This window comes from Paenibacillus borealis (genome assembly GCF_000758665.1).
GTDB lineage: Bacteria > Bacillota > Bacilli > Paenibacillales > Paenibacillaceae > Paenibacillus_AQ > Paenibacillus_AQ borealis.
The window spans coordinates 2,479,876-2,595,218 of record NZ_CP009285.1 but is presented as its reverse complement, the minus strand read 5'-3'; the positions used below and the strand labels follow the sequence as shown (position 1 = coordinate 2,595,218).

84 protein-coding genes (1 of these 84 running past the window's edge) are annotated in these 115,343 nt (G+C 51.7%); 32 read left to right on the top strand and 52 right to left on the bottom strand.

Translation table 11 applies throughout. The features are described from left to right. Window positions 1-362: 362 nt before the first annotated feature. From PBOR_RS10760 to PBOR_RS10745, 4 genes are all read right to left on the bottom strand, one after another. Window positions 363-932: a manganese catalase family protein gene (locus PBOR_RS10760; RefSeq protein ID WP_042211669.1), complete on the bottom strand. Its 570-nt coding sequence runs from the start codon at window positions 930-932 to the stop codon at window positions 363-365. 48 nt (window positions 933-980) lie between these two features. Next, window positions 981-1,247, bottom strand: a complete 267-nt coding sequence (locus PBOR_RS10755; protein WP_042135308.1) for a spore coat protein CotJB — start codon at window positions 1,245-1,247, stop codon at window positions 981-983. Between the two features lie 3 nt (window positions 1,248-1,250). Next, window positions 1,251-1,466, bottom strand: a complete 216-nt coding sequence (locus PBOR_RS10750; RefSeq protein WP_042135306.1) for a spore coat associated protein CotJA — start codon at window positions 1,464-1,466, stop codon at window positions 1,251-1,253. A gap of 183 nt (window positions 1,467-1,649) precedes the next feature. Continuing rightward, on the bottom strand, window positions 1,650-2,675 hold the full coding sequence (locus tag PBOR_RS10745) for a LacI family DNA-binding transcriptional regulator (RefSeq protein WP_042211668.1): 1,026 nt from the start codon (window positions 2,673-2,675) through the stop codon (window positions 1,650-1,652). Window positions 2,676-2,823: 148 nt separating this feature from the next. On the opposite strand from PBOR_RS10745, the gene PBOR_RS10740 reads away from it, so the two are divergent. Further along, complete coding sequence (locus PBOR_RS10740; RefSeq protein WP_042211667.1) at window positions 2,824-4,005, top strand: glycoside hydrolase family 172 protein; 1,182 nt, start codon at window positions 2,824-2,826, stop codon at window positions 4,003-4,005. 151 nt (window positions 4,006-4,156) lie between these two features. Here PBOR_RS10740 and PBOR_RS10735 read toward each other — a convergent pair whose 3' ends face one another. From PBOR_RS10735 to PBOR_RS10715, 5 genes are all read right to left on the bottom strand, one after another. After that, window positions 4,157-5,515 (bottom strand): hemolysin family protein, encoded by a 1,359-nt coding sequence (locus tag PBOR_RS10735; RefSeq protein WP_042211666.1) that lies wholly within the window; start codon window positions 5,513-5,515, stop codon window positions 4,157-4,159. Window positions 5,516-5,533: 18 nt separating this feature from the next. Next, the gene (gene yfkAB / locus PBOR_RS10730) at window positions 5,534-6,676 is read right to left on the bottom strand and encodes a radical SAM/CxCxxxxC motif protein YfkAB (RefSeq protein WP_042211665.1); all 1,143 of its coding nucleotides are present in this window, start codon (window positions 6,674-6,676) and stop codon (window positions 5,534-5,536) included. Between the two features lie 209 nt (window positions 6,677-6,885). Further along, a complete protein-coding gene (locus PBOR_RS10725) occupies window positions 6,886-7,989 on the bottom strand; it encodes an HD-GYP domain-containing protein (protein WP_042211664.1) in 1,104 nt (367 codons plus the stop codon). 151 nt (window positions 7,990-8,140) lie between these two features. Continuing rightward, window positions 8,141-8,968 carry an undecaprenyl-diphosphate phosphatase gene (locus PBOR_RS10720; RefSeq protein WP_042211663.1) on the bottom strand — a complete coding sequence of 276 codons (828 nt, stop codon included), beginning with the start codon at window positions 8,966-8,968 and terminating at the stop codon, window positions 8,141-8,143. A 74-nt stretch (window positions 8,969-9,042) separates the two neighbouring features. Beyond that, window positions 9,043-10,482, bottom strand: coding sequence for a bifunctional metallophosphatase/5'-nucleotidase (locus PBOR_RS10715; RefSeq protein WP_042211662.1), 1,440 nt, complete (start codon window positions 10,480-10,482; stop codon window positions 9,043-9,045). Between the two features lie 152 nt (window positions 10,483-10,634). Between PBOR_RS10715 and PBOR_RS10710 the strand changes: the two genes are divergently transcribed. Then, window positions 10,635-11,360: a molybdenum cofactor biosynthesis protein gene (locus tag PBOR_RS10710; protein WP_042211661.1), complete on the top strand. Its 726-nt coding sequence runs from the start codon at window positions 10,635-10,637 to the stop codon at window positions 11,358-11,360. A 66-nt stretch (window positions 11,361-11,426) separates the two neighbouring features. Beyond that, window positions 11,427-12,467 carry an HD-GYP domain-containing protein gene (locus PBOR_RS10705; RefSeq protein WP_039300202.1) on the top strand — a complete coding sequence of 347 codons (1,041 nt, stop codon included), beginning with the start codon at window positions 11,427-11,429 and terminating at the stop codon, window positions 12,465-12,467. Window positions 12,468-12,597: 130 nt separating this feature from the next. Here PBOR_RS10705 and PBOR_RS10700 read toward each other — a convergent pair whose 3' ends face one another. Beyond that, a complete protein-coding gene (locus tag PBOR_RS10700) occupies window positions 12,598-14,463 on the bottom strand; it encodes a beta-glucoside-specific PTS transporter subunit IIABC (protein WP_245648125.1) in 1,866 nt (621 codons plus the stop codon). 56 nt (window positions 14,464-14,519) lie between these two features. On the opposite strand from PBOR_RS10700, the gene PBOR_RS36930 reads away from it, so the two are divergent. Further along, window positions 14,520-14,669: a hypothetical protein gene (locus PBOR_RS36930; protein WP_157764010.1), complete on the top strand. Its 150-nt coding sequence runs from the start codon at window positions 14,520-14,522 to the stop codon at window positions 14,667-14,669. 16 nt (window positions 14,670-14,685) lie between these two features. Here PBOR_RS36930 and licT read toward each other — a convergent pair whose 3' ends face one another. Then, complete coding sequence (licT, locus tag PBOR_RS10695) at window positions 14,686-15,534, bottom strand: BglG family transcription antiterminator LicT (protein ID WP_042211660.1); 849 nt, start codon at window positions 15,532-15,534, stop codon at window positions 14,686-14,688. A 237-nt stretch (window positions 15,535-15,771) separates the two neighbouring features. Here licT and PBOR_RS10690 point away from each other — a divergent pair, with 237 nt between their 5' ends. Beyond that, window positions 15,772-16,020 carry a DUF7667 family protein gene (locus PBOR_RS10690; protein WP_042211659.1) on the top strand — a complete coding sequence of 83 codons (249 nt, stop codon included), beginning with the start codon at window positions 15,772-15,774 and terminating at the stop codon, window positions 16,018-16,020. A gap of 89 nt (window positions 16,021-16,109) precedes the next feature. Here the strand turns inward: PBOR_RS10690 and PBOR_RS10685 are convergent, their stop codons facing one another. The 9 genes from PBOR_RS10685 to PBOR_RS10645 form a co-directional block, all read right to left on the bottom strand. Next, window positions 16,110-17,978, bottom strand: a complete 1,869-nt coding sequence (locus PBOR_RS10685; RefSeq protein ID WP_081971990.1) for an ABC transporter ATP-binding protein — start codon at window positions 17,976-17,978, stop codon at window positions 16,110-16,112. After that, window positions 17,975-19,744, bottom strand: coding sequence for an ABC transporter ATP-binding protein (locus PBOR_RS10680; protein ID WP_042211658.1), 1,770 nt, complete (start codon window positions 19,742-19,744; stop codon window positions 17,975-17,977). Before PBOR_RS10680 ends, PBOR_RS10685 begins: the two co-directional genes overlap by 4 nt. A gap of 752 nt (window positions 19,745-20,496) precedes the next feature. Then, entirely contained in the window at window positions 20,497-21,045 is a 549-nt protein-coding gene (locus tag PBOR_RS10675; RefSeq protein WP_042211657.1) for a dihydrofolate reductase family protein, read from the bottom strand. A gap of 185 nt (window positions 21,046-21,230) precedes the next feature. Then, on the bottom strand, window positions 21,231-22,628 hold the full coding sequence (sufB, locus tag PBOR_RS10670; RefSeq protein WP_042211656.1) for a Fe-S cluster assembly protein SufB: 1,398 nt from the start codon (window positions 22,626-22,628) through the stop codon (window positions 21,231-21,233). 19 nt (window positions 22,629-22,647) lie between these two features. Then, window positions 22,648-23,085, bottom strand: a complete 438-nt coding sequence (sufU, locus tag PBOR_RS10665) for a Fe-S cluster assembly sulfur transfer protein SufU (RefSeq protein ID WP_042211655.1) — start codon at window positions 23,083-23,085, stop codon at window positions 22,648-22,650. Further along, window positions 23,072-24,298: a cysteine desulfurase gene (locus tag PBOR_RS10660; protein ID WP_042211654.1), complete on the bottom strand. Its 1,227-nt coding sequence runs from the start codon at window positions 24,296-24,298 to the stop codon at window positions 23,072-23,074. Before PBOR_RS10660 ends, sufU begins: the two co-directional genes overlap by 14 nt. Continuing rightward, on the bottom strand, window positions 24,295-25,596 hold the full coding sequence (gene sufD, locus PBOR_RS10655; RefSeq protein WP_042211653.1) for a Fe-S cluster assembly protein SufD: 1,302 nt from the start codon (window positions 25,594-25,596) through the stop codon (window positions 24,295-24,297). Before sufD ends, PBOR_RS10660 begins: the two co-directional genes overlap by 4 nt. 25 nt (window positions 25,597-25,621) lie before the next feature. After that, the gene (gene sufC, locus PBOR_RS10650) at window positions 25,622-26,404 is read right to left on the bottom strand and encodes a Fe-S cluster assembly ATPase SufC (RefSeq protein ID WP_042135273.1); all 783 of its coding nucleotides are present in this window, start codon (window positions 26,402-26,404) and stop codon (window positions 25,622-25,624) included. A 229-nt stretch (window positions 26,405-26,633) separates the two neighbouring features. Further along, a complete protein-coding gene (locus PBOR_RS10645) occupies window positions 26,634-27,674 on the bottom strand; it encodes a nitroreductase family protein (protein WP_042211652.1) in 1,041 nt (346 codons plus the stop codon). Between the two features lie 341 nt (window positions 27,675-28,015). Between PBOR_RS10645 and PBOR_RS10640 the strand changes: the two genes are divergently transcribed. Beyond that, complete coding sequence (locus PBOR_RS10640) at window positions 28,016-28,375, top strand: MarR family transcriptional regulator (RefSeq protein ID WP_342671108.1); 360 nt, start codon at window positions 28,016-28,018, stop codon at window positions 28,373-28,375. 402 nt (window positions 28,376-28,777) lie between these two features. Here the strand turns inward: PBOR_RS10640 and PBOR_RS10635 are convergent, their stop codons facing one another. Then, window positions 28,778-29,239 carry a Dps family protein gene (locus PBOR_RS10635; RefSeq protein WP_042211650.1) on the bottom strand — a complete coding sequence of 154 codons (462 nt, stop codon included), beginning with the start codon at window positions 29,237-29,239 and terminating at the stop codon, window positions 28,778-28,780. 287 nt (window positions 29,240-29,526) lie between these two features. Further along, entirely contained in the window at window positions 29,527-29,829 is a 303-nt protein-coding gene (locus PBOR_RS10630) for a YunC family protein (protein ID WP_039307501.1), read from the bottom strand. A gap of 213 nt (window positions 29,830-30,042) precedes the next feature. Between PBOR_RS10630 and PBOR_RS10625 the strand changes: the two genes are divergently transcribed. Beyond that, a complete protein-coding gene (locus PBOR_RS10625; RefSeq protein WP_042211649.1) occupies window positions 30,043-30,567 on the top strand; it encodes a hypothetical protein in 525 nt (174 codons plus the stop codon). 85 nt (window positions 30,568-30,652) lie between these two features. Here PBOR_RS10625 and PBOR_RS10620 read toward each other — a convergent pair whose 3' ends face one another. Further along, entirely contained in the window at window positions 30,653-31,030 is a 378-nt protein-coding gene (locus tag PBOR_RS10620; RefSeq protein ID WP_042211648.1) for a DUF423 domain-containing protein, read from the bottom strand. Window positions 31,031-31,194: 164 nt separating this feature from the next. Between PBOR_RS10620 and PBOR_RS10615 the strand changes: the two genes are divergently transcribed. Continuing rightward, window positions 31,195-31,656: a hypothetical protein gene (locus tag PBOR_RS10615; protein WP_052429422.1), complete on the top strand. Its 462-nt coding sequence runs from the start codon at window positions 31,195-31,197 to the stop codon at window positions 31,654-31,656. A 95-nt stretch (window positions 31,657-31,751) separates the two neighbouring features. Here PBOR_RS10615 and PBOR_RS10610 read toward each other — a convergent pair whose 3' ends face one another. Both PBOR_RS10610 and PBOR_RS10605 read right to left on the bottom strand, forming a co-directional pair. Further along, a complete protein-coding gene (locus PBOR_RS10610) occupies window positions 31,752-34,409 on the bottom strand; it encodes a copper amine oxidase N-terminal domain-containing protein (RefSeq protein ID WP_052429421.1) in 2,658 nt (885 codons plus the stop codon). A 231-nt stretch (window positions 34,410-34,640) separates the two neighbouring features. After that, the gene (locus PBOR_RS10605; protein ID WP_042211647.1) at window positions 34,641-35,555 is read right to left on the bottom strand and encodes a DUF8580 domain-containing lipoprotein; all 915 of its coding nucleotides are present in this window, start codon (window positions 35,553-35,555) and stop codon (window positions 34,641-34,643) included. Window positions 35,556-35,744: 189 nt separating this feature from the next. Between PBOR_RS10605 and PBOR_RS10600 the strand changes: the two genes are divergently transcribed. The 6 genes from PBOR_RS10600 (at window position 35,745) to PBOR_RS10575 (ending at window position 47,449) form a co-directional block, all read left to right on the top strand. Further along, window positions 35,745-36,383 (top strand): methyltransferase domain-containing protein, encoded by a 639-nt coding sequence (locus PBOR_RS10600; RefSeq protein ID WP_042219217.1) that lies wholly within the window; start codon window positions 35,745-35,747, stop codon window positions 36,381-36,383. Window positions 36,384-36,589: 206 nt separating this feature from the next. Further along, complete coding sequence (locus PBOR_RS10595) at window positions 36,590-43,333, top strand: DUF7507 domain-containing protein (RefSeq protein WP_042211646.1); 6,744 nt, start codon at window positions 36,590-36,592, stop codon at window positions 43,331-43,333. Further along, window positions 43,330-45,015, top strand: a complete 1,686-nt coding sequence (locus PBOR_RS10590) for a COG1361 family protein (RefSeq protein WP_042211645.1) — start codon at window positions 43,330-43,332, stop codon at window positions 45,013-45,015. Before PBOR_RS10595 ends, PBOR_RS10590 begins: the two co-directional genes overlap by 4 nt. Before the next feature lie 110 nt (window positions 45,016-45,125). Beyond that, window positions 45,126-46,286, top strand: coding sequence for a sporulation protein YhbH (gene yhbH, locus PBOR_RS10585; protein WP_042211644.1), 1,161 nt, complete (start codon window positions 45,126-45,128; stop codon window positions 46,284-46,286). A 255-nt stretch (window positions 46,287-46,541) separates the two neighbouring features. Beyond that, the gene (locus PBOR_RS10580) at window positions 46,542-46,871 is read left to right on the top strand and encodes a PadR family transcriptional regulator (protein WP_042211643.1); all 330 of its coding nucleotides are present in this window, start codon (window positions 46,542-46,544) and stop codon (window positions 46,869-46,871) included. After that, window positions 46,868-47,449 (top strand): DUF2812 domain-containing protein, encoded by a 582-nt coding sequence (locus tag PBOR_RS10575; protein WP_042211642.1) that lies wholly within the window; start codon window positions 46,868-46,870, stop codon window positions 47,447-47,449. The genes PBOR_RS10580 and PBOR_RS10575 overlap by 4 nt, the downstream gene beginning before the upstream one ends. A 509-nt stretch (window positions 47,450-47,958) precedes the next feature. Here the strand turns inward: PBOR_RS10575 and melA are convergent. The 3 genes from melA to PBOR_RS10560 form a co-directional block, all read right to left on the bottom strand. Further along, complete coding sequence (gene melA / locus PBOR_RS10570) at window positions 47,959-49,464, bottom strand: alpha-glucosidase/alpha-galactosidase (RefSeq protein WP_042211641.1); 1,506 nt, start codon at window positions 49,462-49,464, stop codon at window positions 47,959-47,961. Window positions 49,465-49,597: 133 nt separating this feature from the next. Then, window positions 49,598-50,494, bottom strand: coding sequence for an AraC family transcriptional regulator (locus PBOR_RS10565; RefSeq protein ID WP_042219216.1), 897 nt, complete (start codon window positions 50,492-50,494; stop codon window positions 49,598-49,600). A gap of 507 nt (window positions 50,495-51,001) precedes the next feature. Further along, on the bottom strand, window positions 51,002-51,664 hold the full coding sequence (locus PBOR_RS10560; RefSeq protein ID WP_042211640.1) for a Type 1 glutamine amidotransferase-like domain-containing protein: 663 nt from the start codon (window positions 51,662-51,664) through the stop codon (window positions 51,002-51,004). A gap of 192 nt (window positions 51,665-51,856) precedes the next feature. Between PBOR_RS10560 and PBOR_RS10555 the strand changes: the two genes are divergently transcribed. After that, window positions 51,857-52,606 (top strand): 3-keto-5-aminohexanoate cleavage protein, encoded by a 750-nt coding sequence (locus PBOR_RS10555; RefSeq protein ID WP_245648122.1) that lies wholly within the window; start codon window positions 51,857-51,859, stop codon window positions 52,604-52,606. On the opposite strand, the gene PBOR_RS10550 is transcribed toward PBOR_RS10555, so the two are convergent. From PBOR_RS10550 to PBOR_RS10535, 4 genes are all read right to left on the bottom strand, one after another. Continuing rightward, the gene (locus PBOR_RS10550) at window positions 52,597-54,651 is read right to left on the bottom strand and encodes a methyl-accepting chemotaxis protein (protein ID WP_042211639.1); all 2,055 of its coding nucleotides are present in this window, start codon (window positions 54,649-54,651) and stop codon (window positions 52,597-52,599) included. The genes PBOR_RS10555 and PBOR_RS10550 overlap by 10 nt on opposite strands. 123 nt (window positions 54,652-54,774) lie before the next feature. Beyond that, window positions 54,775-55,623, bottom strand: a complete 849-nt coding sequence (locus PBOR_RS10545; protein ID WP_042211638.1) for a sugar ABC transporter permease — start codon at window positions 55,621-55,623, stop codon at window positions 54,775-54,777. After that, the gene (locus tag PBOR_RS10540; RefSeq protein WP_042211637.1) at window positions 55,620-56,933 is read right to left on the bottom strand and encodes a carbohydrate ABC transporter permease; all 1,314 of its coding nucleotides are present in this window, start codon (window positions 56,931-56,933) and stop codon (window positions 55,620-55,622) included. The genes PBOR_RS10545 and PBOR_RS10540 overlap by 4 nt, the downstream gene beginning before the upstream one ends. Window positions 56,934-57,072: 139 nt before the next feature. Next, entirely contained in the window at window positions 57,073-58,407 is a 1,335-nt protein-coding gene (locus tag PBOR_RS10535) for a sugar ABC transporter substrate-binding protein (protein ID WP_042211636.1), read from the bottom strand. Between the two features lie 701 nt (window positions 58,408-59,108). Here PBOR_RS10535 and PBOR_RS10530 point away from each other — a divergent pair. Then, complete coding sequence (locus tag PBOR_RS10530) at window positions 59,109-60,857, top strand: alpha-glycosidase (RefSeq protein WP_042211635.1); 1,749 nt, start codon at window positions 59,109-59,111, stop codon at window positions 60,855-60,857. Window positions 60,858-60,998: 141 nt separating this feature from the next. Here the strand turns inward: PBOR_RS10530 and PBOR_RS10525 are convergent, their stop codons facing one another. Then, window positions 60,999-68,681, bottom strand: a complete 7,683-nt coding sequence (locus tag PBOR_RS10525; RefSeq protein WP_042211634.1) for a pullulanase — start codon at window positions 68,679-68,681, stop codon at window positions 60,999-61,001. A gap of 766 nt (window positions 68,682-69,447) precedes the next feature. On the opposite strand from PBOR_RS10525, the gene PBOR_RS10520 reads away from it, so the two are divergent. The 7 genes from PBOR_RS10520 to PBOR_RS10490 all read left to right on the top strand — a co-directional run bounded on the left by PBOR_RS10520 (window position 69,448) and on the right by PBOR_RS10490 (window position 79,371). Beyond that, the gene (locus PBOR_RS10520) at window positions 69,448-70,482 is read left to right on the top strand and encodes a LacI family DNA-binding transcriptional regulator (RefSeq protein ID WP_042211633.1); all 1,035 of its coding nucleotides are present in this window, start codon (window positions 69,448-69,450) and stop codon (window positions 70,480-70,482) included. A gap of 603 nt (window positions 70,483-71,085) precedes the next feature. After that, the gene (gene pgmB / locus PBOR_RS10515; RefSeq protein WP_042211632.1) at window positions 71,086-71,748 is read left to right on the top strand and encodes a beta-phosphoglucomutase; all 663 of its coding nucleotides are present in this window, start codon (window positions 71,086-71,088) and stop codon (window positions 71,746-71,748) included. 298 nt (window positions 71,749-72,046) lie between these two features. After that, on the top strand, window positions 72,047-74,365 hold the full coding sequence (locus PBOR_RS10510; protein WP_042211631.1) for a glycoside hydrolase family 65 protein: 2,319 nt from the start codon (window positions 72,047-72,049) through the stop codon (window positions 74,363-74,365). A gap of 287 nt (window positions 74,366-74,652) precedes the next feature. After that, complete coding sequence (locus PBOR_RS10505; protein WP_042211630.1) at window positions 74,653-76,338, top strand: glycoside hydrolase family 13 protein; 1,686 nt, start codon at window positions 74,653-74,655, stop codon at window positions 76,336-76,338. Between the two features lie 155 nt (window positions 76,339-76,493). Further along, window positions 76,494-77,354: an AraC family transcriptional regulator gene (locus tag PBOR_RS10500; RefSeq protein WP_174479812.1), complete on the top strand. Its 861-nt coding sequence runs from the start codon at window positions 76,494-76,496 to the stop codon at window positions 77,352-77,354. A gap of 226 nt (window positions 77,355-77,580) precedes the next feature. Further along, window positions 77,581-78,426 carry a DegV family protein gene (locus PBOR_RS10495; protein ID WP_042211628.1) on the top strand — a complete coding sequence of 282 codons (846 nt, stop codon included), beginning with the start codon at window positions 77,581-77,583 and terminating at the stop codon, window positions 78,424-78,426. Between the two features lie 144 nt (window positions 78,427-78,570). After that, window positions 78,571-79,371, top strand: a complete 801-nt coding sequence (locus PBOR_RS10490; RefSeq protein ID WP_042211627.1) for a class I SAM-dependent methyltransferase — start codon at window positions 78,571-78,573, stop codon at window positions 79,369-79,371. A 196-nt stretch (window positions 79,372-79,567) separates the two neighbouring features. Here PBOR_RS10490 and PBOR_RS10485 read toward each other — a convergent pair whose 3' ends face one another. From PBOR_RS10485 to PBOR_RS35395, 6 genes are all read right to left on the bottom strand, one after another. Next, on the bottom strand, window positions 79,568-81,247 hold the full coding sequence (locus tag PBOR_RS10485) for a PAS domain-containing hybrid sensor histidine kinase/response regulator (protein WP_052429419.1): 1,680 nt from the start codon (window positions 81,245-81,247) through the stop codon (window positions 79,568-79,570). Window positions 81,248-81,484: 237 nt separating this feature from the next. Beyond that, entirely contained in the window at window positions 81,485-82,171 is a 687-nt protein-coding gene (locus tag PBOR_RS10480) for an ABC transporter permease (protein WP_042211626.1), read from the bottom strand. Continuing rightward, window positions 82,164-83,081 (bottom strand): ABC transporter ATP-binding protein, encoded by a 918-nt coding sequence (locus PBOR_RS10475; protein ID WP_042211625.1) that lies wholly within the window; start codon window positions 83,079-83,081, stop codon window positions 82,164-82,166. Before PBOR_RS10475 ends, PBOR_RS10480 begins: the two co-directional genes overlap by 8 nt. Before the next feature lie 138 nt (window positions 83,082-83,219). Then, window positions 83,220-84,155, bottom strand: a complete 936-nt coding sequence (locus PBOR_RS10470) for a sensor histidine kinase (protein ID WP_042211624.1) — start codon at window positions 84,153-84,155, stop codon at window positions 83,220-83,222. Continuing rightward, the gene (locus tag PBOR_RS10465) at window positions 84,152-84,898 is read right to left on the bottom strand and encodes a response regulator transcription factor (RefSeq protein WP_042211623.1); all 747 of its coding nucleotides are present in this window, start codon (window positions 84,896-84,898) and stop codon (window positions 84,152-84,154) included. The genes PBOR_RS10470 and PBOR_RS10465 overlap by 4 nt, the downstream gene beginning before the upstream one ends. A 17-nt stretch (window positions 84,899-84,915) precedes the next feature. Next, window positions 84,916-85,815: a DUF4362 domain-containing protein gene (locus tag PBOR_RS35395; RefSeq protein WP_052429418.1), complete on the bottom strand. Its 900-nt coding sequence runs from the start codon at window positions 85,813-85,815 to the stop codon at window positions 84,916-84,918. A gap of 417 nt (window positions 85,816-86,232) precedes the next feature. Between PBOR_RS35395 and PBOR_RS10455 the strand changes: the two genes are divergently transcribed. Both PBOR_RS10455 and PBOR_RS10450 read left to right on the top strand, forming a co-directional pair. Then, window positions 86,233-87,219 carry a phosphodiester glycosidase family protein gene (locus PBOR_RS10455; protein ID WP_042211622.1) on the top strand — a complete coding sequence of 329 codons (987 nt, stop codon included), beginning with the start codon at window positions 86,233-86,235 and terminating at the stop codon, window positions 87,217-87,219. A gap of 6 nt (window positions 87,220-87,225) precedes the next feature. Beyond that, window positions 87,226-88,236: a bifunctional glycosyltransferase family 2/GtrA family protein gene (locus PBOR_RS10450; protein ID WP_042211621.1), complete on the top strand. Its 1,011-nt coding sequence runs from the start codon at window positions 87,226-87,228 to the stop codon at window positions 88,234-88,236. An 86-nt stretch (window positions 88,237-88,322) separates the two neighbouring features. Here the strand turns inward: PBOR_RS10450 and PBOR_RS35390 are convergent, their stop codons facing one another. From PBOR_RS35390 to PBOR_RS10425, 5 genes are all read right to left on the bottom strand, one after another. Continuing rightward, window positions 88,323-91,421 (bottom strand): S-layer homology domain-containing protein, encoded by a 3,099-nt coding sequence (locus PBOR_RS35390; RefSeq protein WP_052429417.1) that lies wholly within the window; start codon window positions 91,419-91,421, stop codon window positions 88,323-88,325. 237 nt (window positions 91,422-91,658) lie between these two features. Further along, window positions 91,659-92,270 (bottom strand): uridine kinase family protein, encoded by a 612-nt coding sequence (locus tag PBOR_RS10440; protein ID WP_042211620.1) that lies wholly within the window; start codon window positions 92,268-92,270, stop codon window positions 91,659-91,661. Window positions 92,271-92,410: 140 nt separating this feature from the next. Next, window positions 92,411-93,541 (bottom strand): glycoside hydrolase family 88/105 protein, encoded by a 1,131-nt coding sequence (locus tag PBOR_RS10435; RefSeq protein ID WP_425415520.1) that lies wholly within the window; start codon window positions 93,539-93,541, stop codon window positions 92,411-92,413. A gap of 39 nt (window positions 93,542-93,580) precedes the next feature. Beyond that, on the bottom strand, window positions 93,581-94,609 hold the full coding sequence (locus tag PBOR_RS10430; RefSeq protein WP_052429416.1) for a dienelactone hydrolase family protein: 1,029 nt from the start codon (window positions 94,607-94,609) through the stop codon (window positions 93,581-93,583). Window positions 94,610-94,628: 19 nt separating this feature from the next. Further along, a complete protein-coding gene (locus tag PBOR_RS10425; protein WP_042211618.1) occupies window positions 94,629-95,519 on the bottom strand; it encodes a pectinesterase family protein in 891 nt (296 codons plus the stop codon). Between the two features lie 73 nt (window positions 95,520-95,592). On the opposite strand from PBOR_RS10425, the gene PBOR_RS10420 reads away from it, so the two are divergent. Next, on the top strand, window positions 95,593-96,474 hold the full coding sequence (locus PBOR_RS10420; RefSeq protein ID WP_042211617.1) for a helix-turn-helix transcriptional regulator: 882 nt from the start codon (window positions 95,593-95,595) through the stop codon (window positions 96,472-96,474). A gap of 17 nt (window positions 96,475-96,491) precedes the next feature. On the opposite strand, the gene PBOR_RS10415 is transcribed toward PBOR_RS10420, so the two are convergent. After that, on the bottom strand, window positions 96,492-97,949 hold the full coding sequence (locus PBOR_RS10415) for a glycoside hydrolase family 28 protein (RefSeq protein WP_042211616.1): 1,458 nt from the start codon (window positions 97,947-97,949) through the stop codon (window positions 96,492-96,494). A gap of 18 nt (window positions 97,950-97,967) precedes the next feature. Next, on the bottom strand, window positions 97,968-99,533 hold the full coding sequence (locus tag PBOR_RS10410; RefSeq protein ID WP_042211615.1) for a glycoside hydrolase family 43 protein: 1,566 nt from the start codon (window positions 99,531-99,533) through the stop codon (window positions 97,968-97,970). Between the two features lie 200 nt (window positions 99,534-99,733). On the opposite strand from PBOR_RS10410, the gene PBOR_RS10405 reads away from it, so the two are divergent. Beyond that, window positions 99,734-101,968 (top strand): AraC family transcriptional regulator, encoded by a 2,235-nt coding sequence (locus PBOR_RS10405; RefSeq protein ID WP_042211614.1) that lies wholly within the window; start codon window positions 99,734-99,736, stop codon window positions 101,966-101,968. Between the two features lie 182 nt (window positions 101,969-102,150). Here the strand turns inward: PBOR_RS10405 and PBOR_RS10400 are convergent, their stop codons facing one another. The 4 genes from PBOR_RS10400 to PBOR_RS10385 all read right to left on the bottom strand — a co-directional run bounded on the left by PBOR_RS10400 (window position 102,151) and on the right by PBOR_RS10385 (window position 105,060). Next, complete coding sequence (locus PBOR_RS10400) at window positions 102,151-102,516, bottom strand: hypothetical protein (protein WP_042211613.1); 366 nt, start codon at window positions 102,514-102,516, stop codon at window positions 102,151-102,153. 89 nt (window positions 102,517-102,605) lie between these two features. Continuing rightward, window positions 102,606-102,968 carry a hypothetical protein gene (locus PBOR_RS10395; protein WP_042211612.1) on the bottom strand — a complete coding sequence of 121 codons (363 nt, stop codon included), beginning with the start codon at window positions 102,966-102,968 and terminating at the stop codon, window positions 102,606-102,608. 27 nt (window positions 102,969-102,995) lie between these two features. Next, the gene (locus PBOR_RS10390) at window positions 102,996-103,271 is read right to left on the bottom strand and encodes a hypothetical protein (RefSeq protein WP_042211611.1); all 276 of its coding nucleotides are present in this window, start codon (window positions 103,269-103,271) and stop codon (window positions 102,996-102,998) included. A gap of 556 nt (window positions 103,272-103,827) precedes the next feature. Beyond that, window positions 103,828-105,060 (bottom strand): IS110 family RNA-guided transposase, encoded by a 1,233-nt coding sequence (locus PBOR_RS10385; RefSeq protein ID WP_042211610.1) that lies wholly within the window; start codon window positions 105,058-105,060, stop codon window positions 103,828-103,830. A gap of 1,176 nt (window positions 105,061-106,236) precedes the next feature. Between PBOR_RS10385 and PBOR_RS10375 the strand changes: the two genes are divergently transcribed. The 3 genes from PBOR_RS10375 to PBOR_RS10365 all read left to right on the top strand — a co-directional run bounded on the left by PBOR_RS10375 (window position 106,237) and on the right by PBOR_RS10365 (window position 109,803). Next, a complete protein-coding gene (locus PBOR_RS10375; protein ID WP_052429415.1) occupies window positions 106,237-107,217 on the top strand; it encodes an ABC transporter permease in 981 nt (326 codons plus the stop codon). 12 nt (window positions 107,218-107,229) lie between these two features. Next, window positions 107,230-108,114 (top strand): carbohydrate ABC transporter permease, encoded by an 885-nt coding sequence (locus PBOR_RS10370; RefSeq protein ID WP_039304534.1) that lies wholly within the window; start codon window positions 107,230-107,232, stop codon window positions 108,112-108,114. A 141-nt stretch (window positions 108,115-108,255) separates the two neighbouring features. Next, window positions 108,256-109,803, top strand: a complete 1,548-nt coding sequence (locus tag PBOR_RS10365) for an ABC transporter substrate-binding protein (protein ID WP_042211608.1) — start codon at window positions 108,256-108,258, stop codon at window positions 109,801-109,803. A gap of 184 nt (window positions 109,804-109,987) precedes the next feature. On the opposite strand, the gene PBOR_RS10360 is transcribed toward PBOR_RS10365, so the two are convergent. Continuing rightward, window positions 109,988-110,788, bottom strand: a complete 801-nt coding sequence (locus PBOR_RS10360) for an AraC family transcriptional regulator (protein ID WP_042211607.1) — start codon at window positions 110,786-110,788, stop codon at window positions 109,988-109,990. Window positions 110,789-110,927: 139 nt separating this feature from the next. Here PBOR_RS10360 and PBOR_RS10355 point away from each other — a divergent pair, with 139 nt between their 5' ends. Next, window positions 110,928-113,180 carry an FAD-dependent oxidoreductase gene (locus tag PBOR_RS10355; RefSeq protein ID WP_042211606.1) on the top strand — a complete coding sequence of 751 codons (2,253 nt, stop codon included), beginning with the start codon at window positions 110,928-110,930 and terminating at the stop codon, window positions 113,178-113,180. Between the two features lie 357 nt (window positions 113,181-113,537). Here the strand turns inward: PBOR_RS10355 and PBOR_RS10350 are convergent, their stop codons facing one another. Then, window positions 113,538-114,101: a Uma2 family endonuclease gene (locus PBOR_RS10350; RefSeq protein ID WP_245648120.1), complete on the bottom strand. Its 564-nt coding sequence runs from the start codon at window positions 114,099-114,101 to the stop codon at window positions 113,538-113,540. A 180-nt stretch (window positions 114,102-114,281) separates the two neighbouring features. On the opposite strand from PBOR_RS10350, the gene PBOR_RS10345 reads away from it, so the two are divergent. After that, window positions 114,282-115,343, top strand: partial view of a SpoVR family protein gene (locus PBOR_RS10345; protein WP_042211605.1) — the 5' portion only. It continues 333 nt past the right edge of the window; the window shows 1,062 of its 1,395 coding nt (coding positions 1-1,062); its start codon is at window positions 114,282-114,284; the stop codon falls past the right edge of the window.

The following is a 115,343-nucleotide window of genomic DNA, read 5'->3' as shown; positions in this document are numbered from 1 at the left end:
CTTTCCGCTTCCTGCACCAGATAGAGTATCAGTAGCAGTATTATCTCACAGATGACGGTATCTGGCACCGGAGGAACGGCAGGACAGCACTTGAGCAGGGAGTTAGCTACAGGAAAAAGAGGCTGTCCAACCAGCCATTTCATGGCTTTTGGAACAGCCCCTTAGTTAAGTATCATAAATGTTGTAAGTTTTGCAACTTTAGCTCAATAATAACCGGCTGTTCGCGAGGATTCCTGTATGAAATACAACAATTATCCCGCGCAACCGCTTAGACGAGCAGAAATCCTGCCTTTTGTATAACAATTTCCGAATTGGTTCGAATTTAAGAGGGAAATGTTGTATTTTGTGCAGGATTAAGCTCCTCAGAACACTCTCTTCTTATCCCGCTCCTCAATTAAGATCTGCACCGACTCCTTGAACCGCAGCGCATGTACAATCTCCCGCTCCCGCAGGAACTTCAGGCTGTCCTGCAGATCCACGTCATCCGTCATATCGATCAGCCACTGGTATGTAGCCCGGGCCTTTTCTTCGGCGGCAATGTCCTCGTAGAGGTCAGCCAGCGGATCACCTTTGGCCTGGATATACGCAGCTGTCCAGGGGACCCCTGCTGAATTCTGGTAGAACAGCGCATGATCCCGCTGTGCATAGTTTGGGCCCAGTCCGGCGGCTTCCAGCTCGCTGATCGATGCATCTTTTGTCAATTTATATATCATTGTAGCAATCATTTCCAGGTGTGCGAATTCTTCAGTCGAAATATCCGTTAATACGCCGATTACTTTATCTGGAATCGCATACCGCTGATTCATATACCGCAGGGCTGCCGCCAGTTCTCCATCCGCACCGCCATATTGCTCCATCAGATAACGCGCCATCCGCACATCGCATTTGCCGACACGCACCGGGTACTGCAGCTTTTTCTCATAAATCCACATTCGTGTACTTCCCCCTCCTTAGGCTTATTCATTCCTGACCCGGGCAGCCTAGACTTGCCATGGCCAGGGGCTCTGGCTCCATTCCCACGGACATTTGGAATATGCGCGGCCGAAGTTCTGCAGCGGCCCGTATAGCTCCTGGAACTGGTTCGCCAGCTTCGTGCGCTCGAAGGTCAGCTGATTGAACTGCTCTATGGCCTTCAGATCCTCCGGATGAGTGTCCAGGTACAGGTTCAGCTCCACCAGTGCGAAATCGAGCACCTGCAGCTGCTCCAGCATTTCGTAATAGCGGGGTTCGCAAGGATTAGCTTCCATAACCTACTTCCCTCCTTTGGACTTGGACTCATACGGGCTGAACAGCGCGGGCCACAGCGTTCCGTACTTCAGCGCTTCCGGCAGGGAGAACTGCGGCAGATTCGGGGGCTGGAAATTAATGAATTGGTTCGGCGGCACAACATACGTCTTGAACGGCACCGGCGGGCAGGGATCAAACGGTCCCCTGTATGGTGTCCATACGCGTTCCTGGGAGTTCAATGATCATTCCTCCTCTTAAAGAGTTTTGACGGCATTCCTTCATAATTCCAGATCTCTTATCGTTACCTTCGTAACTAACTTATGACGGTCCCCGTGCTGAAAAGAACAGCTGCGCAAAAAAACAGGGCGCATCCGCTAGCCTCGTCATGGCCTGGATGCACCCTGTTGCAAATATAACCGCTATCAAGTGGACTCCCGCACCACAAGCTCACAAGGAATATTCAACCGCACGGCTGCCTGCCGTCCGCCATTCAACTGCTGGACCAGCAGCTCCGTCCCTTTGCGGGCAATTTCATAGAAAGGGAGCTGCATGGAGGAGAGTCCGGGGCTGGTATGCTCAAGATAAGGCAGGCTATCGAGGGCAATGACAGACATCTGGCCGGGAACCGGGATGCCCAAATCGCGGGCCAGATTCAGAATCTGCAGCCCATAAGTAGCCCAGCAGGTGACGATACCGCCCGGCTGCCTGCTGCTGTCGAGCTCCGCCAGAATGCCGGAGGGGTCCTGCTTCCTGAAATCACGGGGCAAATGTACAATCCAGCTCTGAGGGCTGCCTGTCAGCGCCAGAGCATCCTCGTAGCCGCTAATTCGGTCACGTTCGGTCCGGGGCAGGAACGGGGTCTTATGATCTTTGTCCATCGGTGCGATGTAGAGCAGATTGCTGTACCCGCGTTCGTGGAGATGCCTGCAGGCATCATAGCCATTTTGGTAAAAATCTATATTGACATAGCTGGTATCCTTGTCTGCCGTAGATCCATAAATGACCACGAACGGTATGCCGTGCCGCTTGAACATTTCGATATACTGCTGCTCCTGCCGGGAATCTCCCGTGTGGGCTGAGGCGATAAAGAGAATACCGTCGATTCTTTTCTCCTCAAAAAAACGGATCCATGAAGAGTCCTCGGACAGGTCGGAAGCTGCATTGCACATCGTTACCGTGTATTCCAACGTATTAGCAGCATCCAGGATTCCGTTAATGATCTCTAGGAAATACAAGTGCTTGATGTTATAGGCAGTGACGACTCCGATGGCATTGGCCCGCTTGGAACGCATGCCCCGCGCGAGATGATTGGGCTTGTAGTCAAGCTCTTCAATGGCTTTCCAGATCTTGCTGCGTGTAGCCTCAGTGATGGTCTGCCCCTGGGTATTGTTAATTACAAAGGAGACGGTGGACAGAGAGACCCCCGCCAGCTTAGCTACGTCTTTCATTGTATGTCTGTTACGCATCGGTTCACCAACTAAAATGTTTTTGTTCCTATTATAAACAATTCATTCAAGGTTAACAATAATATTTGACAAGGCTATCTATACATACTAGTATATTAACAAAAACGTTTTAGTTAATGGAGGATAACAAATGAGCGATCTATTTCGCAGCAAGACAGTAGCCGAAGCGCGATGGGCCAGTTTTGAGAACCCTACCGGAGCCAAAGGTGCCGGAGGCCAAACCAATCAAGGATGTAAAGGACATCCCTTTGAACGGCTGGAGGCAGGAGAAACCAAGGTGCTGATGGATGTCCAGGGCAGTGGAATTATTCAGCGGATGTGGATGACGGTAAGCGACCGTTCACCTCTTATGCTCCGTTCTCTGCGGCTGGACATGTTCTGGGACGGAGCGGAGCATTCGGCCGTATCGGCTCCGCTGGGTGATTTTTTCTGCGCAGGCCTTGGCCGGCTTGTCCCGTTCGAGAATGCCCTGTTCTCCAGCCCGGAGGGGAATTCGTTCAATATGATCATTCCTATGCCATTCCGTACCCGGGCAGTAGTCACGCTGACGAATGAGTCGGACAGCTCACTCCATCATCTTTTCTATGATATTAATTATTCGTTAATGGCTGCTGAAGCAGACTGGCTGTATTTCCATGCCTACTGGAACAGAGAGAAACGGACTACACTGGGTCAGGACTATACGATTCTCCCCTCAATTCAAGGAACAGGACGGTTGTTGGGGGTCAACATCGGTGTCGCCACCGATCCGAAATATGCGGGAAGCTGGTGGGGCGAAGGGGAAGTCAAGCTGTTCCTTGACGGCGATACGGAGTATCCGACGCTGGTGGGGACCGGCACAGAAGATTACATTGGTACCGCCTGGGGACAGGATACCTTCACCCACCGCTATCAGGGCTGCCTTACATGGGATAAGACGGATGGCTCAGGCAGCTTTTACAGATTTCATATTCCAGACCCTATTTACTTCAGAGCAGATCTCAGGATGACGATCCAGCAAATCGGCGGTGCTCCCAAAGAAGTGATCGCCCAAATTGCCGCCCGTGGCGGCCGGTATAAAGTGATTACGGCGGATGCAGAGGGCGTATTCACCCGCTTTCTCGCGGAGGATTGCACCAAGAGCTGGGAGGATGACAGCTTTGGCGCAGCCGCCTGGATGAATTTCCTGCGTGAGGATGACTTCTCCTCTACCGCTTATTTTTATCTGAACCGCCCGGACAACGGCCTTCCGGGAATCTTGGAGGTTGCAGCGCGCAGGGATTCCCTTCAACACGCGATTACGAGTGAACAAAACACCCGGACTGGTGAATAGATTTATAATAGCCTGCACTCACTCGTCTGCAAGCTTTTCTCTTCTTTACTTCCCGCCTCTCCCAACTAAAAACAGGGTACATCCGCAGCCTCGTTATGGCCCGTAGATGTACCCTGTTGACATTCAGCCGCTAATCCGGCCATTTCCCGTCTTACTCTTTATCTTCCTCAGCATCCTCCGCCGCCTCTTCCGTCACCGGCGGAGTCTCGCGGTGGATATTAATCCGCGTGATCCGCAGCCGGGTGGATTCCTCCACCTCAAAGGTGACGTCACCGACGACTATCTTTTTGCCTTTGGACGGATTCCCCTCCAGCTCCTTGAACAGCCAGCCGCCAATGGAATCCACTTCATCATCTTCGATAATGACACCTGTAAGATCATTGACGTCTTCGATCAGCATACGGCCTTCAACGGAAATATATTCTCCGTTGCGCTCCACACTGGGACGTTCATCCTCGAATTCGTCATGCAGATCGCCGACGATCTCTTCCAGAATCTCTTCGGCGGTCAGCAGCCCCGCCGTCCCGCCGTATTCGTCTACGACCAGGGTCAGCTGAGCCTTGTTCTTCTGCATCAGCCGCAGCGCGTGGCTGATCTCCATCGATTCCGGCACATTCAGAATCGGCCGGACCAGCGAGGCCAGGTCATTCTGCTGCTCCAGCGGAGCGAAGAGGAGGTCCGTAATATGGATGAAGCCGATAATCCGGTCCTTATCCTCGAAGGCTACCGGATAACGGGAATGCTTCGTTTCTGTAATGATCCGCATATTTTCTTCCAGCGGGAGATTGCTGTACAGTACATCCATATCCGTACGCGGAAGCATGACTTCACGGGCCAGCAGATCAGAGAATTCGAAGATGTTGTCCATCAGCTTCATCTCGTCCTTGTCGATAACCCCGCTCTTCGCACTCTGATTCATCAGGATACGGATCTCCTCTTCCGAGTGGGCAGCTTCGGCTTCACTGGCCGGTTCAACACCAACCAGCCTCAGCAGTGCATTAGCCGACGCATTCAGCACCCAGATGAAGGGCAGGAACACATTATAGAAGAACATCAGCGGAGCGGACAGCAGCAGCGCTGAGCCTTCAGTTTTTTGAATCGCCAGGGACTTCGGTGCAAGCTCACCCAGCACAATATGTAAGAAGGTAATAATCGAGAACCCGATAATCACAGATACCGTAGAGATCAGGGTCTGATCCGATACGCCAAGCTGATACATCAGCGGTTCCACCAGCAGCTCAGAGATCGCCGGTTCTCCGACCCAGCCGAGTCCCAGCGAGGCGAGCGTAATCCCGAACTGGGTGGCAGACAGATACGAATCCAGTCTTTTATTGACCTTCAGCGCATACCCGGCCATTTTGTTGCCTTCGCTGACCAGCTGGGTCAGACGTGACTGTCTGACCTTTACCAGCGAGAACTCCGCCGCAACGAAGATCCCATTCAATAATACGAGCACCAGAACGAGCAAAAGATTAAGCACTAAGCTTCCTATGTCAAATTCCGTATGCACTATAATAACGCCCCATTTCTACAGAGTGATCGCTTTTCTTGTCTTGAAATCAACCTCAGGATAATACATATCGGCTACCAGAAGGTTGGGCCCGCAGCAGCCGGCGGCATCGCAGTAGCAATTCACTTTCTGATTCAGCGGATGCTTAGTCTGCCACTCGGTGAAAATGTCATCCAGCCTGGTGCTGCTGATATTGCCAAATGCAGAAATATCGGCGAAATCTGTTACGAATACATCGCCCGTAAATAAATTTACGTTCACCCGGTTTCTTCCGTCCGGGTCATTGCGCAGAGTAACATTCTTCTCACTGCGCAGTCTGCGCAGCAGCTGCTGGTCTTCCTCCAGGAAGCTGCAGGCGAAGAACGGCAATGTGCCGAACAGCATCCACATCTCAGGGTCCCGGGCATCCAGCAGGGAATGAATGGCTGCATTCATCTCTTGGAGTGACAATACGGGCAGCTTGGAAGCAAAGCTGGAGGCATACATCGGATGCACCTCATGGCGTCTTGCCCCCATCTCCCCGATCAGCTTGTGGATCTGCGGGAGCTTGGTATGCGTACGGTAATTAATCATCGACTCCGCCGAGATCAGCATACCGTCCTCGCTAAGCCGGCGGGAATTCTCCAGCATGGTGTCATACAGCCGGTAGGCGGCTTCCTTCGAGACCGGATGCCCGCTGTTCGCGAAGCCCACCTCGTGGAAGTCATCCCCGTTAACATAGTTGAAAGAGATATGCATGACATCCAGGTATGGAAGCAGCTGCTCATAACGGGAATACGGCATGGTAAGATTCGAGTTGATCTGAGAACGGATCCCCCGCTCACGTGCATATTTCAGCAGCGGCACGATGGTGTTCTCCACCGTTCCGGCACGGAACATCGGCTCCCCGCCGGTGATGCTGATGGTCTGCAGATGCTCTACCTCTTCCAGACGGCGCAGCATATTGGTGAGTGGCAGCAGCTCCCCTTCTTTCATAGTCAGGCTGTCTCCAACTGCGCAGTGCTCACAGCGCATGTTGCACAGATTGGTCACCGTCATCTCTACGCTGGTCAGCACATGCCGCCCGTGCTGGCGAAGAGAGGTAATCGGATCCCAGGGATCGTACTCCGGCGACAGCTCTTGTACAGGTATTGACGATGATGATGGCTCTAATATACTCATTTCTTGATGCTCCTTTAATGCTTATTCCTTATTATTAACCCAAAACAATTGAAAAAGAACGATAACTTACGCTATATCATACCACGACAAGCGAAAAACTGCGCATCTGCCGCTTATTTGCTGTAATTTCAAAAAAACAGCAAGGCTGAGAATACAGCTCCGCAGCCAAGCGGACGCCTGTATTCTTTCCTCGCTGCTAACAACGCTAATCAAGTGCTCTTCACTATAATTTCTCCGCCATCAGTCACATCTACAATGACTACAGAGAGGGCTTTGCCCAGGTCATGCTCATAAGGGGTGACCGGTTCCCCTTCCGGGCCGTTAAGCACACGTACAACGGGTCTGTGCGGTATGCTGGGATCAATCTTGACCACAACACCGCTCTCGCCGGTGCTAAGCTTGACGGTAAGCCCCAGAGGATAGATCGCCACACGGTCTCTGAAAATCTCCAGCTGCTTCTGCTCATACAGCGTGCCGGAGCCGACGTACAGTGCCTCGACCGCCTGATGCGGCAGCATGGCTTTTTTGTAGATCCGGTTGGAGGTCATCGCATCATAGGAATCCGCCACACCCAGCCACTTCGCATATTCATGAATCTGCGGACCAGTCAGACCGCGCGGATAGCCGGAACCGTCGATCCGCTCATGATGCTGCAGTGCACAATGGGCCGCGAGCAGCGGGATATTCGGCTCTTCCTTAAGAATCCGGTAACCGATCTCGGTATGCGCCTGCATATGCTTGAATTCATCTTCACTAAGCATCCCGGGCTTCTGAACAATTTTGACCGGAATCTGTGTCTTGCCGATGTCATGCAGCAGCGAACCGAGTCCGATGACCCGCAGTTCTTCCTTGCTGTAGCCATGGGCAATGCCAAGCACCAGTGTGTAGAGGCATACGTTCAGGGAATGCACATACAGATAGTTGTCTGCGGTGTGCATATCCAGCAGCATAATCATCGGATCTTCCTGAGCCGACATATCGTCCAGTATGGAATCCATCACTTTGGAGAACTTCTTATCCAGGTGGTAGAAGCCTTTGGTAATTCCCGAAGCGCCGGACATTTGCTGAAATTGATTTCTGATTACCTTGAGCGCCTGATTTCGCGTCTCATCTTGCAGCATTCCGGGAATCACGACATCTTCCGTGACGGAATCCTCTATATAGATATAGCCGATATCGATCTTAGCGAGCCGCTTGATCAGGGCATCAGTAAGCTCTACTCCATCAGCGAGCAGAACCAGTCCTTCATCATTATAAATTTTTTTACCCAGCTTCATTCCCGCCTGAAGCCGATTCACGGATACTAAACGCACCTTGGCTCACTCCTGCCTTTAACGGTAAATTGCTATTCTGCTTCGGAATCCTTGGGTCAAACGCTGTGCCTATACCGTTACCTTGAGCGACCGGACAAGCGCATGTATGTAAGTCTGCATCTCCTGCCCGGTGATGCTAAGCCGGGTGAGCTTAACGCATAATGAACAGCCAGAAGACGGCCGCAAGTATGAACCGGTAAATCGCGAAATGGGTCGGTCTGATCTTCTGGATCATCCTCATGAACAGAACAACTACCACATAGGCCACCACGAAAGAAATCACGAAGCCAATGGCGAAATACCAGATCGTATCATTCGTGAAATTGCGGTAGGAATCCAGCAGTTCATAGCCCGAGGCCGCACACATAATCGGAATCGCGATGAGGAAGGAGAAATCCGCCGAAGCCTTGTAGCTGACCCCGCTGAGCATCCCCCCGGAGATGGTCGAACCGGAACGGGAGAACCCTGGCCAGAGTACGGAAATGATCTGATAGAGTCCGATCGCCAGCGCCTGCCCGTAGGACAGATCATCCAGCTCATGCGCGGTCACGCGAATCTTGCGTTTGTTGACCCATTCCGCGACGATCATCAGAATCCCGCCGGCCACCAGTGCCCAGAGAACCGTAGATGCGCCGAACAGGCCTTTGATGAAATCACGGGCAAAAAAAGCTACGGCGAGCGCAGGCACTATACCCAGCAGCACATGAATCAGGTTCAGGCGTGATGCCGGCATGACTCCGCCTCTGCTTCTTCCGCTGCGGCCGATCCCCAGCAGATTCAGAATCCGCTGGCGGTAGACAATGGCAATGGCCAGAATGGCCCCAAGCTGAATGACAATCTCATACGTCTTCATAATGGAATCCTGCTCGTCAAACCCCAGCAGCTTCGTGGTAAGGATCATGTGTCCCGTTGATGATACCGGGATAAACTCGGTTATTCCTTCTACAATTGCCAGAATTATTGCTGTAATTGTATCCATATAATCCTCCTGATCTAGTCAATGAAACCTGGTGCAGCTATGACTTCTAATGTTTGAATGAATTGCGGGATGTATCAGGTGGCCAGGCTCACCCAGCGGGCAACTTCGCTCTCATCGAGACTCCCCGGGCGCTGGAGCTCCATCCGCAGCAGATCGCGCAGAAAATGAGGCAGCAAATAGACAGGCTCCCGGCCATTCGCTATACTCTCATACCCGGTGCGGAATGTAAACATATCCAGCGTGCCGACGCTATACTCCCGTCCGTCTTCCAGCTTCTCTCCGCCGACAAAAATCGCAATACCGTTATCATACGGCATGACCCTTGGATCGTACAAGATTTTTAATCCGTCGACAGCCAGACTGCCCAGCATATTCCCCCGGAATCCGTAGCCGTAGATTACCTTGTTGCGGTATTCCTCCATTAGACTCTGTTCCAGCGCAGTGCGGATATCCTTGCCGGTGAGCTGTACAATGCACGGATTAATCGGGGAAGGGCATAGGGCATGCAGCATGCCTGCCGTAATATTGCCCTCCGGCAGGGAGCCGAGCAGCTGCCCGGAATTGACAAGCGAGAAGGAGCTGCCCGTGAAGCGGCGGACAGCCTGTGCGAGCAGGTTGCCAAACGGTGATTCGCCCTGCAGGTCGAGCGGCAGCCCGCGGTCGCTGATGGCAACGGTCTCCTGCAGCACCTCACGGCCGCGCTGCAGGTGAATTGCTGCCGCCGGAGCGATGATCTCTTCAGTCAGCGCGCCATTGACTGCGGTACATCCCCCTTCAGCCAGCCGGAAGACTCCGTCCGGCTGCTCCCGCTCGAATACCAGCCGTCCGAGATACCGGCCGAATTTGCCGGCGCCGCATACGGCCGTGCCGCCTATCATCTGCGGCTTCTCCAGCATGTGGTGGGTATGTCCGCCCAGAATGGCATGTACACCTTCCAGATTCTCTGCCAGCTTCTGGTCTGCGGGCAGCCCCAGATGAGACAGAATGATCAGGATATCCACTTGCGGTGCCAGCAGTTCACACTGCTCGCGCAGCGCTTCTTCAGGGTCCAGCACATCCCAGCCCAGCAGGGAGTAGAAGGAAGTGAACGCTGCCGTGGCACCGGTCAGCCCGATCTTGATCCCGTCCTTCTCCAGGATGGCATGGCGCTGCATCCAGTGCGGAGGCTCTCCGGTTGCAGACTCCAGGAAGTTGCAGCACACCACAGGACACTGGATGCCGGTAAATATAGCCGAGAGCCTCTCCTGTGAGAAGGTAAGGCCTTCGTTGTTGCCGATAGTTACGGCATCATATCCGGTCAGATTCATAATATCGATGTTAGCCTGCCCCATCGTGCCTTCCGTCTCTACGGCAGCCCTGTCCATATGGTCGCCAATATCCAGCAGCAGCACCGGACCTTCGCCTGCAGCAGCCTTCATTGCAGAAATCTCTGCCGCGACAGGACTCATCATTTCAAAATGGCTATGTATGTCATTGGTATGAAGAATGGTTAATCTTTGCGGCTCAGGCTTCATAAGCTTGCTTCCCTCCCACTTGTACAGCCGTTTATAGTGTAAGCGGCAGGCTTGTGCTCTTCTAGAGTTAGCATAACATTTTCAGGCTCATTATGGTATATTGTAATCATTATAAGCTGTCCTAACTTATGTAATTACGAGGTGATTAAATCATGCATGTGTCCATTCGACTGTTTGCGGGTCTGGCCGAAGTCATCGGCTCCTCTACTCTGACATTTCATGCCCATGAGTCGCCTTTGACAGCCGGCAAACTGAAAGAACTGCTCTCCGCTTCGTATCCCGATGCTGCTCCGCAGATCAAAGTATCCCTGGTTGCCGTTGACCGGGAATATGCCCCGGATGATACAGAGATTGCCGAAAGCTCCGAGGTGGCATTGATCCCGCCCGTGTCCGGCGGAGAACCTGAAGCTGCCGCTGGCGAGACAGCAGACGGCCTGTTCAGCATTACGGCTCATCCCTTGAAGGCTGAGCTGCTCCTGGAGAAGGTGCAGGATGTTAACCACGGAGCCTCACTCCTCTTTGTCGGCACGACCAGGGAGATGACTGGAGATCAGCAGACAACCTCCCTTCATTATGAAGCTTACGTGCCCATGGCACTGAAGAAGCTGCAGGAGATAGGCCTCGAGATTCAAGAACGCTGGCAGGCTCACTGCGCAATTGCACACCGGATCGGACTCGTAGGAATCAAAGAAGCCAGTGTTGTCATTGCCGTGTCCGCACCGCATCGCGATACCTGTTATGAGGCCAGCCGTTACGCCATTGAGGCGCTTAAAGTCTCAGTCCCCGTATGGAAAAAGGATATCCGGGATTCAGGCTCACAGTGGCTCGGGAAAGATCCCCAGGCTGAAGAATCCTCCAGCTATAAACAGTACTCCTAAACCATTGAATATTCCCGACTTTGTTGCTATGCTGGAAAAAATCGCTATAGTAAGGTGGCATATTCATTGAGAGTACACGTCATGGATCTAAAGCCGGGTGATCATCTGCGGATGGATACCTTCAGCTCACGCGGGCTGCATGTACTCCCCAAAGGATCACGGCTCCAGTTGGAGGAGATCGCCAAGCTGATACAGCATGGCGTAGATTATGTAGATATTGAAACGGTGCAGGAAGAACCCGCACCCTCAAGCAGATCCTCAATCATCCAGGCTGCTTCCGGCAGCTTCGACATCATGATCGATGGTTTTGAATCTCTATATATGGAAGCACTCACTAAGGGAAGCTTCAATCAGTCCGTTGTAGACGATATTCTCCAGCCGACGCTATCCACGCTCGACAAACACAAAGATGTCGTCTCACTCCTTCTGCTGCTTGACCGGGAAGACAATTATACCTACAACCATTCCCTGCAGGTAGGGATGCTATCTTATTATATTGCCTCCTGGCTGGGATATTCCAAGGCGGAGTGTTATGAGATCGGCCGTGCAGGATACCTGATCGATATCGGCAAATGCCGGATCTCCCCTGATATTCTGAACAAACCCGGCAAGCTGACCGCTGCCGAATTCGACGAAATCAAACTACATACGGTTTACGGGCACGAAATCATTCAGAATTCCATGAATGATCCTTTCACAGCTTTAGTCGCCTTGCAGCATCATGAACGTGAAGACGGCTCCGGCTATCCGCACCAGCTTACCAAGAACGATATTCATCCTTATGCCCAGATTGCAGCGGTCGCCGATATATACAGCGCCATGACCTCCCACCGGGTCTACCAGTCCAAGCAGGAGCTGATTTCCGTACTGCGCGAGATCAACTCGCTCAGCTTCGGCAAGCTGAACGGCAAACCGGTACAAGCCTTCATTCAGCATCTGATGCCTAATTTTATCGGCAAACGCGTATTGCTCAGCACCGGAGATATGGGTGTAATCATTATGAACAATCCGCTGGATGTCTTCCGGCCGCTCGTGCAGAGCGAAGGCAAATTCCTTGATCTGTCGCGCGAACGCAAAATTGCGGTCGTGGAGATCTATATGGAATAGCTGGTTGCATATAATTTTTTCAAAAAAAAGGAGATTGCTGAACCTGAAACGGTTCAGCGAATCTCCTTTTCTTGTAACACATTTCTGGTAACGGTCATACATCGTGTTCAGCATAAACCGCAGCCGGTTTCTAGTGTATTAGGGTTAGCAAAGATTCGCCGTTTGTTACTTCGGTTCCGGTATTCTTCAGAACATCGAGGTATTCTGCCGAGTTGGTAACAATGACAGGTGTCGCCGTTACAAAGCCTGCAGCACGGATGGCTTCCAGGTCAAATTCCAGCATTAGCTGACCCTGTACGACCTTATCTCCCTCTTGTACCTTTTTGTCAAAATGTTTACCTTTCAGCTTCACCGTGTTGACTCCAACGTGGATCAGCAGCTCCGCACCGCCGTCCGAAGTAATGCCAATGGCATGTCCTGTCGGGAATACCGTGGTTACCGTTCCGTTCACCGGAGAAGTCAGTCTGCCGGAAGCCGGCTCAATTACAATGCCTTTACCCATTGCGCCGGAAGCAAAAGCTTCATCGGGCAGACTCTCGAGCGGCTGCAATGCTCCTGCCAGAGGACTTACCACCATTTCTTTGTCAATCATCGTTGGTGTGATTGTGTTAACCGGTCCGCTTGTGTTCACAGAAGCAGCACTTTCGGCAGCCGGGTCATCAAACCCAAGTACAAATACCAGAATAGCAGCCAGTACAAATGCTGCAAGTATCCCGATGATTACCCAGATGAATCCTGTTCCGAAATAAGTCGGCAGTGCCAGCAGCCCCGGTAATGAGAAAGACAGTGCTCTTGCGCCGCCTTGTGCGATAATTGCCCCACCGATAGCCCCGGAGATACAAGCGTAGATGAACGGCTTCTTCAGCTTCAAGGTAACCCCGTAAATTGTTGGTTCAGTAATACCGAAGATGGCCGCCAGTGTAGAAGAACCGGCGAGAGCCTTGAGCTGCGGGTTTCTTGATTTCAGGAATACGCCGAAGACTGCACCTGCCTGAGACAGTACCGCCGCACACAGAATTGGCAGCATCGTATCATACCCCAGCGTAGCAATATTGCTTAGCATAATCGGTACAAAACCCCAATGTACGCCGAAGATCACGAATACCTGCCAGAATGCCCCGGCAATAGCCCCGGCAACCAACGGACTAAGATTGTACAGCCAGGTATAACCGGAAGCCAGCCCGTCACTGATTAGTGAACCTACAGGTCCGAAGGCCAGGAACGTGAGCGGAATTACGATTAAGAGCGCGAACATGGGAACCAGAATATTTCTGACCGACTCATGAATGAACGAACGGAACCATTTCTCCACATAGGATTGTACCCATACCGCCAGAATGATCGGAATTACACTGGAGGAATAATTGATCAGCACAATCTTGATCCCCAGGAAGTTCAGCGGGTCTGTCGAACCGACAGCAGCAATTACTGAAGGGTATATCAGCGCCCCGGCTACTGCTATGGAGACAAATTGATTGGCTTTAAATTTACGCGCCGCTGTAACTGCCAGGAACACAGGCAGGAAGTAGAACACGCTGTCCGACGCTGCATTGAGAATCAGATAAGTTCCGCTGGTGCCGCTGATCCATTCCAGCGAGAGAATCAAAGCCAGCAGGCCCTTAAGAATCCCTGCACCGGCGAGCGCCCCGAGAATCGGAGAGAAAATGCTTGAAATAATATCAACAGCTTTGCCCAGTACACCGGTACTTTCGGAGCTTTCGTCATTACCGTTTTTCTCAGCATCCTGCAAAGACGTTTCCTTCATAATCTGCTCAAACACCTGGCTGACATTGTTGCCGATGACGACCTGGAACTGGCCGCTGTTCTCCACCACGGTAATGACCCCCGGCGTTTTTTCAAGCGCTGCTTTATTGGCCTTGCTGTTATCCTTCAATTTGAATCTGAGGCGCGTTGCACAATGAAATACGGAATTCACATTATCTTCTCCGCCAACGAGGGTAATAATCTGTTTGGATAAGTCTTTGTTGTTACTCACTTTGATTTGCTCCTTTATCCTTCTGTATTTGAACAACATCGCTGCAGAGGCGGATTGTGCCAGCAAGTACTAATATTCCCCTCTGCAAACAAGAAAAACCTGAACTCAAGGCAAAAATGGGCGCTAAACACGCTGATTTTGCCATCAGTTCAGGTTTTGCCTGCATTACCAGTTACACCCTGTCCGCTGAAATTATGAAGTTATAGGGTTGCTAAGTATGTGTTATTCCAGGCTGTTGCGATCCGTCACACGCTGTATATGAATCGTCAGATATACATATTCATCCTTGCTCAAGCTCTGTCCATGGGATTTCTCCAAGTACTCATTGATTTTGCTTGCGCATTCGAAGGCTCTGACATAAGTCTGCTTCACCTGGTTGTACAGAAACTCCTCGCCGCTGTTACTGGTCTCCTTCTTCAGGATCCGCATGGAGAAATACTGCAGATGCGTCAGGAACCGTGAATAATTAAGCGAAGTTTCATCGAGCACCACCTTGTAATGATAGGTAACGATATTCAGGATATTCTGGACGATCTCCGTCATCTTGACGGTTGATCTCATCTCATTTCCGCCATCCATTCTGGCATTCACCAGATGCAGAGCAATAAACCCCGCTTCATCTTCACCAAGTGCAAGGCCTGTTGCCTGCTCGATGATCTTGAGGGCATCCAGCCCGATCTCATATTCCTTCTTATAGAAACGTTTGATTTCGAACAGCATCGCATTCTTCAGCATGATACCCTTTTCGAAACGCTGCAGCGCAAAATGGATATGATCGGTCAGTGTCAGATACAGATTATCACTCAGCTCCGTGCCCAGCACCCCGTTTGCATACATCACGATCTCATTGGCCAGCTCCAGATGCACCACTGGAATATCGTTCAGCAGCTCCGTCAGCCGTGCCGTGAATTCATTCTCATTGAGCAGGAAAATCTTGTCCACCTTAGCCGGATCCACATAATCCCCTGCCACCTTGTTGAAGGAAATCCCTCTGCCCATGACAATGACTTCCTTGCCTTTCTGGTTCTTGGTCAGAAGTACATTGTTGTTCAGCACCTTCTCGATAATCATCAATATTCACCCCCCGCCACATAGTTTGTACAAAAAAAGCCTAAGTTGATCCCAATATCATTAAGAAAATGATACTCGCATCAGCTTAGGCATTGCCCGCGTTACCGGTCACAATCCTGTATTACTGTTATTGTAGCATAAAAAAAAGCGATTTCAAGAACTTTATTTTTCCCCGGTTTGAATCCGGGCCTCCAGGGCTAGGCTGTAAGCAAACGGTCATTTGGAGGAGGTTAATTTATGCTTGCAGTTCATCAGCGCCTTGCGGAGCTGTACACCCTTAGTCTGAAGCGGCCGCTGGCGGCAGCGGAACGTGATGAGCAGCAGCACTGCCTGCATGTCAATGCGGTATACTGCTGGGAAATGGCCCGCTTGAATAATGAAGCCATGCTGGCGGCACATACAGAAGACTCGGCGTGGCAGCAGGAGATCAGTGCACAGATGCTGGAGGTCAGAGTAACCGGCAGAGCCGGCAAACGGCAGAGTTAAGTCTGCTGAAGCAAGGCCGTTCCAAGCCTGGATAACAAAGCAGCAGCCTTTCCCCTAAGTCAGGGATCAGCTGCTGCTTCTGCTGTAACTTATAAGAAGCGGAACTGCGCTTCAATTAATCCGTTATAGATGCCGTCGCGCTTAGTAAGCTCGGCGTGGTTGCCTTCTTCCTTAATCTCGCCGTGATCCAGCACCACAATCTTATCCGCATGGCGGATGGTGGAAAGCCGGTGGGCTACGATGAACGAGGTCCGGCCCTGCAGCAGCAGCTTCAGCGCTTCCTGGATCTTGATCTCCGTCTCCGTATCGATACTGGCTGTGGCTTCATCCAGAATCAGAATCCGGGGATCAGCCAGCAGCGCCCGGGCGAAGGACAGCAGCTGACGCTGACCCATGGACAGTGCGCTGCCGCGCTCCTCGACTTCGGTCTCATAGCCGCCCGGCAGCTTCATAATGAAGTCATGGGCATCTACCGCCTTGGCGACCTCCTCGATCTCTTCATCGGTCGCAGTCAGCCGTCCGAAGCGGATGTTGTCCCGGATCGTTCCCGAGAAGATGAAGGTATCCTGGAGCACGATCCCGATCTGCTCCCGCAGACTCTGCAGGGTTACATCACGGATATCCCTGCCGTCAATCGTGATGTCGCCGCTCTTGATGTCATAGAACCGGCCGATGAGATTGATGATGGTACTCTTACCGGAGCCGGTATGGCCTACGAGGGCAATCGATTGGCCGGCTTTCACATCGAGATTAATGCCTTTGAGCGCGGCTCGGCCTTTTTCATATTCAAATACTACCTTGTTAAAGTGAATGTCTCCCTGAATCTTGGAGAGCGGCGTTGCTCCGGGCTTATCCTGAACCGCAGGCTGCTCATCGAGATACTCGAAGATCCGCTCTGAGGAAGCCATTGCGACCAGCAGCTGATTGTACATCTGGCCTAGGCGGTTGATCGGGTCCCAGAAGTTACTGACGTAAGTACTGAAGGCCACCAGGAAACCAACGGTAAGCTCACCGGACTGGATCAGATAAGCCCCGAACCAGAAGAGGATCATCGTTCCGAAGCCTCCGGTGACTTCAATAATAGGACCGAACGCCTGGTTCATTGCCGAAGCCTTGTTCCAGGATTTCCGGCTGTCCATATTCATGGCATCGAAATAATGCATATTTTCTTCTTCCTGGGTATAAGCCTGGGTTACGCGAATTCCCTGAATCGACTCATTCAGATGGGAGTTGATCCGCGAATTCTTCATCCGCACATCCTGCCAGGCAATCCGTATTCTCTGCCGCAGCTTGGTGGAGATCAGGAACATAACCGGTACAGTAATCATTACCGCAAGTCCCAGCTTCCAGTTGATCAGCAGCAGAATGACCATAATGCCGACCAGCTGCACGCAGTCGATCATCAGGTTGACGACCCCGTTCGTGAACAAATCCTGCAGCGAGTTGATATCATTCGTCACCCGCACCAGTACCGATCCAGCCGGTCTTTTGTCAAAGAAGTTGAAGGAGAGCTTCTGAATATGGCGGAAAAGATCCGAGCGCAGATCATAGATGACCCGTTGCCCGATCACATTCGTATATTTAATCCGGTACACGCCGGCGATCCACTGGATCAGATATAGCACAATAACACTGGCCGTCAGCGTATATAGCAGCGTAAGACTTGAGTTCCCGTCCTCGGGAGCAATTGCCTTATCAATCGCCATACTGGTCAGGAACGGAACCGTCAGCTTCGTCACTGTACCCAGAATCATCATTACCGCGACAAGCGGCAGCATCTGCCTCGCATACGGCTTCATGTAACCGAACAGGCGGGTGAACTGCTTCCAGTCAAAAGCCTTGTCTATAACGTCATCATCCTTATAGACGAAACGCTCCTCCAAAGTCTGTTCCTCTGCCTTGCTGTTATCATTCTCTAGTGCCGCACTTGCGGTCTGCTTGGATGGTTCAAGATTCATGCCGGATCACCTGCCCCTAGTTCATTATCTCTGGCCAAATAATCGGCATATTGAATCCGGTATACATCCTGGTAAGGCCCGGGAACCTCAATCAGTTCCTTATGCGTACCTTGCTGCACCATCTTCCCTTCATTCATCACAATAATCTGGTCGGCATGGCGCAGAGAGGAAATCCGGTGGGCAATGATCAAGGTTGTCCGTCCGCGCATAACCTCCTGGAATCCTGCCTGAATCTCATGTTCAGTCTCCATATCGACCGCACTGGTCGCATCATCCAGAATAAGAATCCGCGGGTTCTTCAGCAGTGCGCGGGCAATGGCAATCCGCTGCTTTTGTCCGCCGGAGAGACCCATCCCGCGTTCACCTACCACCGTATCATAACCCTCCGGCATCTCCATAATGAACTCATGCGCCTTCGCCAGCTCGGCGGCACGGATGATATCATCCATGCTGACATTTTTGAGACCATAGGAGATATTATTGCGGATGGAGGAGGAGAACAGGAACGTCTCCTGGAACACCGTCGAAATCTGTGCCCGCAGACTGCGGACCTGGAATTCACGGATATCCACCCCATCGAGCTTGATACTTCCTTGATTTACATCATAAGCGCGCATCATCAATTGGGTAATGGTCGACTTCCCTGAACCGGTTCCTCCCAGGAATCCGATAACTGCACCGGGATCAGCATGGAAATGAATATCCTTGACTGCCGGCATCTTGTTCCCGTAAGCAAAAGTGACATGATCGAAATCCACTTCGCCTTTCACTTCGGACGGTACAAGCTCAAGTGCATTCTCTTTATCCTTCACATCAATCTGCTGATTAAGGACTTGAAGCACACGTTCTCCGGATGCCTTGGACTGGGTATAGTTGTTGATTTGGAAGCCAAGGCCCCATACCGGACCGATTATATACCAGATCAGGCTGAAGAAAGCGACGAGTTCTCCAAGCGACATATGCTTGTTAATGACCAGTGTACCGCCAACCCCCAGCAATATCGCTACACTGACCGAAGCCAACAGCTCCATCACCGGGAAGAATTTACTCCATAGCTCGGCGGCAAAAATCTGATTTTCCTTATAACGTTCATTACGGTGTGAGAACTTCTCAACTTCGTAAGCCTCTCTGGCAAACGATTTGACTGTTCTCACCCCGGTGACATTCTCCTGTACAGCCGTTGTCAGGGAGCTTAAAGCCAGACGCATCTCCTGAAAGGCCGGGTGAATCTTGGATTCGAATCTGAGTGCAACTACAGCCAGGAACGGCATAGTGATCAGAGTAACCAGCGTAAGCTGCCAGTTGATTGTGAACATCATGATGGAACCGAACAGAACCATGAAAAATACATTCAGCAATTGGGCAAATCCGAAGCCGATGAACATCCGGATCGCTTCCAAATCCCCGGTCAGCCGGGACATCAGGTCACCTGTCTTCGCCGTATCATAATAACGGAAGGACAGGAATTGCAGCTTCTCATAGCAGGCATTGCGCAGCCGGTAGGCCAAGAAATTACCCAGCCGTCCACCGAAGAATCCATGCGCAAACTGCAGGCACGCCTTAACAATAATTACAGCAAGCACACTAAGAGCGAGTACGGGCACCTCAGTAAACTTTAGGGGAACAATAACATCATCAATCAATCTCCTTAACAAATTGGGGGTAATAAGCCCCACTGCAGTTGCGGCCGCCAAACATACAATCGACAGAATCAAATAGTGCAGTTTCTCCCGATAAAAGCCCCGCAGTTGCCTGAGAACATCCATATCTCTCCTCCTTAAAGCTTTACGAAGTAAAGCTACTTCGTAAGCATGGTCTTAGCTTTACGAAGTAAAGCTACTTCGTAAGCATGGTCTTATCCGCTAAACCTCACATCTTAAGCTACCTTTTATATGCGCTTTCAATTTAGGGACTTTAAGCAGTTTATCACCCATGATTTAATGCGGCAAAGGGGAGAAATGAGCATTTTCCTTGTTTTTTCGGAAAAAACAGGGCTTAAGCAGGTAGTAAAGCCCTCCCATAGCTTTAATTCCTCCCATTTCCTCGTAAATACTGCTCAATTAAGATATAGCAAGATTCAACCCTGCGAAACTGCTTTTAAGCCGTCCGTTAAAAGGAATATTATGTATTTTTATTACAAAAGCGCCTCCGCAAGAATTTTACGGAACCCGCCATGCCTATCTCCCCTTAACGCGGACTGAAATTCCGCTAATCGGGCAATTCAGGAGAATCCGTCCGACAAACGGACTCAGATTCCCTTATTTGGCCGCTTCCCCCTACTTTCAGACCGGAAAATACGATATAACGGAATCTCAGTCCGTTTCAGTGCCAATATGGGCTTTTTTGAAGAAATAAGCGCCTCTCAGTCCACCTCACCTTTACTACGCACAAAAAAACGCAAGCAGCAGAACATACAGCTATGCCCGGTGCTTACGCTTATTCGCTAAGTCTATCCGCTAACCCAATTAGCAAAACTCATTCAAAATCTCTTTTTACGCGATTTGCCTGAACATTAATCCTAATTCTTAACCGGACCGTAGCTGGCCACAACCACGCCCGAGGAGAATCTCCGGGTATCTGTCAAATGTAGTCCCTGTTCCTTAAGTCCTTCACCAAAGAGACGTTTGCCGGTGCCAAGCAGCACCGGGAATACCATCAGGCGGAATTCATCCACAAGACCCAGGCTGATCAGGCTCTGGACCAGCGTACAGCTGCCGAATACCAGAATATCCCGGCCCGGCTGCTGCTTAAGCTTACTAATCTCCTCCAGCAGGTTGTCCTTAATGAGACTTGAATTGTTCCATGTTACTTCGGAGAGCGTTGTGGAGACGACATGCTTGGCATAACCGTTCATCATCCCGCCGTAATCCCCGGTCTGCTCCAGCATATTGGGCCAGGCAGCGGCAAATGCCTCATACGTCACACGGCCCAGCAGCAGAGCATCAGCGTCCTTCAATTCTCCGAATTTGTATTTCTCCTGTTCTTCACTTCCATAGGCGAAAGTCCACTGCGGATTCTCCATTACTCCATCCAGCGTCATAAACTCTGATACGACCAATTTTCTCATCGGGGCCTCCTTAAGACCGGAAAGATATAATTTACACGGTTGCTCCTGTGTCCACTACATTATTTCACATTGTATAATTCCCCATACCCCATAAAAATGCCCACAGATCTTAGACAATATTGCGTCAAGAATCTGTGGGCACGTACTGGATATTGCTTGGTTATAATCGAAGATCGAAGCTCCTGTTAACCGATGGAGCCTTCCATCTCGAATTTGATCAATCTGTTCATCTCAACCGCATATTCCATCGGCAGTTCTTTGGTGAACGGTTCGATGAAGCCCATAACGATCATCTGCGTAGCTTCGGCTTCCGTCAGGCCGCGGCTCTGGAGATAGAACAGCTGCTCTTCCGAAACCTTGGATACGGTAGCTTCATGCTCAAGCACGATGTTATCGTTCATGATTTCATTATAAGGAATCGTGTCCGAGGTGGACTGGTTATCCATAATGAGCGTGTCGCATTTGATATTGGATTTCGCGCCTTCTGCCTGACGGCCGAAGGAAGCGAGTCCGCGGTAAGTTACCTTCCCGCCGTGCTTGCTGATCGACTTGGAGACGATCGTGGAAGTAGTGTCCGGTGCCAGATGAATCATCTTGGCGCCTGCATCCTGGTGCTGGCCTTTGCCTGCTACCGCGATCGACAATACCGAACCTTTGGCTCCGCGGCCCTTAAGCACAACTGCCGGATATTTCATTGTCAGCTTGGAACCGATGTTGCCGTCTACCCATTCCATGGTAGCATTCTCTTCGGCAACCGCACGTTTGGTTACCAGGTTATAGATATTCGGTGCCCAGTTCTGAATGGTTGTGTAACGCACACGCGCATTCTTCATGCACAGGATTTCAACGACTGCACTATGCAGGGAGTTGGTGCTATAGATCGGAGCCGTACAGCCCTCAACATAATGCACGAAGCTGTCTTCATCCGCAAGAATCAGGGTCCGCTCGAATTGTCCCATGTTCTCGGAGTTGATACGGAAGTACGCCTGCAAAGGCACTTCACATTTCACGCCTTTCGGAACATAGATGAAACTGCCGCCCGACCAGACTGCGCTGTTGAGCGCGGCGAACTTGTTGTCTGCCGGAGGAATGATGGTGCCGAAGAACTTCTTGAACAGCTCGGGGTGGTCACGCAGTGCAGAATCTGTATCTGTGAAGATTACCCCTTGATCCTCAAGGTTCTTCTGCATGCTGTGGTATACAACCTCAGATTCATACTGTGCCGAGACGCCGGCAAGGAATTTCTGCTCCGCTTCAGGAATACCCAGCTTATCGAAGGTTTCCTTAATCTCGGAAGGCACTTCTTCCCAAGTCTTGCCCTGCTTCTCCGAAGGTCTTACATAATATTGAATGTCCTCGAAATCCAGATCGTCCATATTGCCGCCCCAAGTAGGCATTGGCATCTTGCGGAACTGCTCCAGTGCTTTCAGACGGAATTTAAGCATCCATTCCGGTTCATTCTTAATTGCGGAGATTTCCCGGACAATTTCTTCCGTGAGCCCTTTACCAGACTGGAATATCGACTTATGCTCGTCACGGAATCCATACTGGTACTCTTCCATATCAGGCGCTTTCTTAGCCATGGTGTCAGCCTCCTTGTTTCTAATGTTGTTGATGATTCTCTTCCGTATCTATGCCTTTGCGAAGCGCGTTCCATGCCAGTGTGGCACATTTGATCCGCGCCGGAAATTTATTAACACCGGACAGGGCTTCAATATCTTCGTAGTCTCCGAAATCTGCTTCTTCACCCTTCATCAGAGAGGAGAAGCTGTCCGCCAGCTCAAGCGCATGCGCTACAGTCTGGCCTTTGACCGCTTCCGTCATCATCGAAGCCGACGACATGCTGATTGAACAGCCTTCGCCGCTATAACGGGCGTCCTTGACGACGCCGTCCTCTACCTTAAGCTGAAGCGTAATGCGGTCGCCGCAGGTAGGATTGTTCAGCTCAATCTTGAGTGCATCATCTTCGAATGAACCACGGTTCCGGGGATTTTTGTAATGATCCATAATTACGCGTCTATATAAGTCATCCAAGTTCATAGGCGAAATACTCCTTTGCCTTGATTAAGGCTTGAACCAGCGAATCTACATCCTGTTCCGTATTGTACAGGTAGAAGCTGGCCCGGGCTGTTGAGCTGACCTCCAGCCAGCGCATCAGCGGCTGGCAGCAATGATGTCCGGCGCGGACAGCAATGCCCTCCGCATCCAGCACCGTAGCTACGTCATGCGGATGGACATCGCCAAGGTTGAAGGTGACTACTCCCACCTGGCGGTTCCGGGGGCCGTAGATCGTCAGATCACTGATCTCTGACAGCCGCTCCTCCGCATAAGCGGCAAGCTGCATCTCATGACGGTGAATATTATCCAGTCCGACCTCCTGCAGGAAATCAATCGCGGCTCCCAGTCCAACGGCACCCGCAATAATCGGTGTCCCGCCTTCGAACTTCCAGGGCAGCTCTTTCCAGGTCGATTCGTAGAGACCTACATCATCAATCATTTCGCCGCCAAATTCGACAGGCTCCATAGCTTCCAGCAAAGCCTTCTTGCCGTATAGCGCACCGATTCCGGTAGGCGCCAGCATCTTGTGACCGGACAGCGCATAGAAGTCACAGTCCAGATCCTGCACATCCACCTTCATATGCGGCGTGCTCTGTGCTCCATCCACCACGATTACGGCACCGTTGCGGTGGGCAATTGCTGCAAGCTCTTTGATAGGATGGGTAATCCCCATAACATTGGATACATACGCGATAGCTACGATCTTGGTCTGAGCCGTAATCGTCTTCTCGGCATCCTCCAGTGTCACTGTACCATCCTTCTGCAAAGGAAGGAATTTCAGGGTTGCCCCTGTCTTCTTGGCCAGCTGCTGCCAGGGAATGAAATTGCTGTGATGCTCCATCTGGGTAATTACGATCTCATCGCCCTCTTGCAGGACGGAAGGTCCATAAGATGAAGCTACAATATTAAGTGCACTTGTAGTACCGCGTGTGAAAATAATTTCCTTGGTGCTGCGGGCATTAATGAACTTAGCCAGCTTCTCGCGGGCGCCTTCGTAAGCATCAGTTGCCCGGCTGCCCAGTGTGTGCACCCCGCGGTGAACATTGGCGTTATCCCATTCATAATAAGACTTGACCGCCTCAATGACCTGGCGCGGCTTCTGTGAAGTTGCCGCGCTGTCCAGGTACACTAGCGGGTGTCCGTTAATATTCTGATTCAATATAGGAAATTGCTCCCGGATTGAGCTGCTAATCATTGGCCTAACTTCCTTTCCACAAGAGATTGGAGCTGATTGCGCAGTCCCTCCAGTGGAATTTGCGACACAACAGGAGCCAGGAAGCCGTATATGATCAGTGTTTCTGCGTCATGCCGCGTAATTCCCCGGGACATCAGGTAATAGACTTGCTCGTAATTGACCTGTCCTACGGAAGCGGCATGGCCTGCAGTTACATCATCTTCATCTATAAGGAGGATCGGGTTGGCGTCGCCGCGTGCTTTGGGGCTCAGCATCAGAACCTTCTCGGTCTGCTGCCCGTCCGCTCTTGTGGCACCTTTCTCGATCTTCGTAATTCCGTTAATAATGGAAGTGGCCGAATCCCGCATCACTGCACGGGTAATCATATCACTCGGAGTGTTTCTGCCAAAATGCTGGGCCTGCGTAGTGTAGCTCAGCTTCTGCGAACCGGTACCTACAGCAATTACCTTGGCATCCGAGCTTGATCCGTTACCCTTCAGCACAGACTTGGTGTCGCTGGCGGTATCACCATAGTTCATCTCGCCGATGATCCATTCAATTGTACCGTCATTCTCCACTACCGCACGGCGGTAAGTCACATCTGTGGTATCCTGTCCAAGCTGATGCACCGTGGCATAGCGTACAGTAGCACCTGCGCCTACAAACACCTCAACCGCCCCGTTATGCAGGCCCGCTTCGGATTTATCGGATACATAATTATCCACGTAGGTTAATGAACTATTAGTATCAGCAACAATCAGAATATGCGGGACAAAAGCAGCCTCGGCGTCATCTGTTAACAGCACCGCCTGCAGCGGAGTTTCAATGATGACATTCTTAGGAACATAGAGGAATACCCCGCCGTTCCACAGCGCTGCATGCAGTGCCGCGATGGAATGCTCTTCAGGCAATACTGCCTTATGCAGATAACGCTGCACCAGATCTCCATGCTCTCTGACTGCTGTCTGCAGATCGGTGAATATCACGCCTTGCGCAGCCAGCTCAGGAGCCAGACGGGCATATACGGCTCCCGAATTGCGCTGAATGATCAGGCTGCCTTCCTCCTGATCCTTGATCAGTGCGGTGATCGAAGCAGGCGCTTCGCTAAGGGATGTGAAAGCCTGGCTTGCCTTGTACTCTCCGTAGTTGTTAATGTTCCAGCGGTCAATCCGTGTCTTCTCCAGCTTCGGCAGGGCAAGCTCAGCGGCAAGCTCCAGTGCCTTCAAGCGGCTGTCCTTCAGCCAGCCCGGTTCGCCGCTGCTCTGCGATAATTCGCCGAGCTTCTGGGCATCCACGGGAAGAATGGTTTGCGTCGTCATAAGTGGTTTCCTCCTTCCAGCGTTTCTAAGCTTCTTGTCCTACAGTTTCGTCTTCAATGCCGAGTTCTTCCTTAACCCATTCATAACCTTCTGCTTCCAGTCGTTCTGCAAGCTCAGGACCGCCGGACTTCACAATCCGTCCCTGCATCATGACATGCACGTAATCAGGTTTGATGTAGTTAAGCAAACGCTGATAGTGAGTGATGACCAGGAATCCGCGTTCCGGACTGCGCATGGAGTTCACACCATCGGCAACAATTTTGAGTGCATCAATATCAAGGCCGGAGTCGATTTCGTCAAGAATGACGATCTTAGGATCCAGCATCATCATTTGGAGAATTTCGTTACGTTTCTTCTCACCGCCGGAGAAGCCTTCGTTCAGGTAGCGGTGCAGGAACTCAGGATTCATATCCAGTTCCTTCATCTTCGCTTCCATCAGCCGGATGAAACGGATCAGGGAAATCTCGCTGCCCTCTTCACGCCGGGAATTGATTGCACTGCGCAGGAAGTCGGAGTTGGTTACCCCGCTGATCTCGCTCGGATACTGCATAGCCAGGAACAACCCGGCACGGGCGCGTTCATCAACTGCCATCTCCAGCAGATCTTCACCTTCAAGCACGGCTGTGCCTTCTGTAACCACATACTTCGGATGACCCATCAGGGCTGAGGCCAAAGTACTTTTACCAGTACCGTTCGGTCCCATGATGGCGTGAATTTCTCCGCCTTTCATTTGAAGGTTGATACCCTTCAGAATTTCTTTTCCTTCAATCGTCGCTTTCAGTCCCTCAATGACAAAATCTGCTGCCATAATTATTATTCCCTCCATTGATCGATTTGCGAAATCAGAAAGTTGTATTGTCACAGGATTTCCCTGATCACAAGCAATTAGATTTTATATCACATTGTAATTATTATAAATTGAATCACGGTGATTATCAATGATTCTCACTAATTTTATTACAAAGGTCCGATTTTTACAAATACCGACTTTAATTTTTAACACTCTGCGGCCTGGAACCACAGCTAAAAACCGGTAGTTATCGCCTGTGGTCATTCTCCCTGCTGAACTGTTCAAAAAACACTGGAGCAGACACGGAATCAGGGACTCTCTTGTCTCCTCCCAGTTCAAGCACAGCAACGATCCGCTCCCGGGGACGAATTCCAAATGACTTGCACTGCTTCGTGTCATAAATCCATTCCGGAATCAGGCGGCGAAGGTGCCACGGCTCCGACTTGGCCAGCAGCTGAAAGTTCTGGATCAGACAGCATACCGCTGCATAATCCTCATCCTGCTTGTGAGGATCCGATTGCTCCTTGGCCACGACCACAAGGAACGGTGTTGAAGCATCCTCTCCGGAGGATCGCAGTTTGATGGCGGCTTGATCACCCGTTACATAGATAAAACGCCAGGGTTCTCTCATCCCGTCATTTGGCGCCCATACAGCCTCATTCAGCAGTTTCAGGACGTTCTGCGGAGAAACTGTGTTGAACTCCGAATGCAGTTTGTCTTCCTCACCTATTATACTCCAACTCTCCTCTGCCGGCGTTCTTTTCCGGGCTCTCGGCGTTTTCTCAAAGTAGCCGATTTCCAGCATTCCGGCGAACCGTTCTCCTTCTCTTAAGCCAATTTTACTAAACAAAGACCCGTTGAAAAACATCGGATCCGTATACCATAGCATCCCTAGCCCTTGTTCCCAGCCCAGCAGCTGAACATTCTGCATAATGCTGCAGACTGCGGCGTAATTTTCGTCGCGCTGCCGCCGTGTTTCGGCGGATTCAGCAATGAAGATGATGTGGGCAGGAGTAGAATTAATTTGTTTTTTTAGAAATCCCGTCATTTTGGCAGGAAGGAGTTTTCCCAGATTGCTTTCCTTCACCCTGGCAATCATGCTCTCAGCCAGCGCTTCACGTGACTCCGGCGTGCCGAAGTACAGACAGCGCCAATGCGGCGTCCCTTCGGCTTCGTATAAACTTGCCGCCTCATTCAGCAGAGAAACGATCCCTTCCTGCTCGACCGGCCTTGTGCTGAATTTCCGGATGGTCCGCCGTTCTCTTATCGCTTGAGACACATTCTTCATCCTCATCCTCCCCGGAATATTGTTAACATTCAACAATTTAAAATTGTTTACTAGTAAACTATATTTCGCAGGAAGATAGCTGTCAAATTATTTATTGTAGGAGACAGTGAGCTTCAATCGTTAAGCGTTAGTTTACAAGTGAATAATTTGGGGGTAGGATAAAGATAATTTTGCATAACAGGGAGATGCCAAGCCTTATGAACTCACCCGAAGGACTTAAGCGGCTACTGTATGACCGTTTACTCCACTTAACGCATTTAAATGAACAGCTTTTTGCATCCGAACTCGATGCTTTCGCTGATCTCACCCGTCAGTATGGGCTGACTTTCACTTCAAACTCTATGACAACTATTCATGTCATTGATTGCATCGGCAACCACGAGCCCATTAACAGCACCTCGATTGCAGAAAAAATGAAGTTGTCCAAGGCGAGCATTACGAAAATCAGCGGCAAGCTCCTCCAGGAAGGCTGCATTAAGCGCAGCCGGATGAATGACAACAAGAAAGAAGTCTATTTCAGCCTTACGCCCAAAGGCAGGCAGCTCTTTGTCGTTCACGCCGAGATGCATCAAAGCCTTGAACAGAGCTTTATTCAGGGTTTGAACACATTCTCGGAGGCGGAGCTGCAGGCTTCACTGAAATTCATTCAAACGGTGATTGATCATAATGACAATATGATTAACATCGACGGGAGTTCCTAGTCTGTATCGCTTGCTGATGGTTTGCAGTGGCCCTATTTCGGTATATGCCTATGCTTAATTATACTTTGTACAATTAAAATGTCTGATTTCCAGCCGATTATCCGTTTAGTTGTATTTCGTACAATTAAACTGCCTTTGGACCTTGATTCTCGCCCATTCGGGCAGATTTAGTTGTACAGAATACAGTTATAAAATGCGGGCAGCCCTTTTCGCTGTTTTTAACTGCACAATATACAACTATTACTGAGTTTCCACTTGGAACTGAATACATTCATTGCTGCATTATTGAATGAACTCTCTACTTTAGTTCGTAGCATAAATAAAGCCTCCCGCATGGTATTATCCCAGGGGAGGCTTTGTTTATTCTTGTCCCAAACTTACACAGTAAAGATTACCCGGCTATCAGCCCAGGAAAGAGCGCAGCATCCATTGGTTCTTCTCAAGATCACTGCGGATCTTAATGAACAGGTCAGCCGTCGGCTGGTCGCTGACTTCTTCCGCCAATTCGATGCCCTCAGTCAATTCTTCCGCTACTGTCGCGAAATCCTCGATGAGTGTCTGCACCATGCCCCGGGTATCTTCCTTGCCGGTCGCTTCCTGAATGGTGGCAATTTCCAAATATTCTTTCATAGTCGCTGCCGGACTGCCTTTGATGCTCAGCAGGCGTTCGGCAACCTCGTCCATTTTGAGCGTGATATCATCATACAGTTCTTCAAACTTCACATGCAGGGAAAAGAACTGCTCGCCTTTCACATACCAGTGATAGTTATGCACTTTCACATATAGAACATTGAGGTTCGCTACCTGACGGTTAAGTACTTGTTCCAATGAAGCGGTATTTACTTTGTTTGATGCTTTAGCCATGAGTTGATCCCTTCCTTATCCATATATTTTGCCGGCTGCTTGTCCATCATCCGGCATGCAGTAGTCTATTCTCCATTTACCCTTCTGCCCGCAGGGCGAAACAAAGGAGGACACTTGACAAGCACCTTTTTCCCTGCCGCACCATGCAGCTCCGGTCCTAACCCGTAGGATGAGCCAAGATACCTTACCTTATGCTCCGGGACGTGTGAAACAACATATAAATTCTTATTTGCAGATTAAAAAGAGGGCCGCCGGCCCCCTGCTTACATATTATCCAACCAGCAGTCCTACACCATCAGAAGCAGGGCTTCCGCCCCGGTCATGCCCGGAACTATGCCAAGCTTCTCCGCTTCTATCGTAACGGATTCCAGCGGGGCAGCCAGCAGCTGCGGCAATGTGCGCACCCCTACTGCCCGTGCAGCAATAATCTGCCGGTCACTCAGCGTGTTATTGAGCAGTCCTATATCCAGCGCCCCGCACATGATATATCCCCGGCTTGTGCTGATGCTGAGCAGCGTAGTTTTGGGCAGCTTCACTTCAACCCCGACCAGGACATAATCGCCTACCTGTACAGGCTCCAATGTTACCATTTGCAGCACCTCCTATTTTCACGTTTCACGATCTAAGTTATGCGTCCTGCTCCACCCGCGTGTGGACGATGGTCCTAGTTCCTCTATAAATTATGGGGGTCGTAAGTCCTTAATTCTCTGCCGGAAGGTATATAAATTTCGTTTAATTAATGGTATAGTTTATATACTTTATAAATACTTAATGAATCGTTCAAACGATAAGCTGGGGGATTAATGGACAAGAAACTACAACACACCGACGGCAACTATTTATTCAATGTCGACATCCTGATTAATGCCCGCACTAACCCGCTTGCACTGCAATACTTACTTGAAATGTTGAACAACAGCGATAAAATCACAGATTTCAACATTAACTCCGGTCTGGAACTTGGAAGAACTATAGACACTCTGCTGCGGTCTGCCAAGTTGGCTCTAAAGAGCGATTCCTTTACTCCAGCTCCGGTTTCAGTGAAATTGCCGCAGAAGCCAGCGGACAAGCCTGCCGAAGGACCTCCCGTCAAGAACCCGCCAGTTGTGACACCGGCGGAAACACCGGCGGATGTGTTCGGCAAGATCAGGCAATATATTCAGAATAACCAGCTGGTCCGGCTGAGAGCGAACCGGCACGGCAAACAGGTGTCGATGCCCTGCCGTATTCTGAACTTTGATGAAGACGCTAACTCGCTAAGCGTATACCATGTTGACGAGAAACAGGTATACACCTTTAATCTCAATGAAATCGATGAATTCATCTAAGCAAGATCAAACAGGCACCCGCCCGGGATTCCGGGAACGGGTGCCTGTTTGCTCTTGCTTATAGAAATTACACGAACGCCGTTCCTTAATTCTTACGCGAGAATGCCTCCACGGCAAAGCAAATCCAGCCCGCAAGGAAGCACACGCCGCCAATAGGCGTAATCGCTCCAAGAATTTTGATCCCGGAGGTGCTGAGGATATACAGGCTGCCGGAGAACAGAATGATTCCCGCACCAATCAGCCGGCCCGCCCAGCGCAGCCGGACACTCTCTCCCCACTGGCCTGCTGTCAGGCCGATAAGAATCAGAGCCAGTGCATGAACCATATGATACTGGACGCCGGTCTCGTACACTTTCAGATACTCTTCGCTAATCACGGTCTTCAGCATATGTGCGCCGAACGCTCCGATTCCCACGGACAGCATAGCCAGCACAGCTCCCCAGCCTACCAATCTTCGTTGCATGGATATACAGCTCCTTCGTCTCTTGAACTCCTCCTATCTTAACGTATACGCACAGCTGATTTCCAGCAGCGGGATTTGCCGATACTTCTGCTGGAATACTTGCTTTTAGAGCCAGCTTATGGAAAAGTGATAGTATCAATCTTTTATCCCAAGGAGTGCAGCCCATGGACTATAATCCTCCACCCAAACCTGACACCGAAACCGCCCGGCCCGCAGAATGGGGCTCATCAGAACAGCCAATACCTGCTGATCCGGATTACTTGTATCAGGAGAACAAACGCGACTTCAAGCACTCAGGCCCCGGCATCGCTTCTTTCGTCATCGCTCTGTTTACGCTGGTCTGCTATGCAATTGCGTTTGTGTATGTTGGTGCACAGGCTTCTTCCATCATGAATGAGAATAATCAACTGATTGCTGATTCAGCAGAAGCGATTATGTATCTGGGCTTGTCCGTGCTGATCCTTGCTGCAGTGAATGTCATCGGAGCAGTCACCGGCATTATCGGGCTTACGCTCCGCAGACGCCGTAAGGTATTCGCAGTCCTCGGGACCATCATTAACGCCGTTATCCTGCTGGTGTTCATGCTGCTGATTTCCACTGTTCTGGTAAATGCAGGCGCTGTCTAAGCAGGCCGTAATGGCTCACAAACCAAACACAGCACATCCCCTGTAACTGGAGACGTGCTGTGTTTTTTGCATTTTTTACAGCTTAGCAATGGCAGTTATAGCTCAAACTCCTCGCTTGAATCTGAAAGCCCCCCGTTCTGCACACCATAATTATTGGCTACGGCAAGAACATACACCTTGTATTTAGTCCCACGGGCAATTGAATTTCCGTTCACATCCCGGGCTGCAGCCGTAACTGTCGGATTCGTTCCGTTTGGAACAACCGCCTTATACTGTGAAGCCGGCACCCCGAGTGCATCCGCCGTACCAAACCCTTGCTTGGCAGGGACTACATATACCCGGTATTCCAGGATATTAGACTCATTCGCTGATTTGTTGAAACTGGTCAGAAGGTTGCCATTGTCCACACTATACGTTACATTCGTCACGGAGACGACCGGGGTTTTGCCGGCCAGGGTAATCACAGACGATTCTCCGGACAAGACATTCGGACCTGAATAATTCGCAATTCCGACGGACAACACATACACTTTATAGCTGACTCCATCTTTGATTGTAGTACCGCGCACATCTCTGGCTGAGGAGTCCAGCACTTGGCTCGTGCTATTGCCGGAGGTACCCGCTGAAATATAAGTGGAGACATTGTTCGCGTCAGACAAGCTGAAGCTGCTGTAATAGGATGTCGGCACCACCATAATCCGGTACTCTCGGATGTAGGTTTCGTCCGCAGCATGAGTGAAGGATACCTTCAGATCACGGCCGTCACCATAGTCGGCAACATCACTGACACTGAGTCCGGAAACTGCGCTCACACTGGAAGTATTCAATAACGTAATTACCGATGAAGCTGACGAGAGTACACCTGACCCCGCGTAACTTCCGCTTCCAACAGATAATACATACACCCGGTAACTGATCTCATTCTTAAGTACATTCCCGCGCACGTCTCTGGTAGAGGAAGATAATACCTGGCTGGTCGTAGAGCCCGATGTACCAATTGAAGTGTAATTCGCACTTGATACATTATTCGCGTCAGACAAGCTGAAGCTGCTGTAGTAGGAAGTAGGCACCACCATAATCCGGTACTGGCTGACATAGGTCTCGTCTGAGGCATGGGTGAATGATACCCTCAGATCGCGGCCATCCCCGTTGTCGTTAACGTCGCTCACACTCAGGTTAGTCACAGCACTCATGCTGAAATCATTCCACAGCGTAATCTCAGCTGATGCAGGCGAAAGTATATTGGCCCCCGCATTAACCCCGCTTCCGACAGATACAATATACACTTTGTAATTGGTTCCATTCTTCAGCAGCGCCCCGCGCACATCTCTGGTGGAGGAAGTTAATACCTGGCTGGTAGTGGAGCCCGATGTACTTACTGCTGTATAATTTGCGCTTGAGACATTATTTGCGTCAGACAGGCTGAAGCTGCTGTAGTAATAAGTAGGCACCACTAGAATCCGGTACTGGCTGATATAAGTTTCGTCAGCGGCATGTGTGAATGACACCTTCAGGTCACGGCCGTCATTATAGTCGTTAACATCAGTGACATTCAGGCTAGAAATCCCTATGCTGGACAGGGTAACCGGCGACGAAGCCGCTGAAAGCACATTATTAGCTGTATTGCTGCTGTCAACAGCCATGGCAAATACCCTGTAGCTTACTCCTGTCTGAATAAGTGCTCCATCTGTGTCCCTGGCCCCTGAGGTAAGCGTCTGGGTGAGGTTGGCACCGGTCTTGGTGACTTGTGTGTAATAGGCACTGACAACCGAGTTTGCTTTGGCCAGGTTAAAGGCTGAATAGTTAGCCGCTTTGACCACGAATATCCGGTAGGAGCTTACCTTACTCTCATCTGCCAGCTTGTTGAAGCTGACGAACAGATCCCGCCCGTCACCGTAATCGTTATTATCGGTTACCTGTACATTGCTTAATACTGCTGCAATATTATTAGTCAAAGTAATCGTGGAAGAACCCCCGGAAAGAGCGCTGATGTTACTTCCTTTGCCTACCGTCAGGACATAAGCCATATACCCCTGACTGCTTTTGATTAACTCTCCATCTGCTGTTCTCGAAGCAGCTGTCAATTTGACCACAGGATTTGCGCCTGTCACCATGACTGAAGAATAATTAGATGCGGGTACCGCGAGTGCGGACGACAGATTAAACGAGTTGCCTGCTTTAACGATCAGAACGCGGTAATGGTCCACCAGGGACTCATTTAACACCCGGTTGAAGTTGATCTGCAGGTCGCGTCCGTCACCGAAGTCACTGATATCCTGTGCGGTTACGCCGGATACCGGAGCTGTGTTAACGCCGGCCGGCACCGGGGTGGTTATCGTCACAACTTTGGTGGTCTGATTCCAGCCCACCTCCCGGCCCAGCGCCTCGCTTACGAAACGCGTCGGAACCATAGTTCGGCCCTTCAAATTCTGACCGGGCACATCAAGACTTACAGACTGATTATTAATCGTAGCCGTCTTGGAGCCGATTTTCAATATAACCGTTGTATCCTCCTGGACCGCCGTTACGGTCTGTGTCTTCTGATCCCACTTGATAGCTGCATTAAAGGCTTCAAAGATTGCACGCAGCGGTACCATCGTTCGTCCGTTCACCATGACTGGCGGCTGATCCGTAGACAACTGGACTCCGTCAATAATAATTCGGATCGGTGTGACTGCTGCCTTAGCCGGGGATTGAAAGATTAACGGAAATACCAGCAACCCCACTACAATAGAAATCCATAACTTCTTCACGAACTCATCCTCCCAGATAGGAAAAAAATCTCAACTATTTCTACCTCTTTGACGTAGCTTAGGCGGTAAAAGTTTCTCATAAACCGGTTACAATTAAATAACATTTTTGATATTGAATCCTGCTGTATATAAGCGGAAACGGCAAAGGCTGCACCAGGAGCATACCACAAGGGTAACACTCTCGTTGCAGCCTTCGTTACAGCCGGCGGAGCAGCAGATCTGCACCGCGTTTTACTGATTAACCAGTGAATCCAGTGAAGCATACACATGAGGCCCGAAGCCTTCCGAGGCTTCCCTCTGCGGAATATTCAGCTTGATGAGATAGCCTTGGCCGTCCACTTCCTTCACTACAATCTGGCGGGTCAGGCCGGAGCCCATTGCGGTAAGATACAAGCGGATACCGGACATCCGCCGCTCCTGCTCTTCCCGGCTAAGCGCCGTAACCTTGCCTGTAGCCGCAAGCTCAGTCCGCCCTTCCTGCTCCAGAGCATCCAGCTTGAAACCGGAAGGAAGCCTGGTAATTTCGGCGTAATATCCCGGGTCCACCTTCATCGCCAGCTTGCCGCTGGCCGCGTCGAAGCTGAAGATATCGAATACATACAGGGAGTACCCGTCTCCTGCGGCAAGCGCCGCAGTCTTCTCTTCCTCCACCCCCTCCAGTGTCAGCTTGAAGGTCTGCGTATCCGGGAGCGCACTGGCCGCAGGTGATGCACTCCCGCCGCCCTCTGCCTTGGACAGGCTGGACAACACACGCTGGACCGCGGTCACATCGCTTCCGACTACTTTTTCCACATATGCAAAAACAACGGCATCATCCATTTCAAGCAGATCCGGCGCATCCTCTGTGCCAACACCCAGCTCAAATGCTGTTGGTCCTTCTTCAGTCTCAATCTCTACGGAATGATTATCAATCTGTCCGATATACACACCTGATCCCTGAATAATCTGTGCTTCCGCTGCGGTGGAAGGAGTTGGCGGGAGAGCAGGACTGGGGATTGGCGTAGCTGTACTCACCACAGGTGCAGGTGACGGGCTCGCTGACGGTTCTCCGGGTGCTTCGGTCGGATGATTCCCGCCGCAGGCGGATAACACCAGCATTAGTACAGCTGCTGCTGCGATAGCTGGTAGTGAACGTTGTGGTCTCATGGCGTTACCTCCTCTATATCTTACGGTAAGGTCTGAGCCTGCTGCTTAAGCTTACCTTAGTAACGATTACCCCAAAGGCCGGGGTGCATAAACTTGGCGGAGGGGGCTGGGCATCCGCCGTACGCATTGAACCGCAGACTTAATACAATGGTGAAGAGCCTTATTCAGCACCTTGAAGGAGTGATTTCCTTGAGAATCGATATCGGCTGCGGTCCCGGCAAAGAATCAGGTTATCTGGGAATCGACCGTAGGCCATACCCCGGGGTGGATATTGTCTGTGATATTTGCGAGGGTATTCCCCTGCCTGATAATACCGCTGAATTCGTGATGGCCAGCCGGGTAATGCCCTATGTAAACGATTTGTTTGCAGCATTGTCCGAGATTCACAGAATCAGCACGCACAAAGCTGTTGTCTGTATTCTCTCACCCTATGCCCATAGTTTTGCGCATATCTCCAATCCTATGTTCAAACAGAAGTTTGACGAATATACCCCCCGTTATCTGACCGGCCGTTTTTTCCAGCCTTCCCTAGGCCCAATCTCGCCTGAGGTTAAGGATTACCCGGCTCCTGCGCCGCCGTTCGACTTCAGACTGCTGCGGATGGAGCTGTTCTATCAATATCCTTTTGACGACTCGCTCTATGAGACGGAGGAACTGGAAGTACTCAAGACGCTGCAGTCCAACGTCATCCATGAAATTATGTATCATTTTGCCGTGATTAAACAGGAGATCAGCCGGGAAGAGCTGGAGGCCATGAGTAGAAAAGCCTATCCTGAACCGCGAGCACTGCTCGAACGCCGGTTGCGGTCACAGAATAGACAAGATTAATGAAATCCTCCGTAAAGCGGGCTCCGGCTTCGATGATTACTCAGGTACCTTGCATGACCTCCGAAACCCATAAATGCTTATCTCTTAAAAATTTCGCAAATGGACATACAATAATGCCCGGCAGTGCTCATAGGCTAATACCACACAAGAAAGATGGCACACCGACCTCATGCAGGAGTCGGTCTGCTTTTTTTCGTTGTCTTACTATGTACACAGCAATCCCAAAGGAGGTGAAAATCATTCCTCTAGTCGTACGCTCTACGGTTAATGCAACAGGTGCGATTACTTTTACAGGCAATACACTGGGGTTAAGCCGTTCAGATACGATTGGCGTTCCGGGTACCCAGGATAGTATCGGAGGCTTCTCCACCGTAAATACAGCCTCCGTATTCGGCACCTATCCTGCGGGCACAACAAGCCTGTACCAGAGCAACAGCTCTGCAGCGATCCTGATTCTTCCCGCCGGAAGCACCGTGCTGTATGCAGAACTGATCTGGGGCGGCACCTATGTTAACGGTACAGTCAACCTCACTGCGGCGATCAACAATCCCGTATCCTTCACAACCCCGCTCGGGAATACGGTCAGCGTAACCCCCGATGCAGCCACCGCCAATTCGGTAGATCTGGGAAGCGGATCACTCGCGTATGTCCGTTCCGCCAATGTGACCAGCATTATTCAGGCCTCAGGGGCCGGAACCTATATCACAGCCGGAGTAGTCGGAACCATCGTTATCGCCGGTGATCCGACGGCCAACCATGCGGGCTGGACGCTCGCTGTCATCTACCAGAATCCGTCACTGCCTTTCCGCAACATGTCTCTGCGGGCGGGTGCCGTCCTTGTACAGTCCACTTCGGCACCGGTTGTCACAACCATTACCGGATTTGCCACCCCCGTCACCGGCGCGCTTGGCGGACGCATCATGTTCAGCGCCCAGGAAGGAGATGCCAACCGTTCAGGAGACCAGGCGCTCTTCGGCCCTACCTCCGCAACCCAGGTCGCATTGTCAGGGCCTAATAACTTTGCGAACAACTTCTTCGCATCGCAGATCAACAATGATACCGGCAACCTGAATACCACCGGTACGTTCGGGAACCGCAACCAGACTAACGGCAGTCCGGGCTCCAACATTGTCGGCGGCCGGCAGGGCTGGGATATCACGAACGTGGATGTTGGCGCGCGTCTGGTTAACAATCAGTCCTCGGCCCTGCTGACACTGACTACCTCAGGCGATGCTTACGTGGTTAATGCTAACGGGCTGCAGATTGATATTAATGCCCCCAAGATTTCGTTAACTAAAACCGCTAATGTCGCCGGAACCATCGTTGGTGATCTGGTCACTTACACCGTGACCGTCAGCAATACCGGTACAGCAAGTGCAGCCAGTGTTGTATTGTCGGATACGCTGCCGGCAGGTCTTACTTTTGTGGCAGGAAGTGTGGTCGTGGCAGGTGTTTCCAGGCCAACCTTTGATATAACATCAGGCATACCTCTCGGATCCTTGGCACTGGGCACATCCATAACGATTACATATCAAGCCAGAGTTACCTCCTTGCCGAATCCGCAAATTGTTGCGAACACAGCCAACGCTGCTTTCACCTTCCAAAGTGTGGCTGGCGGCCCGATTGTGAGCGGGGTCATTCCATCCAACACAGATACACTGCCGGTCTATTCCCCGGTCCTCGCCATTGTCAAAAGCGCTAATACGACCAATGCGACCGTCGGTGATCAGATCCTCTATACGCTGCAAATTTCCAACACCGGTAATATCGGCGCCACAACTACACTTACAGACAACATTCCTGCGGGCAGCACTTATGTTCCGGGAAGCTTTACTGTGAACGGCACACCGGCAGCGGGCAATCCTGCGGCAGGCATCCCCATCGGTACGATTGCTGCCGGAGGTAGCTCCACAGTCCAGTTCCGTGTTCTGGTGAACAGTCTGCCCTCGCCTCCGCAGCTGGTTGATCAGGCCACGGCAGCCTATACCTTTCTGGTTCCCGACGGCCGGACCGTTCCCGGCACGGCAGCCTCCAATACGCTGACCATCCCGGTCAGGCTGCCGAGTGTCGCCATCGTCAAAAGCACCAGCTTCCCGGATGTTGCCGTAGGTGACACCCTGCTGTATACATCAGTGATCACCAACAACGGAATTGTCGCGGTTACGAATGTCGTGCTTTCAGATCCGATTCCCGCCGGCAGCACCTTTGTGGCGGGAAGTGTCACCGTAGAAGGAAGTGCGCGGCCGACTGCTGATCCGGCTTCCGGGATTACCATCGGAACCATCGCACCGGGGGCCAGTGTAACCGTTACGTTCCAGGTGAATGTCACTTCCGTGCCGGGAAGCGGCCAGCTCTCCAACCAGTCTTCGGCCTCGTACAGCTCAGGGGCGTTTAATGCAATCACCCAGTCTAATACAACCATAACTTCTGTATTCCAGCCCGTAATCGGCATCGTCAAAAGCGCAAGCCCGGGCAGCGCCACTGTCGGCGGCAATGTGCAGTACACGCTGGTAGTGAGGAACACAGGCAATATTGCCGCAACGGTGAGCTTGACCGACACGATTCCGGCCGGCTCCGCCTTCGTTGCCGGAAGTGTTACGGTAAATGGCGTTGTCCGTCCTTCGGATTCTCCGGTCAGCGGCATCCCGCTGGGATCAGTCGCTCCGGGGGCTGCCTTTACCGTAACCTTCCTGGCTTCGGTGCAGTCCCTGCCTACTCCCGCAACTTTGACCGATCAGGGAAGCAGCAGTTATACGTACCAGTTGCCGAGCGGTCGCTCCCTGTCCGGCGGAAGTGTATCGAACACGGTCACCATCCCGGTATCTGCACCCAACATCACGATCCTCAAAAGCGCAAATTTCACCGCTATCGCAGTAGGCGAATATCTCACCTACACCGTTTCGGTCTCCAACCCCAGCGGCGTGGCGGTAGGCAATGTCGTTCTGTCCGATCCCGCGCCAGCCGGCAGCGCCTTTGTTGCAGGAACCGTAACGGTGAACGGGGCTGCCGTACCGTCTGCGAATCCGAATGCCGGGATCGCCCTGGGTACGCTCGCTGCCGGAGCAACGAGCGTCGTAGTCTTCCAGGTCAACGCCACTTCTGTTCCAAGTCCGCCTCAGCTGAACAACCGGGCGAGCGCTTCATTCACGGCTGGTGCATTCAGTGGAACAGCTCTATCGAACACTATACTTACTCCTGTCTTCACACCGGTGATTGGACTGGTCAAAAGCTCCAGCCCTGCACAGGCATCGGTGGGCAGTCTGCTCTCCTTCTCGATACTCGCCAGCAACACCGGCAATATTGCCGCAACCTTGAATCTGACCGACATTCTGCCGCCACAAACAGTCTTCGAGACCAACAGCGTCAGCGTAGGCGGAACGCCGCTGCCGGGCTTCAGCCCGCTGACCGGGATTCCGGTAGGTCCGCTTGCTCCCGGAGACAGCGTTACCGTCAGTTTCCTTGTTACTGTTACATCACTGCCACCGAACCAGCAGCTGGTCAATTCAGCAGCCGCCTCCTATACCTTCACGCTGCCGGACGGACGCCAGCTCGGCGGAAATGCCGTGTCGAACACCTTGACGGTTCCCGTCTCTGCACCCAATGTCAGTGTTGTCAAAAGCGTGAATGCCATCGATGCCGTGACCGGCGACATCCTTACGTTCACCTCAGTGCTGACAAACAACAGTATCACTTCTGTCAGCAATATCATTCTCAGCGATCCTCTGCCTGAGAATGCGGCTTTCATTCCCGGAACCGTAATTGTAGGCGGCGTCTCCCAGCCGCTATCAGTTCCGTCCGCCGGCATTCCAATCGGCAGTCTGGGCCCAGGGGCATCAGTTGCCGTAACATTCGAGGTGAGGATAACAATGCCGATTCCTTCACAGGTCAATAACCAGTCAACCGTCAGTTTCACCTCCGGGGTCTTCTCCGGCTCTTCATCGTCCAACGTCACCACCACACCGGTAACGCAGCCGCAGATCACGCTTGCCAAAAGCGCCAATGACCTGAACGCCACAGTCGGCGACACGGTCATCTATACCATTCTTGTCAGCAACAGCGGCAATGTTGCAGCCAATGTAACGTTAACCGACAATATTCCGGCCGGCACCGTCTTTGATCCCAACAGCGTCATTGTCGGCGGCTTCCCGCAGCCGGGCGTGGCACCGGATACCGGCATTGCTGTCGGAGTTGTCGCTCCCGGCGCCAGCGTGTCTGTCAGCTTCACCGTCTTCATTGTCTCCCTGCCGTCGCCGCAGCAGCTTGTGAATCAGGCGGCTTCCACCTATACCTTCACTCCGCCCGACGGGCGGCTGCTGAGCGGTAGCGCCGTCTCCAACACAGTAACCATCGCAGTGTCTGCTCCCAACCTGGCAGTGGTCAAGAGCACAACCTCCACTTCGGTAGCACTCGGCGATACGGTTGCCTATTCCGTAAGCATCACCAATAACGGGATGGACCCGGTTAACAATGTGGTAATCAGTGATCCGGCTCCTGCCGGCACAACCTTCGTGCCGGGCAGCGTATTTGTGAATGGTGTGCCATTTCCGAATGCCAATCCGGCTTCAGGGATTAACATCGGCACTCTCGCGTCCGGAGCCTCCGCTGTAGTCTCCTACAGTGTCACTGTAATATCCGTACCCGCAAATGCATCAATAAATAATCAGGCTTCGGTAACTTACACTTCCGGTGTCTTTACAGGCTCCACCTTCTCCAACCCTGTGGCGGTCCCCGTCTTCCAGCCGAACATCGCCGCTGCCAAATCTGCCAACACCGCGAACGCAACGGTCGGCGATACAGTCACCTACACGATAAACGTCAGCAATACAGGCAACTATGGAGCAAGTCTAACCGTAACGGACAATATTCCGGCCGGTACTACTTTTGTGGACAACAGCGTTCTGATCAACGGGCTGCCTCTGCCGCAGGCGAACCCCACTGCCGGAATTGCCGCAGGGACGATTGCTCCGGGGGCTGCCGTTGCTGTCTCGTTCTCGGTAGTGATCACTTCATTGCCGACACCGCAGCTGCTGGTGAACCAGGGAACAGTTGCTTACAGCTTCACTTTGCCTGACGGAAGAACGCTTGGCGGATCGGTGCACACCAATACAGTCACCATCCCTGTCTCGAATCCGAATCTCGCTGTCGTCAAATCGACCACAACCACCGCTACCAATGTTGGCGATACGATTACTTATTCGGTCATTCTGACCAATAACGGTATTGCTACCGTTAACAATGTGGTGTTCACGGATGCTCTGCCTGCCGGTACCACCTTTGTTCCGGGCAGTGTGGTGGTGGACGGTGTTCCGCGCCCGGCGGCCTCACCTTCTACCGGGGTAACTATAGGCAGTATTGCTCCGGGTGCTTCAGTAACTGTAGCATTCAACGTAACTGTAACGTCCCTGCCGGTCTCGGGTGTGCTAAACAACCAGTCTTCCGTCAGCTTCACTTCCGGGGCATTGTCCAGTGTCGCCTTCTCGAACATTGTGACCACTCCGGTCTTCCAGCCGATTATCGCTGCGGCTAAGAGCTCAAACTCGGTAAACGCAACAGTCGGAGACACCATTACTTATACTGTCAATGTCAGCAATTCGGGAAACTATGCGACGGCTGCCACACTGACGGATACGATTCCTGCAGGTACTACGCTTGTTCCGAACAGTGTGCTGATCAACGGTTTCCCGGCACCAGGGGCCGATCCCGCTTCGGGCATTCCGCTGGGTTCGGTTGCTGCGGGAGCCACTCTGCAGTTAATGTTCTCTGTCGTCATCACTACACTGCCGGCCAGCCAGCAGCTCAGCAACCAGGCCTTCATCGCCTTCACCTATACACTGCCTGACGGACGGACCTTCAACCAGTCGGCCAGCTCAAACATCAACCAGATTTCTGTGTCGTCACCGAATGTACTTCTTGTCAAGAGCACTTCTGTGACCGATGCTGTATTGGGTGATACGGTTCCGTACAGCATCAGCGTTACCAACAGCGGTATTGCGCCGATCAATAATGTTGTGCTGAGTGACCCGATTCCGGCAGGCGCTTCCTTTGTTGCCGGAAGCGTAGTTGTGGACGGTACTCCTCTGCCGGGAGCGAACCCTGCCAATGGTGTTTCTCTGGGAACAATCGCTCCGGGTGCAACAGTCCTGGTCACCTTCAATATCCACGTCAACACGCTGCCTAATCCGGCGGTTCTGAACAACCAGGCTTCCGTAAGCTTCACCTCCGGCGCATTCTCCGGTGCCTCTTATTCCAATAATCTCATTACACCGGTCTTCCAGCCGATTATCGGCATCGTGAAAGCAGCAGATACGGCTAATGCTACAGTTGGGGATACTGTCACTTATTCCTTCAGCGTAACCAATACAGGCAATCTGCCGGCTATTGTCACCTTAACGGATTCCATCCCTCCGGGAGCTGTATTTATCCCGAACAGCGTACTGGTGAACGGCCAGCCTGTTCCGGGTGCAGATCCGGCGACCGGAATAAATCTCGGTACAGTCGCAGCCGGAGCTACTGTCCTCGTGACAGTTACTCTGCAGGTCACTGTAGCTTCCCTGCCTTCTCCGCAGCAGCTCGTGAACCAGGCCGCCGCCACCTTCAACTTTACTCCGCCGGACGGCCGTCTGCTCTCAGGCTCTGCACTGTCGAATACACTGGTCATCCCGGTCTCATCACCGGATGTTACAGCAGTCAAGAGCACTCCGGCTATCGATGCGGTAGTCGGCGACATAATCACCTATACCATCGTCGTGACCAACAATGGTATTGTTGCCGTCAACAATGTCGTGCTGGTTGACCCGATCCCGGCCGGCAGCCAATTTGTCGTTGGCAGTGTTGCCGTAGACGGAGTCTTCCGCCCCGGTGCGAACCCTGCTGCCGGAATATTGATTGGTACGATTGCCGCCGGTGCATCCGTTACAGTAACTTTCCAGGTTCAGGTCATTGTAATATGACAGAAGGCTCACGGCTTCAGCCTGTCGTAAGCAACCAGTCCATGGTATTATTCAGCTCGGCAGAGGGTATTGACGCCATCACTTACTCCAATACCGTCAATACCCCCGTCGTGGGCCCTGTTCTATCGCTGCTTAAGCTTACGGATCAAACGAGCGCTTCCCTGGGGGAGACGCTCGTCTATACCGTATTCGCCCAGAACAGCGGTAATACGCCCGCCCTGGTCACCATCGTTGATGTCCTTCCCGCGGGTGTATCCTTTATCGCCAACAGTGTGCTCAGAGACGGAGTACCCCTTCCCGGGGTTACTCCGTCTTCCGGCATCCCCGTTGGCACTCTCTCTCCGCATTCCGGAGTTACGATCGCCTTCCAGGTCATTGTAGTATCACTCCCGCCTTCCCTGGCATTGCACAACAGGGCGGTCGGAACCTATTCCTTCTCCACACCTGAAGGAAGAATGGTGCAGGGGGAAGTCCGCTCCAACCCGGTGACTGTCTCTCTACTGTCTTACCAGTTGTCCACACTTCTCACGGCCAGCACTCCTACCACTTTCATTGGAGATGCCGTGACCTATACCCTGCAGCTCAGAAATGAAGGCACCCGGCCGCTGTCCGGGATTATCGCGACCATCCCGGTCCCGGAGGGGGCTGTGTTCATCCCCGGAAGCGTCATTGCAGGCGGGGTATATCAGCCAGAGGCCGACCCGGTCCTCGGTATCAGGCTGGGTTCGCTCAGTACAGGCTCAGCCGCTGAAATTTCCTTCCGCGTCCGGGTTGCCGCAATTCCTCCCGATCCGGTATTACCGGCCAAGGCAGTGGTTACCTATGAGGTGAATGACAGCAGGAACACCGCTGAGAGCAATACGGTCCTCATAACAGTCGTCCATCCGGGAGTATCCGCCAGCTTGAAGGTAGATCTATACAGCGCTGCGCCAGGCGATAATCTGCGGTATGAGTACACCGTGCGTAACAACGGAAACCTGGCTGTAGAGGCTCTGCTGACCGATTTCATACCGCCAGGTGTCCTATTCATCTGGGATAGCATCCGCATTAACGGGGTTCCCCAGAAAGGAGTACGCCCGGGGGATGGCATTCCGCTCGGAACGATAAGAGCAGGCTCGGCGGTCGTGGTTGTTTTGCTCGTATCCATTCCTGATGCCACCGATATCCGCCAGACTCCGGCCATCCAGAACCAGGGCAATGTCCAATATACATTCACCCTTCCGGATGGACGCAATGTCCGGCAGATCGCCCGTTCCAACGCTGTAACAACATTGCTTTTCTCGCCCATCATCTCTATTGAAATGCAAGGGGTGCCGCCGATTGTCGAGCCTGGAGGCATTGCTGAATTCGGGATTTATGTAACCAACAACGGGAATTATCCGGCAGAGGTCTCTGTGATCCGGATTGTGCCGCAAGGAACCGTAATTGACCCGGATATTGTGACCATCTCTGCCCTAACTGTGCCTGAAACCCCGTACAGCGGAACTGTAGCGCTGGGAACACTGCAGCCGGGGCAGACCGTCACCCTCACTTATTTTGTGAAAATTAATATTGATTATATGGGCAATTCACTTCAGGGATCCTCGACCGCCCTGTATTTATTCACGATAGACGGACGCAGATACTCCGGTGAAGCCCGCTCCAACAGCTATAAACTGCTCATTGAAGAAATCAGTGAATAATACAGCTCACATATCCCCCATCCCCATGAATATACTTTAGTTACAACCTGCCGCATTCGTCTCCAGCATAGCCTGTACTATTTTCAGATAATCATGGGAGGTGGTCATCCTTGACCCAGCCATCCGGTCCATACGCCTTTGTCGTGTCTAAAGAAGACTGGTCCCTTCACCGCAAAGGCCATCAGGATCAGGAGCGTCACCAGCAAAAGGTCAGAGAAGCCATTAAGGACAATCTGCCGGATCTCGTTACTGAGGAGAACATTATTTTGTCGGGCGGCAAACAGATTGTGAAGGTGCCGATCCGCAGTCTGGATGAATACCGGATTATTTATAATTTCCGTAAGCAGAAACATGTCGGCCAGGGAGACGGGGAAAGTCAGGTAGGCGATGTGCTCGGCCGCGATTCGCAGTCCGCCCAGCCGGGCAAAGGTGACAAGGCGGGTGACCAGCCAGGACAGGATACCGTTGAGGCCGAAGTGGATATTGAAGATCTGGAGGATATTCTGTTCCAGGATATGGAGCTTCCCCACCTTAAGCCTAAGGACAAGGAAGAGATTGAGGTCAAATCCATTGTCTTCAACGATATCCGCAAAAAAGGCATGATGTCGAACATCGACAAAAAACGCACGCTGATGGAGAATCTCCGGCGCAACGCCAGCAGCGGGAATCCGGGAATCCACAGCATCAGCCCTGACGATCTGCGCTACAAAACATGGGATGACATTACCGTCCCCCATTCCAATGCCGTAATTATTGCGATGATGGACACCTCAGGCTCCATGGGTACTTTTGAAAAATACTGCGCCCGCAGCTTCTTCTTCTGGATGACCCGCTTTCTGCGCCGCCAGTATGAGAAAGTGGACATTGTATTCCTGGCCCATCATACCGAGGCCAAAGAGGTCAGCGAGCATGACTTCTTCACGCGCGGCGAGAGCGGCGGTACCATCTGCTCCTCGGCGTACCAGAAGGCGCTGGAGATTATCGACAGCCGCTATCCGCCGGCCAAATACAATATCTACCCCTTCCATTTCTCGGACGGCGACAACCTGACCTCCGACAATGAACGCTGCGTCAAGCTGATCGGCGAATTGCTGAAACGCAGCAACATGTTCGGCTACGGCGAGGTGAACCAGTACAACCGCAGCAGCACACTAATGTCCGCCTACCGCCACCTGAAGCAAGAGCAGTTCATGCATTATGTCATTAAGGATAAGAAGGAGGTCTATCAGGCGCTGAAGACCTTTTTCGGCAAAAAAACTGCCGGGGCTTAAGTTTATATCATCAATCCCCTTCCGCCCTGCTGTCCAGGCCAAAAAGCATCCCCCTGTGAACCGTTCATCCGGTTTGAGGGGGATGCTTTTTGCTTTTTGCCTGTATTTTCCGCAAAACCCTATTGACTGATATATCGGTCGCCGATATAATATGTATATCGGAAGACGATATAACGGAAGGCGATGTAACGGCGATTGCTATAACGTCAGTTGATGTAACAATCCGTTAATACTAGACTAAGGCAGGTGAGGCATTTGTCAGGAAGCAATGAATACGGGGCGCTGACAGAAGGCGTATATTATATTCTTCTGTCACTGTTCACCCCAATGCACGGCTACGGAATTATGCAGAATGTGAAGCTGCTGAGTAACGGGCGCGTGGAGCTTGGCGCCGGCACGCTGTATGGCGCGCTTGGCACGCTGGTGGAGCGGGGCTGGATTGAGCTGCTGGCGGGCAGCCAGGATTCCCGCAAGAAGGAGTACCGGATTACGGAGTCTGGCAGATCTGCACTGCTGAGCGAAATGACCAGGCTTGACGAGCTGCTGTCTAATGGAAGAAAGCTAATGGGAGGCGAACCGGAATGAATCATGTAGTGCGCAAATATTTCGCAGATTTTGAAAAGGAAGAGCAGTGGCTGAATGACATGTCCGCCAAAGGTCTTGCGCTTGTTGAATACTCCTGGGCCCGTTATGTATTTGAAGAGAGCGCCCCGGGGGAATACATCTACCGGCTTGAGCTGCTGGAGGAAGATCCGAAGAAAGCCAAGTCTGCTGAATACCTGCAGTTTATGGAGGAGACCGGAGCCGAGCGTGTGCCTGCCGGCAAAAAGCCGTCGGGCAAGTCTGTATATGTCAACCCTCGCTGGGTGATCTTTCGAAGAAAATCAGCGGAGGGTGCTTTCACCATCTATTCGGATACCGATTCCAAAATCAAGCATTATCAGAGAATATACCGCTTATGGATTTCACTCGCGGTGATGGAGCTGATCATTGGCGTCTTCAATATAATGCTGATGTTTGTGAACAATCCCACCGCCCTAAACCGGGTCAACCTTATTATGGGCCTGCTGCTCATCGTTCTGGCCCTGTTCTTCATTTCAATAAGTATGCCTATCCGCCGCAAGATTACCAATCTGCAGAATGACAAGCTAGTCCGGGAGTGAGCCTGAGACGCCGCGAGAAGATTCTGCGGGGATGATTCGGGCGTTGGCGGGGCGTTTCGCGGGGATGATTCGGGACTTGCCGGAGCGTTCCAACGGCGCGTTCACCCCACTCCGGCTCCATTCATTCTGTGAAAAGGACTGAGATTCCGCTATTCCGTCAGATTGTGCAGATTCGCGGGCCAAGCGGACTGAGATTCCGTTAATTGACCGATCAGGCTTCATTTGTGGCCCATTTGAACAAGATAACGGAATCTCAGTCCGAATCAGCGGCAACATGAGGCGTTTGGTCAAAATAGCGTCTTCTCAGTCCGCTTCATTCCGACTACGGCATCTGCACCAGTAACTCCCCCCACTTGCGCCACATCCGCGACTACCGCCTCTCCCGCTTCTTCTGCCACTCCCCCCAATTTTTTTCATTTCCGGCTTCCATCTAATGGGCGTGACCTTCACTCCCCGAACATCAACAAAAAGCCGGAAGCAAACGTGCTGCTTCCGGCCGAATTAACTATTTAATGCACCTTCTCGCGGTCCTTGCCCTTATCGGACTCCCCGGCGTTTTTGTTCGCGGCATCGCGGTCCTGCATCATCTCGTCTATGGTCTTCACCTTCAGCCGGGCAGCGCCGGCGTTACCGGCATTCGTCGGGATCAGGTCACCGGAGGAGAGACGCGCCTTCGCTTCAGCAATCGCCGCGCTGTATTGCGGCAGCCACTGTTCCCCGGCAACCAGCATCTCATCTACCATCTGCCAGATCTCCTTCGGATTGCAGACCGCACCGACCAGCGGGTCCATCATGAAGGCCTGGCGCAGCAGCTTGTCGTCGCCGTGTACTGCAGCTTCCACGGCCAGCCGCTGCACGGAAATGCTGACATTGCAGACCGCTGCCGGGCCCAGCGGCAGTTCACCGACCAGCGGCATCGAGATCCCGTTGCGGTCTGCATACCCCGGTGCTTCAATAATGGCATCATCCGGCAGATTGGAGATCACCCCGTTATTCACCATATTGAAATGCCCTCTGTACACACGGCCCGTTTCGAGTCCTTCTATTATATAGGAGCCATGCTCCTCGCCGCGGTTCGCCTGGGTATACTCCAGAGCAGGCTCCTTCATCCAGTTCGGGAAGTCCGTTTCGAACCAGTTGCGGCCTTCTGTGCAGACCCGCAGGTATCCGCCTGTCTCGCCGTTGATCCAGCTGCCCAGATCGATCCAGTCCATAATTTCACCGCTGCGTTTGCGGTACCAGGGAACATATTCGCTCAAGTGTCCGTTCGATTCAGTGCTGTAATAGCCGAAGCGGCGGAGCATATCGATCCGCACCTTCTCGGTGCGGCTGAATTCCGGATGCTGCTCGAAGGCTTCCAGCAGTCCGGCCGTCAGATCCTTGCCATCAGCTTTGGCGGAAATGTACCACGTCTGGTGGTTGATTCCGGCGCAGATAATATCCACCTGCGACTTCTCCAGCCCGTAGACTTCGGCGATCTGATGATGTCCATGCTGTACCCCATGGCAGAGTCCGATGGTCCGCACACCGCCATATTTATTGCAGGCCCAGGTGAGCATGGCCATCGGATTCGAGTAATTCAGGAGCAGCACATCCGGCGCTGCCGTCTCCCGGATATCGCGGCAGATCTCCAGCATCTCGGCAATGCCGCGCTGTCCGTACATGATGCCTCCCGCACACAGCGTATCACCTACGCATTGGTCCACGCCGTATTTCAGCGGAATGTCCACATCGGTGGCGAACGCCTCAAGGCCGCCCATGCGGATAGTACAAAATACGTACTTCGCATCCTTCAGCGCCTCCCTGCGGTCAGTAGTCGGAGAGATTACTATATCCAGACCATTCTCCCGAATATCCCGCTGGCACAGCTCAGTGACCATCTGCAGGTTATGGCTGTTTATATCCATGAATGAGACTTCAATATTACGGAATTCCGGCACAGTCAGCAGGTCGCGCAGCAATCCGCGTGTGAATCCGATACTGCCCGCCCCGATAAAGGTTACTTTAAAAGACATCGTTATCATCCTCCGGCAATGAATTGTTGATTCCTGTCCATTGTAACAAGGAGGCAGCGGGAAGCGTAACCAATATCATGACCATTTTGCCGGAATAGTGTCAACAATTCTCACCTTTAACGCACAATTCTATCTATTCCTCACTCCAGGAATGGCGATCCATAGAGTTGCGGTATTCGACCGGAGTACAGCCGGTATACTTTTTGAACAGGAGATGAAAATACTGCCTGCTGCTGATGCCCACATAATCAGCGATCTCCGCTACCGGAATCTCACTCTGCCCAAGCAGCATCTGGGCCTTCTCCATACGCAGCCGGTTCAGGTAATCGGTCAGGGTCTGGCCTGTATGTGTCCTGAAGATCCGCTGCAGATAACCCGGGTGGACATTCACAGAGAGCGCGACTTCCTTGACTTGAATACTCCGGTCATAGTTCTGGTGCAGGAACTCTACCGCGCGCCGTACATAGAGCTGTGAAGGCTGCTGGCTGGCCGGCAGCGATTCCCGCCGCAGTCTGGACAGACGCAGCAGCAATTCCGAGAAGAGCAGCTGCACCATACTGTTCCCGCTCTTGCCCCGCTGATCCAGCTCCAGCACCAGTGCCTTCAGCACATGGAAGACTTCCTCCTGATCACTCAGCACCAGACTATCGAAGGGGCTCTGCAGCAAATCCGCCAGTGCCTCCTCCTCCCGGGCCAGCCTGCCTACAGAGGGAGCTACACCGCCGTACGCAGTGAATGCGAATTCCACATTCAGCATCCGGCAGGAGGTCCCTTCTCCGACGATCAGCCTGTGGGGAACGCCCGCATCCAGCAGAATCATCTCTCCCCGCTTCAGCCGGAAGGGCGTATGCCCGCCTGATTCATCCCGCACCTCGACCACACAGCTGCCTGAGATCAGATACATGATTTCGGTGGAATTATGCTGATGATAGGCCATCGTGTAATTGCTCCACTGCTTGTAGTAGTAAGCCAGGAAATGAGGGCTGTAATCCCCGTCAAGCAAGGCCTGCTGAAAAAGACTTCCGTTCAACTCCTCCATGCCGCATGCCTCCTCTCCGCCAGTATTCATAACACAAGTGTATCCCTTGAGATCAGCCAGGACAAGAAGCAGGGATAAGCTCCATTACTGGAAGAACATAGCTATACCGGTCAGATTTTCACGCGGATGTTAAGCAGTAATCAGGCGGGGATCACACTTTATTCTCAGAATTCCAGCCTCGCAGATAATCATATAGGCAAATGTTGCACATATTGCAGCTTTGCTACAGATATGCCAGGGTGGTTGGGAGGATTGTTGTAGGAAATACAAGAATTGGTTCATTAATCGGCTTGTATTAGGGGAAATGCTGTATTTTGTACAACACTTTTCGATGGAGACCCGTTTGATGAGGGGATTGTTGTATTTCGTGCAGGATTTTTGCTTATTTATGATGTGCAGCAGACGCAGAACGCAGAAAAAACAAGAGCAAAGGCTTCGATGCGCTCTGCTCTTGTTTTCAATCCTCTGGTTGACCATCCCAACCCTTGTTCTCCACCATCAATGAATTTTAGCCAAAATATCGTTCACCACGCTATACACTCCGCCGCCCTCCACCATTTCCAGCGCTCCGTTCAACAGGTATATCCCCGTCTCTTCGTCGATCCCGTAATTCGGAAGATCGCCGAACGTACGGAGGGCGGTTCTTAAATGATCTTCATCAGCCCACTGGGTAAAATGCACGGACAGCAGCAGCTCAGAGATCAGATTCAAGCCCTTGCGGTGATCAAACTGCCTGCTCTCATTATCCTTAGCGGAAATAATGCACAGTTCAGGGCTGATTAAGGCTCCTGCCGAGAATCCCGCAACCGGAACTCCCGACTCATACTTCAGTTTAATAGCGCCGCCAATCGCGGTGTCTACAATATAATCGGCATACAGATCCGTATCTCCGCCTCCTATAATAATACCCGAGCAGTTCTCTATGCTCTGGACAACAACATCCACAGGGGTGGCAGGTAACGGCAGATAGCGGAACTCTGTTAACCCTGCATCAGCCAGCGGCCGCGTATAGATCGGTATATAATCTTCCCAGCCTTCTTCGCGCTCCACGAACAGAACTACGACCGGACCTGCACCTGCCTGCGTCTTGCTCGCAAACTTCCTTGCCAGATCAGGAGTAAACGGCGGACCCCCGCCATTTAGAAATAAGTGTTTATCCATGACATCACCTTCAGTTTTTTACAGACAACTATAACGACAAGTGTAAGTTCTGGCAATACTACTTCACTCATGCGTCCGCTTATCCCTGTTAAGAATCCGTCAGTCAGCACTTCAGATTCTCCCCCTGCCCAACCAGGGTACATTAATAATAACTGTATTCCGGAAGTTTAATGGAAGAAAGGAGTCTTGTCTGTGTCTATAAATAACCGCCCGTTTATCCAAGCCTGCCTGAACGGGGCAACGGCACGCCATCAGCATCCCGCCGTTCCTTATTCCCCTCAGGAGCTGGCACTGGATGCCAAGGCATGTATCGCGGCCGGTGGGCAGGCTGTTCATGTGCATGCAAGACAAGCAGACGGCACTGAGACACTAGAGCCGCTGTATTGCGACCTTACCGTTCAAGCGCTCCGTTCATCATGCCCCCTCGTCCCTATAGGAATGACCACCTCCCTATCCGCCGGGCCCGATCCAGACAAGCGGCTGTTTGATATAGGCAGGTGGGGGCAGCTGCCAGACTTTGTGTCTGTCAACTTCTCCGAGCCGGGCTTGCCTACTCTCATCCGGCTGCTGCGTGAGCGGCAGATTGGGATCGAGGCAGGAATCGCAACTTTACAGGACTGCCGCACCTTCCTGGAGGGGGACTGGCGGAAGCATTGCTTCCGCGTTCTGGTTGAAGTAGAAGAGCCGGAGCCGGACCAGGCGCTTGTACTGGCTTCATCGATCTCAGCCCTGCTTCGGGCCGAAGGCGTGACCTTACCTCAGGTTCACCATGGAAGCGGTGCCGCCACCTGGACGGTTATTCGGCAGGCGATTGTGCAGGGAGAAGGGATTAGAATCGGACTGGAGGACACCACGGTATCTCCGGATGGAGCACTGTGCGGCGGCAATGCCGATCTGGTGAAGACGGCGTTAGCTATGGCTGACATGCAGCTTTATCCCTGAAAAGAAATCATCGACTGCTTCAGATTCTCAGCTAACGCCTCCAGCTTGCCTGACAGAGCCACCAGCTCCTCACTCACTATGAATTGCTGTGATGACATCGAAGCAACTTCCTCCGTTGAGGCACTGGTCTGCTGCACGACTGAGATTACGCTCGCCATGGATTGCCCCAGTTGCTGCTGATAACCGGTCAGCTCCTTAACTGCCGCAGAAGATTGGCTCAGATACCCGCTGAAAACCTCCATTTCCGCCCGGACACTTTCAAAGATTAGTGAAGTTTCCCGCACTGAGGTTATCTGCCCGCTGAACAGCGGTGCTGCTTCACTCACAACCTTGACCGTGTTCTCGATATGGCTGCTGATCTCCTCCGTAATTCTGGAGACAGACGCAATCGACTGGCTTGATTGATTCGCGAGTCCCCTAATCTCATCGGCAATGACAATAAAGCCCCTCCCCGCAGCCCCGGCACGTACAGCTTCAATAGAAGCATTAAGCGCCAGAATATTCGTCTGCTTGTTCATGGCTATCATCGGGGAGAGAATACTGCGGATCAGTACCGTGCTGTCACGCAGCATCGCCGAATTCTCCTGAATCAGATTCATCATCTTCAGGGCAGATTCGCTCTGATCAACGAGCTTCTTCATCAACTCCGCTCCCTGATCGCTTACGACCATGACCTTTCCTGCAGAATCAGCCATGACAGCATTCGTCCCGGCCACTTCGTTCGTCTTATCCCCCATCAGCTCCACCTTGAGGTTGCTGCTCTCCGCTTCCGCTGCCAGACTGGCAGCTCCGCCGGCGATCTCACCGGTTGCGGCGGCTACTTCCCTGGCATGGGTACTGGTTGCACCTGAAGCAAGCACCAATTGCTCGGATGTGGCCAGCACGGCCGCTGCCGAACTGCTGCTCTGCCCGGCCAGCCGGGATATCTGCTCCATCATCCGGTTGAAGCTGTGTCCCAGCCGCCCGATCTCATCCCGGCCCTTGAAGTTCGTCCGCACCTGCAGATTCCCCTGCTCGCCTTCCTCCATCAGCCGGGCCAGCTTGCCGAGCGGGCGGCCGATCAGCCGCACCAGCACATAACCAATCACCAGCGCGATCACAGCCGCAGCCAGCACAACCAGCAGTGTAATATAGAGCAGCCGGTCTGCCGATTTAGTGAAATCACTAACCGGCGCATAACCCAGCAGTGTCCAGTCAGCGGTCACCAGCGGCTGATAGACCACAAGCTGCGAGCTGCCCTGCTCATCAGCCGCAGTGAAGGATTGCTTCTGCCCTTCAACCTCGGTATCCGCAGCCTGTATGTAAGAAGGCTGTCCGAGCAACCCGTTATCCGCCCCGTACACAATATTGCCTGCCCTGTCAAGGATGCGGATCTCCCCGGCAAGTCCGATATGCAGATTGGATAATACATCGGTTAGAGCTTTGCCCTTCACCTCAATCAGCATATAATACTCCGCTGCCGGGTTCTGGATATTCCGCAGCAGACGACCCATCGTCATGGAAGACTCACTGTACGCATCGAAGAAGCCTTTGGCCCGTACGGGGAACCAGACGGGATTGCCTTTGCCGTTATCGATCTCCTTCATGCGGGCAAGAATCCCTTCATCACTGCGCACGCCGCTGATGCCTGTTGATTTGTAGGATTCAGCATCCACCATGCTTCTTGCGACCAGCCGGACGCCCAGCAGCCGCTCGTCCGAACCCCTGACGGAATCCAGCTTGCGGCGGATCCGGTCTTCAGCTGCCACCTTGGCTACCGTTCCGGCACCGGGATTGTGAATGGTCTCCATATCCGCTTTTAGTGCAGAGTCTACGGCAAACTGTCTTGAAAGCGCTTCATATTCAGCAAACAGGAAGTCCAGCTTGTCTGCCGCCTGCACAATAGACTGTGAGGATGCCGCTGCTACCTCGTCGGTAATGATTCCTTTTGCAGCATAATAGGAGGTTAAGCCCAGCACAGAGGACAATAGAACAATTGTACAGAACAGAATCACAAATAATTTGACGCCAACCGATCTGAAGTTTATTTTCCGCTGCCGTTTCATTGCGCTCTCCCCTTATTTTTCGCATAAAAAAATACAGGTGCAGCCCTTCGTTGACTGCATAAAGGCCGCACCTGTTATTCATAATGACATCAATATTACTTATTCCCTTTATCTCTTAAGTGCTTACCCTTTGCTCGCCCCTGCGGTCAGACCATCAACAAGCAGGCGCTGCAGGAAGCCGAACAGGATCATAATCGGTACAGAGATCAATACTGCACCCGCTGCGAACAGCGTGAAATTGGAATTCTGCATCGTATTGACCATATCCCACATACCGACCGCGACCGTCCAGTTCTCCTTGGTCCGCAGAATCAGCTTGGCGAAGATGAAGTCCACCCATGGGCCGACGAACTGGGTCAGTGCCATATAAGTAATCATCGGGCGGGACAGCGGCAGGATAATCCGTGTGAATATTCCGAAATTGCTCGCCCCGTCAATACGTGCAGCTTCATCAAGGGAGCGCGGAATCGTATCGAGGAAGCCTTTGGCGATCAGGGTCCCTCCGAGCGGCGCTCCGGCAGCATACACGATAATCAATGCCAGATGGGTATCCAGCAGATTGAACTCTTTCAGCAGCAGATAGATCGCGATCATACTCATGAAGCCCGGGAACATCCCGAGGATCAGCAGGGTCGACATGGTGGTCTTGCGGCTTTTGAACCGGAACCGGGATAAGGCATAACTGGTCAAAAGTGTCAGCACCACGCCGATCAGCATGGAGAACACGGCAATCTTGAGCGTATTCGCATACCAGGTTCCGAACATATAGACCGGGGAGGTGAACAACTCCTTATAATGGGACAATGTAAAATGGTCGGGAATCAGCGTTTTACTGTACAAGGATTTGCCCGGACGGAAGGATGCCAGAAGAATCCAGAGTGCCGGATAGATCGCTGCAATCGCCAGGATAACGAGAAGAATGTAGCTTAAGGCCAGACGAATAAAGTTCGCAAGCTTGCGTGAGGTGATCATTGAATCATATCCTCCTCTTGGAATGACTTGGTCCGGCGGTAATTATACAGGGAGAACCCGGCAACAATGATGAAGAGAATGATCCCTATCGCGGAAGCCATATTGTTCTTGTTCTGATCCAGCGTCAGCTTATACAGCCACGTTACGAGCAGGTCCGTTGATCCGGCATACTGATAGTTACCGTTAACCGGATTGCCTGCAGTCAGCAGGTAGATGGCATTAAAGTTATTGATATTGCCGGCAAATTGCATAATCAGCGTAGGCGCGGTGGAGAACAGGATCATGGGCAGCGTAACAATCCGGAACTTCTGATAATTCGTAGCCCCGTCCACTTCGGCTGCTTCGTACATATCGCGCGGTATCGTAGTCAGCACACCCATAATCAGCAGCATCGATACCGGAATACCGACCCACATGTTGACGATGATGACGGTGACCTTTGCCCAGAACGGGTCTGTCAGCCAAGGCAGTCCGCCAAGTCCGAAATACCCAAGGTACTGGTTGATCGGACCGAACTGTCCGTTGAACAGGTTGCGCATCAGCAGGAGGGAGATCATCTGCGGCACGGCATAAGGGATGATCAGAATCATTCTCCACATGCCTTTGAAGCGGACTCCCTTTTGGTTGATCAGCAGGGCAACGAGCATCCCGCCGAAATAAGTAGTTACAGTCGATAGAACCGCCCAGATAATAGTCCAGGTAAGTACTCCATAGAAGGTATGGCTCCAGGATTTCAGCACCAGCAGATTGCGGAAGGTTTCAAAGCCTACCCAGTCTACCAGCCTGGCCGGCGGAATGTGATCCGGTGCGGCATAGTTGGTGAAGGCCAGCATGATCATAAAAATAATCGGCATGATGGTGAAGAACAATATACCGATACCCGGAAGCAGCAAAAAGCTCTGGGCAAATTTGTAATCCAGGATATAGCGTACGGATTGCTTGAATGTATTCGAGGGACGGCCGGTTTCGCGTTCTGCTCCGATTTTATGGGCATCCCTAATATTCATGTACCAGACAATCAGGAATAAGACCAAGAACAGCAGGGTAATCAGACTTTCAATCATAATGACGATGGAATGGTCACCGGGAACCATTTTGGCGATGCCCTTAACCTTCTCAAGGCGGCTTGGAGATTCCCCGAGTGTGGTGATGCCCCAGAAGGCCCTGCCCAAATTGGTAATGAAATAGAATAGTGCGGCTGCTTCTACAGCTATGAAAATAAGCCCTTTGATGAATTGGCGGTTATATATTTGTCCCAATCCCATAAAAATGGCCGACAGTACTGCGGCTCTAGCTTTGTGTCGCTGCATTTCCCTTCCGTTCTCCTCTCCGCGCGGAATTCAGGAAACTGCCCGCCGCTAGCTGTGCGGCGGGCGATTTGATTCCACTATGTGCTGATGGTTATTTGTTGCTTCAAGACAGGTACTGATGGGACTTCCGGTGCAGCTGTTACTGGGCAGATGCCCCGTTATTCAGATCTTTGATTTGTTCAACCGCTTTGTCCATGGCAGCCTTAGGATCAGCGTTGTTATCCCAGATTTCCGGAAGCGCGGCATTTACCGGGCTCCATACGTTACCCATTTCAGGAATCGAAGGCATTGGCTGGGAGTTCTTGGCCTGTTCAGCAAAAGCGGATACGTACGGATCACCCGTGATTTGCGGATCCTGCAGCGCTTCGTTGTTCGTAGGCACGGAACCGATCAGCTTGTTCAAGGTCAGCTGCGCGTCTTTGCCGGAAGCAAAGCGGGCATACAATTTAGCAGCATTCGGATATTGCGTATAGGCATTGACTGCGAAAATCTTGATCCCGGAGAACGTAATGGATGTTTTGCCGTCAATGGTTGGAACCGGAGCGATACCCAGGTTGTCGCCCAGAGCTTCTTTATAACCGGCAAGCTCCCAAGGTCCAGTGATATCCATAGCCACATCGCCTGTGTTGAACAAGCTGCGCTTGATGTCGGGATTAATGTCGCCGCTCTTAATCGGCAATACTTCCTTCAGCTTCGCGAATTCAGTCAGGCCTTTGATTGCACCTTCGTTGTTCAGGCCGATATCGTCCTTGTCTGTGCCGTCTTTGCCGAACAGGTAACCGCCGGTTGTAGCGATGAACGGATAGTTGAAGTACATGTTGCCGACTTCCCACATAATTCCGTATCTGTTCTTGGCTTTATCGGTGAACGTTTTGCTGAAGGCAATAACGTCGTCGAAGGATTTAGGAGCTTCTTTCACCAGGGATTTGTTGTAGAACAGCGCGTAGGTTTCTGCTGCTCTCGGGTAACCGTAAAGTTCACCGTCATAGGACGAACCTACGATGGATGCTTCAGTGTTCTCAGCTTTGGTCTGCTCACCAAAAATATCGTTTGGAAGCAGCAGGCTCGCGCTTGCTGCCTTACCCAGATTGTCGTGAGGGATGAGGATAACGTCTGCAGCCAGACCGGACGGTCCGTCCTGGGTCAGCTTGCCAACCTGATCGGGTGGTGCTACCTCTTCAATTTTGATGGGGACGTTGTACTGTGCGGTGAACTGCTTGGCGATCTCTTCCGCAAATGCTCTTTCTTCTTTACTCTCCCAGATTACCAGGGATGCGCCTTCTTCAGGCACAATCTCGTCTGTTGCCGGTGTGTTCTCGCCGTTTGTACCAGCGTTGTCTGTTGCCACTGCATTACCCGCAGGAGCATTTGTTGCTGCTGCATTACCCCCGTTATTGTTGTTTGAGCCGCACGCCGTAATCGACATTGCCATAGAAAACGATGCGGTGAGAACCATGAGTTTTTTTAAATTCATTACTTTTAACCCCTCCCGATTTTATGTTTCACTTGATTTGAAGATATGGCCCCTAATTTTTGCGCAAACGATTTCAGAAGTTTCAAAAAAAATCCGTGTTTCTCAAATTGATCCTTCTGTATGTACTGCGCCAGGTTTAGAAAGCGCTTCATTCCTGAATCCATAATACATCAGCACGTTATAGTTGTAAAAACGTTTGCACATAGTGAAATCAGCCAAAATCACCAATAATTCGTACATAATAAGGTTTTATCTTCCTATTTCACATGTTTACTTTAAATACCTTTTGATATCTTTGATTAAAAAAATGAATAATGATTTTTTTGTCGTTATTTAAATTATTTTGTCTTTTAATTTCTATATTATTTCATTTCTGGGACTTCGGAAATCGGTTTCCCCTAGCCGTAAATTTGTGCAAAGGTTTGTACAAATCTATTGAACCTCTAATTATTCCGTGATATAATCCAAAACATTATGAACCCCATATTCTTCACATAATTTAAAGGCAATGTTACTTCATTTGGGTACAACCTCGGACAAGCCACCCGGTGCCGGTTGTGCCTGTTTGCTATGTGCAGAATGGGAATAACGAGTGCGGGTATGGCACAAATCCTGTGCTAACCATGCACCAGACGCTAAACGTATGCTCCCGAGGCAGCTTTGCGAAGAGAAATCCGTCAAAACTTTTAGGAGGAATCATTATGTTGTTAGAAGCTGTATATCATCGTCCGCGCCTCAATTGGTCTTATGCCTATGATCATGAAACGATCCACCTGCGCTTGCGCGCCAAGAAAGGCGATCTGACCGAGGTCTTCGCCTGGGCTGGTGACAAATACGCCTGGGATACCACCAAGGAATTGATACCCATGACTCTGTTTACTTCCGATGCGATGTTCGATTACTGGGAATGCGAATCGGTTCCCCTCTACCGCCGGCTGAAGTATGGCTTCCTGCTGCAAAAGGGCCATGAGCGTATCTGGATGACAGAGAGCGATTTCCAGACAGAACGTCCCGCTAATCCAAACCGGTTGTTTGAATTCCCTTACATTAACCGCGGTGATGTCTTTACACCTCCGGCTTGGGTGAAGGATGCTGTTTTCTATCAGATCTTCCCTGAACGCTTCGCAAACGGTGACCCCAGTCTGAATCCGGACAATGTACAGCCATGGGGCGGTACTCCCAAGCCTGACAACTTCTTCGGCGGCGATCTGCAGGGGGTTATTGACCATCTGGATCATCTCACTGAACTGGGGATAACCGGCATCTATTTCACTCCAATCTTCACAGCTACCACCAACCATAAATATGACACAGAAGACTATATGATGGTTGATCCTCATTTCGGTGATGTAGCTACGCTGAAAAGACTGGTTGATGCCTGCCATGAACGAGGTATCCGTGTATTGCTTGATGCTGTATTTAACCATGCGGGCCGTACCTTTGCCCCGTTCGTGGATGTGCTGGAGAAGGGCGAAGCCTCAGTCTATAAGGATTGGTTCCACGTACGTGAATTCCCGCTCCAGGTAGTGGACAACATTCCCAACTATGACGCCTTTGCCTTTGAACCGCTGATGCCGAAGCTGAACACAGAGAATCCTGAGGTTAAAGAATATTTGCTGAAAGTCGCTGAATACTGGATCAGGGAGGTCGGTATTGACGGCTGGCGCCTGGATGTGGCAAATGAGGTGGATCATGAATTCTGGCGCGACTTCCGCAAAGTCGTGAAGCGTGCCAACCCCGAGGCTTATATTCTCGGCGAAATCTGGCATGAATCCGCGCCTTGGCTGGAGGGTGACAAGTTCGATGCGGTCATGAATTACCCGTTCACTGATGCTGTGCTCGACTTCTTCGTCTATGGCACACTTGATGCAGAGGGCTTCGCCAACTCCATCGGCAAGCAGCTGTCCCGTTACCCGCTGCAGGCCAGCGAGGTAGCCTTCAATCTGCTGGACAGCCACGACACTGCACGTCTGCTCACTGTGGCAGACGGGGATAAGAACAAGCTGAGGCTGGCTGCGCTGTTCCAGTTCACCTTCATGGGCACTCCCTGCATCTATTACGGGGATGAGATCGGCATGGACGGCGACGGCGATCCGGACTGCCGCAAGTGCATGGAGTGGGATCCGGCGAAGCAGGACCGTGACCTGTTCAGCTATTACCGTAAGCTGATTGAGATCCGCGGCAGCCATCCGGCACTGCGCACGGGAAGCTTCACTTTCCTTGAAGCCGGACCCCAGGGCAGCAAACTGGCTTATGAACGCAACCTGGGCGATGATCTGATAATCGTGCTGATCAATACGGAGGAGACCGCGCAGACCTTCCTGGTAGACGTTCAGGAACGCTCCTGGGAAAATCTGCTCACCGGGGAACCGCTCCGCGCTGAACGCGGCAGGCTGACGCTCAAGCTGCCGGCTTATGGTTATGCGGTGCTTCAGGCCAATTTGGCCTAGACTCCGTTTCAGGTGCAGCATTCATTTGATTATTCTGATTATTCGATTGATTTATAGTCCATGCACAGCAAACAGGGTATTCCGCAGCCGTTATGGCTTGCGGAATACCCTTTTACGTTCTATTCCAATTCAATAATCCGGTTATTTGCCAAGCAGATTATAAATCACCTGTGCGCTCTCTGCACGGGTCAGCTGTCCTTGCGGGACAAACAGCTGATGAGCTCTGCCCTGCACAAGTTTAAGCTCTACGGCGGCATTCACATAAGCATCCGCCCACCCGCTGATGCTGGAGGCATCTGCAAACAGGGCCGGAGCTGTTACGGAAGCCAGAATCCTGCCCTGTTTGAACTCCAGAGCGCGGATGACCATGACCGCCATTTCCTCACGGCTGATTGCAGCGTCTGGAGCAAAGGCAGCGCTGCTGCGCCCGTTGACGATGCCTGACTTGACGGCAGCGGCTACATAAGAAGCGTACCAGGCATCAGCCTGGACATCAGCGAATAATGCTTCCCCTTCCCCTGACTGGCCGAGTGCACGCATCAGCAGTGCCGTGAACTCCGCACGCGTCACCTTTCTTGCAGGTTCAAATTCAGCAGACGACACCCCTGTTGCCACCTGTTTCGCTGCAAGTGATTTAATGGCAGCAGAAGCCCAGTGGGAATCCGGCACATCCTTGAACATTGCATTAATCTGTAGCGCGGCATACTTGCTGAAATGTGTAACTGCCGCAGTAAATGAGCCATCCGCTTGCGCTGCGCCCCCCGCATACTTCAGTTCACCGTTATCAGCGAGATAGAATATACCTGTCCAATCCTTAACCGGATTGCCTTGAAGCTTCAGTGATATCGTAACCGGCTGCTTAAAGGTTGTAACAGACAGGCTGGTCCCGTCTTTTTTGATAATCTGCAGCTTAAGATCGTAGACCCCGGATACAGCAGTTGCAACCATGTTCTCCTTACTGAATCTCTTGACTGCATCCTGTGCTGCAGCTTCGCTAAGCGGAGTCAGCTCCAGCAGGATATGCGTACCCTCCGTGTCCGCCTCCGTTACCATGGCCCCAACATCAGCCAGCACAGCATTCGGGAAAGTAACGGACAGCCCCTCCGAGTGAATAACCAGCTCATTATTCCCCAGCGCCTTAGCTGCCTGGACCGGCAGCAGCACCGAAGTCTTGCCCGGTTCCAGAGTGAGCTTTAGTCTGCCATCCTTGCCATTTCGAAGATCCTGCTCACTTATTATCTGTGTGCCTGCCGGAACCGCCGTTGGCGCTGGCGTTGGTGTTACCGTCGGCTTTACAACGGAACTTGTTTCGGATTCTGCCGCTGGCGTTGGCGTTGGTTCCGTTGTTGGTGTTGGTGTTGGTGGCACTACAACCGGCTCCGCCGCCAGAATCACAGTTCCGCCATCATCTCTTCCCGGCAGATCAATCGTAATCTTCCGGTCAGCCGATACCGTATACAGCTTGCCGCTGTACTCATCTCTTACAGAAGACAATGCCGCAAAAGGCACTGGAATTTCTGCACTTAGACCTTCCTTCTTCGTGTTGATTACCGTAACAACATTATCCTTCCCGTATTGCTTGTTGAAGGCCAGGTAGCCCAGATCATCAGAACCCGCAAGCTTGGTGCGGACACCTTTGGCATATACCTGGGAGTATTGTGCCCGGATGTTCAGCAGCTTCTGATAATGATCATGAAGCCCCTGCTCTGCAGTGAGCTGATCCCAAGGCATATCGCCCCGGTTCTCGCTGAACTTGCCGCTTGCCATATCTCCGGCATTTTTCCCGGACCGGCCCAGCTCTTCCCCGTAGTAAATTACCGGCTGGCCCTTGGCCGTGATCTGCAGCGCGGCAGCGATCTTGAGCTTACCCTTATCCCCGTCAACATAGTCCGAGAGGAAACCATCCTCATCGTGGCTGCTGAGGAATTGTGCCATTACCCCGGTGTTGCTGATCTTCGCTTCGCGCTCCTGCAGATAAACATCCACAGCATTAATACTGCCATCTGCGAACAGCTTGGCCTGATCATTAAAGCTAAAATCAAGCAAACCGTCCATTTGCCCGCTCTGCAGCATGCCGCCGTCATTATCGGCGGTTCCGCCGAAGTATTCGCCGACCATTTTAAAGCCCGGATCTATAGCCGTCAGTGCATTTTTAAATGCTTTCCAGGTTGTGCTCTCCACATGCTTGACCGTATCAACGCGGAAATAGTCGATAGTATCTCCCCGCTCTGTCCGGGCATTATCCAGCCAGCCTGTCTGCCAGGCAATGATCTGCTTGCGTACCGCAGGATCCTCCGTCTTGAAGTCAGGCAGACCGCTGAGCTCGCCTTTGATGACATCCGTATCGGCTTGAACGCCGTCCGTACGCAGCATTCCGGCAAAACGCGCCTTTTCCTCTGCCGTTACGCCAGGATTATCATCACTCTCCTTCAACCCGTAGCCTGTATGGTTAAGCACCACATCGACCATAATCTTAATGCCCTTGTCATGCGCCTTCTCAATCAGTTCCTTGAAGGTCGCCATATCGCCCAGATGCTCATCAAGCTTGGTGAAGTCTTTGGCCCAATACCCGTGATAAGCATATTGCTTGCCGCCGAAGCTGACACCCTGGTTGAAATCAATATTATCTACAACCGGCGTAATCCAGAGCGTGTTGATGCCCAATTCCTGCAGATAATCGAGATTGTCGATCATTCCCCTGAAATCGCCGCCATGATAGGCTTCAAGATGTGCCTTGTCCACATTCTCATTGTTGTCAGGGTCACCGTCCTTGAAGCGGTCGGTCAGTGCGAAATAGATCCGCGCTTCATCCCAGTCGAAATCAAGCTTGGAACCGCTGTAGGTTCTGGCTTTCACCTCGATTTCAGCAGACTGTCTGTGCAGATTGCCATACTGGTCCACAAGGACAATTGGAATACTCTTGATACCAGCAGGCACATCATCCTTCACCGCTATGCTCTGCTGCATTAGCTCTGTATCGAATTTGACCTTGGCTGGTCCTCCCAGAGCGGTAAGATCCAGATAAGCGTCCTTATAGGACACTTCCTCTGTGGAGACAGCCTTCACCGTTACTACAGCATTCTCATTGGAGGTTACAGCCGGCGGATTCACCGTTGCCGTAATGTTAACCTCCGGTTTGTGATAATACAGGGAGGATTCTCCTCCCACCGTGTTGTGGGGGTCGGTGAACTCACGGGTCACTCCGTCCTTGGTTACGATGAAGGTATACTTATAAATGCCTTCCTCCAGACCACTCAGCCGGTAGCTGAACCATTCCTTCGCCGGATCATACTCCATCGGATATTCTTTACCGTTCACTTTCACTTTAATGTCTGTTATCGCAGACACATCGCCGCTGCGGAACAGCTCCTCATCGCGGTACAGGAAGGTTATGGCTTCATCCTGCATGAGCGGACCGCTGATGCCCGGGGTGATTTCCAGCTCTTTGACCATGCTGGTTACATGAACTTTGGTAAACGCCTCGCCGGGAGTCAGGGTAATATAGCGGTCATCCGCAATATCCTGTTTGTTGTCAGACCAGTCCAGGCCTTTGATGAGTACAAAACCTACCTGGGTTGCGTCTTTGCCCACTTCAATCAGAACCGTCGAGCTTGCAGAATCTCCTTCGGGTTCAGGAAGCTTAATCTCACCGTCTGTTGCTCCGGTATACCAGAGCCAAACACTCCAGCCCTTATAATCCTTGTCTTCACGGGTATAAGTGAACTGCACATAACGTTTGGTTTCCACCGGCGGGCTTGTTACTTCTATGGTCACATCCGCGGACACGCCGCCATAGGTAATGGTGATAGTTGCTGTTCCGGCTCTAACCCCTTTCACCAGTCCCTTGCTTGTAACCGTGGCCACTTCCGGTTTATCGGATACATACAGCGCCTTGGCGGTCACTTTACTTGAAGTGCCGTCCGTATATTTGGCCGTGACCACAGCCTGATGAGTGGCTCCCTCCTTCAGCGTATAGCTGGTCTGGTCAGTCTCCAGCAGAGACACTACTGCTGCGGCTGCATCTTTACGGATAATTACAGATGTAAGCGGGTCGAGGGTAATTGTGTCAGCTGTAAGGCTGAAGCCGCTCTGGTCTGAAGCAGAAATGGGTTCGGTACCGGCTTCATCATTGTCAGCAAGCACAAGGCCGTCCGTCAAATCCTCCGGCAAGGTAAGAGCTCTAGTCTTGCTGTCACCGTTCATGAAGACATAATAGATCCCGGTTCCATCCGTTGCCTTGCTTGTATAACCGATCACCAGATCATCTTTCTGCATTTCAGGTGCTTCGATAAGCTTGACATTGGAATTCACGAGACTGATGTCGCCCAGCCGGAAAGCATTGGTAGACTTTCTAAGCTTAATCAGCCCCGCCGTGTATTCTCTGGTCGCATTCTGCACCGGAAAGTTCACTTCATCCGTTGCTGCGGCCCAGTCGAAAGCATTGACCGCATCCGACGAATCGTATGAATCGTTGATGAAATAACTGACCGACTGATCAGCCTCATCGCGGACTTCGGTATATTTCTGCTCGGGAATTCCTGATGCCATCCACTGCTTAGTACGCCCGTACTCCTGACCCGCCTGCAGAAATGCGGTTCCCTGCGAAGTCAGCAGCAGCATATTCCCGAGCCTGATCCGCTTCTGGATCTCCAGCTCGTTCCCCGCGTTCTGCGGATTCTTATGAAGGGCCAGGGCAATGACGTCATGGAGCGTCAGGTTATCATGGGCTTCAATGTATTGCACGATATCGCCCGGATCATCTGCCGGAATATTGGAAGGCTGCGCTTTGATATTGTTCAAGATCGTCGTCAAGGGGCGCGCTCCGCCCGTAATAAACCGCGGATCCCCTTCAGAGCCGTACCCGGATTTCAGCTCATTGCGGATTTCATCGGAAAATACGCCGACACTGTCTGTCTTGTCCATCCATTTCTGATCAGCAGCCTTGCCTTTGAGTGAAGGATCAGAAGCCTCGCCCCCGAAGGTAATCCAGCCTTCCCCGATGAACAGGGCCTTGGGATTAATGGCAGCCGCAGCGTCATAAGCAGCCTGAACCGCATCTGCTGTGGCATCGCCCATCATATCCCAGCGCATCCCGTCGATTTTGTACTCCTGGAACCAGTACTTCACGGAATCGACCATCAGCTTCTCGGCCATCTTATGGCTGGTTGCCAGATTGTTGCCGAAGCCGCCGATGAAGTTGCCGGCCGGGTCCTGGAAGGCGTAATAATTAGGCACGATGTCATTCAGGAATTCTTTTTTGGCCATATGGGTGTACACAACATCCAGAATGACGCCCATTCCTGCTTCGTGCACCGCATCGATCAAGCCTTTCAGCTCTTTGATCCGTTCTTCCGGATCTGCCGGATTACGGGAATACGCCCCGTCCGGAGAGAAATAGCTGTGCGGGTCATAACCCCAGTTATACTCATTGCCTTGAGCTGAATAGTCCAGCTCCCTGTCTTCCATCCCGGTTTCGTCCCCGTAATACCAGGCCATCACCGGAAGCAGCTGAATGTGGGTGACACCCAGCGATTTGATATAATCCAGCTTCGACTCAAACGCCGCATAAGACCCCCAGCGTTCCCCGCCGAGACTCGACTGGATTGCCGGATCAGAGGTGAAGTCCCTGATATGCGCCTCGTAGATAATGGCATCCTCACGGTCCTCATAGCCGGCAATGTCTGCCGCCCCGAACCCTTCGGGATTCGTAGCGCTTAAATCCACAATCGCCGCTTTACCGACGGTATCACCGCCTGCCCCTGCCTCCCCCGCCGTATTCACCGTGAATACGGCCATGGATTTGGCATAGGGATCAAGCACCTGCTTAGTTACTCCCTCATTGGTCACTTCATACTGGTAGTAGAAGTCTCTGACATCCTCTGCGCCGGGTGCACCGGTCAGATCAGCCGGAGCCAGCTCCGCCGACCAGACTCCTTTGTCGCCCAGGGTCAGCCCCTTGCATCCTACCGGGAGATTAGCGTCAGCTTTATCATAGACAACCGCAGTCACTGAGCTCGCTTTCGGCGCCCAGAGTTTCAGCGTTGCCGACTTGCCGGCCTTGTTGTACGTAGCACCAAGATCGTCACCCGTGTAATTGTACAGCTCATCCATCAATCTCCAGCCGGTGGAAGCGGATACAGTTTTGCCTGCATACGTTACACTCAGCGGGATTTTATTCAGATCAAATGCACCGGTGACTACTTCAACCGAAGTTGTGCCGGTAACCGCCGCCCCTGTGACAGGAATGGATGTCCCTTCCGAATCCTTCACGGAAATGGCTGTTTTTAATGCGTCCGCCGCGAGCCCGTCCGTTAACGTGAACCCGAGCCATAGTTTGCTTGCAGACAATATATCTGCAGATAACAGGCCAACTGGTGTCTCGCCAAAAGGTGAAGTATAGACATTCGGGTCATTTTCCTTCACCCACAGCTGGTTGTAACGGTCCAGAAAGGCGAAGCTTTTGTTCTCATTGCCTGCCGGGCCGTCTTTCTCTCCGTTTGCAGGCTTCATAACGATGAAACTGATGGTCTTGGCATTCTCCTTCAGCGGAATATCCGCATAGGCTCCGAAGGAATCCCGGTTCTCCGGTACAAAAGGAGTTGCGTCTTTGGGCCACACATTAGACGGCGTCACCACATCATCCCACAGCCACAGGCCGTACTGGCTCTGATTGTTGTCGGAACGCATGTAATGAATCCGCACTGTATTCGCTGGAAGCTCCACCGGTTCATAAGGGGTTACTTTATTCGAGCCCTCCGTAATCCAGACCTCATTGGTCTGCGGGGTACTGATGTTAAAGGTTTTGTCTCCGTCCTCCATTTCCTTAACCCCGGTAGTCCGGTTTACCACGAGGAACGAGATCGTCTTCGCCCCATCCTTCACAGGCAGATCGACATAAGCGCCGTAGGCATCGGTTTGTCCATAAGGGAAAGGAACGGCATCCTTAGGCCAATTCACCGACGGCGATACAACATCCCCCCATGTCCATAACGCCTGGCCGGCATAATCACCGGCAGCACGGTGGTAATGAACTCTTATATGTCCTGCAGGAACAGGCACGGCCGTGCCCGGTTCAGAAGGAACCGTATAATGGGCAGACACAGTATTGTCCTGCGTTTTATACTTGAATGTTACAGGTAATTCGGAGGGAAGCTTAAGCTCCTGCGCCGTATCCGGATAGGAGACTCCACCCGATGGGTCAGCACCCGGAAGATAAATCTGGTAGGTATAATTGCCAGCAGGAAGTGTGGCCGTCTGCTCATAGACCCCGTCGAAGTCAGGATCGGTCAGCAGCGTACGGGCATCTGCCGGGGAGTCATTCTGCTCATCTCCAAGCGCAGTCTGCAGACTCCCTGTCACCCGGGGTAAACGGCCGGCAGCAACCGGTGTATAATACGTGGAATCAGCAATAGCCTTGGTAATGTCATTATAATAAAAGGTTACGCTTGTCTCCTCACTTAATGTAATCTGAATGTTGCCGCCCGCATCTGTCCCGCCGGGATCAGTATAGCTGCCATATCCATAGTTCTCGGTCCAGGCATCATTAAGAGCGACTTTATATTGATAGGTCCCCTGCGGCAGCACGCCGGTGAAGGTGTACAGACCTTCCCCTCGGTAAGTCATTTGGGTTACTGTCGACTTCTCGTTCCAATCTTTCGTTTCAGCGGATTCCAGTCCAGTGAACTTACTCTGCAGATCGCCAACCAGCACAACCTTTGTCGTTTCTGCGCTGACCCTGGGCAGATTTATGCCAAAGCCTGAGCATACAAGCGCGATAACCAGCAAGATTGCAAACGCCTTTTTAACCCTTAAAGCAAATTTCATTCCGTCAATCCCCCCAATAATTTAAATTTGATGGCACTCAACCGCGTGGATGCAAGAATCCCCCTTCCCTTCCTCTTCCAGGGGACTGCTGCAGAGATGGCCCGTCAAGCCCGGTCAACCTGAATCCCCCTTGTTCAAAATCGTAAACATGCAGAGCTCAAATAGGTCATCCTTGCGCAAACGTTTGCAAAATGTTGCAGACTAACCCATCCCTGCAAGCACACAGGTCAAAGGAACGTTTATTCTGCGGTATATCAAGCTTTTGTAAACGCTTGCTTCATTTCGATTCCATACTAATCCTCTGGCAAAGTTGTTGTCAACTAATAATTTTCCAGATTATTCTGATCTTTTTGATGCTCTTCGTGCACAAGATTATTTATTAATTGCACTTATTTGCACATTTTATTATTATATTACTGGTTTTAATTCGGCTGCCTATTCGATTAAATCATTAAAATTTACTTATTATTCAAGGAGAAATCCGATATAATTCAGGCAGCGGGACACCTGCACTTCGCATATAACGTTTGCGCATATTCAAGTAAGAAACAAAGGCAACAACCATATCATTCTTTTCCTCCGGATAATTGTCTAGTCTAACAAATCTGTTACTCCGGCCCGCATACAACAATCTTGAGCAGAAAAATGTTAGCTACTGTAGTTATTAAGTCAGGATTGTGCTATACAAAGGGTTTCTCTATTTACAATCCTCAGCACTTCGATTAATATTACTTTGTAAAGCAAACGGTTCCATAAGGAGGTTTCTATGACAGTTACCATTAAGGACGTGGCCAAGAAAGCGGGAGTTTCTCCCTCCACGGTCTCCCGGGTGTTGTCAGGCCATCCCAGAATCAGCCTAGAAACTTCCCGTAAGGTTAAAGTGATTATGGAGGAAATGGGCTACACCCCGAACATGATGGCCAAAAGTCTCGTTTCCAAGACAACCAACAGCATTTGCATCATTCTTCCGAAACCGGCTGAAGAGCTGTTCTCCAATTTGTTTTTTATGGAATTAATCCGCGGGATCGTCACCCAGTCCAGCCGTTCCGGCTATGACGTGCTGATCAGCTCCGGTGCAAACGAGAAGGAAGAGCTTGAAGCAGTCTCCCGTTTGCTCAAAGGGCGCCGCGTGGACGGCGTTATTCTGCTGTATTCCCGTAAAGATGATGCGGTGATCGATTTTCTGGAGTCCGGCGGTTATCCTTTCGTGCTGGTTGGACGAAGCGACCGCTATGAGGATATATTGTCAGTCGATAATGATAATATCATGGCTGCATATGATGCAACGAACCACCTCATTTCCATGGGCCATGAACGCATTGGCTTCGTCAGCGGCCCGCCGAACCTTATCGTTTCGCGCGACCGTCTGGAGGGCTACCGTAAGGCCATGCAGAATAAGGGCCTTGAAATGAAGGCGGAATGGATTGTGGAAGGCGAGTTTCTGCAGGATAGCGGATACAGGGCGATGTCATTCTTCATGAATCTCCCGAACCGCCCGACGGCACTCGTCGCCGTGGATGATATGGTCTCTTTCGGCGTGTTGCGCGGACTGAATGAGCTGAAGTACAAGGTCCCTGAGGATCTGGCGATTGTCAGCTTTAACAATATCCCGCTGTCGGAATTGTCCAGCCCGCCGATCAGCAGTATTGATATCGGCATCTATCATCTGGGCTATACGGCATCACAGGTGCTGATCCAGAGCATCCAGAAGCCGGATAATCATGACGGGTATACCAACCGTTTTGTCATTCCCCACCGTTTAATCGTACGGGAGTCATCCATGTATACTCCGGGCAAGTGATGAATTCACAAGAAGAAGTAAGTTTCACATTAAGAGCTATGGTTTCTCAACAGGAGCCAAAAATTCTCAACAAGAGCTATGATTTCTTAACAAGATAAATGAAGCTGATACCCGCTTCATTTATTTTTTGGAGCTTTGTACAAACGTTTGCGCTAAATAGTTGAATGCTGATCTGGCGAAGATTTTCCTGTTCCTGCTGGCCATTTGTGCAAGTCACAAATTCCTGCATAGTAAGGGGACTTCACCCGTTAGTTTGGTGCGATCCGCAGACGGATTGTTGTACTCTGTGCAGGATTTTCGCAGTTTAACCAACTTTTCTTTTGGATTGTTGTACTTTATGCAACTTTTCCGCCCAACTGGTGCCATCTACAGACGAATTGTTGCACTTTGTACAACATTTCCACCCAACAGGGACGTTTCGCTGACGGATTGTTGTACGCAGTACAACAATCTGCCCGCCGGATGTGTTCTGCCAGCCGGAAGCGCTCAACTGAGGATTGTTGTACGTAATGCAGGATTCCCGCCCATTTCCCATTTATTGTGACGCGCCCATTTGGTGCGATTCTCAAATAGATTAAGCCACATACATTTTAGGAGGTTACCATGTCAGAAATCAAAGCTTGCCTGTTCGATCTGGACGGTGTACTCGTCGACACCGCCAGATACCACTATATTGCCTGGAGAGAGCTGGCGGAAGAGCTCGGATTCGTCTTCACCGAACACGATAATGAGCGGCTCAAAGGCGTCAGCCGGGCCGCGTCCCTGAATATCCTGCTGGAGATCGGCGGCATCAAGCTGGACGAAGATGAGAAAGCAAGACTGGCCGAGCAGAAGAACAACCGCTATGTCGAATACATCGCCAAGATGGACAGCTCAGAGATTCTGCCCGGGGCGCTGGACTTCCTGAAGGAATGCCGGGAACATGGCATCAAGGTAGCCCTAGGCTCTGCCAGCAAAAATGCGATGACCATCCTGAACAACACCGGCTTGACCCCCTACTTCGATGCGATCATCGACGGCACGCACACCAGTGCCGCCAAACCTGATCCGGAGGTCTTCCTGCTGGGAGCAGAAGCAGTCAACACCGCCCCTGGAGAGTGCGTCGTCTTCGAGGATGCCGAAGCCGGCATCCTGGCCGCCACCCGTGCCGGCATGCGCAGCGTCGGCATCGGCTCGCCCGAGACGCTGGGCGCAGCGAATCTGGTGGTCCCTTCGCTGCAGCAGATCAGCGTTGCCGCACTCCGGGAATCTTTTGCAGCCGTTTGACGAATATTAACAGCTGCTGAGTAATATGATCCCTTGTCTTCTGCCCTACTCTTTATAAAAGAACTATATGTGAGATCTAAAGTTGCGTGATAGCGGAGCGGGCAAAAGGATTGTGGAGAAGCGTCAGCGTTCGCCTTTGTCCCCGGATGCTTACCGAATAAGCTTCAATCTGAGCATCCGGGGACAACAGCGATCGTAACAACCTTTTGTCGGCGGAGCGGCCGGCACGCAACTGTATCATCGAACTGATAGTTCATTTTATATACCTCATTCCCCCATTTAAAAGGAGCCAATAACAATGAAACAATACCTCAAAATTGATGAATGGTCCATCATCGAAGAATCCTTTGATCCGCAGACCCAGGAAATTTCCGAAAGCGTATTTAGCATCGGGAATGGTTACATGGGCGGCAGAGCCAACTTCGAAGAACAATACAGCGGGCATAGCCTGCAAGGCAGCTACATGGCCGGTGTATACTACCCTGATAAGACACGGGTCGGCTGGTGGAAAAACGGGTATCCGGAGTATTTTGCCAAAGTCCTGAACAGCACCAACTGGATCGGCATCAACATTGAGCTGGACGGCACTCCGCTCGATCTGGCTGCCTGCACAGTCAGTGAATTCCGCCGGGTCCTTAATATGAAGGAAGGCACACTCTCCCGGAGCTTCACAGCCGCCACTCCAGAGGGCAAAGAGGTGAAAGTTGAGAGCATCCGCATCGTCAGTATGGTCCGCCACGAGATTGGCGCGATCCGCTACTCCGTCCAGCCGCTCAATTTCTCCGGTGAGATTACCGTGACTCCTTATCTGGATGGCGACATCAAGAACAAGGATTCCAACTACGACGAGAAGTTCTGGAACGAGGTGGAGAAGAAAGCTGAACCGGCGGGCGGACATCTGACCCTGAAGACCAAGAAGCTGGATTTTCACGTAACCTCCGCCTATGTCTATGACATTCTGGTTAACGGCGAAGCAGCAGCCGCAGAAGCGGAAGCTATCGAGCAGGAAAAATATGTAGGCAGTAAAGTAACGGTTCCTGTACAATCCGGCGATCAGGTGGTTATTTATAAATATGCCGCCAACGTTACCTCCCGCAATTACGGGCTGGGCCAGCTGGTGGATGCCGCCAAAACTGCTCTGCAAGGTGCGCGTGAAGCCGGATTTGTAGCGCTTTTGACCGAACAGGCTGCGGCTTGGGGCGACAAATGGAAGGAAAGCGACATTATTATTGAGGGTGACGTGTCGGCGCAGCAGGCGATCCGGTTTAATATTTTCCAGCTGAATCAGACTTATACGGGCGAAGATGACCGTCTCAATATCGGACCGAAGGGCTTCACGGGGGAAAAATACGGCGGCAGCACCTACTGGGATACGGAAGCTTATTGTGTGCCTTTCTATCTGAGTACCGCCGATTCTACGATTGCCCGCAATCTGCTGATCTACCGTTACAAGCATCTGGAGAAAGCCAAAGAGAACGCCCTGAAGCTCGGTTACAAAAAAGGCGCACTCTATCCAATGGTGACGATGAACGGTGAGGAGTGCCATAACGAGTGGGAGATTACGTTTGAAGAGATCCACCGCAACGGTGCGATTGCTTATGCGATTTATAATTATGTGAACTATACCGGCGACAAGGCTTATCTCGGCCAATACGGGCTTGAGGTGCTGGTGGAGATTTCCCGCTTCTGGGAAGAACGCGTGCACTATGTGCCGCATAAAGACAAATACGTGATGCTCGGCGTAACCGGCCCGAATGAATATGAGAATAACGTCAACAATAACTGGTATACGAACCGGATTGCCGCCTGGACAATGGAATATACACTCGAAGCGCTGGCGTACCTGCAAGAAAATGAAGGCACACGTTATGCAGAACTTGCCGACAAGCTGGAGCTGCTGGAGAGCGAAACGGCGCAATGGAACGAGATTATCGCCAAAATGTACTACCCCGCTGATGAAGAACGCGGCATCTTCCTGCAGCAGGACGGCTTCCTAGACAAGGAAATTATCCAGGTCAAGGATGTACTTCCGGAGAACCTGCCGCTGAACCAGAAATGGTCCTGGGACCGCATCCTGCGCTCCTGCTTCATTAAACAGGCGGATGTGCTGCAAGGGCTCTATTTCCTGGGTGACCGCTATGATCTGGATACCAAAAAGCGTAACTTCGACTTCTACGAGCCGATCACCGTGCACGAGTCCTCCCTCTCCCCTTGTATCCATGCCATTCTGGCCTGCGAACTGGGCTACAAGGAGAAGGCTTATGAGATGTATCTGCGCACTTCACGGCTGGATCTCGATAATTACAACAATGATACGGAAGACGGCTGCCACACTACCAGCATGGCGGGCACGTGGATGTCGGTCGTACATGGCTTCGGCGGACTGCGTGTGCTTAATGACCGGCTGACCCTGAACCCTTCCAACCCGGGACACTGGACCTCATATTCGTTCAAAATCATGTTCCGCGGCTCCCGTCTGAAGGTCACAGTTACCGATGTACAGGTTACGGTTATGAATGAAACCGATGTTCCGGCATCCCTCACGATTCACGGCAAGGAGTATACGGTGAACGGACTGAGCAGTGTGACTGCTGACGGTTCTTCGGTAACTGTGTAGTCTCTGTCTCCCCCGCCCCGGAGGCATTAAGCTTCTTCGGGGCTTTTTTATAAGTTGAACTTGTGAAGACAATAAAAAGATGTAAAGTAACGGAGGGGAATTTCGGAACTGTAGGAGCGGTAGCGTCCGCCTTTGTCACCGGATTTCTACCGCGATCAGCGGTTTAATCAGGAAATCTGGGGACAACAGCGGCCGGAAGTCCGAAAATCACCGCAGTAACGGCCAACATCAGCATTGGAGTATCTCTAGGTCAAATTCTAAATAAAATCTCAAAGGAGCCCACCCAAATGAATAGAGCCTTTTGGAAAGAAGCCGTAGTGTATCAGATTTACCCGCGCAGCTTCCAGGACAGTAACGGAGACGGGATCGGAGACCTGCAGGGAATCATCTCCCGGCTGGATTATCTGCAGAAGCTGGGCGTCGATGTCGTCTGGCTGTCACCGGTCTACAAATCCCCGAACGATGACAACGGTTATGATATCAGCAACTACGAGGATATTATGGATGAATTCGGCACGCTGCGGGACTGGGAGGAGCTGCTGGCCGGCCTGCATGCACGCGGCATCAAGCTGATGATGGATCTCGTGATCAACCACTCCTCGGACGAGCACGCCTGGTTCGCGGAATCCCGTGCCTCCAAGGATAACCCCTACCGCGATTACTATATCTGGCGTCCCGGCGGACCGGATGGCGCACTGCCGAACAACTGGAGCTCTATCTTCAGCGGCCCCGCCTGGGAGAAGGATGAAGCCACGGGCGAATACTACCTGCATCTGTTCTCGCGCAAGCAGCCGGATCTCAACTGGGAGAACCCGGAGCTGCGGGATGCCCTCTATAAAATGATCGCCTTCTGGCTAGACAAAGGTGTAGACGGGCTGCGGATGGATGTTATCAACATGATCTCCAAAGTAGAAGGACTCCCTTCCGCACACCATGAGGGTCTGGCTCCCGGTGAGCTGGCTGGTGGCGGAGAATTCTATATGAATGGACCGCGGGTCCATGAGTTCCTCCAGGAGATGAACCGTGAAGTCCTCTCCAAATATGATGTAATGACCGTGGGAGAGACTCCGGGGGCAACAGTCGAGGATGCCATTCTCTACACCGATGAAGACCGGCATGAGCTGCAAATGGTGTTCCAGTTCGAGCATATGGATGTCGATTCCGGCCCGGGCGGCAAGTGGAATGTGATTCCGTGGACGCTGAAGGGGCTGCGTGATATCCTGCACAAATGGCAGGTAGGCTTGGCGGACAAGGGCTGGAACAGCCTCTATCTCAACAACCACGATCAGCCGCGGATGGTCTCCCGGTTCGGGGATGACGGTAAATACCGTGTGATCTCAGCCAAAATGCTGGCCACCCTGCTGCACACGCTCAAAGGCACGCCGTATATCTATCAGGGTGAGGAAATCGGCATGACTAATGTTAAATTTCCTGTACTTGAAGACTATAAGGATATCGAGATTCTCAATATGTACCGGGAAAAGGTTACGGAAGGCGGCGGAGATCATGAGACGGTCCTCCAGGCGATTCATACCAAGGGCCGCGATAATGCCCGGACCCCCATGCAATGGGACGCCTCAACGAATGCCGGTTTTACCGCTGGCACGCCTTGGCTCAAGCTCAATCCGCGCTACACAGAGATCAATGTGGAACAGGCGCTGGCCGATCCTGACTCGGTATTTTACTATTATCAGCAGCTGATTAGCCTGCGCAAGCAGCATCTGATCATGGTGTATGGTGAATATGAGCTGCTTTTGCCGGAGCATGAATATATCTACGCGTACACCCGGACTCTGGACGGGGAGAAGTGGCTGGTGCTGCTGAATTTCTGTGACACCCCGCAGACTGTAGAGCTGCCTGAAGAGCTCAACGCGGTAACGGAAACGATTATCGGTAACTATCCGGAGGAACCGGCGCCTATGGACCGCAGCACCCTGCGACCTTACGAAGCAAGAGTCTGCCGGCTGGGTTAGCTGCTCCAGGCTTGCTGCCCGAGGCTGACAAATCCCTTGAAACATGACATCATATATTCATAAACTGCAGGCTGACCCTGTCTCAGATGAGCAGAGAATAACAGGACCGGCCGTGCAGCAGCATGATAGTATGAACTTAAAGGGAGATGGCGAACTTGGAATGGCTGATCCGAATGAAGAACGCGCTGGATTATATGGAGAGTAAAATGACCGAACCGCTGCGCATCGAAGAAGTTGCCGCGGTGGCTTATGTCTCCCCCTTCCACTTCCAGCGTATGTTCAGCATGCTGACCGGGGTTACGGTGGCAGACTATATCCGCAAGCGCAGATTGACTCTGGCCGCGCAAGAGCTGGCTATTTCAAACATCCGTGTGCTGGATGTCGCGCTGAAATACGGATATGACTCCCCGGAGTCATTCGCCAAAGCGTTCCGCAAAGCGCATGGGCTCACCCCCTCCGCCGCGCGGGAACCCGGGGTACAGCTTAAAGCATTCCCCCGCCTCTCTTTCCATCTGTCATTGAAGGGAGATCAGGAAATGGATTACAAAATCGTGAATAAAGAAGCTTTTACCGTCATCGGCAAATCAATGGAGGTTACCTGCAAGGACGGGGAGAATTTCCGCAGAATTCCGCAGTTCTGGGATGAATGCAATGAAGACGGCACATCAGATAAGCTGATTGAGTTCGGCTTACGCGAAGAGTGGCTCGGCATCTGCATGAATATGAATATGGAGACGGAAATGCTGTCCTACTGGATTGGAGTTGAAGCAGACGCGGCCACTGACCCGCAGGGGTATGAGACCGCAGTGGTTCCGGCTGCATCTTGGGCGGTATTCAAGTCCGAGGGCGCCTTGCCCGATGCGATTCAAGGCGTCTGGCAGCGTATTTTCCAGGAATGGTTCCCGGGAACAGGGTATGAGCATACGGGCGGCCCCGAATTCGAGCTGTATCCGCCAGGCGATACATCAGCAGAGGATTATGTCTGCGAAATATGGATTCCTGTAATGAAGAAATAATGATTCAGGCTATACCGGAAACGGCTTCGCTGTCCCTGCCAGGACGGTGAGGCCGTTTTTGCATGTGCGGGGACTGGGGCTGAAGGCAGCTGAAGAAGCGGCATACCCGCCAGCCTCACAAGCTAGCATTTTTTATTTTGAGATTCCAGGCAGGCTTGGTATAATAAACAGATTATAGTGTCTTAATATAGTGTATTGTCATCCAAGACTGGTGAAGGAGATATTCATGTCTATCGTAAAAATCTTTTCAGACAGCACTTCCGATTTGCCGCAAGGCTGGAAGGAAACGTATGATATCGGCATTGTCCCGTTATATGTAGTATTTGAAGACGGCACCTTCAAGGATGGTGTAGAGATTACACCCGAAGAAGTGTACCGCCGTGTCGCCGCAAATGGTGCATTGCCCAAGACGGCAGCCCCTTCCCCGGCTGATTTCATTGCCGCTTTTCAGCCGGTCGTGAGCGCTGGCGGAGATATCGTCTATATCAGTCTTTCTTCTTCTTTATCCTCTACATATCAGAATGCCCTGCTGGCCGCAGGCGAGTTCCCTGAAGGCCGGGTACATGTTGTGGATTCCCAGACGTTATGCGGCGGGATCGCATTGCTGGTCATGAAAGCCGCCCGCGCCGCAGCCAAAGGCCACAGTGCGGCCGACATCGCAGCTATGATCGAAGAAGCCCGTGAGCGGGTGGAATCCGAATTTGTAGTCGATACGCTGGATTACTTATATATGGGCGGACGCTGCTCAGGCATGCAGAACTTTATCGGCAGCCTGCTGAAGATCCGGCCTGTACTGCGGCTGGTGGACGGGGCGATTGTACCCGTTGCCAGAATCCGCGGCAAGAAGGAAAAGGCTGTAGAGCAGATGCTCCAGCATGCACTTGCGAATGCAGCCGGTATGGACACGGAGCTGCTTATTGTTGCCCATACCCTGGCTGAAGAGGATGCCCGGTATCTGGAGAAGGCACTGCGCGAGCAGACAGGTGTGGATGAAATTGCCGTAATCCATGCCGGCTGTGTCATCGGCAGCCACTGCGGACCTGCTACAGTTGGCCTAATGTATATGCACTAGAATTATCAGGCTCTACCTTAGACGAATCCAATCTCTGCAGCTTATGCAGATAAGGATTCGTTTTTAGTTGTTGCATAGCAAACAAAGTATAGTAAAATCAGAAAGCAGAAATTTCCAATTTTATCAAAATCAAGGAGGCGTAACATGCAGGAGCAGATGGCACGTACGAACAAGACAGCTTGGGAAACGAAAGCATATCAGGCCTGGATACAGCACCATGGATCACCTGAGGAACTTGCCGGGCGATTGAAGCAGGATCCAAGGCACCCATTGCGGCATTGGCTGAAGTACATAGGCAACCCGGCAGGGTTGAAGGTGCTGAACCTGCTCGGCTCTCACGGAATGAAAGCGATTTGTCTGGCATTGCTGGGTGCTGAGGTTACTGTCGTGGATATATCCGAAGAGAACCGGCGGTATGCCAGTGAAGTAGCAGCAGCGGCGGGTGTTGAGCTGAATTACATCTGTGCAGATGTCTTACATATCCCCGGTGAAGAAGCGCTGGGAAGCTTCGATGTTGTCCTGATGGAGTTTGGCATTTTGCATTACTTTACGGATTTAAATGCTATTTTTTCTGTGGTCAGCAGAAGGTTATCGGTCAACGGCCGGCTCATGCTGACGGATTTCCACCCGTTCGCCAGGGCATGGATGACAACCCGGAATCTTCAGCATCCTACGGGTAATTATTTTGACGATACACTCACAGAAGGTGAAGTTGCCTTTGCCAAGCTGCTTCCCGAAGAAGAACGGTCCAGATTAGCACAAGTGGTGACGCGGGGCTGGACTGTAGGGGATATTATCACTTCCGTAGCCTCCCAAGGGTTATACATCCGCACATTTGAAGAAATCAGAAGCCCCGGGGACCCGAGATTCCCTGAATTCTACACGCTGATTGCGGATCATATCGAGGGGCAGCTGAACCCGCTATATCCTGGAACACCGGGCTAGCAGGCCGTCTCCCCCAAGTGGCAGGATCAGCTGGTGAAGGAAATACTTATAAGTCTGCTAAATAGATTGAACTTAAAAATATATTCTTTGGAGTCACGGCAATCCCATAATAGAAAAAATACAAGTTCAATCTATATAGAAAGCGGCCGCAAACAGAAACAGCAAGCCTCCTGCCGGAGGCTTGCTGTTTGTTATGTCAGGCCTGTTCAACTTCAACCTCAGCTTCAATCTCTTCCTTCACAAAAGGAAGCATGAACCGGAAGATCGACCCCCGGTTCTCTTCGCTCTCCACGAAGATCGTTCCGCCCATCAGCTCCACCAGCTGCTTGCAGATCGCCAGGCCCAGTCCGGTGCCGCCGTATTTGCGGTTAATAGACGGATGCAGCTGGGAGAAGGACTGGAAGAGCAGGTTCAGCTTGCTGTCGGCAATGCCTACACCGGTATCACGGACAGAGAACTCCAGCAGATATTCGGGCGAGGCCGGCAGCGGAATGTTCTTCACCGAGAGGGTCACGCTCCCCTGGTCGGTGAACTTCAGCGCGTTGCCGACCAGATTGACGATAATCTGCCGCAATCGGCTGGGATCGGTCGTGACAATATCCGGCACACTGGTATCTGCCCACCAGCGCAGAGCAAGCTTCTTCTCTTCCGCCTTAGGGGTGAACAGATCAATGATGCCCTCGAGCATCTCGCGCAGATCGAAGCTCTCCGATTGCAGCGGCATTTTGCCGGCTTCCATCTTGCTGAAATCGAGAATATCATTGAGGATCTGCAGCAGACTGTAGCTGCTGCTGCGCAGAATCTCGGCGTAGCTGCGCTGCTCTTCCTCCAGATTGGTTTCCAGCAGCAGATCAGCCATCCCGATCATGCCGTTCATCGGGGTGCGGATCTCATGGCTCATCATCGCCAGGAAATCAGACTTGGCCTGCGCAGCCTGCTCAGCCGATTCCTTGGCCCGGAGAATCTCCCGTTCGTTCGTAATATCACTGAAGGAAACGACCACACCGCAGATTATTCCTTTATCGAGCAGCGGAGCAATCTGATAGTTCACGAAGAAGCTGGTCCCGTCCTTGCGCCAGAAGATTTCATCCGCCTTACTGCGGGTAACGCCATCCTGAATGGTGAGCCGGATGGGACATTCCAGCGGTGAATGCCGGGCTGCACTCCCGCGGATATAGTGGATCATTTCCATCATCGGCAATCCGGCGAGCTCTGATGGCTCATAGCCCAGCATTTCAGCACCTTCACGGTTGATAAAGATCGTCCGGCCCAGCGTATCCAGTCCGAAGATTCCCGCAGAGACGGAATTGAGAATCAGACTAAGCCGTCTGTCCTCCGCCATCTCAAAAACAAACTCTGAGAGCGGCAGCTCCTCCTCTGTCAGCAATTCCTCCTCCGTCCGGGGAGGGAAGTCCGCTCCTTCAAGTCCTATACGTTCCGTACCGGCAGATTCCCGTCTGCTCATGCGTTCCCAGCCTTGCAGCAGCAGAGAGAGCGGCCGGTTCCCGGTATCATGAACGATGGCAAATACACCGGCAATGCCTTCTTCAGTATGAAGCGGCACATAACGTACTGAAACAGCTTGACCTCCAGCACTTCCTGCACCGGCTTCATTTCCCTCTGCTGCTTCCACAATCAGCTCGAAGCTGGATGTAATACCAGCCAGAGCAGAGGCGAAATAGGTCTCGCCAGGCGGATGCACCCGGCATTCAATCAGCCTGCCTGCGTCCTCAGCATTTAGGGTACGGTTGCTGTCGGCGTAACGTCCCTGCCGGTCCAGCACGATAATGAGATCTGGATGATGATCGAACAACGCTCTATAAGCACTTTCCCCGGAAAGTGCCCGGCCCAGGATAGAAGCCCAATCTTTATGCATGGCCCACCTCCTCTGCTGCTTCATTCCTGCTATATTATAAATCCGTAGACTTGCGAAGATACTCTGATTATGTAGAAATCTCTGAATTATTTACTATTATATCAAAAAATCCGCTATTGGTCGCCACAAAACATTGCAATCCGGGGCGGCTGAGCAAACAAAAAACAGCAAAAAAACAGTGCCATCCCTTGAGGGACAGCACTCGTTCTGCAGGTAACAGCAGGTCAGCCTTGCTTGCTAAGCCACGTCCTGATGCTCGATGTTCCGGATCGACAGATAGGCGATGGCCATACCGGCGAGAGCCAGCGTAAGCGAGAACCCGATCATATTGCCCATACGGAAGCTCCCGAAGCCCGATGAGATCAGCATGACAATCAGAACGGCGGAGACAATGGTAGCCGGTACGGATTTCCGGCGCATCCCGAAGTATAACGGAATCAGTCCGATGCCCGCCGCGTAGAGCGCATCCGTCCCGGCTTTCAGCAGGTTTGCGGTGATCAGCTCCTGTGTCAGCGTTCCCTGAATCACGCCGGGCACGAAATAATCAATGCCTGCGAGAATGCCGCTGATTATAATATCCGAAAGGAAGATGCTGATGAAGGTGAACAGGAAGACAATGATTAGCTTTGCGGCCATCAGCATTTTGCGCGGAACCGGGTACATGAACAGCACAGTAATGGTATTGTTCTTATACTCGTCAATGACCAGCTTGCTGAGCAGAACAGAAGCAAAGATGATAAAGATTGCTTTTACCAAAATGAATACACCTTCGAAGATATCAGCAAACGTACTGAAGTCCCCTTCATTCATCGACGTAAACACTATAAGGCTCATAAAGCCGAGAATGGCCAGATCTGCAATCAGCACACTTTTGAGAAATTTGAATTGGCTCTTGCGCAGCTCCAATCGAATCAGCTTAAGCATTGACAGCACCCCCCATCAGTTCCACAAAATGATCTTCCAGCGAATGATGCTTCTTGCTCATACTCTCCAGCTCCACATTTGCTTCGGCCAGGGCTTTGCTCAGCTCCAGCTGCGGAATATCATCATAGATCCGGATGGTGCGCGGGTCGAGCACTTTATAATTAGTTAAGCCTAGCTTATGTTCCAGGATGTAGACGGCCTTCGTGCACGCTCCAGTAATCAGCTCAATGTACTGTGTATGCTGGTTACGGATCGTATCCATCGCCAACTGTTCCACCAGTACGCCTTCGCGGATCACGCCGATCGTGTCGGCAATCTGCTCGATCTCGCCGAGAATGTGGCTGGAGATCAGCAGGGTCATGCCGTATTCCCGGCTCAGCATGCGGAACACCTCGCGCAGCTCCTTGATGCCGAGCGGGTCCAGCCCGTTGATCGGTTCATCCAGAATGAGCAGCTCCGGCTTGGTCATCACCGCTCTGGCAATACCCAGCCGCTGTTTCATCCCCAGGGAGAACTGCTTCACCGGTTTCTTATCCACCGTGCTCAGCTTCACCAGCTCCAGCGCTTCCTCCATCGCTTTGACATCATAATATCCCATGTACTCACCATGCAGCGCCAGGTTCTCGCGGGCACTCAGCCTGTCATAGAACACCGGATATTCAATAATGCTGCCCATACGCTTCAGCATTTCATAAGAGCGGTGGGTCATTTTGTCGCCGAAGAATTCAATCTCGCCCGCCGTCGGCTTTACCAGATTCGTAATCATTTTCATCACCGTCGTTTTACCGGCGCCGTTAGGTCCCAGGAACCCGTAAATTTCACCCTGCTTGATCTCCATATTCACGCTGCGTACAATTTCCTTATCCTCATAGACCTTGGTTAAATCCCATGTCCGGAGTATCGTTGTCATGTCCGTTATCCCCTTTGACTTCTTCTTTGTCTTCCTGGTATTTATTCTACAGGGCGGAGTTTTCTTTTTTATTACTGAAATCATACGTAAATCTTAAGCTGAGACAGAAATGCGGACCGCCCCGCTAGAACAGGAAACTCAGAAGGTCAGCCGCTGAAAAGAGAGCGTAAAAGCCGTCCGGACATACGGCTTGCTGCTTAAGGAAATACTGCCGTTCATTTGCTCGGTAAGCCGCTTGGTGATCGTCAGTCCCAGGCCGCTGCCCTGGTAGTCGCGGTTGCGCGAATCCTCCAGCGTATACAGCCGCTCGAACACCTTATCCTCATGGCCTTCGGCAATGCCTTTGCCCCGGTCCCATACTTCTATGTACACCTGACCGGCCCCGCTATACAGCTTCAGCCCCAGCACCCCTCCGGCATCGCCGTAGGCAATAGCGTTCGACAACAGATTCGACAACACCCGGTCCAGCGCATCATCGTTGCCCATCATATAGAGCGGCTCATCCGGTAGCTCGATCTGCACATCCGCGCCTTTGGCACTGAGAATATCGTAGAAGGCGAGAATGTTCCTGCGGCAGACCTCACCCAGCTCCACCCGCGACAGCGGGATATCCCGGTCCCCGGACTCCAGCTTAGCCAGATCAAAGAAACGGTTCATCAGCGTAATGACTTCCCCAGCCTTGGCATGGATAGTCCGCAGTATGCGTTCCTGCTCTTCGGCAGGCATGTCTTCATCATGAAGCAGCGTCTCGATATATCCCAGCACTACCGTCAGCGGTGTCTTCAGGTCATGGGAAATGTTAGCCAGCATACTGCGCATAGATTTCTCCAGCTTGGCCCGCTCTACTGCTCCCTTGTGATTAACATCCAGCAGCCGGTTCAGATCAGTCAGCAGGAGCTGCAGCTCCGGGCTGTTGCTCATCAGCAGCAGACGTTCATGCGAGCCGCGCTCCACAATACTCTCCAGCTTGGCATGAATGTACTTCAGCTGGCGTGCATGGTGCCGCGAATTCATTACCTGCAGTACAATGACCAGCAGAAGCAGGGCAATAAGTATAATGAACAAGGCTGTCATTGCAGCATATCTCCGAGCTTATAGCCGATGCCCCACAGCGTTTTGATATATTCAGGGTGGGACGGATCATCTTCAATCTTCTCGCGCAGTCTGCGCATATGTACATTAATTACATTCTCATCGCCGAAGTAGTCATCCTCCCACACCAGACTGTAAATCTGCGCCTTGGTGAACACCCGCCCGGGGCTGCTGACAAACAGCTTCAGGATATGGAACTCCTTGGCGGTCAGCTTCACTTCTTCCCCGTTCTTCTGCGCCGAGAAGTTGTCCAGATCGACCGTTAGTCCGCGCAGCGTAATCACCTTCGATTTCGGCTGCTGCTCCTCGTAGGCGGGCGCCAGACTGCCGGCGGCAGCCTGGCTCCCTGATGCTGCATATCCGGCCCTGCGGATCGCCGCCTTTACCCGCGCTGCCAGCTCAATCATCGAGAACGGCTTCGTAATATAATCATCTGCGCCGAAGCCAAGCCCCAGCGCCTTATCTACATCACTGTCCTTCGCCGACATGATCAGCACCGGCACAAGGCTCCCGCTGCGGATCATCTGCAGCACATCCGTGCCGCTGCGCTTAGGCAGCATCAGGTCCAGCAGGACCAGATCATATGAGGGACCGCCCAGAAACTTCTTCACCGCTGCCTCCCCGTCAAATGCAGTCTCCACCTCATAGCCCTCTTTAGTTAAATATGAACCTACCATTTCGCTGATTGCCTCATCATCCTCAATCAGCAGCACCCGCTGTTGCATAATGAACCTCCTGTATTCTATTTGACGCTGCCTGTAGCAGCAGGCAGCTGTAAGAAGCTGTCTCCGGCCTCTACAAGACCGATAATGTATTCTGCGGCCTCCGTCATCACCTTGCCGTCCCTGCCGGTATCACACTCACTCCAGGCATAATGCCGCTCGGCACTATTAATCAGCACCGTCAGATCATAGCTCTGATACGGCTTGAGGTTGCAGCTTGTGCTAAGCTGCTTCTCCCCCAGGTAATTGGACAGCACCAGCTTCCGGTAAATGCTCTGCCGGTCTTCAACCGGCAAGCCATAATCGCTGATTTCGATGACAGTACCGTCCAGCATATCTTTTACCAGGTTCTGATTCACCGTATTGATCTCATTCCTGTGATTAAACCCGTATTTGAGGATAAATTCAAATTTATCCTGCCGGCCCAGATCGAAGTCAACAGTGAGTAAATCACCATCCCCCATATCTTCCCCGCAGCCCTTCAGGGAGTACTTCAACTGATGCTTCTCCTCCGTCCGTACAAGCTTATCACAGCTGTAAGTCTTCACTTCACGGGGGCCGAAGGCGTCCTCAGTGGTATCATAACTCAGTTCCAGCCGTCCGCCTTCATACCGCGTTTCAATAAAGATCGGGTCGCCTTCAATAGTATACTGCACTATCCGCTGGCTGCCGCTTCCCCGTTCCATGAAACTGTCCAGCTTGTCCAAATTGCTGATTACGCCGCCGTTAGAGGATATGACGTCCTCTTCCTGGTCAATCTTGTGACTGATGGCGGATGAGCCGCCCCGCTCAAATAACGAGCATCCTGTAGCGAGGGCCAGCAGAAGCAGAAGCGGAAGTGCCGCCACGGCCAGCCTTCTGAACAGTACAGCCGGTATTCTCAGCTTGCGCAATGATTTTGAGACGGATGTTAATTTCACGGTTAGTGACCTCCCTGAAATCATGATCGGATGGAGCTTTTGTTAAAGTATACCAATGCTGCGGGCGCGATTCTACTACATTACTTTTTTATAAAAATCATGCCCATAATACAACATTTTGCTCATAAAAGCGGCCGTAATCCGGAATTGTTGTATGGAATGCAGCATTTCTCCTCCTACAGATGGGTTAAAGGAAGAATTCTTGCATTTCGTACAACAATCCTCCCGAACCCCCGGGATTTCATGAATCAAGGTTGCACTACGTACAACATTTATGCAAATACGATCAACACATCATCAACAAATTAACCCTTGGTTGACCGCACATTCCCCGCAGATACAGCCAGTTAAGATTCATTTAAGGAATGGCACTTATCATGAGCCTTAAGAACTTAATTGAAGAGGTGGTGCTTCGATATGAAGTCACGCAACACACGCAATACAGGCAACACAGCAACCCGTACCAGCAAACGAAAATTATTGATTATTATCCTCGTAATCCTCCTGGGCATTGGCGCAGTGGTATATCGTCTGGCAGACCGTTATCTGATTGAGCATGTTGAGGTCGTCGTCGCAGACGATACCGCCGGAACCGCTGGTACCGGCAGCACAGGCACAACAACAGCAGCCGCAACAGCTGACGTGAATGCAACATCGGATGACTGGAGCTACAGCAGTGACAATATCCAGGTCAAGATTGACCAGGTGCAGACAGGAACAGGTTCAGACCAGATCACTTATTTTGTCGCAGATGTGGTCCTGAAGGATGCCGCAAGCCTGCGCTCCGCATTCGCCGACAACAGCTTCGGGACGAACATCACAGAGGATACTTCGGAAATTGCCTCCAGTAATAATGCAATCTTCGCCATTAACGGCGATTACTACGGCTTCCGGGAAGACGGGGTGATTATCCGCAATGGAACCGTATATCGTGACGATCCGGTGCGGGATGCGATGGCTCTGTTCGCAGACGGAACGATGCAGACCTATGACGAGGAGGAAGTTTCTTCGTCTGAGCTGCTGGCTGAAGGGGCTACGAACACCTTGTCCTTCGGACCGATTCTGATACAGGACGGCAAGATCGTCAGTGATTTCAGCAGTGTCAAAATCGACAACAATTTCGGCAACCGTTCCATTCAAAACGCCAATCCCCGGACCGCCATTGGCATGATTGCCCCGAACCACTACGTGTTCGTTGTAGTTGACGGACGCAAGGAAGGCTACAGCCGCGGAATGACCCTTGCCGAGCTTGCTGATGTGATGGAAGGCCTCGGAGCTACAGAAGCCTACAATCTGGACGGCGGCGGTTCCTCCACCATGTACTTCATGGGCCGGGTCGTGAATAATCCGCTGGGCAAAAACCAGGAACGCGGCGTCAGCGACATACTTTATATTAAGGAGTGAACCCGGATGACGATATTAATACCGGCCTATGAGCCAGACGAACGGCTGCTGGATTTAATTGAGCAGCTGAACGAATACCCGCTAGGACCCATTGTACTGGTCGATGACGGCAGCGGCCCGGCTTACCGCGCAATCTTCGAGCGGGCTGCGGCATTCGGCTGCACCCTCCTGACCCATAAGACCAATCTCGGCAAAGGTGCCGCCCTCAAAACAGGCTTCCGTCATATTCAGGGAGCCGGCATGCACGGTAATGTGATCTGCGCCGATAGTGACGGGCAGCATCTGCCCCATGACATCAAGCGGATTGCCGAGACGCTGCTGCTTCAGAGTAAGCCGGGGATTGTGCTCGGGAGCCGGCGGTTCAGCGGAACCATTCCGCTGCGCAGCCGCTTCGGGAACTCGGTGACACGGTCAGTCTTCGCACTCACGACCGGCACCAAAATCTATGATACCCAGACCGGCCTGCGCGGCTTCCCGTTCCAGATGCTGGACTGGCTGTGCCGGATTCCCGGCGAACGGTTCGAATATGAGATGAACATGCTGCTGACCGCCCACAAAGAGGGCTATACCATTACTGAGGAGTATATCGATACGGTCTATCTGGAAGATAATAAATCCTCCCACTTCCGCCCGCTGATCGACTCCTTCCGGATCTACCTGCCGATTCTGATGTTTAGCACTTCCTCGCTGATCTCAGGGCTGCTGGACTTCGTACTGCTGTTCCTGTTCCAGAGCCTGACCCACAACCTGTTTCTGGCTGTCGCAGCCGCAAGATTATGCAGTTCAATCTTCAACTACTCGGTAAACCGGAAGTATGTATTTGCCGGCGGCCAAAAATCACGGCTCCAGTCGCTGCCGAAGTATTTCTCCCTCGTCGTCCTTGTGCTGATGTTCAATTACGGCCTGCTCTACTTCTATAATGAGAAGCTGATTATCCCGCTGGTTGCAGCCAAGATTCTGACGGAAATCTCGATCTTCATATTCAGCTATTGGGCACAGCGGAAGTTTGTATACTGAATTAATGCTACACGCAACAGAGCAGCGGCTCTCCTGTAACGGGAGAAGCGCTGCTCTGTTTTTTTGTCATAGACTGCTGTATTCGTTTATTCTTCCTTAGCCAAAGTAATGTTCAGGGGATCCACAAGCAGGCCCTCTTCAACTTTAAATTTACAATTTATTTCAATTCTATTGCGATGCTCGGCATCCCAATACATGAATACATCGTATTCCCCATCCGGAAAATCCGCACCGAAAACCCCGTTTTTCAGCTCAACCGTTTTGAGATAATCCTTACCGCCAAGACCACTGCCTAATTCAATATAGCCATCCGGCAGCGGGGTCCCATCATCATATTTCAGTGAACCGGTAACATTATTAGCTGGCAAATTAATTACAAGCTCATGCGGATTAGACTGACCATCCTGCACCGAGAAACTGTAGTACGGGAATCTGTTGTTATAGGATGAGTACATTTTCTCAGCTAAAATAAGTACCCGGTATGAGCCTTCAGGCAGATAGAAATCAAACAGGCCATTCTTAATCGTTGTTGCATACAGAAGCGGTGAAGCAGTGCCAACCTCTGTAATCATTAATACCCCATTAGCAAACGGAGTTCCGTCCTCATTATAGATCTTGCCTGATATCGCCAAAGGTACCTTGATGTCAATCGGTCCGGCGGCAGGTTCACCATTAACAATCTTTATCTGTGTACGCAAATCTATAGTTTTTGCCTCGTCAGTGTTTAACGTCAGAATGTTATAGTCGCCATCCGGCAAATAAAGATTAAACTTGCCTGCAGCCACAGGGACCCTATAAATTCCGTAATTCAGAGCATCCGTAGCTCTAATTTCCAGCCAGCCATCGTAAATCGGGGAACCATCCACGAAGCTAATGCTTCCTTCAATTTTGGGTGGCAATGTTATATTCAGATTGCTTTTCCCGTCAATGACTTCAAACGAATGATTAATTGTTAATTGTTTGTTGGTTTCGCCATAGATTAAGACTTCTACATTATAATGACCGTCCGGCAAATGAAAGTTAAACTTACCTTCATGGATTTCGGCACTATACCAGGCAAGCGGTCCGCTGTCTAAGCTCTCTACAATAATATTTCCATCCTCAACTGCGGTCCCGTCCGAATACTGCATCGTGCCTGCCTGCTGCTCAGGAATGAGAATATGCACCTCTCTATCTGCCTTGCCATTCATAACGTAAAACATATAGTAGAGTGAAATAATCTCTTGTGTAGTTGTGGAACGCATGGAGTAAATCTTGTACGGCCCATCCGGCAAATCTATAGAGAATTCCCCGTTCGTCAGTGCAGCGCTGTAAATCATATGATCGCTATCCCGTTCTAAGTACAAGATGCCTGAATCGGCAGCTTTCCCGTCTGCGCGCTTAATGCCCCCTTTTACAACACCATGATCTACAATGGGCGGTGTGGGTGCCACCGTTGACCACGGTGTAGGTATCGGCCCCGGGAATGATGGTAATGGCGATGGTGACGGTGAAGTCACCGCTGTTGGTATTGCCGATGGTGATGGCGACGGTGACGGTGAGGTCACCGCTGTCGGCATTGCCGATGGCAACGGTGACGGCGAAGTAGCTGCTGTTGGTGTCGCTGATGACACCGGCGTTGCTGCCGCTGTTGCTACCGGCGTTGGCTTCGCTGTTGGTATCGGCGTTGGTTTCGCTGTTGGTACCGGCGTTGGTGCCACGGTTGGTGCTGCTGTTGGTTCCTCCGTTGGCGCTGCCGTGGGTGTAGCTGTTGGCGCTGTTGTTTCTGCCGCGCTGCCGCCTCCGCCGCCTCCGCCGCCAACTAATACGGCCGCTGTTGGAGTTGCAGAAGACGCAGCAACCGTTTTATCAGAACCGGCTATATTCACTTTCACATCTGCCGGAACATCGCTGCCCAGGGTAATTTTCCCTGGAGCATTCTCTATTGTAATGCCCGAAGCGTTGACTACCGCATTCCCGATATTACCTTTACCTGAAATTTGTATACCGGCGTTCATTGTCATAGACTTGATAATGCTGCTATTGGCCAATTTATTACTGCCCGCTGTTTTATCAACATTGACTGCCTCTACAGTGCCCCCGCTGATTTCAATGTTCAGTTGTGATGCAAGAATAATTACAGCCTTGAAGCTGCCGGTCAACAGGATGCGGGCATCCGCTGGAATTTCAGGTGATAACGTGAGGGTACTGATCTCAGCACCGGTTAGGGATTCAACGGCAGCAGCAGACTGCAGCTGAAGGTTATTAATGATTGTCTTTCCTTCAGCAACCACTCTTACAGTGCCATCCTTCTTGTCTATACGTACTGAAACCAGTGTAGAATCCGCAAGATGAATACTATTCGCCCCGCCGCCTTCAATCGCAGTACTGCCTCTAACTGTTACATTTTGGAGCTTCACATCACCTTCCGCTATGCCTTCTCCCAGCAGCAGATTTCCGGTTATATTCATATTGCGGAGAGTGATACCCGGCACGCTGATCACTACATCACTGTCTACTTCCGAAATTCCTGACAGCGGGCCATAGGTGCCTGGCGTTTCATAGATGATTACATATTCCCCGGAATCTTCATTTAGCAAGGCTAGAGCCCTATCCAAAATTACTACCGTCTCCGCCCGGGTTGCATCAGCGAGCGGGCGGAAATTCCCATCACCGGAACCTGTCATGATACCTTGTTCGCTTACAGCCCGGATAGCACTTTTGCTCCAATCCGGACTTCCGGCAATATCCTTAAACTCAGGAGCCGCAGCCGATGCTGTCAGCTTGAGCAATTTACTGATGATAACAGCCATTTCTTGACGGTTAATCTTCTGGTCCGGCTTAAAGGTCCCATCCGCATAGCCCTGAACGTAACCCGCGGCATTGGCCTGTAAAATACTTGAATAATACCACTTACTGCTGGTGATATCGCTAAAATTAACTTTTTTCGTTTCAGTAAATCCAAAAGCCCTATTAATCAAAACCGTTAATTCAGCCCGGGTGACCGGATGATCCGGCTTAAATTCACCATCCGGGTAGCCGGAGATCAGACCTTGATCCATCCACTTACTGATGTGCTCCTTCGCCCAATTTCCGCTGAGATCCGATACATTACCCGCAAAAGCTGCACCTGCAGGCAATATAGCAAGACATACAGCGAGTACCCCTGCGATTACTTTTTTTCTTACACTTTTTTGAATGAACAAGCTAATACCTCCGACTATGTAGTTATAAAAGCGCACAAATTATAAGTTACCTTCGCCTGTCTATTACTTAAGACCTATTAATCCGTTAAAATTATAGCATGATTCCGGTCTATGATTCGTAATATTTTCGGATTTTATTTTCTCCATTCCAAAAAAGCAAAAAACGGCCCCAACTCTCCATTTCACTGGAAGGCTGGGGCCGCAGCTGTTTATGACTCTCTTTTCGCCGAACTAAGCTTAATCTTGATTTCTGATCACAATATCGAACTTCTCATGATAAGGATGCATGAATAAATCATACTGAATTCTGCGCTGTTCATGGGACTTCATTAAATACTGAATATCTGTCCCCCGCTCAGCCACATCACGGATTCCCCTTCGCCTAAGCTCGGTCTCCCCATCCGTATATAAGTAGACTTTGAGATCATACAGACTTGGGTCCGTAAAAGCCACGCTCATGCCTTCTACAATATTAATCTTGTTGTCAGAAGATAACAGCGTACTCTTGCTATAATGCGTACCGATGGTATACAGGTCCAAGCCGTCCCGCAGCATACGGATGTCTCTCTCCAAAGCAGCCACGTTATGGGCAGCAGGGTGACAGGCCGTCATTTTATCGCGATGATGTTCATTGTTGTATTCGTAGTCGATCATTGCGTACCGTCTAAGATCTGATCCGATAATGTAGGGGTCGGTATTCATATAATTCACTTTCTCCTGCCCCACAAGACTGATCAGATTATGGGCAAACGTCGTTTTTCCCGATGCACCATGACCGGAGATTCCAACGATGACCCTCGCAGCCTGACCGCTAATCCATTTGGCTATTCTGTGTAATTCCTGATCCATAATATCCTCCGCTATCCTTGTTAGAAGTATCCAATATCCTATACTATCACAAAAAGCGGACCAGGACCGGCTGCGATTATAACGATGTTGACGCTCAATTCACCGGTATTCAAGTATTCGTCTGCTCCGACAGCAGCAGCCTATTGCCCGTCAAGGTACTTCTCCACCTCAAGGGAAGCCAGCAATAACGGCGCAACACCCATCGGCGCGTCAGAGACAACCGCTTCGGAAATGTAGTAATCATAGGAACCGTTCCGGTCCTTGCTGAGGCCTGCCCCGTGGCAGATCTGATGCAGATGAACGCCCTGTTCATCTTCGGTAACCAGATGCGCAAGTATGCCTTCGTAGCCTTTCAGCATGGCATCCTTGAAGGAAGGCTCCAGATACCGCAGCCGCAGGGCTTTGGCCATCGCATAGACAAACATGCAGGAGCCGGTGGCTTCGAGGTAATTGCCTTTACGTCCTGCCTGATCAAGCACCTGATACCAGAGGCCGGTCTCCTGGTCCTGAACCTCAAGCAGTGCACCGCACATCCGCTGGAAGATCCCGATGATTGTTCCCCGCTGCGGATGGGTGACCGGGAAATGCTCCAGGCAGTCCACGGCGGCCATGGCGTACCAGCCCATCGCCCGGCTCCAGAAGTGGGAAGAGAGGCCGGTGGACGAGTCCGCCCATTCCTGCTCTTTGGATTCATCCCAGCCGTGATAGAGCAGGCCGGTCCGCGGATCACGGGTCCGGCGCTCGATCAATAGCAGCTGATGGGCAGCTTCATCTATTAGCTCGGGACGCTGGAATACGGCCCCGTATTCGGCAAGGAACGGTGAAGCCATATATAGTCCGTCCAGCCACATCTGAAAAGGATACACCTTCTTATGCCAGAATCCCCCCTCCGAAGTACGGGGATGCCCGATCAGCTGCGCCGCCAGCAGATGAGCTGCTTCAGCGTAACGCGCTTCCCCGGTCTGCCGGTACAGATAGAAGAGATTCTTGCCCTGGTTGATCTGATCCAGGTTGTATTCCTCCAGCGTATAGGAACGGATGGAGCCGTCCTCCCCGATGAAGCTATCCATGTGCCGCCGCATAAATGCCAGATATTCCGGCTCCTCATGCTGCACACCGGCCCTGGCTACTGACATCAGCAGCATGCCGGGCACATAGGCCCAGCGTTCCAGCACATACTCATGTTCCCCTTGTTCATTGCATTGACTGATGAAGGTATCCGCAATTCTGCGGGACAAACCTGATGTTGCTGTTTCCGTGATAGACATCATTATTCCTCCTGTCGCTTATGTTCCAGATTAAGTCCGGGCTCAGGCACCGGCAAGCTGCTTCCGCAGCCAGGCAAACGCCGGCTCCCCATGTATTTCATGCCCTCCGGCAAAAAAATCCGCTTCTACCTGTCCGCCATGCCCCTCTGCGGCATAGATCACTTCCAGCCGGGCCAAGGCTTGCTTTGCTCCAGCCGGACCAAACAAAGGATCGGCATCTCCCGACTCCAGGAACAGGCCGCGCGGGGCAATTAACCCAAGCAGATCCGGCATTTCCGCTTCGAGCAGAATGCCCGGAATGTAGTTATCCAGACAATGATTTCGGGTAAGGATGCTGTCCGCAAACGTATTGGCATACCCGCTGACGACAGCACAGGTGATCCGCTGATCCAGTGCAGCCGTGAAGCCGGCCACCAGCCCGCCGCCGGAAATGCCCATAATGCCTAATCGTTCACCGTTAACCTCTTCCCGCGTCTGCAAATAATCGAGCGCCCGCATGCTTTCATAGATCCGGTAGCCTGCCATCGTCTGCCCCGCCATCAGCAGCGCGGAGGATAGGCGGAAGCAGGAATTACGCCCGGGCTCACCGCTCTCCAGATCCTCTGCCAGCCGTCGGTCGCCGAATCCGAGCACCTCGGGAGCAGCGACCACGAAGCCCTGCTTCACCAGCGAGACCGCAAAATCCTTATGCAGCCCCGGGTCACCCTGCCGCTGCGAGCCGTCCGGATTGAGGCCGGTAATCTCACGGCTGCCGTAGCCATGCCCATGAATAGCCAGAACAGCCGGACAGGGGGAGGATAACGGCTGCCCGGGAATCAGAAGATACATAGCCATTCTAAGTCCTTCATAAGTGGTGATCTCTACACGCTCACGTATATATCCGTTACAGGTTACCCGCTCAAGCAGCACAGGTGCAAGTGCCGCCCGTTCCTCCGGAAATCCGCCAAGCCGCCCGGTAAAGCTTGCAGTTAGCTTTGCCCGCCACTCTCCGTAAGGGATATCCCCACGGAAGGTAGCGTCCTGCGCTGCGGAAGCCGTCATTTGCTTCATATATTGTTCCAATAATTCCATCGGGGGTTCCTCCTGGTTCTTAATATCCTTCAGGATGCCAGCCGTCCAGTACGGTCAGAACCCGGTACTCCGCAGCTTCCTCTGCGGTTAACTGGCGCGACCATGCTACCCGTTCCTCCGGGCGTGCTCCCGGGCCGCTGCTGCCGTATTCTTCATAACGGCTGGTCTGCTCCCTGTCCGGGTGCCCCCAATTATGCCAGCCTTCTCCGGTCACCGAACCGTCCATAACCGTGCGGATGAAGGCTACATGCGCATAAGGCCGCCAGGGACGGCCAAGATACACATCACTGACATTGTCGGCGCCGGTAATCCGGCAATTCAGGAACACATAGCCGAATGCTGCTCCCTCCGGTGTTGAAGCGGCTGTAATATAACCTCTGGAGCGTTTATTGTGCAGATGGCAGCCCTCAAACAACGCCGTGGCAGCACCAAAAATATAATCGACATCGCCTTCAATGTAGCAGTCGCCGTAATATTGCCTGCCTTGCCCCGTATAGAGTGTGTCCTGGTCACCCAGCAGACGCACGCGCCGGAATACCGCCTGGCCGGCATCAACGAAAGCCGCCACCGCTTGTCCGGTTCCCGGACCGGAAGCGTTCCGGATGGTCAGATTCTCGGCAGTGAAGCCTTCGGCGAACACATTCAGGGTGCCGCTGCGGAAGGTGCCGAGCGGTTCACCGTCCGCTCCGAGAGTGTGGGCATTATCATTCCAGGTGATTACGGTGGAATGCGGGTCCTCCCCCAGCAGAAGAATGGGCGGGGCTTCGCGGACAATTGTAATCTTTTCCTCATATATGCCGGGTTTAATCCTTATGGTTACGGCCTGCTTCTGCTGCGGCGGAATGGAATCCAGCGCTTCCTGCAGGCTGCTGTATCCTTCCCCGGGACTCTTCGATACTGTAATTAACATGTGCGGCTCCTTTCATGGCAACCCGTATTTATTCTATAATAACCGTAACGGTTCGTAAGAGAAGAGGAGATTTATGACCAGCGTGACTAGCCCTAATCCGAAATATCATATAGAAGAAGGACGGTTCAGCATTCAGCATATGAAGCGCAAGGGCATCACGGCGATGCCGCGTCCCCACAGCCATGAACTCACCGAGCTGTACTACCTGACAGAAGGTGAACGCGTATACTTCGTGGATGACCGGGTCGTTACGGTTCACAAGGGCGAGCTGATTCTGATTCCCGGCCGGGAGCTGCATGCTACCGCAAGCTCCGAAATGGCCGAATTCGAACGGATTCTGATCAATTACGATCCTGATCTGCTGCCCCTTGTGCTGCAGGATGACAATCTGTGGTTTCAGAACCACAGATACCGCTTATTCCGGCTAACCCTGCGCGAACAGAATGAGGCGGAGACACTGCTGAACCGTATCCTTGAGGAAGCACGTGTTCAGCGGCCATTGTATGAAGCCATCATCGTAACTTTGTTCACCGAGCTGATGATTCTGCTCCAGCGGTCGGAGAATACGACACAGGCCGGCGGGACGAAACACCCGCTGCACCATCTGGTAACAGATGTCGCCACTTACATCCGGGGACACCACCGCGAAGCGCTTACGCTGGAAGAAACTGCAGGGCATTTCTTCATCAGCCCGTCTTACTTAAGCCGTGTCTTTCACCGTCTGACGGGCTTTCATTTCCGTGAATATATTGTACATATCAGAGTCCGCGAGGCCCAGCGCCTGCTGGCCGGAACCTCGGCCAGAATTCAGGAGATCGCTTCCACAGTCGGCTTCGAGCATCTGTCCCACTTCAATAAGACTTTCAAAAGGTCAACAGGGCTGACTCCACTCCAATACCGCAAGGCATCCAGGTCGCGGGCGTCATCCAAGTCTGAAGGAATAATTGAAGAATAGCGCGCCTCTCCCGGACCTCAGCCTGAGCTCTCTGTAATCATGAGCTCTCCGGACCGGATGAGCTCTGCATGGCTGCACTTATGCATCTTCACGGGCGGTGCTTCCTCTGTCATCAGCCGGATCTGGTCCAGCTTCAGATTGCTGGCATGCCGCAGAACAATTCCCCGCTTGCTTACAGAGCTGAAATTCTCCACCGTCAGCTCTGCAAGCGGCATCTCCGGCAATCCGTTCACCAGCAGCGCAGTTGCCGCACCATGGCAGGTGATATTCCGGAGTGTGATATTCCGGAACTGTGGCGTCTCCTCCGTAACGGGGAAGGACTGCTCATCATGGCCTTCAGAGCCCTCAACTCCCGCATAGAACATATGGAAGGAAACCGCCTCATGGATAATGCCTGACATCCGGATATTCTCCATCCGGATATCCTCTACTACGCCGCCTCTTCCCCGGGCGCTTTTGAAGCGCAGCCCGATATCCGTGCCGATGAACAGGCAATCGCTCACTCTGACCGCATGCACACCGCCCGACATTTCACTGCCGATCACCACCCCGCCATGTCCGTGATATACCGTACATTGCCGGATGGTAATGTAACGGCAGGGCATCCCTGCCCTGCGGCCTTCCTCATCTTTGCCCGACTTCAGGCAGATGGCGTCATCGCCCACATCGAACCGGCAATGCTCCACCAGGGCATGTGTGCAGGACTCCAGATCCAGGCCGTCCCCATTCTGTGAATACCATGGATTACGCACCTGGATGTGCCTGACGGTAACCTGCTCACAGCCCATAGGATGCAGGCACCAGGCAGGTGAATTCTGGAAGGTTGCCCCCTCCAGCAGCACCCGCCGGCAATTCCGCAGGCTCAGCAGTGCTGGGCGCAGATAAGCCCGGGCAGGCAGATAAGCCTCCATTGCAGTCTGCCCTTCCTTCAACAGCCGCCGGAAGTATTCTTCTCCCTCCAGCGCTTCTCGGGAAGGCCACCACATCTCATTCTGCTCATCCACTACTCCCCCGGAGGCAATCAGGCTCTGCCACTGGAGTTCCGTCATCTTGAAGCGTTTCACCGGGCGCCAGGCCTCGCCGCTTCCATCGAATATTCCTTCGCCGGTAATGGCTACATCACTGAGAGCTTCCCCATCCAGCGGAGCCTGACAGCGCCAGCCGGCATTCCCCTCATAATGGGAGAAGAGCAGCGGATACAGCGCGAAGTCCGGCTCGAAACATACGAGTGCCCCGCGCTCGGCATGCAGATTAATCCGGCTGTGCAGCGTCAGCGGTCCCGTACGCCATATTCCCGGCGGGATGATGACCGTTCCGCCTCCTGCAGCAGCGCAGGCATCAAGCGTATCCTGTATGGCAGCAGTGCGCAGCAACTCTCCGCCTGCTGCCCCATAATCTGTAATCCTGAACGTCCGCTCCGGAATTCGCGGCAGTTCGGGTATAGGATAATTATTGGAATCCTGTTTGCTGTTCATAGGCTTCTTCCCTCCCGTCTATTCGATTTCTTCATAGCTGAACCAGTCGAAATCGGCATAATTGGTGCTTGGCGCCCCTTGGGAACTGGCATACATGCCAATGTACGCCCCTGTAAATCCGCCAGCCAGATCCGTGCTGAGCACTCTTCCATCAGCCCGTTCATACAATGCCGTCCATGAGCCGAATTCGTCCGCTCTATAATAGAAGCTGTACTCCTGCCCTCTGGCCTCTGCCTTAAGCTGCACCTTGTCCTGCGGATAAAGCGCGGATGCCAGCAGCTGCTCATCCCCTCTGCTGCGCACAATCAGCTGCAGCAGCTGCTTCCCGTCCTCCAGCTTCAATTCATAGCGGAAGTGGTTGTCCGCATTCTGGATCAGCACAAGTCCGGCAGTTTCATCTGGTGTCCCTGGCTTAAAGGTCATCTCTGCTGCCGCTCTGAAGCTTAAGTGCTGCTGGCGTCTTCCAATGAAAGACGGATTGCTGATCTCTGTCAGCTGCTCCGGCTTGAGCCGCAGCCGCAGATGTCCCGGGCGTTCGGTGAGGCTCCAGAATTCCCCGCGCGGTGTCCGCAGGAAGTTCCAGATGAGGCTGAGGCCGGCTGCGTCGAAATCATCACGCGCAGGCAGCTGCGGCCACTTCGTTTCCGGCAGATCAGGCGCTGCCGCTTCCAGCTCCAGCACGCCTTTACCCGGATTCACTACAGGCCATTCATTCTCCCATTTCACCGGGGTCAGGAATGTTTCACGCCCCAGGTTGCGGTAATAGCCGCCGCATGTCCGGGAAGCAAGACAGAACATCCACCAGTCTCCGTGCTGCGTCTCCACCAGTTCTCCATGACCGACATTCACGATTGGATATTCTCTGCCGAGATGGCGGTGGGTCAGAATGGGATTCGCTTTATGGCCTTCATAAGGGCCGGTCACGTTCCGGCTTCTGGCAATCGTGATGGCGTGGGTATGGCCGGTGCCGCCTTCAGCAATCAGCACATAATACCAGCCGCCGATTTTATAGACATGGGGTCCCTCCTGCGCATGCCCTACCTTAAGGGCACCCTGCCAGATGCTGAGCTTCGGACCTGTCAGCTTGCCTTGTTCCAGGTCAATCTCCTGCAGCCAAATGTCCATATGCTTCGGGTAATCCTGGCCTTCGGGAGGAACACGGTTGCCGGTGTAATATACCCTGCCGTCTTCATCGAAGAACAGGGAGGGATCGATACCGGGTGCATCCTCCAGCCAGACCGGATCAGACCAGTCTCCAGCCGGATCGGTGGCAGTCACATAGAAATTATGCTGATCCTTATTATTATCTACGTAAGTTGTGATCATATAGAAGAGACCTTGATGATAACGGATGGTAGGGGCCCAAATGCCCATCGACGGAATCGTATGGTCCAGATTAAGCTGGGACGGACGGTCAAGCACATGGCCAAGCTGGCGCCAGTTCACCAGGTCCTTGCTGTGGAAGATAGGAACACCGGGGAAAAATTCAAAACTGGACGTGACAAGATAATAATCCTCACCTACGCGGATAGCGGAAGGGTCAGGGTAAAAGCCCGGCAGCACCGGATTGCGGAAAGTTCTCAATACAGAAATCCTCCTTCAAACGAGCAAAATGTAAGCATAACCAATTATAGTTCGTATAAGTTTAACTTTCTTGCTCTTTCTATGCTCTTTTTCCCGTTTTTTATACTTTCATGCTATTTGGGTCTATCTCCCTTCTTGTCAATGAATAGCTTGTCCCACTAGAATAGGTGTAGTAGGATTTACATAAAGGGGCGATCATCTTGGGAAAGAGAAAGAAACTGTATACCCGCTTTTTTATGAGCCTGACCCTGATCTCTGTCTGCTGCATTCTGGTACTGGCTATGGTGATCTTCTACTGGTACCGGAATATATCGATTGATAATGTCGACAAGGCTAACCAGAATGTGCTGCTAAATACTGAAACCGTATTCACAAATTACAAAGAGATTGTTCAGAACTATACAATGGACTTCTATGCCAACCCGAACATCAGTGCCCTGATGCGGAGCGGAGAGACAGATTGGAGCGATCAGCTCTACAGTGTCTTAAGCCAGATTCGCGGTGCGCTGGTCGTTAACCAGTATCTGGAGAACGCCTATATCTTCGGGGAGAAGGAGCCTGCTGTAATCTATGAGAATATGCCGCTCAGCCCGGAGGCCAAGCAGGAGCTGGCCCGGAGGATGCGGAGCAGCCGTATTATTGAATCTCCCTTTGTGTGGAAGACCACCCAGAACAACGGCACGCCTGTCACCCTGCTGACTGTCTTCTATAATGACCGGGCCTTTGCAGACAGTGAATATTACGGCGCTGTTGCGTTGACCGTCAATCTTGCCAAGCTCCAGAACAATCTGTTCACTCAAAAAGAAGGCGGAACTACACGTTACGCCGTCATTGACCAGAATGGCGAAATTCTCATGCACAGCACACTCTCCGGCAGCACCACCTTGCATCCGGAGATGCTGAAGCAGGTTGCTGCCTCCACCTCAGAAAGAGGCTCCTTTGTCTATAAGGGCAACGGCGACAAGCAGCTGATTACTTATGTGTATTCCGCGCAGGATAAGCTGTGGTTTGTATCAGAGATGTACTATACAGACAGCATCCGTGAGCTTGCCAATGCGCGCAATCTGATGATGGGTCTCTGCCTGGCTCTGATACTGGCTGCTGCGGTAACCGCCAACCTGATCTCCCGGCGGATCTATAAGCCGATCGGCAGGCTGTTTGGCAGTATCTCTAATATCTCCGGCAATGAAGAAGTCTTGAAGGCCGGCAGTGACCTGGATACCGTGAATCTGGAGCTGGAATCTATAGGTGTGAAGTTGGCACAGCTCAAGAAGGAGAGCGACGGCAGTGCCCTGATGCGCTGGCTGCTCTCCCCGCGCGGTGCGCCGGACCCTTCCGGCGGCCTCCCGATGATGGGCATCGGCGCAACGGAAGGTGCTTATTGTGTCTGTGTACTGGCCGTGCTGGAACCGGGACAGACCGGGGATGCTCCGGAACCTGTCCAGGAAGTCATTCCCCGGATTCAAACTGCATTCTCGGAGCTGGCCGAGGTTCAAATCTTCCGGCCCCATCAAGGGTCGGCCGTCCTTATTCTGAGTGAGCTCTATATCGGAAGCTTCGGGGATTATGCCCACTACCGCAGTAAATGGGAAGAACTCGCCGCACTACAGCCTGAGTCCGGCGGCCGCTGCGCGTTCGGCATCAGCGGGCTGGAAAGTGATCTGGGCCTGCTGAAGTCCAAATACGCTGAAGCAGCAGACTGCATGCAATATCTTAAATTCCATGCGCAGCAGAATATCATATTCGCCGACGATACCGTCCATCTGAACAGCAGCCCGGTACCAGACAGTGCGCTGGAGCCGGTACTGCAGGCGGTAAAACAGCCGGAGCTGGCCAGCCACATCCCTCAGGCTGTGGAAAGACTGCTGGCGGTAGCCTGCAGCTACCGTGCAGAGTCTGCTACCGTTGCTGTATCAAGGCTTGCCTTTGAGCTGAACCGTACGGCGGATCTGAGCAGCGGCAACCGCCATTCCGGCTTTCTGGATTATTATCAGCAGGTCTGGCAGATTCAGAGCTACGACAAGCTGCGGGAGTGGATCGAAGACAGCTGCTGCTCAGCTGCGGGCAGGATCGCCAGCATAAGTGCGTTACAGACCCGGAGCATTGCCGCCGAAGCAACCGCTTATATCAGGGAGCATTATAACGACCCTGCGCTGTCGCTCAATGCGCTGGCCGAGAAGCTGTCCGTCAGCCCCGCTTACCTCAGCAGGCTGATCGCCGAAGAGGTGGACAGCAGCTTCCCCGATTTCGTCAACCAGCTGCGTCTGGAGCAGGCAGAGCTGCTGCTCGTCACGGAGCTTACGCTCGATATCCGCGAGATTGCCGGGCAGGTCGGATACAACAGCAGCACTTATTTTACAACCCAGTTCAAGAAGCGTTATGGCGTCACACCGTCTAAATGGAGAATGAATCATATTCTGCAGTCGCAGGAGTAGCCGGGGATGGAGGGGGATGGGCAGGGGAACATGGGAACAGCAGCAGCCAGGGACGGATGACGTCCTGGACTGCCGCTGTTTTGTTGAGCTAGTGTATTCTGTTATTTGAATCATTACCGGGTATCCAATTCTCCATATTCACTTTGCAATCTCAATGGAGAAGGTTTGGCTTCGCTCAATGGTTAGTTAGCTTCGGACGAATCATATTGCTCTTTATCGAGGAATTCATGGATTTTATTGGTTATCTCTTTAATGTTGCGGGAACGATACTTACAAATAGGATTAGCCCAATATTCAGCCCCAGTCTCTTCATCACCTATTTTTACTAAATATAATATATACGCACCCTCTGAGCTCATAGATGGATACCATCCTAAATCCAGAATTAATTTTTTCTTTTCATTTCTAAAATAGAATATATCCTCTTGAAGTTCCTCTACATAAGCAAATGATTCGTCATGAAAGTCTGCAGGGTTTATATCAAAAAAATGATTCCATACAACAGTCCAATCTGACGGAATATTTAATGGCACCAACTGTAGACTCATTTAATAACACTCCTAACATTCTTCATATTCAAATAGCCGTAACTGATGAGTTATGCTTTTCGTTATCGTAATGTTATACCATGCAACAGTTAAATAAGATTACCATCCCAATCTACAAAAATCAGTTCATCTTTTGGAAGCAGGCACCATTCTATAATGGTCCTGACAAGCCCGGGTGTGATGATACGATCATCCCAAATTGGAGTTTGTACTCTAGTCCAACCTTGACGATAATGATTTTCTAAGCCCACAAATTCCGTTCCCTTTATTACAATATGCGGCGATTTATCATAGTTTGACTGTGCTACATTGTAGGAAACGATTAATTTCTTATCTTCTGAAACAATACTGAGATTAATTCTCCCATAATCTTCGGCGTCCTCTTGGACCTTCCAATAGTACTCTTTGCCGCTATACTTTATCTTCCGTCTTCCTTTTGAATTTATTCCCACAGAGCGCTCACTCCTATGCGTTCTTATTCACATTCTGTCTTTAAATTTGTAATCATCGTTTGTTATGCGCTTTATAATTGCCTTACCTCCATAAAAAACAGCCATCAACGCTACAGTAACACTGAAGAATAAAAACTTAGAAACTTCGACATCGAATAGCAATGAAATGATCCATGATACTAAAAAAGCCCATCCCGCCCACCAAGCTGAATACCCCCAATAAATAATTCTAGGAACATCCGTAATTTTATAAAGTACTGCCCCTACAAACAAAAGTCCAATAGCTATGTATAGATACTCCAAAAAAACACCACTTTCTATTTATTGCAAATCTGCCATCCATAAAAGCTCAAAAACAGCAGCCGTCCGCCTGTTTTACTGAACTGGCTAAGGCTGCGTCTAGCGATGATTGAAATCCAACTCCAAAAACAAGAAGCAGAGAGAAAAGTAAGCCAATTCTTAACCTCATAGAGTACCAACTTTCTGATAATAGAGTAAATCCGTTCTGACTTTAGGAAGGTGATTCCCCTGAACCTCAGTTATGAGAAATTTGCACACCACCATTCAATATTTTTTCTCCCTTCACACTGCATTGGTCTGTAAAGACCTAAATGTTGTACGTTTTACAACTCGGCGACCTAGATAGCTGGGTGTTTGGGCAGATTGTTGTATGAAATACAAGAATTGTCCTGCTAAACTGCCCGGATGAGGAAAAATGATGCATTTTTATACGAAAATAAACGTAGGCTTTAGTAGGCATTAGCTTAGTACGTGTTTTAAAAGTAACTCTTTCGGGATAAACTTACTCTTAAAGGCGCAAAAAGTCCCCCTACCCCAATTATTGAGCGATTTTTAAAAATCAGCTCGTTTCGGGGGACGTCACTTGAACCGTTAAGCCTAACTTTTCGATTTGTTTCAAGTAATAAGCTAACGCCTTTTCCTTGGACGTGCTCTCCGGCACGTCTTTTTCTTCGTATCCAGATCTGTTTTTCATTAAACTGTAAATAATCTTTACCAGTAAATGTGCCGTGGCTACACACGCTTTTTTGTCTCCACGCCGCTTTCGAACCCGCCTAAAGTGCTGACCGATACGATTGGAGGATTTCTCATTGGCCCATGCCGCCTGGGTTAACGCGCGTTTCAAAAACTTGTTTCCCGGCAGACATTTCGTTTTAGATTTCCTTCCTGCACTTTCCTTGTTTCCCGGGCTGACGCCTGCCCAAGACGTCAATTGTTCCTCCGTTTCGAAACGCTTATGAACCTCCGGACCGAGTTCAGCAAAAATAGCCGCAGCCGTATTGCGTTCAATCCCAGGGATCGAATCGAGCCACTCCAGTTCTTCGGCATATGGGGCTAGCTTGCATTCAATCCGGGCTTCCACTTGCTCGATTTGCTTCTCCAGATACAACAGATGATCCCAGTGAAGCCGCATCATCTCCCGATGATGACGACGCACACGTCCATTCAACGCGTCCATGAGTTCAGGGACCTTTTTCTTTAGTTTTGTCTTCACGAGCCCGCGAAGCTGCTCTTCGTCCAGCACCTCGCCATTCATTAACTGCTCCAGCAACAAACGGCCCGATACGCCAAAGACATCCGTGATGAAACTAGACAATTTGATATTTCCATCTTGCAGCAGTTTATGAATCCGATTCTTTTCGGCAGTGATCGCTTGGACCATTTTCACCCGGTACCGGGTCCAGTCCCGCAGATCCCGCAACTGCTCGGGCAGGACCACACTGGCTTGAACCAATCCGCACCGGTGGAGTTTCGCAATCCAAAAGGCATCGTTCATATCGGTTTTTCGTCCAGGAATGTTTTTAATCGTCCGAGCATTCGCCAAGACGATGTCGCACGTCGATTCGAGTACATTCCAGACCGGTTTCCATAATACCCCTGTACTCTCCATCGCTACCTCCTGACACCGATTCGCGATAAGCCAGTCCTGAAGCCGCAATAATTCACGCGTTGTCGTTCCGAACGTCGAGATTTGCTTTTGGGGAGTGTGGTCCAGCGGTCCGTTTAGAATACAAGCGACAACCGTTTTGTTATGAACATCGAGACCCGCACAGCATTCACGTATAGCATCCATGAATCTATCCTACTTTCCTGTCAATTCACAAATCATGCGCTCATTCGTTTAGAATTTTATACACGCACTTTGATGTGCAATAGGCGGTGCCTGAGAGTCGCAATAGGACAGTTTATACAACAGGGTTTTTGGCCCCAATAAATGCTCGTCCACAGATTTGTTATCTTTAGTTTTTCCAGGTTTTAGGTATAGAAACATAGGGAGTACCTATTTTCATTCTAGGGGGTGACGCCGAGGCGTCATGGAAGTTTATACAACAATTTGGGATTATAGCCGAGATTTTATACAACAATTTGGGATTATAGCCGAGATTTTGAGGAAAATGTTGTATTTTATGCAGGATTTTTTGCGACAACCCATACTTTATTTCCCAATTCTAACACTTAACTTTTCAATCCACCATTTCATTCTCTACAGCTTCACCTCTAATATAACGTCAGATATACACTATTGAAAAACATTTTGGCAAATTACCATGTGAGGGTTTGCCGTTTGCCGTTTGCCGTTTGCGGTATTCGGTTTGCCGTTTGCCGTTTGCGGTTTGCGGTTTGCGCTATGCGCTATGCGTTATGCGTTATGCGTTATGCGCTATGCGCTATGCGCTATGCGCTATGCGCTATGCTGCAAGCTTAATTGCACTTTGTACAACTAAATCGTCTGATTTCCGACTCATTCTCCGTTTAGTTGTATTTCGTACAATTAAACTGGCGCTTGTTGATAGTTCCCCCCCATTTGGGCAGATTTAGTTGTACAGAATACAATTATACGATGCAAGCATATCTAATTCGCTGTTTTTAATTGCACATTATACAACTATCTCCGAATTTTCAGTTGGAACTCTGACTACATAAATTGCTGCATTGAACGAACTCACTTCGAACTCACTTCGAACTCACTTCTTTTGCTCTAATGTTGTACTGGTCCCCCAAATCCGAAACTCCCCTACCCTCCCCTCCACCACGCCATTCCCCGCTTTTATCAAGCATTTAACCCTGCACAAGCAGAAAACTTCTGCTTTTTCTGTTTTTTTAAGCCCGCCTATTACGCATTTTTTAACTTTTTTCCGTTTATAATGATAGCGTTTACATTCTGCGCCGGATTATGATTTGCCTTGTAAAGCGTTCTCCTGAATCACGGGATGAAATGATAACGCTAGCATAAAGGAGTGGACTGTATATGACGCAAGAGGCAACACCCGGCACTATGGAGCCGCTGATTCCGGGAACGCGGACTGTCAGCGCCAGGCGCTTCCGCAAATCTCTGAGGAAGGACAGCTCGCTGTATCTGCTAGCCCTGCCGGGCATCATCATTCTGATTTTATTTGCATACCTGCCGATGAGCGGGCTGATTCTCGTCTTCAAAAACTACAACTTTAACGACGGAATCTTCGGCAGCCCGTGGGCGGGCTTCGCCAACTTCGAGTTTTTCTTCTCCAGTATGGAGGATGCCCTGCGGGCGACCCGCAACACGGTTATGCTGAATGCGCTGTACATGCTGACCGGCACTTTTTTCTCGGTGGCCATCGCTATTATATTGAATGAGCTGCGCAGCAGGTGGTTTATCAAAGTCACCCAGAGCGTCATGTTCTTCCCGTATTTCATCTCCTGGATCATCATCGGAGCCATCCTGTTCTCCCTGCTTGACTATGACAAAGGGATTCTCAACCAGCTGCTGCAATCGCTTGGCCTGTCGCAAATGGACTGGTATTCAAGCCCGTGGCTGTTCGTGGTCATCCTGGTGCTCGCGAATATCTGGAAAAGTGCCGGCTACGGCGCGATCATCTACTATGCGGTGCTGCAGGGAGTGGACACCTCCTATTATGAAGCGGCCCGGATCGACGGTGCCTCCCGCTGGCAGATTATCACCAAAATCACGGTACCCATGCTGATTCCATCGATCATCCTGATGACGCTGCTCGGAATCGGAGGCATGCTGAAGGGCGATCTGAGTATGATCATGGGCGTAACGTTCCTCAATCCGCTGCTTCTGCCCACTACCGATATCATCGATGTCTATGTATACCGCACGGCCATCCGTTCCGGTGAGTTCGGCTTCGCTTCCGCCATTACGCTCTATCAATCCGTCTTTGGATTCATCCTGGTGCTGGTAGCCAACAAGCTGGCCGGCTGGTATGACAAAGACAGCAAACTATTCTAGGAGACCGATACGATGCAAACTACTGAAAACAAAGGGCTGGTTATTTTCTTCTATGTCTGTATTGCGGTATTCTCGGTCATTTGCCTGGTGCCGTTTGTGCTGGCGGTATCCGGTTCTCTATCTACAGAGTCGAGAATTGCTGCGGAGGGCTATTCCTTCTGGCCCCGGGGGTTCACGTTTGAAACCTATCAATTCCTGTTTGGCTCCAAAGCAGAGCAGATTCTGCGGGCATACTCCATGTCGCTGGTCGTAACAGTGCTGGGCACGCTGACTGCCGTACTGGTGACTACCGCTTATGCCTACGTCATCTCCGTCCGGAATTTCCGGCTGAAGAACTTCTTCGCCTTCTTTGCCTACTTCACGATGCTGTTCAGCGGCGGCACACTGCCCTGGTATCTGCTAAGCACCAAATACTATCATCTTGGCGATACGCTGCTCGGCCTGTTCATTCCCTATGTGCTGAGCGTGTTCCTGATGTTCCTGATGGCCAACTACTTCCGCAGCATCCCGCATGAGATTGTGGAGTCGGCGCAAATTGACGGGGCCGGTCATCTGCGGATTTTCTTCAGTATTATGATTCCGCTCGGCCGGGTCGGGCTGGTGACGATTTCACTCTTTTATGCGCTCCAGTTCTGGAATGACTTCTATCTGCCGCTGATGCTGGTTAACAATCAGGATCTCTATACGATCCAATACCTGATGTACAACATGATGGCGAACATTCAGTTCCTGGCCTCCGGCAATGCCGCACAGGTGGGTGGCGCAATTATTGCCCCGCCCCTGGAGACTGCCAAGATGGCGATGACCTGTCTGACCGTTCTGCCGATCGCGATTCTGTATCCTTTTCTCCAGGGATTCTTCGTTAAAGGGATTATCGTGGGGTCGGTGAAAGGCTGATCCGCCAAGAACGCAGACCTAATATTGGTTGCATCAGGTGTGTGCTCCCATGCTCCGGCATGTTGTACAATAAGCTTACGGGAGCACCGCCTTGGCAATATAAGCCTCACAGATTAATTCTAATTCAGGAGGGTGTTCATCATGACAAAGAAAAAAGGCTGGTTAAGTTTGCTCCTGGCAACTGTATTCCTCGTAAGCGGCTGTTCGCAGGGCAATAATGAAAGCGCTAACTCCGGTAATGCAGCCAGCAATAACAGCGGTGGTACAGCACCGGCAACAACTGCGACAGACAGTGGAAATGAAGGTGCAGCTCTGGCACCGGCCAAGCTGAAGATTGTGCTGTACGGGGACGAGTCGAACCGGATGAAGGAGCTGGCCAAGACGGAGTTCTTTGATGTGATCAAAAAAGAAATCAATGCCGAGGTTGAATTTCAGTTCCTGCCCTGGACGGAATACGGCGGCGGCAAAACGGACCTGATGCTGTCAACCGGCGAGGATTTCGCGACCTATACAGATGCCAACTATATGGTGAAATCTGTAGCCAAAGGACTCTACACCGACCTCACTCCCTATATCTCTGCAGCAGCAGCGGATTTGAGTGCGGCGGTGGACGAGGCTTCCTTCCGGGCCTTCCAGCTGGACGGGAAACAATATGCGGTTCCTGTAGGCAACAAGCCGAATTCCGCTGAATTTTACAGTGTGCTGGTCCGGCAGGATCTGCTGGAGGAGGCAGGAATGACCCAGGTCTCCTCCCTTGCCGAGCTTGAGCAGTTCTATGATAAAGTCCATGCGCTTCACCCCGAGCTGATCGGATATGCCAACACGGATGCCCGCAGAATGCTGCAATATGACTTCACCGACAAGAATCTGTACTGGCAAAATGATTTCATCGCCCTGGATGAATCGGCCAAGGATGATCAGATTATCAGCTGGTTCGAATCTCCTGAATTCAAAACCTATGCCGGGCTGATGCACGGCTGGTACGAGAAAGGGATCATTCCGAAATATGCCGCAACGAATGTGCCTCAGCTGCAGTCTGACTGGAACTCCGGCAAAGCGATGTTCTGGGCGGGAACCGCAGCACGTCCGTTTGAAGGCGCAGCTACCATCTCACAGGCAATGCCTGAAGCCAAGCTGGTCAATTATTTCCTGGGCACCGGCCGTCCAAAAATCAGCAGAGGCACCTACAGCACCGCCTTCTTCGTCTCTGCCGCAGCCAAGGACCCTGAGCGTTATGTCATGTTCTTCAACCTGCTGCAAAAAAACCAGGAGCTGTATGACCTGTTCGCCTATGGTATTGAGGGAACTGATTATACACTGGACGCTAACGGCCGTCTGACGAAAATTAACACCGATTCGCTGATTCCCGACTGGCTGCTGATGAACAAGAACTTCATGCGCTTTGACAACACTGTACCGGATGATTTCATTGCCGATTACAAAGCATGGGATGACGGAGCGATTATTTCCAAGGGTGCAGGCTTCAACTTCGACAATACCCCGGTTAAAAATGAAGAAACCAAGCTGAACGGCGTATTTACCGAATACCTTGCCCCCATCGGCAGCGGCTTCAGTGATTATAACACTGCCTTCCCGAAGGCACTGGAACGGTTAAAAGCAGCCGGTATCGACAAATACATCGCCGAATACCAGAAGCAGTTCTCCGAATGGTATGCGAAGCAGCAATAGACTACACTGGAGCTATACAGATCTACTATACTGCTGTTTGATTAGGACAGCCTTCATATGAACTTACCGCAGCGCGCCCTCCTTATTAGGAGAGGCGCGTTTGTTTCATAGCAGACTGCCAGGCAGTAAGCTCTCCGCGAACGATAGGATACCACTTAGACGGTGCCGGGTATTCGTTAACGGGTTATAACCTATGCAGCTTACGGTACTTCGATGGAGTTAATCCGAGCTTCGCGCTAAACACGCGGCTCAGGTAGAAGCCATTCTCATACCCGCATTGCTGGGCGATAATATCGATGGATTGCGTGGAATCCTCCAGCAGCTGGCAGGCTCTTGTGAGCCTGAGTCCGGTCACAAATTCTGAAGGTGTGGCCTGATACGCTGCCCGGAACCGCCGCGTTAACTGCACCGGTGTGAGGCTAAGCGCAGCCGCCAGCTCCTGCATCGTCATAGGTGTGCAGGCATGCTCAAGCAGCCATTGTCTGGCTTTTTGCATATCCGGATCGGGGCTTTCCCCTTCGGATTGCACTTCCTCCTCCGCCATGCTGCGTTCGATTTCGAGAAGCCTCCATAGATCCTCCAGCATATGTTTCATCCGGCCTAAGCCGGGCTCCTCCTGAATGCTTCTTCCGATGTTCCGCATATAACGGTAGGTCGACAGAAGGCGCTCCACATCCCTGACGGTCCACCTTCCGCTTAGCGTTGCCGCTTCTTCTTCAGGCCCCGGCTCCTCCTCCCATTCGAATTGAATGAAATGAAAGGTTAGAGTTGTGACCGTTCTCCGGTAAAAGGCCGTACCCGGCGGACATACGATGATGTCCCCCAATCCGGCCTCGCCTTCATGATCTCCGAACCGGTAGGCGAATTGTCCTTGTTCAACTGCAAATATCGTCCACACAGGATACGTGTCGTACTCCAGCAGGAACTGTTCCTTTTTCTCCCAGTACGTGTAGGCTGCCGGATGGACTGACCAATTTTCTCGCATGCACAGCTCTCCTTCCAAGCACTAAACAAAATGAAATAAAGTATATACACAAAGAAATTATATGCATGTTAATTACTATTATAGTGATTTATCATGAAATTACGGATATATTATCACAGTTAAGGGGAGAGATTCAACAATGCGGAAAGAAACGGTCAAAACGGATGTTACCGTTGTAGGCGGTGGTCTGGCAGGAGTATGTGCAGCGATTGCAGCGGCCCGGCTGGGGCAGAAGGTCGCACTGGTCAACAACCGTCCGGTGCTCGGCGGCAACTCCAGCAGCGAGGTGCGGGTATGGGTATGCGGCGCCACCTCACATGGTATTCACCGCTATGCCCGTGAAACGGGGATTATGGGGGAACTGTTTGTAGAGAACCAATACCGTAATAAGGACGGCAATCCGTATTTATGGGATATGGTTGTGCTTGAGGCCGTCCAGGCGGAGCCGAATATTCAGCTGTTTCTGAATACGGATGTGCATGAAGCTGAGGCCGATGAGGAGGCGGGCGGCGGGCGGCGTATCCGCTCGGTTACCGGCTGGATGATGGGATCGGAGCGAAGCATCCGCTTTGAGAGTCCGGTCTATCTGGATTGCACAGGAGACGGGCTGGTCGGCTTTCTTGCTGGTGCAAAATACAGGCTCGGCCGCGAAGCACGTGAAGAATTCAATGAAGAATGGGCACCAGAGGTCCCGGATGATATTACGCTCGGCAGCACGCTGCTCTTCTACACCAAGGACGCCGGTCATCCGGTGAAATTCATTCCTCCGGCTATGGCCATAGATGTTACACAGACCTCTATTACCGAGAACCGCATCATCCGCAGCGGCGACAACGGCTGCGCCTACTGGTGGATCGAGTTCGGCGGCGAACAGGATACCGTTCATGACAACGAGGCTATCCGTGACGAGCTATGGTCCATTATTTACGGTATTTGGGGCTATATTAAGAACTCCGGTAAATTCGATGCCGGGAACATGACGCTGGAATGGGTAGGTTCGCTTCCGGGCAAACGGGAATACCGCCGCTTCGTAGGCGATTATATCTTGAATCAGAACGATATCCTTGCGCAGCGGGAATTCACGGACCGCATCGGCTTCGGCGGCTGGTCGATTGATCTGCATCCGCCGCAGGGTGTCTATGCTACCGAATCAGGCTCGAAGCATATGTATTCCGACGGCAGCTACCACATCCCGTTCCGTTCACTGTATTCAGTGAATGTGAACAATCTGCTGATGGCCGGCCGCGACATCAGCGCATCGCATGTCGCGTTCGGGACCACACGCGTTATGGCTACCTGTGCGGTCATCGGTGAAGCTGCCGGCACCGGCGCTGCACTCTGTGCGGCTAAGGGAATTACGCCGCGTGAACTGCATGCGGGCCACCTGCAGGAGCTGCAGCAGACCATGCTGCGCCAGGACGCATCCGTTCTCGGCCTGCGCAATGAAGACGTAGCCGACCTGGCGCTCCGGGCAGCCGTCAGTGCTTCCAGCGAACGGAGCCGGTTCGCGGTGGAGGAATCGGCGTTCACCGTCCTGCTGGAGACGGACATCGGCATCACCGTTCCAGCCGATCCGCTGCTGGACGGAATCGAGCTGCTGGTCGATGCGGGCGAAGCCGCTGAACTGACCGTCGAGCTGTGGGAGACCGGCCGGCCGGAGAACTATGTTCCGCACGCGCTAGTGCAGACGGCATCCGCTTCCGTCAGCGCAGGAGAGCGGCAGTGGGTCAAGCTCGCACTCCACTGGCAGCCGGAGACGCCGCGTAATGCTTTTCTGATCGTCAAGGCTAATGCTGCGATAGCGCTGCATATGGCGGATCAGCCAGCTTCGGGGATGCTCGCCTATTGGAAGCGCGACAAGCCGGTAGTATCCCGGGATTTCGGCGAGAATCAGCCCGCACAGCCTTTAGTGCTGTGGGATAAGAAGAAATTCGATCACACCGCACCCTGCATCCGCCTGGCTGGGCCAACCCAAGCCTTCGCCGCGGACAAAGCGGTGGACGGATATCTCCGTCCTTACGGAGGTCCGCACTTCTGGTCCTCAGAGCAGCTTGTCCCCGGCCGTCCGGAATGGCTTGAGCTGTCTTGGAGCACACCAGTCGCCATACGCGAGGTGCATATCACCTTCAATGATGATGTCAATGAGGATCTGATCAACCTCCATCATCACATTACACCCTTCGATATCCTGCCTACGCTCGTCAAGGATTACCGCATCGAAGCCTATACCGGGGGCGAGTGGACTATGGTTGCCGAAGTGCAGGACAATCATAAGCGCAAGCATGTTCACACACTGAGCGAAGCAGTTACAACCGACCGCCTGCGCTTCGTTGTCCTGTCGACTAACGGAAGCGGGTATGCGGAGATTATTGAGGTGCGGGCTTACGCTTAAGCTGCCTTAATAATGCAGATACAGGATTGGGCTTAAGCTAATTTATAGCTCATGTGAAATTCTTTGCACAAAAAAAGCTCTCCACGAACGATATAACATCGTTCAAGGAGAGTTTTTTTTAAATCCTTTTATCTGATAGAACATATAAACAACAGCCATAATGAAGTCCATCCCGCTGGAATGTCTTATTATATATTTTGGGGAATCGATCCAGATGCCGAATAGCCTAACCCATTAGCGTATATCGCATATGAGCTAGGCTTTTTCTATATCCTAATTCCCCCTAAAGCATAGCCCGATTCTGAGCATAAAAACAACCGGCCGAGAATATATCCCGCCGGCTGATTGTAGTTGCTGTTATAAACTAAATAACGTGTTCATTGGAATTTGTAAATCTTTAAATACGTTGGATTTAATCGATTCCTGCTCCGTATATAAATGACGTACCTGGTAACTGCCATCCTCCAAAGTATATACATGAACCGTTCGATTCCCAGGATCCACAATCCAATATTCCGGAACTCCATGCTTCTGATATAAATTGAACTTCTCATTAAAGTCCTTAAGTGCAGTAGATGGTGACAGCACTTCAATAATTAGGGTTGGGGCACCGTTACAGCCGTTCTTGGATATTTGGTCCTTAGAACAGACAACGGAAAGATCCGGCTCAGTGACTTGATCGGGTGATTGATACTCTTCACTTTCACTGAAGAACACATCAAATGGAGCCACAAACACATAACAGCTCCGATTCTGGAAGAATGTCCTTAGGGCGAAATGAAGTTCTCCTACAATATATTGATGCAATGAGGTTGGAGCTGGAGACATATTATAGGCTTTGCCGTTAATTAACTCCCAGGTTCCTTCCCAGGTTAGCCAATCTTGATAGGTATGAATTTTCTTCTCATCCGGATTTGACACAATGTCTGGCCTCCTTCTGATTATCGTACGAGCTTTAACTAATTGTACCATGTTCAAACGAATCGTTGCTAATTTCCACCCGGCCGTACAGACAAGTTCAACATCCCGCCATCATACTCCCTCCCCTCCGCCCATATACATAAGAAGAACGGTTCACAAGCTGGAAGGAGAGATGGATGCATGCCCGGTGATGAGATTAAAGCGCTGGAACGGGCGATTGCCGAGATTACGGAGATTGCTACCGGCTTCGGCCTCGATTTTTATCCGATGCGTTATGAGATATGCCCTGCGGATATCATTTATACCTTCGGTGCCTACGGGATGCCCACCCGGTTCGGACACTGGAGCTTCGGTAAGACTTTTCATAAAATGAAGTCGCAATACGATTTCGGCCTCAGCAAAATTTACGAGCTCGTCATTAACTCGAACCCCTGCTACGCCTTCCTGCTCGATGGCAACACGCTGGTCCAGAACAAGCTGATTGTCGCCCATGTGCTGGCGCACTGCGACTTCTTCAAGAACAATATGCGCTTCTCGATGTCCAACCGGGATATGGTCGAGAGCATGTCAGCCACGGCCGACCGGATCGCAGATTATTCGGTTACCTATGGAACGGATACGGTGGAGAACTTCATCGATTCCGTGCTCGCGATCCAGGAGCATATTGATCCCAGCCTGATCCAGCCGCGCAAGCTGGGCAAGACGCATCTGCTGGAAGCCAAAATGAAGGAGCGCAAGGACTCCCCTCCCGGCGGTCCCGGCCCCGCTAATGCCTACAGTGAGCTGTGGGATTTGGAAAAGAGCACTGTCGTTCCTCCAACACCGGAAACCGCCGGCAAGCGTACCTTCCCCCCGGAGCCGGAAAAGGATATCGTCTGGTTCATCCAGCAGTATTCCACTGCGCTTGAGGATTGGCAACGCGACATCATGACCATGCTGCACGACGAAATGCTCTATTTCTGGCCGCAGATGGAGACCAAGATCATGAACGAAGGCTGGGCCTCCTACTGGCATCAGCGGATCATGCGCGAGCTGGATCTGACGGCCGAGGAAACGGTGGAATACGCCAAGCTCAACTCGTCCGTGGTGCAGCCTTCGCGCCAGAGCCTGAACCCGTATTATCTGGGCTTGAAGATCTTCGAGGACATTGAACGCCGCTGGGACCGGGACAAAATGTTCGAGGTGCGCGAGCTGGATTCCGACATCTCTTTTATCCGCAGCTACCTGTCGAAGCAATTGGTT

What these genes read in the sequence shown, in the direction of transcription:
- PBOR_RS10760 (WP_042211669.1), bottom strand. Translation starts at nt 932, where the DNA reads ATGTGGATTTATGAGAAAAAGCTGCAGTACCCGGTGCGTGTCGGCAAA.
- PBOR_RS10755 (WP_042135308.1), bottom strand. Translation starts at nt 1,247, where the DNA reads ATGGAAGCTAATCCTTGCGAACCCCGCTATTACGAAATGCTGGAGCAG.
- PBOR_RS10745 (WP_042211668.1), bottom strand. Translation starts at nt 2,675, where the DNA reads ATGAAAGACGTAGCTAAGCTGGCGGGGGTCTCTCTGTCCACCGTCTCC.
- PBOR_RS10740 (WP_042211667.1), top strand. Translation starts at nt 2,824, where the DNA reads ATGAGCGATCTATTTCGCAGCAAGACAGTAGCCGAAGCGCGATGGGCC.
- yfkAB (WP_042211665.1), bottom strand. Translation starts at nt 6,676, where the DNA reads ATGAGTATATTAGAGCCATCATCATCGTCAATACCTGTACAAGAGCTG.
- PBOR_RS10720 (WP_042211663.1), bottom strand. Translation starts at nt 8,968, where the DNA reads ATGGATACAATTACAGCAATAATTCTGGCAATTGTAGAAGGAATAACC.
- PBOR_RS10715 (WP_042211662.1), bottom strand. Translation starts at nt 10,482, where the DNA reads ATGAAGCCTGAGCCGCAAAGATTAACCATTCTTCATACCAATGACATA.
- PBOR_RS10710 (WP_042211661.1), top strand. Translation starts at nt 10,635, where the DNA reads ATGCATGTGTCCATTCGACTGTTTGCGGGTCTGGCCGAAGTCATCGGC.
- licT (WP_042211660.1), bottom strand. Translation starts at nt 15,534, where the DNA reads ATGATTATCGAGAAGGTGCTGAACAACAATGTACTTCTGACCAAGAAC.
- PBOR_RS10690 (WP_042211659.1), top strand. Translation starts at nt 15,772, where the DNA reads ATGCTTGCAGTTCATCAGCGCCTTGCGGAGCTGTACACCCTTAGTCTG.
- PBOR_RS10685 (WP_081971990.1), bottom strand. Translation starts at nt 17,978, where the DNA reads ATGAATCTTGAACCATCCAAGCAGACCGCAAGTGCGGCACTAGAGAAT.
- PBOR_RS10680 (WP_042211658.1), bottom strand. Translation starts at nt 19,744, where the DNA reads ATGGATGTTCTCAGGCAACTGCGGGGCTTTTATCGGGAGAAACTGCAC.
- PBOR_RS10675 (WP_042211657.1), bottom strand. Translation starts at nt 21,045, where the DNA reads ATGAGAAAATTGGTCGTATCAGAGTTTATGACGCTGGATGGAGTAATG.
- sufB (WP_042211656.1), bottom strand. Translation starts at nt 22,628, where the DNA reads ATGGCTAAGAAAGCGCCTGATATGGAAGAGTACCAGTATGGATTCCGT.
- sufU (WP_042211655.1), bottom strand. Translation starts at nt 23,085, where the DNA reads ATGAACTTGGATGACTTATATAGACGCGTAATTATGGATCATTACAAA.
- PBOR_RS10660 (WP_042211654.1), bottom strand. Translation starts at nt 24,298, where the DNA reads ATGATTAGCAGCTCAATCCGGGAGCAATTTCCTATATTGAATCAGAAT.
- sufD (WP_042211653.1), bottom strand. Translation starts at nt 25,596, where the DNA reads ATGACGACGCAAACCATTCTTCCCGTGGATGCCCAGAAGCTCGGCGAA.
- sufC (WP_042135273.1), bottom strand. Translation starts at nt 26,404, where the DNA reads ATGGCAGCAGATTTTGTCATTGAGGGACTGAAAGCGACGATTGAAGGA.
- PBOR_RS10645 (WP_042211652.1), bottom strand. Translation starts at nt 27,674, where the DNA reads ATGAAGAATGTGTCTCAAGCGATAAGAGAACGGCGGACCATCCGGAAA.
- PBOR_RS10640 (WP_342671108.1), top strand. Translation starts at nt 28,016, where the DNA reads ATGACAACTATTCATGTCATTGATTGCATCGGCAACCACGAGCCCATT.
- PBOR_RS10635 (WP_042211650.1), bottom strand. Translation starts at nt 29,239, where the DNA reads ATGGCTAAAGCATCAAACAAAGTAAATACCGCTTCATTGGAACAAGTA.
- PBOR_RS10630 (WP_039307501.1), bottom strand. Translation starts at nt 29,829, where the DNA reads ATGGTAACATTGGAGCCTGTACAGGTAGGCGATTATGTCCTGGTCGGG.
- PBOR_RS10625 (WP_042211649.1), top strand. Translation starts at nt 30,043, where the DNA reads ATGGACAAGAAACTACAACACACCGACGGCAACTATTTATTCAATGTC.
- PBOR_RS10620 (WP_042211648.1), bottom strand. Translation starts at nt 31,030, where the DNA reads ATGCAACGAAGATTGGTAGGCTGGGGAGCTGTGCTGGCTATGCTGTCC.
- PBOR_RS10615 (WP_052429422.1), top strand. Translation starts at nt 31,195, where the DNA reads ATGGACTATAATCCTCCACCCAAACCTGACACCGAAACCGCCCGGCCC.
- PBOR_RS10605 (WP_042211647.1), bottom strand. Translation starts at nt 35,555, where the DNA reads ATGAGACCACAACGTTCACTACCAGCTATCGCAGCAGCAGCTGTACTA.
- PBOR_RS10595 (WP_042211646.1), top strand. Translation starts at nt 36,590, where the DNA reads ATGTACACAGCAATCCCAAAGGAGGTGAAAATCATTCCTCTAGTCGTA.
- PBOR_RS10590 (WP_042211645.1), top strand. Translation starts at nt 43,330, where the DNA reads ATGACAGAAGGCTCACGGCTTCAGCCTGTCGTAAGCAACCAGTCCATG.
- PBOR_RS10575 (WP_042211642.1), top strand. Translation starts at nt 46,868, where the DNA reads ATGAATCATGTAGTGCGCAAATATTTCGCAGATTTTGAAAAGGAAGAG.
- melA (WP_042211641.1), bottom strand. Translation starts at nt 49,464, where the DNA reads ATGTCTTTTAAAGTAACCTTTATCGGGGCGGGCAGTATCGGATTCACA.
- PBOR_RS10560 (WP_042211640.1), bottom strand. Translation starts at nt 51,664, where the DNA reads ATGGATAAACACTTATTTCTAAATGGCGGGGGTCCGCCGTTTACTCCT.
- PBOR_RS10550 (WP_042211639.1), bottom strand. Translation starts at nt 54,651, where the DNA reads ATGAAACGGCAGCGGAAAATAAACTTCAGATCGGTTGGCGTCAAATTA.
- PBOR_RS10545 (WP_042211638.1), bottom strand. Translation starts at nt 55,623, where the DNA reads ATGATCACCTCACGCAAGCTTGCGAACTTTATTCGTCTGGCCTTAAGC.
- PBOR_RS10540 (WP_042211637.1), bottom strand. Translation starts at nt 56,933, where the DNA reads ATGCAGCGACACAAAGCTAGAGCCGCAGTACTGTCGGCCATTTTTATG.
- PBOR_RS10535 (WP_042211636.1), bottom strand. Translation starts at nt 58,407, where the DNA reads ATGAATTTAAAAAAACTCATGGTTCTCACCGCATCGTTTTCTATGGCA.
- PBOR_RS10530 (WP_042211635.1), top strand. Translation starts at nt 59,109, where the DNA reads ATGTTGTTAGAAGCTGTATATCATCGTCCGCGCCTCAATTGGTCTTAT.
- PBOR_RS10525 (WP_042211634.1), bottom strand. Translation starts at nt 68,681, where the DNA reads ATGAAATTTGCTTTAAGGGTTAAAAAGGCGTTTGCAATCTTGCTGGTT.
- PBOR_RS10520 (WP_042211633.1), top strand. Translation starts at nt 69,448, where the DNA reads ATGACAGTTACCATTAAGGACGTGGCCAAGAAAGCGGGAGTTTCTCCC.
- pgmB (WP_042211632.1), top strand. Translation starts at nt 71,086, where the DNA reads ATGTCAGAAATCAAAGCTTGCCTGTTCGATCTGGACGGTGTACTCGTC.
- PBOR_RS10510 (WP_042211631.1), top strand. Translation starts at nt 72,047, where the DNA reads ATGAAACAATACCTCAAAATTGATGAATGGTCCATCATCGAAGAATCC.
- PBOR_RS10505 (WP_042211630.1), top strand. Translation starts at nt 74,653, where the DNA reads ATGAATAGAGCCTTTTGGAAAGAAGCCGTAGTGTATCAGATTTACCCG.
- PBOR_RS10495 (WP_042211628.1), top strand. Translation starts at nt 77,581, where the DNA reads ATGTCTATCGTAAAAATCTTTTCAGACAGCACTTCCGATTTGCCGCAA.
- PBOR_RS10490 (WP_042211627.1), top strand. Translation starts at nt 78,571, where the DNA reads ATGCAGGAGCAGATGGCACGTACGAACAAGACAGCTTGGGAAACGAAA.
- PBOR_RS10485 (WP_052429419.1), bottom strand. Translation starts at nt 81,247, where the DNA reads ATGCATAAAGATTGGGCTTCTATCCTGGGCCGGGCACTTTCCGGGGAA.
- PBOR_RS10480 (WP_042211626.1), bottom strand. Translation starts at nt 82,171, where the DNA reads ATGCTTAAGCTGATTCGATTGGAGCTGCGCAAGAGCCAATTCAAATTT.
- PBOR_RS10475 (WP_042211625.1), bottom strand. Translation starts at nt 83,081, where the DNA reads ATGACAACGATACTCCGGACATGGGATTTAACCAAGGTCTATGAGGAT.
- PBOR_RS10470 (WP_042211624.1), bottom strand. Translation starts at nt 84,155, where the DNA reads ATGACAGCCTTGTTCATTATACTTATTGCCCTGCTTCTGCTGGTCATT.
- PBOR_RS10465 (WP_042211623.1), bottom strand. Translation starts at nt 84,898, where the DNA reads ATGCAACAGCGGGTGCTGCTGATTGAGGATGATGAGGCAATCAGCGAA.
- PBOR_RS10455 (WP_042211622.1), top strand. Translation starts at nt 86,233, where the DNA reads ATGAAGTCACGCAACACACGCAATACAGGCAACACAGCAACCCGTACC.
- PBOR_RS10450 (WP_042211621.1), top strand. Translation starts at nt 87,226, where the DNA reads ATGACGATATTAATACCGGCCTATGAGCCAGACGAACGGCTGCTGGAT.
- PBOR_RS10440 (WP_042211620.1), bottom strand. Translation starts at nt 92,270, where the DNA reads ATGGATCAGGAATTACACAGAATAGCCAAATGGATTAGCGGTCAGGCT.
- PBOR_RS10435 (WP_425415520.1), bottom strand. Translation starts at nt 93,541, where the DNA reads ATGATGTCTATCACGGAAACAGCAACATCAGGTTTGTCCCGCAGAATT.
- PBOR_RS10430 (WP_052429416.1), bottom strand. Translation starts at nt 94,609, where the DNA reads ATGGAATTATTGGAACAATATATGAAGCAAATGACGGCTTCCGCAGCG.
- PBOR_RS10425 (WP_042211618.1), bottom strand. Translation starts at nt 95,519, where the DNA reads ATGTTAATTACAGTATCGAAGAGTCCCGGGGAAGGATACAGCAGCCTG.
- PBOR_RS10420 (WP_042211617.1), top strand. Translation starts at nt 95,593, where the DNA reads ATGACCAGCGTGACTAGCCCTAATCCGAAATATCATATAGAAGAAGGA.
- PBOR_RS10415 (WP_042211616.1), bottom strand. Translation starts at nt 97,949, where the DNA reads ATGAACAGCAAACAGGATTCCAATAATTATCCTATACCCGAACTGCCG.
- PBOR_RS10400 (WP_042211613.1), bottom strand. Translation starts at nt 102,516, where the DNA reads ATGAGTCTACAGTTGGTGCCATTAAATATTCCGTCAGATTGGACTGTT.
- PBOR_RS10385 (WP_042211610.1), bottom strand. Translation starts at nt 105,060, where the DNA reads ATGGATGCTATACGTGAATGCTGTGCGGGTCTCGATGTTCATAACAAA.
- PBOR_RS10375 (WP_052429415.1), top strand. Translation starts at nt 106,237, where the DNA reads ATGACGCAAGAGGCAACACCCGGCACTATGGAGCCGCTGATTCCGGGA.
- PBOR_RS10370 (WP_039304534.1), top strand. Translation starts at nt 107,230, where the DNA reads ATGCAAACTACTGAAAACAAAGGGCTGGTTATTTTCTTCTATGTCTGT.
- PBOR_RS10365 (WP_042211608.1), top strand. Translation starts at nt 108,256, where the DNA reads ATGACAAAGAAAAAAGGCTGGTTAAGTTTGCTCCTGGCAACTGTATTC.
- PBOR_RS10360 (WP_042211607.1), bottom strand. Translation starts at nt 110,788, where the DNA reads ATGCGAGAAAATTGGTCAGTCCATCCGGCAGCCTACACGTACTGGGAG.
- PBOR_RS10355 (WP_042211606.1), top strand. Translation starts at nt 110,928, where the DNA reads ATGCGGAAAGAAACGGTCAAAACGGATGTTACCGTTGTAGGCGGTGGT.